This is a genomic window from Burkholderia sola (assembly GCF_905400185.1).
GTDB lineage: Bacteria > Pseudomonadota > Gammaproteobacteria > Burkholderiales > Burkholderiaceae > Burkholderia > Burkholderia sola.
This window is the reverse complement of the sequence record NZ_FR989676.1, coordinates 1,248,539-1,363,881: the sequence shown is the minus strand read 5'-3', so window position 1 is coordinate 1,363,881 and position 115,343 is coordinate 1,248,539. Positions and strand designations below refer to the sequence as shown.

Here is a 115,343-nt window from a genome sequence, read left to right as displayed (position 1 = left end):
TGCAGTTGCCGGCAGACGGCGTGAAGTAATTGAAAGTCGTGTTGAACGCGCCGGGCAGGTCCGGATGCGGAACGAACGGATTGAAGCTCGGCCCCTGGCCTGCCGCGCTGCCCGACGGCCCGTTGTTGGTCACCACGCCGCATGCGGATGCGCTCGTCGCCCCGATGAACCCGCCCTTCAGCACGTTGCGCGCGACGGCTTTGGCGGGCGCGAGCATCGAGATGCCGACCTCCGCATCGGCCACCGAGCCCAGCGGATTGCCCGGCGCGGCATACGCATACCCGACGCGGATCACGACCGGCACCAGCGCACCGTTCAGCTTGCCGACGATCATCACGCCGTGCGCCTGGCTCGGCACGAGGATCACGAGCGGCTGCCCCTGGCCTGCCGACGGATAGGCCTGCCCCGACTGCGCGTTGCTGACGAACACGTTGTCAGGCGTACCGTCCGCATTCTTGCGCAAGGTCCACGGCGAACCGGTCGTCTGACACGAGTAGTCGCTGCCTTGCGTGATCGTGCAGGAGCCGTCCGCATTGAGCGTCTGGTTCCAGTTCACGACGTCCGGCTGCCAGCCTTGCGGCGTGGTGGTCTGATAGGTGGTGCCGGTCGGCGACAGATGAATGCCGACTTCGTTGTACACGCCGGCCACCTTCGTGAAGTCCGTTTCGGTGTCGGTAAAGCCGATGAACGGATAGAAGTCGAACGTGCGCGACGGCACCGAGCCGAGGAAGAAGCCCGGCGCGAGTTCGATGCCCTGGAACGCGATCGTCGCGCCCGGAATGCCGCCGCCGACCACGCCGTTGCCGACGAACAGCATCGGCGGATCGGCGCGATTGATCGTCACCGAATATGCGCCGTCGCTCGTCGCGCCGCTGTCGAGCACGAACGCGCAACGATTCTGCTCGGCCGTCGGGAGGTTGGTCGGATGATGGAACGCGCCGCTGATCGTCAGGCCCGCGCGCGTGTCGTTGATCTGCCCTGCCGAGGTCGGCACCGACGAGTCGATGAATTGCATCTGGTAAGTCAGCTTCGTCGTGTCGAACTTCACCTTCACGTATTCGCCGCTGCCGGCGCCGCCCGTATACGTCGTCGTGTAATCGAGCGCGTCCGGACACAGCTTCGTCACGACGGGCGGCGTCGTTTCGGCGCCGCTCGGCCCGCATGCGCTGCCCGAGCACTGCGGCACGGTGATCGGCCCCGGATCGTCGCCGCCGCCGCAACCGGCGACGAACGGCAGCACCAGCACCGCGCACGACAGGATCGCCTTCCGCCATTCAGGAATGCAAATCATCAACCCCTCCTTTTCAGGTACGACAAGTCTCGTCCGGCCGGGCTGCATGGCCTGCCGGTTGGTATCGCGCCGCCGCACGAATGCGCGGCGCATGACGCTGCACGCGGGACCGCCGCGAACCGGTCGGGCATAGGCGGCACACGCGGCGGCGGACAAACGCGCTCCCGCGGCGCCGTCATGCGGCACGGCGCCGTCGGAACGATCGAAACGGAAAGTGGCTTGCCTCTACGGCTCGCCGCTACGGCCTGCCGCTACACGGCGAGGTGACGGCGCAGGCATGCGACCTGCGTCGCGCCTGCATTCAGCGAAAAATCGGGAAGCGGCAGTCCCGCCGGCCCGGCGGATAGGCGTCTCATGATGTTGGTCTCCATACGTACGCTTGATTCGTTTTCGTGATGCGTCGTGTGTCGAGACTATGATCGGACCATTCCCGCAAGTAAATGGATGCAGAGTTCCAAACGACGGACGCCGCGCGATCCTAGCGTTTATACGGTATTTAACAGATTTTCAAACGGCCTTCATTTTATTTGCTCAGACAAATAAACGCCGCATGGAACACGCGTTTGAACGGCCCTGCGAATCCGCGCCGGGCCAAGCCGGCCGGCCTTCCGCGGCCAGCACGCATGCTGCGGCGCACCCTCACACGTCGATGATCGCGAGCGTGCCGTGACTGCCGGGCAGCACCGCGTGGCGCGTGCCGGCGCGCGCGAGATACATCTGCCCGGCGCCGACCACGACCGTTTCCGCTTCGACCTCGAGCATCAACGTGCCGTCGAGCACCAGCAGCCCCTCGTTGTAGTCGTGCACTTCCGCTTCGTAAGGCTGGGCATCCATGCGCAGCACCTTGATCCGGGCCGGACCCACTTCGCCGACGATCGTGGATTGCCATGCGCAGGCCTGCGCGTTTGCCACGGATTTCAAATCGATCAAAGACATGCGCGCCGCTCCGTATCGCCGGGAAAGGAACGCATTATCGCGAGCGCCACGCGTGTCGTCCCGGTACGGCGCGAGGGCCGGCGGGCGGCACAGTCGGCCAGCCGGCCGGGTGGCCACGCGAGCGCGGGCCGATTGACGGAAAACGACCGGAATTGTTCGCGCCACTCGAATAAAACACCGAATCATTGAGCAATATCACCGCAATCCACCCAAATTCGGCACCGGCACGACCCGGCCTTTCCATCAGAATGCATTTCGATCTGCCGATTGCTAATATGGCGGTCCCGCGATCCCGCACTACCCTGCCGTTCGACATGACGCCCGTTCGCCATGCCGTCCCCGGTCCCGGCCGCTTCGCAGCGGCGGCGGCGCCGGGCACGCGCGGCGCCCGCCGTCGCGCCGGCCGGCCGTGCCATCCGTGAGCATGCAACCGATCCTTTCCGTCTCCGACCTCTCCAAGACTTACGCGTCCGGCTTCCAGGCGCTGAAGCACGTGACCCTCGACATCCGCCCCGGCGAGATCTTCGCGCTGCTCGGGCCGAACGGCGCCGGCAAGACGACGCTGATCGGCTCGATCTGCGGCATCGTCACGCCGACCGAAGGCCGCGTGACGGTCGGCGGCCACGACATCCGCGATCAATACCGCGCGGCCCGCGAAATGATCGGCCTCGTGCCGCAGGAGCTGACCACCGACGCGTTCGAATCCGTCTGGGCCACCGTGTCGTTCAGCCGCGGCCTGTTCGGCAAGGCGCCCGATCCCGCGTACATCGAGAAGACGCTGAAGGCGCTGTCGCTGTGGGACAAGCGCGACAACAAGCTGATGACGCTGTCGGGTGGCATGAAGCGCCGCGTGATGATCGCGAAGGCGCTGTCGCACGAGCCGCGCATCCTGTTCCTCGACGAACCGACGGCCGGCGTCGACGTCGAGCTGCGCCGCGACATGTGGAAGCTCGTCGATTCGCTGCGCGAAAGCGGCGTGACGATCCTGCTGACCACGCACTACATCGAGGAAGCGGAGGAAATGGCCGACCGGATCGGCATCATCCTCGGCGGCGAGCTCGTGCTCGTCGAGGAAAAGCGCGAACTGATGCGCAAGCTCGGCAAGAAACAGCTCACCGTGCAGCTCGAGCAGCCGCTCGCGGACGTGCCGCCCGCGCTCGCGCCGTTCGGGCTCGAACGCGCGGAAGACGGCGCCGCGCTCGTCTATACGTACGACTCGCAGCGCGACGACGCGAGCATCGCGAAGCTGATCAACGCGCTCGGCTCGGCCGGCATCGGCTTTCGCGACCTGCACACGACGCAGAGCTCGCTCGAGGACATTTTCGTCAGCCTGATCGACAACCGCCGCAACGGCGTGCAAGGAGCCTGACGTATGAACTGGCATGGAATCCGCGCGATCTACCGCGCAGAAATGGCTCGCACGCGCCGCACGCTGATGCAGAGCATCATCGCGCCGGTGATCTCGACGTCGCTGTATTTCGTCGTGTTCGGCTCCGCGATCGGCTCACGCATCAGCGACGTGAACGGCATCGGCTACGGGTCGTTCATCGTGCCGGGCCTCGTGATGCTGTCGCTGCTGTCGCAGAGCATCTCGAATGCGTCGTTCGGCATCTACTTCCCGCGCTTCACCGGCACGATCTACGAGATCCTGTCCGCGCCCGTGTCGTATTGGGAGATCGTGATCGCGTACGTCGGCGCGGCCGCGTCGAAGTCGATCCTGCTCGGCGTGATCATCCTCGCCACGGCCGGCCTGTTCGTGCCGCTGCACATTCTGCATCCGGTCTGGATGGTGCTGTTCCTGGTGCTGACGGCTGTCACGTTCAGCCTGTTCGGCTTCGTGATCGGCATCTGGGCCGACAGCTTCGAGAAGCTGCAGCTCGTGCCGCTGCTGATCATCACGCCGCTCACGTTCCTCGGCGGCAGCTTCTACTCGGTCGACATGCTGCCGCCCGCATGGCGCGTCGTCACACTGTTCAATCCGATCGTCTACCTGATCAGCGGCTTTCGCTGGTCGTTCTACGGGATCGCCGACGTGCACGTGTGGATCAGCCTCGCCGCGACCGCGCTGTTCCTCGTGATCCTGCTCGCGATCGTCGCGTGGATGTTCCGCACCGGCTACAAACTGAAGAATTGACGCCGGCGAGCGTCGCGCGCGCCGCCCGACGATGACGCATTTGGGCAAGCAGGCGGCGCTTTTCCTCCGATGCGGCAGTTTGTGGTCGCGTCTACTGAATACGAAGCATCGGGGCCGTCGAGCATGCGCTGCGCGGCCCCTTTTTCATTTCAGAGGACGCCATGCCCACCGCCACCGCTCCCGCCTCCGCCGCCGCCCGGCTCGAACGCCTGCCGTTCTCCGGCTATCACAAGCGCATCTTCTTCATCATCGCGATCGCGTTCTTCTTCGACTCGGTCGATCTCGGCACGATGACGTTCGTGCTCGGCTCGATCCGCAAGGAGTTCGGGCTGTCGACGGCCGCCGCCGGCCTCGTCGCGAGCGCGAGCTTCTTCGGGATGGTGCTTGGCGCGGCCGTGGCCGGCCTGCTCGCCGACCGCTTCGGCCGCCGGCCCGTGTTCCAGTGGAGCATGGTGCTGTGGGGCGCCGCGTCGTACCTGTGCTCGACCGCGCAGAGCGTCGACGCGCTGATCGTCTACCGCGTGCTGCTCGGCATCGGGATGGGGATGGAGTTTCCGGTCGCGCAGACGCTGCTGTCCGAATTCGTGCCGACCGAGAAGCGCGGCCGCCTGATCGCGCTGATGGACGGCTTCTGGCCGCTCGGCTTCATCACGGCCGGCATCGTCGCGTATTTCGTGCTGCCGCAATTCGGCTGGCGGACCGTGTTCGCGCTGCTCGCGATTCCGGCCGTGTTCGTGCTGGTCGTGCGCCGCATCGTGCCGGAATCGCCGCGCTGGCTCGAACATGCGGGCCGGCACGCGCAAGCCGACACGGTGATGCAGACGATCGAGGCGAAGGTGATGCGCTCTGCCGGCGTCACGACGCTGCCGCCGCCGTCGCGGCTCGCCGAGCCGGCCGCCGCGCGCGGCCACGGCGCGCTGCGCGAGATCTGGAGCGGCGTGTACCGCCGCCGCACGGTGATGGTGTGGCTGCTGTGGTTCTTCGCGCTGCTCGGCTTCTACGGCCTCACGTCGTGGCTCGGCGCGCTGCTGCAGCAGGCCGGCTTCGAAGTCACGAAATCGGTGTTCTACACGGTGCTGATCTCGCTCGGCGGCGTGCCGGGCTTCCTGTGCGCCGCGTGGCTCGTCGAGCGTTGGGGCCGCAAGCCGACCTGCATCGCGTCGCTGATCGGCGGCGGCGCGATGGCGTACGCGTACGGCCAGAGCGCGCTGTACGGCGGCAGCACGACGCTGCTGATCGTCACGGGCCTCGCGATGCAGTTCTTCCTGTTCGGGATGTGGGCGGCGCTGTACACGTACACGCCCGAGCTGTACGGCACCGGCGCCCGCGCGACGGGTTCGGGCTTCGCGTCGGCGATCGGCCGGATCGGCTCGCTGATCGGGCCTTACGTGGTCGGCGTGGTGTTGCCGGTGTTCGGCCAGGGCGGCGTGTTCACGCTTGGCGCGCTGTCGTTCATCGCGGCGGCCATCGCCGTGTGGACGCTCGGGATCGAGACGAAGGGGCTCGCGCTGGAGCAACTGGCGGCAGGCGACGACGCGGGCGGCAGCGGCCGGTATCCGGCACCGGCGGCGGACGAGGCGTCCTGATCGCCGGGTGGGTTTTCAGGCCGTTTCGAGCCGAATCCAGGTGCTCCTCGATCTCGACCTCATCCTGCCGATGCACGGCGCGGCGATCGCGCATGACATTCCGCGCGTGCTCGCCGCGCGATCGTCCAGTGCGAGGCCGCCGCCGCGTAAGCCGCGGCGGCGGTCATCCGGCACGCGTACAGCGGCGCCCGTCAGGCGTCGGCGACGACGAACTCTTCGGCCGCCTTGCGCTGGACCGCGGCCATCACGGCCAACTCGCGCTTGCTGCGCGTGTCGCCGGACACGACGCCCGTCGCGTGCTTCGCCTTCGCGCCCAGCGGGAAAAAGACGAACGACGCGCCGGCCGGGGCCGCCGGCTCCGCGCGCAGGCGTTTGTTCAGGATTTTCAGATACTTCTTCTTCGAGACTTCCTTAGCAGCCATGGCGCCCTCCGCGTACACGTGATGCGGACCAGCATACCAGTTTTGCCGATGCGCTCCGTGACAGCGGCCGCGCGGCGCACCGACTCCATCGCGCGTGAAAATTTCTCGCCCGCGATGTCGATTCGCGTCGCCGTCGCGCGTCGTGTTGTCGTAACCGATCGTTTTGCCGTCGCACCGTCGGCAAGCGCCCTGTTCCCTTTCAAGGAGAGACGACAATGCGCGTCATGGTCATCGTCAAAGCCACCGCCGATTCCGAATCCGGTCGGCTGCCCGACACCGACATGCTGGCCGCGATGGGCCAGTTCAACGAGGCACTCGTGAAAGCCGGCATCCTGCTCGCCGCCGACGGGTTGCACCCGAGCAGCCGCGGCAAGCGCGTGCACTTTTCCGGCAAGAACCGCACGGTCGTCGACGGCCCGTTCTCCGAAACGAAGGAGCTCGTCGCCGGCTACTGGCTGTGGCAGGTGAAATCGATGGAGGAAGCCGTCGAATGGGTGAAGCGCTGCCCGAACCCGATGCCCGGCGACTCGGACATCGAGATCCGCCCGCTGTACGAACTCGAGGAATTCGGCGACGCGTTTACGCCCGAGCTTCAGGAGCAGGAAGCGCGCATCGTCGCGGAAATGGACGCGCGGCAGAAGCGCTGAGCGGGGCAAGCGGGCGGTGTGGGCGCAGCCCGCCTGTACCCAAATGAGCCGGTTGACGAAGCCCCGGTCATTAACGTATCGTTTTGACACGTTACTGACCGGGGCTTCGTCATGCATTCCCGTTTCGACCGTTTCCGCTTGACCGCGCTCGGCGCCCAGCTCGAAGCGCTGATCGAACAGCCCGAGCGCTATCTCGAGTTCGCGGCGCTGTCGCGCGTCGGCGTCGCCGCGATCGGCGCGATCCAGGACGAGATCGCGCACAAATTCCCCGAAATCGAAGCCGACACGACGGCCCGCCAATTCTGCGGCGCGATGGTCGCCGACGTCATGCGCCGCCACGGCCACGAGGTCGTGCAGGCGCGCGGGCGGCTCGGCGGTGCGCTGTTCAGCTATGGCGCGGTGTTCAGCGCATCCCCGCACCGGCTGCCGTTCGCCGACATCGTCGCCGCGCTGGCGCGCATGCCGGCCCGGCTCGCCGCTTACGCCGCGCACGTACCGGCCGCGCTGGCCACGCGCCGCCCGGCCGGCACCGGCTTCTCGCTGGTCGAACATGCGTGCCACCTGCGCGATCTCGATGCGGTGTTCGCCGCGCGCATCGACGCCGTGCGCACGGCCGAGCTTCCCGCGATCGAATCCGTCGACGGCACCGCGCTCGCCGCGCAACGCGACTATCTCGCGCAGCCGCTCGATCTCGCCGTCGCGGCATTCGGCAGTGGCCGCGCCGCGCTGTGCGCCACCGCGGCCGCGCTGGAGCCAGCGCAACTCCAACGGTGCGGGCTGCGCGACGGCATCCGCCGCATGTCGCTCGACGAACTCGTGCGCGAACTGCTCGATCACGACCGCACGCACGTGCTCGAACTCGACGAACTGCTCGCGGAACTCGAATTGCCGCCCCTGCCTGCAGCGGCGGCCGCATGATCGCGCCCGCGCCCGTCGTCTCCATTCACGGTTTCATCGGCACGTTCGACGTGCACGGCTGGCACGGCCCGCCTCTTTGCCCCGACCTGCTCGGCTACGGCGCGCATCCTATGCAAACCGTCCGCCTGACAACCCGTAGGGTTCGCCGAAATATGGTTGAAAGGCGCGATTGCTAAAGTCGTCGCAACAGGGTTTTCCCGGCCTCCCGCCCCGGACTGGAACGACACATGCAAGGATCGATGAACCTGGCACGTACTTTCTGGCTGCTACTGCTGCTCGCCGTCACGAGCCCTGCGTTCGCCTTTCATGCGCGGGTCGTCGCGATTCCAAGCGCCGCGATGAGCGAAACGCTGAAGGCCACCATCGTGCTGCCCGACGATTACGCACGCGACAACCACGGCGAGCGCTACCCCGTCGTCTATCTGCTGCACGGCTCGGGCGGCGACCATACCGACTGGACGTCGAACACGCACATCGCCGCGCTGGCCGACCGCTATCGCGTGATCCTCGTGATGCCCGACGGCGGACATGAAAGCTGGTACATCGACAGCCCGTTCGATTCGGGCAGCCGCTACGAGACCTTCGTCGGCGATGAAGTCGTGTCCTATGTCGACCTGCACTTCCGCACGATCGCCGCCCAGCACGCGCGCGCGATCACCGGGCTCAGCATGGGCGGCTTCGGCGCCCTGCGCATCGCGCTCGACCGGCCCGACACGTTCGGCGCGGTGGGCAGCATCAGCGGCGCGGTCGATCCGCGCTGCTGCACGGACGAGCCGGGGATCGCACACGTGTTCGGCGATCCCGATCGCCATCCGTCGTTCTGGAACCGAAACGTGATCGTCGAAAACGCGCGGGCATTCGTGCGCGCCCATCTCGACCTGACGATCGATTGCGGCCGCGACGACGCATTCGTCGACTCGAACCGCACGCTGCACGAACGGCTCGTCGCGCTCGGCGTGCCGCACGACTATGCGGAGCGGCCGGGCGGCCATACGTGGGACTACTGGGCGAATGCGATCCGCTACCAGATGCGGTTCTTCGCGACGTCGTTCCAGCATCGCGGCTATGCGTACCGTGCCGCGCCGCCTGCACCGGGTATGACGCGCGCGGGCTGACGCACGAAAAAGAGAAACGACGAAGCCGTCAGTTGCCGTGCGTGGTGTCCGCGCCGACGACGCGATCGAAGAATTCCTGCGCACGCGCCAGCTCGTCGAGCGCGCGATCGAGACGCGACATCGCGCGTGCGTATTCGGCCGACGAGCCGTCGTCGTCGCTTTCGCCGCGCACCGCGCGAAACGCCTGATCGACGTTGCGCGTCGCTTCGACGAAGCGTTGTGCGGCCCGGGCTTCCGGCGAACAGATGTGGGTCGACATCGACACTCCTCCGTCAGGATTGCAGTGTGAAGCACGCCGACGCCCAGTGTGCGTGGTACGCATGTCGGCGACGTGAACCACGACCCGTCGCGTGTCGACGCATCGGCCGCCGCACCGCGCGCTTCGTGCCGATTGTCGCTCCGCGCTCGTCGATCCGCTACGGCGAGATTGCAACAAATTCTTGCGCGAACGGCGTCGCGCCCGGCGTCACGCGCGCCCGATGCGCGGATGCGCGAGCCCGGCGAACGCGGCCGCCTCGCCCGGCGACAGGTCGAACAGATCGCCGGTGAGATCGCGCGGATGCTCGGCCGCCGGCCGGTTGCGCAGGCGCGCGACATGCGTGGGCGCCACGTACGCGGCCGCCGTTTCGAGCGGCGGCACGTCGAACAGATCGCGCGTGACGCCGCGCACGGCGTCGGTCGGCGAACGGCCGCGCAAGCGCGCGACCAGCTCGACGAAGCGATCGAAATCGCCCGCGCGCGTGGCCTTGTTCACTTCCGCGAGATCGCGCGCCTTCAGCACGCATGGCTGCGCGAGCCGCACGAAATACGGTGCCTCGAGCTCGACCGACAGCGCGAGCGGATAGCTCTTGCCCGTCTGCTCCTTCGCACGCCCGATGCAGTCAACCACGGCCGCGCCCTGCGCGGCGCCCAGCGGCCTGCCCGTGCTCACGCTGCGCAGATGGTCGGGAAACACGCGCAACTGCGTACCGACCGTCAGCGCGGTGGACGACGCGCACACGAGCGCGTAATGCTGCTCGCGACGCCGGCCCGACGGCAACGTCGAGCGGCTGGCGATGAACGTGTGCGGCGGCAACGGCCGCACCTGACCGCTTGCGTCGACCCACGCATTCCACAGCAGCGCGTCCTTGCGCTCGCCCGCGCGCGGACGCGACGCGACCGGCGAAAACAATGCGAGCAGCGAACCCGTGCGATGCGCGGCGACTTGCGCGCTGCTGCCGAGCGGCTGGTTGATGCCCCACAGAAAACGCCCGCCGCCGAGCCGGCGCTCCCATTCCTTGCGGAGCACGACGGTCGGCAATTCCTCGCCGGACTCGGCGCCGATCTTGGTCCAGCAGAACGTGGGTGGGAGGTGTTTCAGTGTCATCAACTTTCTCGGGGATACAGCCTCGCTGCTGACAGCAAGCCCATTCAACAGCCGTAACTGTATAGGTATAATGCATCGCATGGAAGCCCCGGACCAAGATTTTCCCGTTCAAGACCTGTTGCGCCGCTTGATGGCAGACACACGCTCGTCCAGCGAAATTGCGCGACTTTCCGGGGTCAGCCAGCCAACCGTGTCGCGCCTTCGGCTGTCGAACGGGCGCCGGCTGCGCCGCAGCACGCCATTCAACAAGCTATGCAGTTTCTATGGCGTCGATACCGAGCCGTCGCGGCGCCGGTACAACGACCTGCTGCGCGACGCGATCGTCGACGCGTGGGACGGGTCGGACGAGCACGGGCGCGCGCTGCTGGTCGTGATTCAGGGGCTGAAGGGTTTGCAGGCGAAGGCGGACGACGGGTGATGTCGCCAACGTGCCCGGTCATTCATCGGGATTGAACGGGATCGGCGCGCGCGCCCGCATCGGCGACGGCGCGCCGTTTTCTACGTGTGTGGCGCAGCGGCTCGCCAGCGCCGCATCGCGCGCGGCAGCATCGAGGCGCGGATAGCCGCTGCCGGTCACGACACGCGCGGCGACCACCCGGCCGGCCGCATCGGTTTCCAGTTCGACGAGCGCGGCGCCGTGTTCGCCCCTGCCGTCGTCCTGGCGGCGCCGCGTCAGCCGTCAGCCGTCGCACGCCGCGCTGCATTGCGCGAGCGAATTCTCCTTGCTGCGAAAAACCAGCGGCTGCTCGTCACGCGGCGCGCGACGTCGCGCGAACTGCACTGCCTGTTCGATCTGACCGTGATGAGCCGACTTCGCACACACCGGATCGGCTTCCTTCGGATCGCCGGCCAGCAGGTACGCCTGACACCGGCAACCGCCGTGATCCGCATGCCGCTCGTCGCACGTGCGACACGGCTCGCGCATCCAGTCGTCGCCGCGAAATGCATTGAACGCATCGCTGTCGTACCAGATGTCCCGCAGCGAGCGATCGCGCACGTTCGGCAGCGCAAGCCCCGGCAGCGACCGCGCGGCATGGCACGGCAGCGCGGTGCCGTCCGGCGCGACGCCGAGGAACACCGAGCCCCAGCCGTTCATGCACGCCTTCGGGCGGCGCTCGAAATAGTCGGGCACGACGAACAGGATCTTGCAGCGCTCGCCGATCAGCTTCCGATAGCGGTTGACCGTGTCCTCGGCCTCGCGCACCTGCTCGACGGTCGGCATCAACTGGTCGCGATTGAGCATCGCCCAGCCGTAGTACTGCGTGTTCGCGAGTTCCAGGTAATCCGCGCCGAGATCGAGCGCCATCTCGATGATCTGCCCCACGTGCGGCAGGTTGTAGCGATGCAGCACGCAGTTGAGCACCATCGGGTAGCCATGCGCCTTGATCAGCCGTGCGACGTCGCGCTTCAGTTCGAACGTGCGCGTGCTGGTCAGGAAATCGTTCAGCTCGCGCGTCGAATCCTGCAGCGACAACTGGATGTGGTCGAGCCCGGCGGCCTTGAGCCGCTCGATGCGCGCGACGTTCAGCCCGATGCCCGACGTGATCAGGTTCGTATAGAAGCCGAGCCCGCGCGCATGCGCGACGAGCGTCTCGAGGTCGCCGCGCTGCAGCGGCTCGCCGCCCGAGAAGCCGATTTGCGCGGCGCCGAGCGCGCGCGCATCGCTGATGACCGTGCGCCACGCGTCGGTGTCGAGTTCCGCGCCGTGCGTCGCGAAGTCGACCGGGTTGTAGCAGAACGCGCAGTGCAGCGGGCAGCGGTACGTGAGTTCCGCGAGCAGCCACAGCGGCGCGGACGGATGGGGCGTGTCGGGTGTCATGTCAGTCCAGCCAGCCGCGCAGTCGCGCATGATCGAGGAAACGGTAGACGTCGGTCGCGAGATCCGATTGCATGAACAGGCGCTCGAGCTCGCCGATGATGTCGTCCAGTTCGCGCGTGCCGTCGCAGCGCGCGAGAATCTCGCCGGCGCTCGGGTTGAGCTTGACCATACCCTCCGGATAGAGCAGCACGTACGCATCCTGGGCCGCCTCCCATTGCAGGCGGTACATGCCCCTGAGGCAGGGGCGCAGCGGCACGCCGCTGGCGGCTTCGATCGCGTTCATAGGGGGTAGGCCTTTTCGACGGCGTCGAGCATCGACCACAGGATGTCGAGCTTGAATTGCAGAATGCCGAGCGCGCGCTGCTGCGCGTCCGGTGTCGTGAAATGCTGCAGCGTGACCGCGAGCCCATGCGCGACGTCGCGCTGCGCGAGCGGCACGCGGCTGCGAAAGTAATGCAGCCCGGCCGGCTCGATCCACGGGTAATGCGACGGCCAGCCCGCGAGCCGGTCGAGATGGATCTGCGGCGCGAACATCTCGGTCAGCGACGAGCACACCGCTTCCTGCCACGGCGCGCGCCGCGCGAAGTTCACGTACGCGTCCACCGCGAAACGCACGCCGGGCAGCACGTGTTCGAGCGACCACAGCTCGTCACGCGTCAGACCGCATGCCTCGCCGAGCCGCACCCACGCCTCGATGCCGCCTTCGTTGTCGCCCTGCCCGTCGTGGTCGATCAGCCGCTGGATCCAGCGGCGCCGCGTTTCGCGGTCGGGGCAGTTCGACAGGATCGCCGCATCCTTGAGCGGGATGCAGATCTGGTAATAGAAGCGGTTCGCGACCCAGCCGCGGATCTGCGTGGGCGAACAGGCGCCGCTGTTGAGCCGCCGGTTGAACGGATGATGGATGTGATAGCGCGATTCGAGCGCACGCAGGCGCGCCTCGAATTCGGTCGCGGTCCAGGGCGTCGCGTGCAACGCCGTAGCGGGGATCGGTGCGTTCATCGTCAGACCTGGAATTGCATGCCGTCGTGCGCGACGTCGATGCCGTGCGCGCGCAGGTGCGCGTGCTCGACGGAATGCGGATCGAGAATCGGGTTCGTGTTGTTGATGTGCGTGAGCACCTTGCGCGTGCGCGCGGGCAGCGTATCGAGCCAGTCGATCATGCCGGGCCGCCCGGGTTCCGCGCACTGCGCGAGATGTCCCATGTCGGCCGCGTGCTTGCCCGACAGGCCGAGATCGATCATCTCGGTGCCGGTCCAGAACGTGCCGTCCACCAGCACGAGATCGACGCCGTCCATGGCCGCACGTACCTCGTCGGTGACCGACGCGAGCCCCGGCGCATAGAACGCGCGCCGCCCGCTCGCGACGTCTTCGATCGACAGCGCGATGTTGTCGCCGGGCGCGGCCGACGCGCGTCGCGGCGAATAAGGCGGCGGCTTGCTGTCGACGGCGAGCGCGGTGAAACGGATCCCGCTCGCGGCCGGCACCGCGAACGGCTCGCCGGGCACGATCGTGTGCGCGGCCACGCCGCAGTAATGGCCGAGCAGCGGCACGAGCGGCAAGCCGGTCGACAGGTCGTCGAGCACCGGCGCGCTCGCGTAAAGCGGCAGCGGCGTCGAACGCTCGCGCAGCATCAGCAGGCCCGTCACGTGATCGATCTGCGCGTCGCACAGCACCACGGCGGCAATGCCGCTGTCGCGAATCGCGCGCGCCGGTTGCAGGTCCGGATCCGCGCGCAACTGGGAAAGGATGTCGGGCGACGCGTTGACGAGGACCCAGTCGACGCCGTCGTCGCTGACCGCGATCGACGACTGCGTGCGCGGCAGCACATGGCCGCTTCCGCTGCGCGCACGGCGGCAGTTCGCGCAATTGCAGTTCCATTGCGGCAGCCCGCCGCCGGCTCCCGAGCCGAGTATCTTGATCTTCATGGCGTCAGCTCCCGAGGCCGCCCGCGCCGATCACGGCGAAACGGGCGGCACGCACGGCGATCAGCGGTTGGCGATGTACATCGTGATTTCGAAGCCGAAACGCAGGTCGGTGTAAGACGGTGTCGTCCACTGCATGGTGTGTCTCCTGTCTGAATTGATGAGTCGATGAGTCGATGCGTTGCTGGATGAATCGAACGACCGCGGCAATCGAGCGGTCGGTTTCTATTCAGCAAGGAGCGTGCCGAAGCCGCTTTTCGGCGGCCCGGCGGCGGTAGACGGCCATCATCCGGGCATCGCGGCGGAATCCTTACGAATAGCCGACACGATTCGCGCGAATGCGTTCCGCCACCCCGGCGGAACGCTGTCCGCGCGTGGTCACAGGTGTTGAATCGTTGAACACCGGTGTTGCAACTTGACACACCGGCTGTGACAGGTCGCGCGCAGCGCGACGGCGCGTCAGCTTTCGTCGGACGGCTGGCGCCCCGCGTCGGCGGCGGGCATCTTCCGGTAGATCGTGTTGCGCGAGACGCCGAGCGCGCGCGCCGCGGCGGACACGTTGCCGCCGTGACGGGCCAGCGCGGCGGCGATCGCGGACGCGGCGACGTCCTGCAGGCGCGCATCGACGGAAGGCAACGCGTCCGCGGCGCCCGGCCCGGCCGCGGTGCTCGCCGCGGCGGGCGAATCGGGCGTGGCCGGCACGGCCTGCCCGGTCTGCACGGCATCGCCGCGCCGCAGGTCATCGAAGAAGTCGTCCGGCAGGTGCTCGCGCCGGATTTCGCCATCGTCGTCGACCATGGCCGCCGCCGTGCGCAGCAGGTTGCCGAGCTGGCGGAAGTTACCCGGCCACGTGCAGCGCACGAACAACTCCATGACGTCCGGCGCGACGGACAGCGGCGGCCCGCCCGGCCCCGCGAACGCCTCGCGTTGCAGCATCTTCTGCACGACGACCGCGAGATCCGTGCGGTCGCGCAACGGCGGCAGGCGCACCACGAGGCCGTTCAGCCGGTAGTAGAGATCCTCGCGGAAACGGTTCTGCGCGATCATCTCGCGCAAGTCGCGGTGCGTCGCGCAGATGATCGCGATGTCCACGGCAATCGTCTTCGTCGACCCGAGCGGGTTCACGAGGCGCTCCTGCAGCACGCGCAGCAGCCGCACCTGCAGCGGATACGGCATGTCGCCGATCTCGTCGAGGAACAGCGTGCCGCCGTTCGCCTGCAGCAGCTTGCCGATCGCCCCCTTGCGGCGCGCGCCGGTAAATGCGCCCTCCTCGTAGCCGAACAGCTCGGACTCGATCAGCGTCTCCGGAATCGACGCGCAGTTGACCGCGACGAACGGCGCGTCGCGCCGCGGCGAGTCGTTGTGGATCGCCTGCGCGAGCAGTTCCTTGCCGGTGCCGGTCTCGCCGGTGATCAGGATCGGGATGTCCTTGCCGATCACCTTGCGCACCTTCGCGATCACGCACGCGACCTGCGCATCGCCGGTGTCGAGATAGTTGAGCCGCGACAGGCCGGCCGACGTGCCGGCCGCCGGCGCGGGCGCCGCGTTCGCGCGTGCGGCCGGCGCGCCCGCGTCGTGGACGTCCGTCGGCCGGCTGCCTTCGGCGAGCGTCGCGCGGCGGAAGTGCACGCGCGCGCAGACCACCGCACCGTTGCCGAGATTGAGCATCAGGTGCCGGTCGGTGCTCGCGCGCATGCGGTCGATCAGCTGCGCACTGGTGACGTCGAACAGCGACGACAGCGTGTGCGCGCGCAGCGCCGAGAGCGGCATGCCGAGCTGGAACTGCGCGCTGCGATTGGCCGACAGGAAGCGCCCGTCGGCGGTGAACGCGACGATCCCCTCCATCAGCGTGCCGAGGAACTCGGGGCGGCCATGAAACGACACCTGCAGCGTTTCCTGAAAGGTCGTCGTAAACAGGTGATTCTCGATCATCTGCACCGACATCTTCGCGAGCGCCATCGTATGCTGGTGATAGCTGCGGTGGTCGCCCGTCACGTCGAGCACGCCGATCGCGTCGCCGTACGGATCGAGGATCGGCACGCTCGAACAGGTCAGGAAGCGGTTCGCGGCCAGGAAGTGCTGGTCGCCGTGGACGACCATCGGGCACAGCTCTGCCAGCGCCGTGCCGATCGCGTTGGTGCCCTGCCGGCTCTCCGCCCAGTTCGCGCCCGGGCGCAGCGCGACCTTCTCCGCGCGGCGCAGGAAATCGTCGTCGCCGATCGAATGGAGGATCAGCCCTTCCGCATCGGTCAGCACGATCATGCTCTGCGTGTTGACGATCTGCTCGTGCAGCGTCTCCATCACCGGCATCGCGTGCACGCACAGCACCCGGCTCTGCTCGCGCTTGAGCACCAGCGCCGCGTTCGACAGCACGTCGTAGTCGGGTCGTGCCGATACCTGGAGGCCGAACGTCTCCGAGCGCTCGTGGGCCTTCTGGATCGACGGCGCGGGCCAGCCAGCGGGATGCGCGGCCCGTGACCCGGCCGCCTGCTCTACGTCATCGCGCATTGTCTCCTCCGGGGGATCCTTCCGGTCAACTGCCGGACTCTTTGCCGTCATTGCAAGCAAGCATCGGGCCACGCGGGCGCCGCGCGATAAATTGAAAGGACGATGTAATCAATCATCCGGGCGCGGCCGGGCGTGTCGTGTCGCGTCGCGCGACGGGCAGGCCTTCGTGATACCGCGAATTCCCGACGCGTGACTACCCGTGCGAATCCGGATCCTCGCGGCTGGCGCGTTTCTGGCTTTATCGCAGAACCCGTCCGGCCGCTGCCCGGCCGCGTGACGGTTGCCTTCCGATTCCGCCCGAACCCTATCGACATGACGCGTCGCCCGATTCGATCCACGCCGTCGCCTGCCATGCGGGCCTTGCCCGACGCATCGACGTCACCGCCCACGCCCGTTCGCCGACACCTGCACCGGGACGCGCAATCGATCGCGTTCGCCGTGGCCGGCGCCGCGCAAGGCCATCCGGTCGTCGTACTGCACGGCGGGCCCGGCAGCGGCAGCCAGGCCGGCATCCTGCGGCTGTTCGACCTTGCCCGCGTGCGCGTCGTGCTCGTCGACCAGCGCGGCGCGGGCGCGTCGACACCGCGCGGCGGCACGCGTCACAACGACACCGCGCGGCTGATCGCGGATCTCGAAGCGGTGCGCGAACAGCTCGGCATCGCACGCTGGGGCGTCGTCGGCGGATCGTGGGGCGCCGCGCTCGCGCTCGCATATGCAGGCACGCATCCGGAGCGGGTGACGGGCGTCGTGCTGCGCGGCCTGTTCCTGACGTCGCCACGCGAAGTCCGTGGACTCTTCGTGACGTCCCGCACGCGCGCGCCGCGCGAATGGCGGCGCCTGCATGCCGCGGCCGGCGGCGGCCGGCCGGAGCGACTGCTGTCGCGCTGCGCTGCGGGGCTGCGCCGCGGCGCGAGCACAACCCGGCAGCGCATAGTCGCGCTCGCGTGGCACGCATACGAAAACGCGATCCTCGCGTCAGTACGCACACGCCGCTCGCCCGTGCGCCCGATTCGGTCCCAGAAGACCGTCGGCCGGCTGATCGACAAATACCGGATCCAGGCGCACTACCTGCAACACGATTGCTGGCTCGGCGAGCGCCGCGTACTCGCGCTCGCGCGACGGGCCGCACTGGCCCACGTGCCGCTGTTCGCCGCGCACGGGATGGACGATCCCGTTTGCCCGGTCGGCAACGTCGAGCGCCTCGCGCGCGCCGTGCCCGACGCGACAATCGAACGCGTGAAGGCCGGGCATCTGGCAAGCGATCCCGCATTGGCGCGCAGCGTCGCCCGCGCCGTGAATGCGATGTTCGCGACGGTGCCGTTCACGTGACGACCCGGCGCTCGTTCGTGTCGCGACGGGACCGCACACGCAGCCGCATCACGCTCAATCCCACGCATAGCGCATGCCGACCCACGCGCCGCGCGGCGCGCCCGGCCCGACGAACTGCTCGTTCACCGGATTGGCGCCGTCGAACGTATGGTTCGCCCCGTTGAAGAAATTCTGGCCCAGTGCGCCGAAGCTCGCGTAGCGCTTGTCGAACAGGTTCGTCACGCTCGCGAACACCTCGAACCGCTTCGTGACCCGGTAACGCATGTCGAGATCGACCAGCACGTAGCCGGCGATCCGGCCGTTCACGTCGCCGTTGTTCTCGTCGCCGCGCGCGTACACGCCGCTACGCCACACGACGTTCGCGCCGATGTCCCACGCGGACGTCGCCGCATAGTCGAGCCGCAGTTTCACCGTATGCGCGGGAATGCCGGGGATGCGGTCGCCCGGCTTGACCGTCACGTTGCCGTTCGCGTCGGCCGCCGAATTGGCGGGGCTGTGTTCGGTCCACGACGATCGGTAGGTCGCATCGACATGGCTGTACGACAGCCCGACACCGAGCGGGCCGAACCGCGTGCGGCCGGCGAGCTCGATCCCCTGCCGCCGCGTATCGCCGACGTTGCGGAAGTAGCCCTGCGCGCTGGCCGGGCTGCTGATGAACTGGATGTCGTCGGTCAGCGTCGTGCGGTAGGCCGCGGCGCTCCAGGTCGTCGCCGTGCCGATGCGACCGCGCACGCCGGCTTCGAACGTCTTCGAGATCACCGGCTTGAGCGCCGGGTCGGCGATGAAGTCGTTCGGCAGCGAACACGGCGCGGCCGGGTCCGCGCACGCGAGTTCGATCGCGGTCGGCGAACGCATGCCTTCGTTGTAGGCCGCATACGCGGTGAAGCCCGCGACCGGGTTCCAGTTGAGCCCGACCGCCGGGTTGAAGCGCGAGAACACATGGGTGCCGTCGAGTAGCGGCTGCACGCCGCTCTCGTCGCCGATCTGCGCTTTCGACCAGTCGTAGCGGCCCGACAGCGTCAGCGTCCAGTGCGGCGTCAGCGACAGCGCGTCGCTCAAGTACACGCCGACATTCGCGTTGCGCGTCTTCGCGCTGGTCCGCGGGACGAAATCGCCGATGCCGATCGCCGCGCGCGCGTCGGTGAAAGACGCGTCCTGCGATGAGGCAACGTAGCTCGAGTTCGCGACATCGGCCGAGACGCCCGCGACCAGCCGGTTCGCCATCCCGCCGAGCTTGCCGAGCAGCGTGAGCTGCACGCTGCCGCCGTAGCTGTCGGTGACGATCGTCGATTGCGCGTTACTGCCCTGCATCGTGTCGACCGTGCCATCGTCGTCCACCGATCCGTAATCCGTATTGTTGTTGCTGCTCGTGTTGACGTTGCGCAGGTGCCGGTAGTACGCATTGCCGCTCAGCTCGACGTCTTCGCCGAAAAAGCGCTCGCCCGACAGCGTCAGGTAGCCCGCGCTGTTGCGGTTCCGGTCCGGATACGTATATGCCTGCTTCCGGTTGTCGAGGAACGAGCGCGGGATCGTCTGGGTGCCGGACAGCGTGTTGTCCGCGCCGCCTGCGGCGATCGACAGCGTCGTGTCCGCATCGGTGTAGCGCAGCTTGCCGAACGCCTGCCGCACGCGGCTCGCGTTATGGTCGGCCCAGCCACCGTCGTTCGCGACGTTTGCAGTCGCGTAATAGTCCAGATTCGAGCCGATCGTCCCGCCCTGCTCGACGCTGGCGGTCTTGCGGCCCCATGAGCCGCCCGACACCTCCGCTTCGCCGCCCGGGCTCGACCTGCCGTTCTTCGTCGTGATCGCGAGCGCACCGCCGAGCGTGTTGAGCCCGTACACCGGGTTGGAGCCCGGAATCAGCTGCACGCGGTCGATCGCCTGCGTGGGCAGGATGTCCCAGTTCACGACGTCGCCGAACGGCTCGTTCACGCGCACGCCGTCGACGAACACCGACAGCCCCTGCGGCGTGCCGAGCAGCGGCGACGCGGTGAAGCCGCGATAGTTGACGTCCGTCTGGTACGGGTTGCCCTGCGCATCCGAGATCGTCACGCTCTGCAGGTTCGCCGCGAAGAAATCGGCGAGCGTCGCGCGGTGCTGCGCGTCGAGTTCCGCCGCGCGCACCGTCTGCACGTTCGCCGGCACCTCCGACAACGGCGTGCCGATCCCAAGCAGCGGCGTCGTGCCGACGACGACCACCGCGGGCAGCACGATGGCCGGCTCGGGTGGCGCGATCGCGCTGCCGTCGGCCTGCTGCGCGCGCACGCTGCCGGGCGGCAGGCCGAACAGCGCCAGCGCGCCGACGGTCGTGCCGATGCATCGCGCACGCCGGCCGCGCCGCGTCGCGCCGGCGCGCACGGCGCCATTTGGTCTCCTGATCATTCCGTTGTCTCCGCACTTGTTTTCCGCCGGGCCGCGCGATGCACCGCGCGGCGCCGGGTTGTCGCGAAGCCCGCGTGCGAGAACCGTGCCAGCGCCGCGAGCGCAAGCGGTGCCCGCCGCGTCGCCCCTCGCTTTGCGAAACGCATGCGTTCGGCCGATGTCCCGCTGTTCTACGGACTGCGCCACCTGTCATGTTTGGCAACACTTCCCGCGCGACGGTGTACCTGAATGCAACACCTGCGCCGACGCCACGGCGCGGGTCGTCGATCGGCCCATCGCAAGCGATACGCCGGTGTGCCGCGCCACACCGGCTTCCTGCCGCGATGGCATGCGATTTGCGTGACGGGCAGTGCACTCGGCCCGGAAACCCCAACCGTGCCGGCGCGACGAATCGTTCGCGGCGGTGCGACCACAATGACCCAGGAGACAACCATGAAGAAACTCTCGGCTTCAGCGAGCCGGCTGGCGACGATCGGCATCGCGGTGGCAGCCGCCGTCGCGCTGAACCCCGGCCTCGTCGAAGCGGCCGCGGACTACCCGGCCGTGACCTACCAGCGCCTGACCGATGCACACGGCGATCCGGGCTGGCTGACCTACTACCGCACCTACGACGGCCGCTCGCATTCGCCGCTCAAGCAGATCGACCCGTCGAACGCGAAGGATCTCAAGCAGGTGTGGGCGTACAAGTTCCCCGCCGACCTGAAGCAGGGCTTCGAGGCCACGCCGATCGTCAACGGCAACTACCTGTTCGTGACGACGCCGAAGGACAACGTCTACGCATTCGATGCGAAGACCGGCAAGCAGCTGTGGAAATATGAGCCGAAACTCGGCGCGGCCTCGTTCAAGACCGCGTGCTGCGACGTCGTCAACCGCGGCGTCGCGCTGTACGGCAAGAACGTCTACATCGCGATGCTGAACGGCGAAATCGCGGCGCTCGACGCGCAGACCGGCAATCTCGTGTGGAAGAAGCAGATGTTCGAACCGGGCCTCGGCTACGCGTTCTCGCTCGCGCCGCTCGCGATCGACGGCGCGATCGTCGTCGGCACGTCCGGCGGCGAATACGGGATTCGCGGCTACATCGCCGCGCTGAATCCGGAAGACGGCTCGCAGGTCTGGAAACGCTACACGATCCCCGCCGCCGGCGAAAAGGGCGCGGAAACCTGGCCCGACGGCATGCAGAGCCACGGCGGCGGCGCCGCGTGGCTGACCGGCACGTACGACGCCGCGTCGCGCACGCTGTACTGGGGCGTCGGCAACCCCGGCCCGTGGCTCGCGGCGCTGCGCCCCGGCGACAACCTGTATTCCGACTCGCTGCTCGCGCTCGATGCGAAGAGCGGCAACCTGAAGTGGCACTACCAGTACACGAACAACGACACGTGGGACTACGACGGCGTGAACGCGGCCGTCCTCGCGGACATCAAGTACAAGGGCAAGGACTACGACGCGATCATTCACGCGGATCGCAACGGCTTCTTCCATGCGATCGACCGCACGACCGGCAAGCTGATCTACGCGACGCCGTTCGTGAAAGCGTTGTCGGTCACCGGCTACACGGAAGACGGCAAGCCGATCCAGGACGCATCGAAGTTCCCGAAGGCCGGCACGACGATCGAGACGTGCCCGAGCTTCCTCGGCGGCAAGAACTGGTGGTCGATCTCGTACGACCAGGAACGCAACATCGCGGTCGTGCCCGCGCTGCATGCGTGCATGAGCCTGACCGGCAAGTCGGTCAGCTACATGGAAGGGCTGCCGTATCTCGGCGAAGGCTTCGAGATCAAGCCCGAACCGGGCAGCGAAGGCTACGGCGAACTGACGGCCATCGACGTGAACACCGGCAAGAAGCTGTGGAGCCACTGGTCGAAGAAGCCGTGGAACGGCGGCGTCGCGACCACGGCGAGCGGCCTCGCGTTCAGCGGCTCGCTCGACGGCCACCTGTACGCGTTCGATACGGCGACCGGCAAGGTTCTGTGGGAAAGCCCGCAACTGGCGAGCGGCATCATTTCGCAGCCGTCGGTGTACGAGGTCGACGGCAAGGAATATGTCGCCGTGCTCGCCGGCTATGGCGGCGCGAACCCGATCTGGGGTGGCCCGATGGCGGACATCGCGAAGGACGTTCCGCGCGGCGGCACGCTCTACGTGTTCGCGCTGAACTGACCCGGCGCTACGGCCGAATCGCGCCCGAGTCGCGCCCGCATGCGCCCGATGCGGGCGCGACGCCCCACCCGCTTCAACCGGACACACCACCATGAATACTCGCCTCACTTCCGTTACCGTCGCCAGTCTGCTCGCCGTGGGCGTGGCGCTGACACCGGCAGCCGCGTCGGCCGGCGTGCGCGTCTGCACGCTGCCCGGTAGCCCGACCACTGCGCTCGACCGCTCCGTTGCGCGCGAAGTGTTCCGCGCCGCGGGCATCGCCGCGACCTTCAACACACGCGGCGTAGACGACAACGGCGACGACGACGGCATCTCCGCCAGCGAGCTGACGAAATCGCTCGAACGCGACTGCGACGTGATCGCCGGTTTCCCGCGTTCGGCGATCGCCGATGCGTCGGGATCGAAAATGACGTTCTCGCAGGGCTATCTGCGCTCAGGCTACGTCAGCGTGTCGCTGCCCGATGCGCCAGCGCCGTCCGGCGCCAAGGAAACGATCGCGGCCACGTACGGCAGCCCGTCGCAACTGATCGCCGCGCAGCAGGCGAACGCACGCTTCGACCTCGAGAACACGAGCGAGAAAACGATCGGCGCGCTCGCCGCGGGGCGCGCGCAGCGCGCGATCGTCTGGTACCCGAGCGTCGTCGCGTACGAGCGTGCCCATCCGAAACAGCGGTTCAAGGTGGCGGCGACGTCGTCGCCATACTCGGACTGGCAACTGTCGTTCGCATTCGGGCCGGGCAAGGACGCGCTGCAAAAGCGCATCGACGCGACGCTGTCGCAGATGAGCGGCAACGGCCGTCTCGCGTCGCTCACGCGCGGCTGGACGCTTCCCGCCGACATCGCGCAAGCCGCCGCCACGCACGCGCCCGGCCGGTTTCTCGACGGCGCGATCGCGTCCGCGCAGCGGCCGGCAAGGAGCGGCTTCATCAAGGTGTCGACGAGCGAAGGCAGCGGCGTCCCGTCGTTCGACCAGGCGCAGGTGCAGCACGGCAAGAAGCTCTACGGCGACGCGTGCGCGAAATGCCACGGCGACCAGCTCGAGGGCAATACCGCGCCCGCGCTGAGCGGGGAATCGTTCGCGCCCGAGGGCAAGTCGCACATCACGGTCGGCGGCATCTTCCTGTACATGTCGAGCAACATGCCGGCCGATCGCCCCGGCAAGATGAGCGCACAGGAATACGAGGACCTGATGGCGTTCCTGCTCTACTCGAACGGCTACGACGCGTCGCAGAGCAAGCTGACCGCCGATATCGCCAACGCGTCGAAGGCGCCGCTCATCGCCGGGCCGCGCAAGTAACTTTCCCGCCCGCTTTCGTTTCGGTCGACCGCCGCGCCGGGCAGCCTGCCCGGCGCGCGGGCCCGGCTTTTTCTTTTCATTTCATTTCGTTCAGGACGACATCATGATCTCCCGCCATCGCAGAACCTTCATCGTGCAGGCCGCCGGCCTGTGCGCCGCGCTCGCGGCCGGCACGCGCGCCTTCGCGGCCGCCCCGCCCGTCGACGAAAACGACGCGACAGCGAAGACGCTCGGCTACCGCGCAAAGGCGACGACCGTCGACTCAGGCAAGTTCCCGAAGTATCAGGCGGGTCAGACGTGCTCGAACTGCCGCTTCTACAAGGCTGCCGCGGGCGAAGCCGTCGGCACGTGCCCGATGTTCGCGGGCAAGACGGTTGCCGCCGAAGGCTGGTGCAACGTCTATGCGAAGCTCGCTTGATGCCGGGCCCGCCCGCGAGCGCGACGACGCGTCGCGTCGCGGCGCGGACGCCGAACGCGCGGTGCATCTGCATGCGCTGATCGCGCTGGGCATCGACCGCGGATACGTGACGCACGGCGAAATCGCCGATGCGTTGCCCGATGCGTTGCCGGATAACGCGGCCGAACGCGCGGATGTCGACGCAGCCGCGTCGATGCTGCGCGAGTTCGGCATCGACGTACGCGAGCATGCCGGCGAGCACACTGGGTGGACGCTCGACCGTCATTTTGCGCAGGTGTCGGAGGTGGCGTCACCGCTCGCCGACGCATCGACGCCGCTCGCGGCCGACGACCTGCTCGCGGGCCGGACCAACGATCCGGTCCGGCTCTATCTGCGGGAAATGAGCGCAACGCCGCTGCTCGAACGCGACGAAGAGATCGCGCTCGCGCTCCGTCTGGAAAGCGGACGCGCCGCCTGCATCGACGCATTGAGCCGCGATCCGGCGGCGCTCGCGACCGTCGCGGCGATCGCGGACGACATCCGTGCCGGCAAGGCGGCGGCGTCGGTTTACGTGACGGGGCTTACCGGTGAGATCGAATCGCCTGCAAGTACGCCGTCGATGTTGCCCGACGATCCGGCCATGGCGTCGCCGGCGCCGGACGATGCGGCCGGCCCTTCCGTCGACAGCGACGCGTGGCGCGATACGGTCGTCGAAGCGCTCGAGCGCGCCGGTGCGCTGGCGCCGGCCATGCAGCATGCATTGCACACGGACGGTTTCGCGTCGGCCGCCAGCCGGGCGCTGCTGCGCGAAGCGGCCGCGTTGACCGGCGCCATCCGCTTCACGTCACGCGCGATCGAACGCATCGGACAGGCGAACCGCGAGCGCGCGACCCGAGCGCGCACGTTCGAAAAGCGGCTCGTCGACACGCTGGCCGCTGCGGGCATACATGCCGAATCCGCGCGCCACGACCTCTTCGCGCCGTGCGACGACGTATACGCATGGCTGCACGCATGCGGCACCGCGCATCCCGACTGCGCCGGCGCCCTCGCCCGCCATGCGCCGGCGCTAATCGACGCGCGCGGCGCGCTCGCGCGCGTCGCCGCTCAGTCGCCGTTGCCGCTCGACATCGCGATCGCGCTCGACGCGCGGTGCTCGCGTATCGAGCGGGCGATGCAACCCGCGAGAACGAAGCTGTTCCAGAGCAACCTGCGGCTCGTCGTGTCGGTCGCCAAACGCTATGCCGATCGCGGCCTGCCGTTCTCCGACCTGATCCAGGAAGGCAATATCGGGCTGATGAAGGCCGTCGATCGCTACGATCACCGGCGCGGCTTCAAATTCTCGACCTATGCGACCTGGTGGATCCGGCAGGCGATCACCCATGCGCTCGCCGATCTGGGCCGCACGATACGCGTGCCCGCGCATACGGTCGATACGCTCAACAAGCTGTCGCGGCTCGCACGCATCCATCGGCAACGAACCGGCGACGTCGCCGACGCGCGCGCGCTTTCCGCGCAGATGCGGCTGCCGGTCGACAAGGTGCGCGAGCTGATGGGCATCGTGCGCGAACCGATCTCGGCCGACCTGCCGGTTTCGCCCGATCACGACCTCACGCTGTGCGACGTCACGATCGACCCCGACGCGCCGACGCCGGAAGAAGCCGCGAGCGCCGGCCAGTTGCGCACGGCGGTCGCGGCGCTGATCGATTGCCTCCCCGCGCGCGAAGCATGGATTCTTCGCCTGCGCTACGGGATCGACGTCGACAACGAGTATTCGCTGCGCGAGATCGGCCGGCAACTGAACCTGTCGGCCGAACGCGTTCGTCAGCTCGAGGTGGCGGCGCTCGAACGCATCCGGCAATTCCGGCACGCACCAGCGCTGCGCTCGCTGCTCGCCTGACGCGCCCGCGCCGGGCGAGCACGCGACGGCTCGCACACCGAACTGCTCAGGACTGCAACACGCCTGCTGCATTTGTGAACGCCGCACCGCATCGCGCTACCGTCCGCAAACCCGACGGTTTGGCTGGATCGGGCGTCACGCGCCCGGCTGTCGCGGCTTTCGCCGCAGCCGCGCACCGGTCGCGCAACTGGCACGCATGTTGCGTTTTCCCAGGCACCGTCAGGAATTACACGAACGCAGGGAGACTCGCTTGTCCAAGATCGAATCGGTTCTTCACGAAACCCGTCAGTTCGCGCCGCCCGCGGCGCTCGAGCAGACGGCGACCATTTCCGGCATGCCGGCCTATCGCGCGCTCGTCGCCGAGGCCGAGCAGGATTACGAAGGCTTCTGGGCGCGTCTCGCGCGCGAGGGCCTCACGTGGCACAAGCCGTTCACGACCGTGCTCGACGAGCGCAACGCGCCGTTCTACAAGTGGTTCGACGACGGCGAGCTGAACGCGTCGTACAACTGCCTCGACCGCCACGTCGAAGCCGGCCACGGCGAACGCGTCGCGGTGATCTTCGAGGCCGACGACGGCACCGTCACCCGCGTCACCTATGCGGATCTCCTCGCGCGCGTGTCGCGCTTCGCGAATGCGCTGAAGCAACGCGGCATCGGCAAGGGCGATCGGGTCGTCATCTATATTCCGATGTCGATCGAAGGCATCGTCGCGATGCAGGCCTGCGCGCGCATCGGCGCGACCCACTCGGTCGTGTTCGGCGGCTTCTCCGCGAAATCGCTGAACGAGCGGCTCGTCGACGTCGGCGCGGTCGCGCTGATCACCGCCGACGAGCAGGCGCGCGGCGGCAAGACGCTGCCGCTCAAGAGCATCGCCGACGAGGCGATCGCGATGGGCGGCTGCGAAGCGGTCAAGAGCGTGATCGTCTATCGCCGCACCGGCGGCCAGATCGACTGGCATGCGGATCGCGACCTGTGGATGCACGAGCTGACCGACGGCGAGTCCGACCGCTGCGAACCGACCTGGGTCGGCGCCGAGCATCCGCTGTTCATCCTGTACACGTCGGGCTCGACCGGCAAGCCGAAGGGCGTGCAGCACAGCACGGGCGGCTACCTGCTGTGGGCCGCGCAGACGATGAAGTGGACCTTCGACTGGAAACCCGACGACGTGTTCTGGTGCACGGCCGACATCGGCTGGGTCACGGGCCACACGTACATCACGTACGGGCCGCTCGCATGCGGCGGCACGCAGGTCGTGTTCGAGGGCGTGCCGACGTATCCGGACGCCGGCCGCTTCTGGAAGATGATCGACGATCACAAGGTCACCGTGTTCTACACCGCGCCGACCGCGATCCGTTCGCTGATCAAGGCGGCCGAGGCCGACGACAAGGTGCATCCGAAGAGTTACGACCTGTCGAGCCTGCGCATCATCGGCACGGTCGGCGAGCCGATCAATCCGGAAGCGTGGATGTGGTACCACAAGCACGTCGGCCACGAGCGCTGCCCGATCGTCGACACGTGGTGGCAGACCGAAACCGGCGGCCACATGATCACGCCGCTGCCGGGCGCGACGCCGACCGTGCCGGGTTCGTGCACGCTGCCGCTGCCGGGCATCATGGCCGCGGTGGTCGACGAGACGGGCCAGGACGTGCCGAACGGGCAAGGCGGGATTCTCGTCGTCAAGCGGCCGTGGCCCGCGATGATCCGCACGATCTGGGGCGATCCCGAGCGTTTCAAGAAGAGCTATTACCCGGAAGAGCTCGGCGGCACGCTCTATCTGGCCGGCGACGGCACCGTGCGCGACAAGGAGACCGGCTACTTCACGATCATGGGCCGGATCGACGACGTGCTGAACGTGTCGGGCCATCGGCTCGGCACGATGGAGATCGAGTCGGCGCTGGTATCGCATGAACTGGTTGCCGAGGCGGCGGTGGTCGGCCGTCCGGACGATACGACGGGCGAGGCGGTGGTCGCATTCGTCGTGCTGAAGCGTTCGCGCCCGGAAGGCGACGAAGCGGCGGCGCTCGCGAAGACGCTGCGCGACTGGGTCGGCAAGCAGATCGGGCCGATCGCGAAGCCGAAGGACATCCGCTTCGGCGACAACCTGCCGAAGACGCGCTCGGGCAAGATCATGCGGCGCCTGCTGCGCTCGCTCGCGAAGGGCGAGGCGATCACGCAGGATACGTCCACGCTCGAGAATCCGGCCATCCTCGAGCAGTTGAACCACGCGATGTGACATCGCCCGCCACGGCGGGCCTATCGCGTCACCGCGGCGCCGGAGCACGACCGCTTGCCCGTTCATCACGCCGGGCGCGCGGCCGCGCTCGCGCCGGCGACGAGCATCGCCGTGCGTTCCCCGACGGCACGGCATGCAGGCGGATCGCAGCACTTTCGCCACTGCATTTTTAATTAGTCGTACGTATTACAACACTCACAAAACGGAGACAGACGATGAAGGGAATGACACGGACGATGTGCGCGGCGCTGCTTGGCGCGGCCGCAAGCACCAGCAGCTTCGCGCAGAGCAGCGTCACGCTGTACGGCGATCTCGACGCCGCGTTGCTCTATACGAGCCGATCGCTCGATTCGGCAACCGGCGGCAACGCCGGGCGCCAGTTCGCGCTGACCGACACGGGCATGACGCCGACCAACTTCGGCATCACGGGCACCGAGGATCTCGGCGGCGGGCTGCACGCGCGATTCAAGCTGGAAAGCGGCTTCAACATCACGGACGGCGCGTTCGGCCATTCGAACGGCAACTTCTTCGGCCGTCAGGCGTGGGTCGGGATCGACGGCGGCTTCGGCGAGACGAAGGTCGGCCTGCAGTTCTCGCCGTTCGTGCTCGCGATCCTCGGATCGGATCCGCGCAACGTCTCGCACTTCGGGGCCGCGCTGGTGCCGTACGTCGACAACGTGCTCGTCACGGGCCTCTTCAACCCGAACGCGATTTCGTACACGAGCCCGACGATCGCCGGGCTGACGGCCAGCGCGATGTTCGGCTTCGGCGGCAAGGCCGGCGACTTCCAGGCGGGACGCCAGTATTCCGGCAGCCTTACCTATACGAACGGCGGCTTCATGCTCAACGCGGCGCTCTACGACGGCAACGGCGGCACGACGCCGACGCCGGTGCCGAGCACGGTCGCGTTCGTCGGCCGCACGATCGGCGCCGCCTATACGTTCGGGCCGGTAACCGGCAAGGCGTCGTTCACGAGCTACAAGGTCGCCGGCTCGTTCAGCAACAACGTGTATAGCGCCGGCCTCGACTATCGCGTCACGCCGGCCCTCGACCTGAACACGGGCGCGTGGTACACGACCGACCGCAACGATTCGCACAACCATTCGCTGCTCGCCGCGATCGGCGCCGACTACAGCCTGTCGAAACGAACGGGCCTGTATGCACAGGTCGGCGTGGTCAACAACCACGGCGCGATGAATACGGGCCTCGGCATCACGGGCGGTGCGTTGTACGGGTTGCCGGGCACGACGGTCGGCGTCAACGCCGGCATCCATCACGTGTTCTGATATCCCCCGAGGACGGGCGGCCACCACGCGCTGCCCGTCCGGCCACGGAAACGTCGCGCAAACGCCCCGCCCGGCGCGGGCCCGGTCATCCTGCGCACCGATCTCGATGTTTACCCGACCTCAAGTCCTCGGCCGCGCGGCCGTCAAGTCAGGAACGCATGCGCAACATCCGCCGGGAACCCGGCGCGCGTGCCCTCAAGGAGACCCACCAACGTGAACTTCTTCGGAATCGGCCGCGGCCGCCGTTCGTCGCGCGCGCTCGTCGGCGACATCGCCGAACAGGCCGGCAGGCTCGGCATCGAGATCTGCGACGTATCGGGCCACGTCGAGGAAGTCGCGGCACGCGTCGCCCGGCAGGCGGAGGTCTGCCATACGCTGCGCGAATCGGCCGCCGTCACGCTGCGCGGCAACCACCGGATCGCCGAGGCCGCGCAGCAGGTGCGCGACGTCAGCGCCAATGCGTCGAACGCGGTCCGGCAGTCGCAGCAGACGATCGAGGCGTCGCTCGCCGACATTCACGGCCTCGTCGAGGGCGTCACCACGATCAGCGACCAGATGGGCGCGCTGCGCGACGCGCTCGGTCACGTGCGGGCGGTGTCCGAGGAAATCTCCGTCATCGCGAGACAGACCCACCTGCTCGCGCTGAACGCCGCGATCGAGGCCGCGCGCGCCGGCGAGTCGGGCCGCAGCTTCGCGGTCGTCGCGGCCGAGGTCAAGAACCTGTCCGCGAAAACCGGGCAGGCGACGGCCCAGATCGAGACGACGCTCGCGCGGCTCGCCGAGCAGACCGAACACCTGCTCGCGGAAGGCACCGACAACGCCGCCCGCGCGCATCGCGTGCGCGAGGGCACGCGCACGATCGGCGAGGTCGTGCACGCGACCGGGCACGCGATCACCGAGCTCGCGGGCGAAGCCGAACAGATCGCGTCGTTGACGGACGAGATCGAGGCGCAGTGCCACCGTCTCGACGAGCAGGTGGGCGAGATGGCGTCCGGCGTCGAGAATTCGGCCGACAACTTCTCGCAGGCCAAGGACCGCCTCGGCAATCTGCTCTCCGTCTCCGAGACGCTGATCGAGCTCACCGCCGCGACCGGCATCGAATCGCCGGACACGCGCCTGATCGACACCGCACGGAGCACGGCCGCCAAGATCGGCAAGCTCTTCGAGGACGCGGTCGCCCGCGGCGATATCGCACTCGACGCGCTCTTCGACGCGCACTACGAACCGATTCCGGGCACCGACCCGCAACAGTTCATGACGCGCTTCACGGCGTTCACCGATCGCGTGCTGCCGGCGATCCAGGAGCCAGTGCTCGACGTCGACCCACGCGTCGTCTATTGCGCGAGCTTCGACCGGCAGTGCTACCTGCCGACCCACAACCGCAAGTTTTCCCTGCCGCAGCGTGCGGACGCCGCGTGGAATGCGGCAAATTGCCGAAACCGCCGGATCTACACGGACCGGACGGCGCGCATGTCCGTCGCGCATGACAAGCCGTTCCTGTTGCAGACCTATCGGCGCGACATGGGCAACGGCCAGTTCGTGCTGATGAAGGACGTGTCCGCGCCGATCGTCGTCGGCGGACGGCCGTGGGGTGTGCTGCGCATCGGCTACACGGTCTGAACCGGCGCTACTGCTCCAGTCCCACGCCCAGCGGCCGCTGGTCGCTGCGCCCGTGATCGTCGACCACCCGCACCGTATAGCTGCCGGCCGTGCGCGGCTGCCAGAACAGCGCGTCGCCCGGCCCGCTGCGGCCGACATACGCGTCGTTGACGAACCAGTACAGCGCATGCGCGCTCGCATCGGCGGTCGCGTTGAACGCGATGCGCGTGTCGTCGGTGCTTTTCACGCGCATCGCATACGTACTGCCGCGCAGCGGCGACGTGATGCGCGGCGGGTCGCCTTCGACCTGCCCGGCATCGCGACAATCCGCATTCTGCGGCGGCCGCCGGCGCGGAATGCCGGCCTGCGCGAACACCTGCTGCAAGTCCGACGGCCAGAACTCGAAGACCTCCGTATGCGTGCGCTTGCCGTCGTACGGCGGGCACGCGGCCTTCCCCGTCGCGTCGTCGATCACGACGGGCCGGTGCACGGTGCTCACCCGGATCGGCGACGTGCCGGGGATGAACCACGTCCAGCCTTGCTGCGGACACCACTCGTTCGGCAGATCGCCGCTCGCGAGGCAGATGCGCACGCGCTTCAGTTTCGGCGGCACCGCGCGCGGCGGCTCGACGACGGCCCGCTCGGCATTCAGCGCATCGACGACCTGAAAGAACAGCGGCGCGGCCGCATCGACACCGACGAACGCGGTATTGGTCGAATTGTCGAAATTGCCGACCCACACGACCAGCACGTACGGGCCGAACACGCCGGCCGTCCACGCGTCGCGGAACGACCATGACGTGCCGGTCTTCCAGTACACGGGCACGCTCGACGGCTGCGCGCCGCTCGTCTCGTCGGGGCGCAGGTGCTGGCGCAGCATGTCCATCGTCATGTAGCTCGCTTCGGCGCTGAGCAGGCGCCGGCCGGGCAATGCCGGCTCGTCCGCGCGCAGCCGCAGCGGCCGGAACTCGCCGCGGTTCGCGAGCATCGCGTACAGCGCCGCGAGATCCTGCATCGTCACTTCACCGCCGCCGAGCACGAGCGCGAGCCCGTAGTGCTGCGCGCTTGCGAGCCGGCGCACGCCGGCGTCCTGCAGGAACCGGTACAGGTCGGGCGACTTGAGCTGCGACGCGACCCATACGGCCGGCACGTTGCGGCTGCGGTTCAGCGCGTCGGTCGCCGTGATCGGCCCGAGGAAATGACCGTCGAAGTTCTCCGGCGCATACGGGCCGAACGACGTCGGCACGTCGCGCAGCACGGTCTGCGGATGCAGCACGCCCTGGTCGAAGCCGAGCGCATAGATGAACGGCTTGAACGTCGAGCCCGGCGAGCGCCGCGCGAGCGTGCCGTTCACCTGCCCGTCGATCGTCCGGTCGAAGAAGTTCGCGGAGCCGACCAGCGCCTTCACGCCCATGTCGCGCGTATCGACGAGGATGGCCGCCGCGTTGCGCACGCCGCGCGTATCGTTGCGCGCGACGTAGCGTGAAATCTGCCGTTCGAGCGTGCGTTGCAGGTCGAGATCGAGCGTCATCGCAAGACGGGCGCCGCCATCGCCGTCGCGGTTGCCATCGTCCGCCGCGCCGCTCGACGTCGTACGCCACGCGCTGCGCGCGGCCAGCGCCTGGTCGACCGCATGCGGCGCGTCGAACGGCAACGCGGACAGCGGCCGCATCGCGAGCGGCAACGCGAACAACGGCTTGAGCGACGCATCGCCCGGGTGCTTCGTCAGCCAGCGCGCATAGAGTCGATTGCGCGACGCGGCCAGCGCACGGTTGATCTCGTCCTGCCCGCCGCGCACGCGTCGCGCCGGGTCCTGCGGAATCACCGCGAGCGCGAGCGCTTCGGGCAACGTCAGCGCGTCCGGCATCCGGTCGAAATAGACGACGCTCGCGGTGCCCGCGCCTTCGACGTTGCGGCCGTACGGCGCGTCGTTCAGATACGCTTCGAGAATCTGCCGCTTCGAGTAGAACAGTTCGAGCTGCACCGCGCGGGCAACCTGCTCGAGCTTTCCGGCCGGCGTGCGCGTGTTCAGCTTCCACAGCGAGCGAGCGAGCTGCATCGTCAGCGTGGAGCCGCCCTGCGGATTGCCGCCGCGCACGTACGTGATCCACGCACCGCGCGCGAGCCCGTACGGATTGAAACCCGGATGCCACCGGAACCAGCGGTCCTCGTGCAGCATCACCGCTTCGACGAGTTGCGGCGACATCCGGTCGAGCGGCACCCACAGCCGGTAGCGGTCGTCCTTCGCGAGCGTCAGGCGCAGCAGCCGGCCTTGAGCGTCCGTCACCGCGACCGACGACGGTTTCCAGTCGCGCAGCGGCGGATGCGGCCACAGCCGGCACGCGGCCAGCGCGGCGAACCCGAGCAGCGCGCCGACGAGCCAGTTCTGCCAGCGATGCAGCCAGCGGCCGGCGCCGTGCAGCGCGCGCCGGAGCACGGATGCGTCAGCCACGCGCGGCCGCTCCTGGCGACGTGCGCGACCTGCAACGCGGATGAAACCGCCCCGTCATCGCACGCGCTCCACCGTCAGCGCCGTGCCGCCCGGCGCCTGCGCCTGCACGCGGCGGTCGTACATCGATTCGCCGTAAGCGGGCGGTGCAATGAAGCGGCCCGCGTTGCCCGCCTTGATCCGGTAGACGAACTCGCGCACGTCGGTCGTCGCGGTGCCGTAGATCACCACGCGATCCTCGCGGATATCGGCGAACTGCGGCTGCCACGTCGAGCCCTTCACGCCGATCGGCGAATGCCACGGTGCATCGGCCACCGGCGCCGACGCACTGCCGTCGCCGTTGCCGTCCTGCGTATCGGTCACCGGCGGCGGCGCGATCACCGGATCGAAGCCGCCCGGCAGCAGGTCGACGATCGCGACGTTGCCGACGTTCGCCGAACCGGTCGCGCGAATCTTCAGGTGTACGTCGATCTCCTGGCCGAGCGCGATCCTCGCGAGCGGCTTGCCGTCGGTATCCGTGTAGTCGCGCACGATCTCCAGCCCGTTCCTGATCGCCTTCGTCGACGTGCCGCGGTCGTAGCCCGACTGGCTCGCGACCCACCACGCCGGCAGCGCGCTGCCGTTCACGAAGTCGACGCGCGACGCGCCGGCCGCCCACGTGCCCGAGCGCACGAGGTTCGCCTGAATCGACGACACGTCCTTCGGCGCTGCGCCCGCGCGCACCTCGTTGATCGCGAGCCGGTCGAGCTGGCCCGCGTTCGACGCCGCATACGCGTCGAGCGCGAGAATCGTCATCGCCGACGACAGCGTGTTGTAGCGGTTGTCGACGAGCGGCGCGGCGAGGTTGTCCATCGCGCGCGGCGACAGCTTGCGCACGCGCTCCGGGAAGTGCTTCGCGAGCAGGTACAGCACGCTCGCATCGCGCGTCAGCGGGTCGATGTAGTAGCCGGCCGCGTCACCGCCGTCGGACGCGCGCTTGCGTTCGAGCAACGCCTGCGGGCCGGCAATCAGCGCGGCGGCCTCCTTGTCCTGCTTCAGCAACTGATACGACGCGGCGAGCCACGCGGCCGCGAGATCGTTGTTCCAGTCGTTCGGATAGGCCGCCTGCAGCCGCTTCTGCACGGCCGCGAGGCTGTTGGTCGTCACGTTGCCCTGGCGCGTCAGCAGGTACACCGCGTACGCGCGCTGCCGCAACAGGTCGAGCGAGCCGAGCGAATCGTTCGCGGCGAGCCGCTGCAAATACGCGTTGCCCGCGTCGAGCATGTCCTTCGGCACCGCGATGCCGCGCTCGCGCGCATCCAGCAGCACGTGCATCGCATACGCGGACACGAACGGATCGGCATCGGGCGTCGCGCTCCACAAGCCGAAGCCGCCCTGCGCGTTCTGCCGACTGTGGAGCACGCCGAGGAACTGCGCGATCGCGCTCGCATTCGCCGCATCGACGCCAGCCTCGGGCGCATGCATCGCGCTCGTCAGTGCGCGCGCCGACAGCCATTTCGCCGCGAACACGCGCGGCACGGCCGCGCTCACCATCTGCTCGCTGCAGGAATGCTCGAAGTTGACGAGATACGACGACAACCCTTCGGTCAGCACCAGCGGCGCGGTGGAAATACTCGCGTCGCGCGACGCATACGCGTCGTACATCGACCGTAGGTTCGGCACGCCCGTCTTCTTGCCCGGGTCGAGCCGCGCGATGTCGAGCTGCGTGCGGAACGCGGCGGCCGGCCGCACCGACACGTCGACACGCTGCTGCGCACCCTTCGCGCCGTAGCGCGCGCCGAACGACAGCGCGCCGGAGCCGAGCGTATCGGTCGCCTTCACGCGGAACAGCGCGACGCCTTCGTGCTGCGGCGCGAGCGCGACGTTCTGCGTCGCCGGCCCGATCACCTGCAACTGCGGGCCCGTCTTCAGCGTGACCGCGACCGGCACCGGCTGGTTGCCGACGCCCGTCAGGTTGTTCGCGACACCGACGCTGACGTCGGCCTCGTCGCCCGGCGCGAGCGTCGTCGGCACGTTCGGCGACAGCACGAAATCGCCGCGCACCGTCGTCGCGCCTTCGAACGTGCCGACGAGATCCGGCGACACCGACACGGCCATCACGCGCAGCTTTCCGTTGAAGTAGTCGGGCACCGTGTAGCTCAGGCGCGTGTCGCCGTTCACGTCGACGATCCCCGACCAGTAGACGACCGGCTTGTCGCGCTTGCGCTTGAACGGGTTCAACTGGCGGCCGATCGCATCGTCGGCGTCGCCGCCGGGCGCGGCCATCGCCATCAGCTTCTCGAAGTCCGGCAGGATCAGGTCGAGGATCTGCGACGTGCCGACTTCGAGCATCCGCTTGCGGAAGAAGAACTTCAGCGGATCGCCGAGCTTGTAGCGCGCGACCTGCAGGATGCCCTCGTCGACCGCGAACACCACGACCTTCGCGGGCTTCGCCGAATGCACGGTGAAGTTGACGGTATCGCCCGGCTTCACGAGCGCCGGCGCATCGACGCTCACCGCGTTGCGGCGCGCATCGAGGTTCACCGAGAACGGCACGACGCCGTAGCTCAGCGGGCTCATGAAGATCTCGTCCGACGACGGATCGCGAATGTATTGGACGTTGATGTAGCCGTTGCCTTCGAAGCCGGCCGGCACCGTGATGTGCTGAATCGAGCTCGTCGTGTCCGCATGGAACCACGCATGTGCATACACCTTGTCGCGCTCGATCGTGATCAGGCCGCTGCCCGCGTAAGGCGCGCGGATCGCGATTTCCACCTGTTCGCCCGGCTTGAAGTCGTGCTTCGCGAGGCTTACCTGAAGCTCCGCGTTGCGGTCGAGCGAACGCGTGACGTTCGCGGCACCCGTGACCGAATACTCGATCCGGTTCACCGCGGCGCCATCGACGCGGCGGATCACGAGCGCATAGCTGCCCGGCTTGTCGGTGCGCAGCGCGTAGTCGAGCCCGGCTGCCGGAATCGACAGCGGCATCTCGTCGACCGGCACTTCCTTCAGCCGCGAATCGTATTTGTACGCGCCGGAATCCTGCTTCGTCAGCACCGACACGTAACGCTGCTCGACGAGCTGCGCGCGCAGGTCCTTCACGTCGATCGCCTTCGCGCCCGGATCGATCGCGACGAGCCGCACCGTGCGCGGGCTGCCGCGCTTCACGTAGCCGAGATCGTCGACCGACTTGTAGCCGACGAGCCAGTCGTTGTTCGACACGAGCGTCTGCGCGTTCGCGGCGACGTTGCGGCCGCCTTCCGCTTCATACGCCTTCGCCTGGAAGTAGAGCTGGTAGGTCGCGTCCGCGTACTTGTCGAGATCGAGATCGAATTCGGCATGGCCCTTGTCGTCGGTCGTGCCGTCCTGCAGCGCGGTCGTGTAGCCCTCCTTCGCGCGGCGTGCGTCGAAGAAGTGATACCCCTGCCAGCTGCGGAACGACGGCCACACGGGGCGCAGCGTCAGCGTCGCCGCGACGCGGCGTTTCTCGGCCGGCGTGCCGAACAGGTTCTGCGCATCGACGATGCCCTTCAGCCCCTTCGGCTTCACCCACCCTTCGACGACCTGCTGCGACAGCTTCGCGTCGACCTTCATCCGGTCGGGCAGGAATTCCTTCACCTGCACCGTCGTGCTGCCGATCGGCTCGGCGCCCGGCTGGCCGTCCTTCACGATGTACAGATTGACCGTCCACGTACCGGTCGGCGCCGTTTCGGCGGTCGTGTAGCCGATCTCGGTGAAACCGGTCGCGTCGACGGTCACCGGCTTGCGCTCGACGGTCATCCCGCGCGGGTCGACGATCTCCGCCTGCAGCGGCACGCCGGCCGGGCTGCGCGCCCAGTTGGCCGCACGCACGATCAGGCCGATATGGAATGGATCGCCGGGTCGGTACAGCCCGCGATCCGAGAACAGGTACGCGGACAATTGCCCCTGGCCCGTCGCGTTGCGTTCGCCGTCGACGTCGAAGCGCGAGAAGTCGAGCTGGCGGTCGCGGCCGGCCACCGGCAGGAACGACAGGTCGGTGTCCTTCTTCACGACGTAGAGCTGCGGACGCTTCTCGCGGTCGAGCCCCTTGAACGCGGGGAAATGCACGACGCCGTCGGCGCTGGTGGTCTGCGTGAACAGCGCCTGGCCGTTCACCGCGAGTACCGATACGGTTGCGCCCGCAACCGGCTTGCCCGAGCGGATCGACTGGATGAACACGTCCTGGCTGCCATCCAGCGCCTTCTTGACCAGCATCCCGAGATCGGTCACGACGATCAGCCGCGTGTCGCCGAGTGCGTCGTCGCCGTCGTCGCCGTTGCCGCTGCTGTCGCCCGAATCGGCGTTGTCGGACTGATCGTGGCTGCCGTCATCGGACGCCGCGTCGCCATCCTTCGCATCGTCGGCCTTCTTCTTCTCGGCCGCCGGATCGTACTTCGACAGGTGCAGCAGGAACACGCCGCGCTTGCCGTCCTTCAGATACTGGCCGAGGTCGACGCCTTCGTAATGGGCGCGGCCCGGGTCGCCGGCCGGGAACGCGCGAGTCTGCACGAAACGCTCGACGATGTGATCCTCGCTGAACGAATACGACAGTTCGGGCCGCGCGTACGTGCCGTTGTTGAAGCTCACGAGATGCTGGATCTGGTCGGGCAGCACGCGGCCGATCTCGACCTTCATCCCCGGCAGGTTGCGCGACACGACCGACAGCCGCTTGCTGCCGCTCATCGACAGCAGCGAGCCATCAGCCATGAAGCGCAGCAGCTTCGGATAGTCGGGCACCGTGAACGCGGTCGTCGCCGCCTCGGCGAGCAGGTAACCGCCGGCCGATTTAAGGTTGCCCTCGATTCGCACGACGATACGATCGCCCGGCGTCGCGTGATACTTGAAGCTTTGCAGCGTCGCGTAGTCGTTCTCGGTGGGCACCGCTTCGAGCGGCAGCGGCTTCGACTGCTTCAGCACCGCGTCGCTGACGTCGGCCAGGTTCCATTCGTACGGCGGATCGTCGGCCGACTGATCGACACCCGGCTTGCGCTTCGGCAACACCCACGCCTTCGCGCGCGCGGCCAGCTCCGCGCTGCGCACGCCGTCGGACGCTTCGGCGACGAGCACCTGCTCCGGCTCGTAACGCTCGTTGTCGACCAGCGTCGGCGCGATATTGCCGATCGACAGGCTGTACAGCCCCGGCACGTCGACCGACGCGTGCAGCACATCCGGCGTGCCGTTGCCGCCTCGCGCGCTCTTCACGCCCTTGTCGACGTCGAGCCGCACTGCCAGCGGATCGCGCGGAATGTCGAGCGGCTGCGAGTAGACCCACGCGCTCGTCTTCATCTTGTCGTAGTTGACCGTATAGCGCAGCGGCGACACGGTCTTGCCGTCGCGGCCGACCAGCGCGAGGCCGATGCGCTTCTCGAACTCGGCCGGATCGACCGGGTAGTTGAAGCGCAACTGCAGCAGCGCCTGCTTCTCCGCCGGATTGTCGGGGTTCTGGTAGAACTGGTTGTCGCCGAACGTCGCGGCGAACGCCGGCACGTCGAACGCGAAACGATCGTCGCGCATCGTCGCCTGCGGCGCGAACACGCGATGCACGGCGAAGCGCACCTCGACGTGCGCGCCGACCGGCCAGTCGGCCGCCGGCGTGAAGCGCAGCGTCTTGTCGTCGGCCCACTCCCACGCGCCCTTCAGCGCGGGTGTCATCTCGATGCCGTCGCCGGCCGGCTTGCCGACCTGTTCGATCGGCGCGGCCGATCGCGAGAACGCCACTTCCAGCGGATGCACGGTGATCTTCGGCTTGTCGGTGTCGTCGACCTCGTAGGTCGTGATCGCCGGCGCCTTCACGGTGAAGCCGACGGTTTCGGGCTCCGGCGGCTTCGGGCGATGCTTGAACCAGTAGCCGCCGTAACCGAGCGCGGCCGCGAGCAGCACGATGCCGCCGGCATGCCACGGGCGGCGGCGCACGGCCGCGGCGGTGACGCCCATCCATGCGGGCGCCGTCCACGACACGTCGCCGACCAGCGGCCGCAGCGCGCAGCCGAGCAGCCACCAGACGAAGCCCGCCGCGCGAATCGGCAGGAGCAGCAGGAAACGCAGCAAATCCATTTTGTTATTTCCTTGTCAAGGACATGCTGCCCAAGCGGCAACCTTCCCCGAATCGTTATGGGTCTGTGACGGCGCGGCCCGGTTGCGCCGTGATGATTGGGTATCTTCGACCGGATGCTGGGCGCCATTATCGATCAGACCCGAAACGATGGAAACAGCGGTGTGCCGGCGCGCAACGCCCGCCGGTGACCGGCCGGTCGGGCGGGCATCGGGCGGATGGCGGGCCGCCGATGTCCGGCCTCCGCACGCGGCCACGCCGCGTTCGCTAGAATGCGCGGCTCGGCAGGATCGAATCGAAACGAAAGGAAACCGCTTGAAACTCCCGTTCGAATGGCAGATCGGGCTGCGCTACGCGCGCGCCGACCGGCATCCGGCTGCGCGTCGACGATCTGCAGCGCGCGCCGGAGATCGCGCTGGCGCTGTCGCGCACGCTGTCGGGCAACCTGTATATCCGCGACTGGACGCGGCAGAACCGCACGTGGTTCGAAGCCGAGCGGCTGCAGAAGCGGATGCTGTCGCTGATCCTGATGCTGATCGTCGCGGTCGCCGCGTTCAACCTCGTGTCGTCACTCGTGATGACGGTCACGCAGAAGCAGGGCGACATCGCGATCCTGCGCACGCTCGGCGCGCCGCCCCGCTCGATCATGAAGATCTTCGCGATCCAGGGAATGACGATCGGCCTCGCCGGCACGCTGGCGGGCGTCGCGCTCGGCTGCGCGATCGCGGTGAGCATCCCGGTGGTGCTGCCGGCGGTCGAACGGTTGCTCGGCATCCGCTTCCTGACGCCGTCCGTGTATTTCCTCAGCGCGCTGCCGTCGAAGCTGTCGGCGCTCGACGTGATCGAGATTGCGTCGGCCGCGTTCCTGATGTCGTGCGTCGCGACGCTGTACCCGAGCTGGCGCGCCGCGCGGGTGCGGCCGGCCGAGGCGCTGCGCGACGAGTAGAGGCCATTGGCGCGGCGTTACGCGGTCTCGTGGAAACCGACGCTGCTGCCGCCGTCGGGCGTGTAGCCGGCGAGCACGTCGAAGCCGACGTTGACGAGTTCCATACGCATGCCGTAGGACGTGTTGCCGGATGCGTCGACGAAAATCGCCGCACCCGACGACAACTGGCGCGCGGTGCTCAGCAGCGCGAGCGTGCCGCGCGCCGTGCCGGCCGACGGCTCGATCGTCAGCGTCGTGCCGTCCTGCGTGGTGAAGTGCCCGCCGGGCGGCACGGGCGGCGGGTTGTCCGCGACCGACCGGTTGAGCAGGCTCATGAAGTGAAAGCGTGCGTCGGCGCCCTGGCTCGCCGCCGCGCGATCGCTGTCCGTGAACGCGTCGCCGCGCACGGCCGCACCTTGCGCGGCGATATCGACGGCCTGCTCGTGAAAATCGCGCGTCGCGAGCACGAGGCCGGCGTTCGAATTCAGCGTCGACTCGATCCACGCGCGATCGCTGTCCGTCATCGTCTTCGACACGACCTTGATCCGGCCGTCGTCGGTCATGAAGTCGAACGGCGCATCGGCCAAGTCCGGCCGCTTCGCGACGATGTCCTGCAGGCTCGTCGCGAGCATATCGGTCACGCCGCGCAGCTTCATCGTCAAATCGCCCACCATCGACAACTGTTTCGTCATCGCCGCCTGCAGCGCGTCCGGATCGATTGCCCGGACGCTGATCGGCGTGTCTTGCTGCGCGCCGGACGCCGTCGTGTCCGGCGTCTCGCGCCCGGCGAGCGCCGCCTGCGCCATTTGCGCGAGCGTAAGGCCGCCCGCCGCCGTAACCGGTATCGTCATTGCCCTCTTTCTCTCTCGTTTTCAGCCTGTTTTTCCCTGTTTACGGACGGATTGCCGGGAAGTTGAGCACACATGCGCACCCATATCGAAACTTTGTTTGATTCAAGCTAAAAAAGTTTGACACGAACATTTCACTGAGATAACTTTTGCGCAAGCTTCCGGAAAGCAATCCGGCCAGCGTGCCGACTCGCGTCGCGCTTTCCTGCCGTTGCAGCACCGTCGTTCGCAACACTCCCGCCTCATCGCATCGTGCCGTTCCGTTTCATCCGAAACCTGAAGGAAGCCAGGGCATGCCCGCATTTGATTCGCACTCCTGTATTCGTAGCGAACCGCCGCACTGACGATTCCCGTTCGGGGCGATGCGCTCGCCTCGACGCCGGCCGGATGCGCGCCGCCCGACGCACGCCGGCACCGGGCGAGATCCTTATCCATCTCGTCCGCCGTTTTTGATGGTGCAGTTCCGCTTCATCCGACGCAGCACCCGGCCAGGCCGCAGGGGGCGTATCGCGAGCCGGCCGGTTCCAGACAAACACAAGAGACGAGGTCGATTCCATGAACATTCATCGAACCGGAGTACGGCGCGCATGGCTGCCCGCGCTCGTGGCGGCCGCGACGCTCGCCGCGTGCGGCGGCGACGACGGCGGCAGCGTGGCGGGCGTGTCAGCGCTCGCGCAGGGCCAACAGGCGGGGGCCGCCGCCGCGGCCGATCAGTCCAATACGCAATCGCTCGCGTCGCGCTTTTCGCCGTCCGGCGTGCCTTACGCGAATCCGGCGAGCGGCGGCCGCTACAAGCCGGTGATCAGCAACGGCCAGGTGCAGCCGTCGCTGTCCGGCGGCACGATCGAAGAGAACGCGTGGGTCGACACGCCGGTCGATTCCGACGGCGACGGCACGCGCGACCGCATCCACGTGCGCATCGTGCGGCCGTCCGAAACGGCGAACGGCGCGCGCACGCCCGTCATCGTGCTCGCGAGCCCGTATTACGCGGGGCTCGCCGACAGCCCGAACCACGACGTCGACGTCGAACTCGACGGCACGCCGCATCCGGCCTCGACCGCCGGCGCCGCGGCATCGGCATCCACGCGCATCCTCGCCGCCGCACCGCAAACCCGGATGCTGCAGCAGCTCGAGGCGGCCGCCGCCGGCCGTTCATGGATCGAGAGCTACTTCGTGCCGCGCGGCTTCACGATCGTCTATGCGGATTCGCTCGGCACCGCCGGCTCGGATGGCTGCCCGACGATCCTGACACGCGACGAATCGGTCGCGATGGCGTCGGTGATCCGCTGGCTCGGCCGCGACGCGACCGCGAAGGACGCGAACGGCAAGACGGTCGTCGCGAACTGGTCGACCGGCCACGTCGGCATGTACGGCGTGTCGTACGACGGCACGCTGCCGAAGATGGTCGCGAGCCTGCGCACGCGCGGGCTCGACGCGATCGTGCCGATCGCGGGGCTGTCGAACATGTACGGCTACTACCGCTCGGGCGGCCTCGTGCGCGCGCCGGAAGGCTATCAGGGCGAGGATGTCGACGTGTACATCAAGGCGCTGCTGACGAACGCGCATCCGGAGCGTTGCACGCACCTGATCGACGAAGCGCTGCAGCAGGAAGACCGCAAGACCGGCGACTATTCGCCGTTCTGGGCCGCGCGCGACATTCCGACCGCGTTCGCGGTCGCGCCGGCGCTCGTCGCGCAAGGGCTGACCGACGACAACGTGCGCGTCGACCAGTCGACGTCGTGGTATCTGGCGATGCGACGTCAGGGCGTGCCGACCCAGCTGTGGCTGCATCGCCTGAAGCACACCGATCCGACCCGCGTGCCGGCGATGGCCGACGCGTGGACGGCGGAGGTGAACCGGTGGTTCACGCGCTACCTGATCGGCTATGACAACGGCGTCGAGCAGGATCCGCGCGCGGTGGTCGCGCAGGCGGACGGCACGCTGCTGAAGGAAGCCGACTGGGCCGCGCGCCACGCGACGCCGGTCACGTACTTCGCCGGCGGCGACGGCGCGAGCACCGGCACGCTGCTGCGACTGGCGAGCGGCGGCCCGCTCGCGCGCTTCACCGACGATGCGCGCATTCCCGCGCTCACGCTGGCGAACACGCCGACCGGCGAAAACCGCAGCCGCTTCGAGACCGCACCGCTGACGGCCGCGGCACGCCTGTCCGGCACCGCGACCGCGCGCGTCAGGCTGACCTTCACGGGCGTCGCGAACGTGACGGCGCTACTGGTCGACCGTGCGCCGGACGGCACGGCGACGATCGTCACGCGCGCATGGACCGACCCGCGCAACCGGCTGTCCGAGTGGGTGTCGCAACCGGTGCTGCCCGGCATGCCGTACGACCTGAAGCTGACGTTCATGCCGCGCGACTACCAGTTGGAAGCAGGCCACCGGCTGGGACTCGTCGTCCTCTCCAGCGACTATGAAGCGACGTTGCGGCCGACGCCGGGCACCGGGCTGACGCTCGATCCGGCCGGCACGTCGGTGACGGTGCCGCTGGCGTCGCCGTCGACGGGCGCGTAATCGTGCGCCGTCTGCCGGCGTAACGGCGCCGCGTCCCCCGCCCGCATGCCCGTCGATGCGGGCGGGGGATGGCTGCATGAATGGAACGCCTGCGATAGGCTGCGGAATTCGACAGCCAACGGTGGGCCCACATGATTCCCCTCAGCGCCAAAGCCATCGTCCGCGACGGACGCTCGGTCCTGTTTCTGCGCAATCCCCGCGACGAGTGGGAACTGCCGGGCGGCTGGCCCGAAGCGGGCGAATCGCTCGAAGCCGCTGTCACACGCGAAGTGCAGGAAGAATGCGGGATCGTCGCATCGGCGATCCGCTACGTAGGCAGCCGTTCGTGCGAGGTCGTGCCGGGCAAGCGCGTACTGATCGTGTGCTTCCTGTGCGAAGTCGATCGTCACGAAATCGTGCTGAGCGACGAGCACAACCAGTTCGGCTGGATCGATCTCGATGCCGACAAGCCGGCGAACCTGCCGGATTTCTACTGGGAATTCTGCAGGCAGGCGAACTGAGTAGACGCCGCCGCCCGGCGCTCACACCGGCGTCAACACCGGCTGCCCCGCGAAGTGCCGCGCCGCGTTGTCGAGAAACTGCCGCACCGAACGATCGAGCGCCTCGGGCGACCAGCCGCCCATGTGCGGTGTCAGCACGACGCTGTCGAGATCCGTCAGCGCGCGCGGCGGCTCGGGTTCGCCTTCGTACACGTCGAGCCCCGCGCCCGCGATGCGCCGCTCGCGCAGCGCGTCCGCCAAAGCAGCGGTATCGACAACGCTGCCGCGCGACACGTTGACGAGAAAACCGCCGGGGCCGAGTGCGTCGAGCACGGTCCGATCGATCAGATGCCGCGTGCCCGCGCCGCCCGGCGTCGCGACGATCAGGAAATCGGCCCACTGCGCGAGCGCGTCGACCCGGTCGAAATAGCGGTACGGCACGGGCTTCTCCGACCGGTTGTGATAACCGATCTCGATGTCGAAGCCGACCGCGCGACGCGCGCACTTCTCGCCGATCTTGCCGAGCCCGACGATGCCGAGCTTCTTGCCCGACACGTTCGGCGGCATCGACAGCCCGTCGCGCCACACGCCCGCGCGGGTCTTCGCATCGAGCTGCACGACGTTGCGCACCGCCGCGAGCAGCAGCGCGAACGCGTGATCGGCGACGCAATCGTCGTTGGTGCCGGCGCCCGTGACTACGACAATGCCGCGCGCCTTCGCGTGCGCGACGTCGATGTGCTCGTAGCCCGCGCCGAGCGCGCTGACGAACGTGAGCTGCGGCAGCCGGTCGATCTCGGCGGCGGTCAGCCCCGTGCTGCCGTTGGTCAGCACCGCGCGAATCGTGCTGCCGTGTTCGGCGATCGCGCGTTCGCGCGCGTCGGGGGTCGGGGCATAACGCACGTCGAACGACGCGACGATCTCGCGATGCGCGTCGCCGCGCAATGCGACGAGGACCAGCAGCTCGGGCTTCATGTCGGCAAATGTCCGCAGGCGGGAGTGAATTCCAGTGTAACAAGCCCGTACGGCGGTTGCGGGTTATCCTCACATCGGCTGTGGACACGCCGCCGCACGCGGTTTGCCAAAGCCCGCTCAGTCAAGTAACTTTCGGCGTACGCCCCCTCCTGGAGATTGGCCCCGATGAAGCTCGCCCTGCCCGCCCGGATCCTGGGCCTCGCGTTCGCCGCCGCGATCGTGGCGCCCGGCGCGCACGCCGACACGCCCGTCGTGGTGTCGTCGAAGATCGACACCGAAGGCAACCTGCTCGGCAACCTCATTTCACAGGTGCTGAAGGCCCACGGCATTCCCGTCACCGAGAAGATCGCGCTCGGCACGACGCCGATCGTGCGCAAGGCGCTCACGAGCGGCGAGATCGACGTCTACCCCGAATACACGGGCAACGCCGCGTTCTTCTTCAACAAGGCCGACGATCCGGTGTGGAAGAACGCGAGCCAAGGCTACGACACCGCGAAGCAACTCGACTACGCGGCGAACCATCTCGTGTGGCTCGCACCGGCGCCCGCGAACAACACGTGGGGCATCGCGCTGCTCGCGCCCGTCGCGCAGTCGCAGCACCTGAAGACCTTCTCCGACTTCGGCAAGTGGGTGGCCAGCGGCGGCAAGGTGAAGCTCGCGGCCTCGGCCGAATTCGTGAACAGCGCGTCCGCGCTGCCGTCGTTCGAGAAAGCGTACGGCTTCAAGCTGAAGCCCGAGCAGCTCGTCGTGCTGTCCGGCGGCGACACAGCCGCGACGATCAAGGCCGCCGCGAACCAGACCGACGGCGTGAACGCGGCGATGGTCTACGGCACCGACGGCGGCATCGCGTCGAGCGGCCTCGCGGTGCTCGACGACGACAAGCACGTGCAGCCCGTCTACGCGCCGGCGCCGGTGATCCGCGAAGCCGCGCTGAAAGCGCATCCGCAGATCGCCGACTTGCTGAAGCCCGTGTTCGCGAGCCTCGACCTGAAAACGCTGCAATCGCTGAACGCCCGCATCCAGCTCAACGGCGAGCCGGCGGCCGGCGTCGCGAAAAGCTACCTGAAAGCGAAGGGTTTCGTGAAATGACGGCGCGCGCGGCAGCGTCCGCGCGGCGCGTCACGCTCGACAAGGTCGGCATCCTGATCGGCATGCTGACGATCGTCGCGGTGTTCGGGCTGTCGTTCGCGGTGCTGCGGCCGAACCGGATCGCGGCCGGCACCGGGCTGTCGGTGTTCGCCGCGTTGCCGCCGATGCAGGGCGCCGTGCTCGCCGCGCTGTGGACCGTCGGCGCGCTGTGGGTGATGACGGCGAGCCGTCCCGCGTGGCGGCTCGCGGCCGGCTGTACGGGGCTCGCGACGCTCGCGTATGCGGTCGGCGCGGCCGCGGCGCATGTCGTCGCACCCGACGACATGCTGGCCCGCGTGTCGCCCGACGCCGGCGTCTGGCTGCTGCTGTTCGCATGGGCCGTGCTGATCGCCGACGCGCTCGCGCGCCTCGCGTTCGGCCCGTGGCGGCGCCTCGCCGCGCTCGCCGTCGCGATAGCAGCGGTTTCGGTGCCGCTTGCGAGCGGCTGGTGGGACGGCCTCTCCGTGATGCGCGAATACGCGGTGCGCAGCGACGATTTCTGGCGCGAAGCGATCCGTCACATGTCGCTCGCGGGCGGCTCGGTCGCCGCCGCGCTCGTCGCGGGCGTGCCGCTCGGCATCGCCTGCGCGCGCATCGCGACGGTGCGCACCGTCGCGATGCCTGCGCTCAATATCGTGCAGACGATCCCCAGCATCGCGATGTACGGGCTGATGATGGCGCCGCTCGGCCTGCTCGCCACGCACGTGCCGCTCGCGGCCGCGCTCGGCATCCGCGGCATCGGGGTCGCGCCGGCCGTGCTTGCGCTGTTCCTCTATTCGCTGCTGCCGATCGCATCGAGCGTCGTGGTCGGGCTCGAACAGGTGCCGCCGCACGTGACCGAAGCCGCGCGCGCGATGGGCATGACGCGTGCGCAGCGGCTGCTGCGCGTCGATCTCGTGCTCGCGCTGCCGGTGATCCTGAGCGGCGTGCGCATCGTGCTCGTGCAGAACATCGGGCTGACCGCGGTGGCCGCGCTGATCGGCGGCGGCGGGTTCGGCACCTTCATCTTCCAGGGGATCGGGCAATCGGCCGCCGATCTCGTGCTGCTCGGCGCGATCCCGACGATCGCGCTCGCACTGGCGGCCGCGGTCGTGTTCGAAGCCGCGACGTCGCTCGCGAAGGGGCGTGCAGGATGATCGAGATCGAACGAGTCGGCAAACGCTTCGGCGACGCGGTCGCCGTCGACGACGTATCGCTGACGATGCAACGCGGCACGATCACCGCGCTCGTCGGCGCATCGGGCAGCGGCAAGTCGACGCTCTTGCGCATGATCAACCGGTTGATCGCGCCGACCAGCGGCACGATTCGCATCGACGGCGTCGATACGGCGACCGTCGCACCCGAGCAACTACGCCGCGGCATCGGCTATGCGATCCAGGGGCACGGGCTGTTTCCGCACTGGAGCGTCGCGCGCAACATCGCGACCGTGCCGCGCCTGCTCGGCTGGCCGGCGGAGCGCATCGACGCCCGCGTGAACGAACTGCTCGATCTGTTCCATCTCGCGCCGGCCGAATTCGCGGGCAAGCTCCCGCACGAACTGTCGGGCGGCCAGCAGCAGCGCGTCGGCGTTGCGCGCGCCCTTGCGGCCGAGCCTGCGATGCTGCTGATGGACGAACCATTCGGCGCGCTCGATCCGATCATCCGCAACAAGGCGCAGGACGACCTGTTCGCGCTGCAGCGCCGCCTCGGCATCACGGTCGTGATCGTCACGCACGATATCGAGGAAGCGCTGAAGCTCGGCGACACGATCGCGGTGATGGACGGCGGCCGGCTGCTGCAGGTCGCGTCGCCGGCCGAGATTCTCGGCAAGCCGGCGGCGGGTGTCGTCGAACAGCTCGTCGCGGGCGTCGATCGGCCGCTGCGCCTGCTCGCGCTCACGCCGATCGACGCCGTGGCCGAAGCCGGCCACGCCGACGGCGAACCGATCGCGGCGACGCGCACGCTGCGCGATGCGGTGTCCGAATTGTTGTGGCGCGGCGTCGATGCGCTACCCGTCGACGATACGGCCGACGGCTACCGCCACGCACACGGCCCCCGCCGCATCACGCTCGACGCGATCCGTTCACACGCGAGGCAGCCCGCATGACGACGCGCGGCAGCATGGGACCCAAGCGGTCGTCGCTTCCCGCGTACGTCGCCCGCGCGGCCGCGCTCGCGCTGCTGCTCGTGCTGCTGTTGCGCCCCGTGTGGCTGCAGGGTCTGTTCGCGCCGTTCGCGGACAACGGCGCGCCGGTGATCTACGATCGCGCGAGCCTGCTCGATCTCACGCTCGCGCATCTCGGCACGGTCGCGCTGTCGAGCCTGATCGGCACGATCGTCGCGGTCGCGGCCGGCATCGCGGTCACGCGGCCGTTCGGTGCGGATTTCCTGCCGGTCGCGCGCAGCGTCGTCGATATCGGCCAGACCTTCCCGCCGGTCGCCGTGCTCGCGCTGGCCGTGCCGGCAGTCGGCTTCGGCCTGAAACCCGTGCTGATCGCGCTCGTTTTGTACGGGCTCCTGCCGGTTTTCGAAAGCACGATCGCGGGGATCGAGGACGTGCCGCGCGACGTCGTCGACGCCGCGCGCGGGATGGGGATGAGCGGCTGGCAGCAGCTGGTGTCCGTCGAGCTGCCGCTCGCGTTCCCGGTGATCGTCAACGGCATCCGCCTCGCGGTCGTGATCAATCTCGGCACCGCGACGATCGGCTCGACGGTCGCCGCGCGCGGGCTCGGCGACGTGATCATCGCGGGCCTGCAGACGTCGAACACCGCGTTCGTGCTGCAAGGCGGCGTGATCGTCGGCTTGCTCGCGGTGCTCGTCAGCGATGCGATCGGCGCGATCGCGCGGGTGGCGAGCGCGCGGCGCGCGTAGCAGCCGTCGCAAAATTTTTCGAAGGAGAAACCATGGCTGCCCTGGACACCGGCCCGTTTTTTCATGGCACGAAAGCGGATCTGCGGACCGGCGACTTGCTGACGGCAGGCTTCAGATCGAATTATCGGGATGACGTCGTGATGAATCACATTTATTTCACGGCCCTGCCCAAAGGCGCCGGCCTGGCTGCGGACATGGCCAAAGGCGATGGCCGGCCGCGGGTCTACATCGTCGAACCCACCGGCGAATTCGAAAACGACCCGAACGTCACGGACAAGAAATTCCCGGGCAATCCGACGCGATCGTATCGAAGCACATCGCCTTTGAAGATCGTTGGCGAACTCGATAGCTGGGAACCGTACGATCCGGCGTTCATCCAGCAGCTCAGAATCCGCATCGAAACCGGCATCGGCGAGATCATCAACTAGCGCGCGTCCGGACTCCGATGCGTGTCCGCGCAACGATCGGCACGTAGATGATCGCGAACGTGACAAGCCTACACGTCGCTTTCATTCGAGCCGGCGCTCGACCACGCGCCGCGATTGGTCGATATACTATGCGCCTCCCATTTCCCCGCACTCGACCATGCGACGACGGTTCTTCTGGCTGATCGTGCTTTCGCTCGGCATTGCGCAACAGGCCGCGGCGCAGCAGGCGCCCGCTTTGCCTGCTTCCGCGCCCGATGCACTGGCATCGGCGCCGGCTGCCGCGCCCGCGCCGCTCGCGAGCACCAACGATCAGCCCAACGAAGCAAACCGCCGCATCACGTCCTACCTGACGAAGAAATTCGGCGTCGCAAGAGAAAAGGCCGCGAAGCTCGCCGATATCGTGAGCGTCACTGCGACGAAATATTCGCTGCCGCCGGCACTCGTTTACGCGATTATTTCGATCGAATCGCGCTTCCAGGAAAAGGCGCGCGGCCAGCATGGCGCGACCGGATTGATGCAGGTCGTGCCGTCCGCGCACCGCGGCATGCTGCGCGACGTGAAGGACCTGACCGAGCCGAATGCGAACGTCGAGGTCGGCTCGCGCATTCTGTCGGGCTATGTGAAAGCGGCCGGCGGCAACGTGCAGGCCGGGTTGAGGAGCTACAGCGGCGGATCCAGTGCGTATGCGGCGAAAGTGATGCAGCGGGTCGATTCGTTCCGGTTCGTGCTCGAACCCGATGACGATGCGAAAAGTGCGAATACCGCGAACGATGCGAACAACGCGAAGGCGCACATGGTGCCGGTCAGCGATCCGTCAGCGGCGCCGGCCGCGAACCGCAACGCGAAGTAAGCAATGGGCACCCCCGTTCGCACGGCCCCGGCCCGACGCCGCGCGGTCCGGCTGTTCGCCATTGTCGCGCTGTCGGGCGGCCCTGTATCGGCTTTCGCTGCCGTCGACTGCGAACAGGCAGGGCCGACGATGGAAGCCGTGCGGCGCTGCGTGCTCGATCAGCAGCAGCAGCAAGTGGACAGCGCGTACCGGTCGCTCGCTCGCAAGCTGCGCCAACGCAACCCCGACGCTGCCGCCCGACTCGCGAAATCGCAGACGAGTTGGGCCGCCTTTGCCGGCGATACTTGTGACTACGTGAAGACCGCCAATCCGCAGCAGACGATTCCGAGTGACGCCTGGCTCAACTGTTGGGTGGATTTCAGTCAGGCACGCGTGCGCATCCTGAAGAAGTGGGAAGCGCAACTGACGCAGCCGAACTGACCGCCGGCCGTGCCATATCGCCAATTGTTCCGATATTTCAGGAACAAAAACGCCAAAGGCCAGCGGTAGCCCATTCTTCTCATATTTCAGGAACTGTAAACGAGTACGGCGGCGCATTCGCGCCGCCGCCCCATGGCGTCACCGGATCACCTCCCTCGTGCCTTGATCCGGCCCCCTCTGATCAAAGCTGCCCCGCCGCCCCCGTCCACCGCAGGTAATCCCCGCGCGTCCAGTCCAGCGACACACCCACGCGCTTCGTCCCCGGCCGGATCTTCGGCTTGTACACCGACAGCGTCAGCGACTCCAGCGCCGGCCATTCGCGAAACGACAGCACCGCGATATCTGCAACGAGCGTCTCCAGCAACCGCGTATGCGGCTTGTGCGACAGAAACGACGCGACGCGCGCGCAGTAGCCGTCGTAATCGATCCACTCGCCCTGCTCGCTCGGCTCGCAGCGATACCCGAGCCGCGCGTCGATCACGATCGGCTGCGGCGCTTCATGCTCGTGCGCATGAATGCCGATTCGCGCGGGCACCTTCAGTTCGTCGACGAACACGCTCCAGCCGCGCCCGCGCAGGCGCGGCGCGTCGATCGCCACGAACGGTTCGTCGAACGGCTTCATGATGCGAGCGGCGCCGCGGCGTCGAGCATGATGCGCACGAAATAGTCGGCGAAGCTGCGGCGCAGGACGATCTCGAACGTGTCGTCGCCGGTCGGGATCAGCGTGATCGGCGACTTGAAGTAGTGCGACTGCGCGCACTGGCCCGGCTTGAACACGCGCGGATGCAGATCGAGCGGGCAGCCGCGCGCGATCACGTCGCGCACGCGTTCGCCGGTGATCTCGACGACCGTGTAGCCGCTGCCGACGTCGACGGCCGCCGCGTACAAGCCCTGCACGGCCTCGGCCAGCTTCGCCTCGAGCACGCCGGCCTGCACCGGCCCGTTCGACCGCACGAGCCATTCGTCGGGGCCGAGCCACAGCACGTCGTACTCGGCGCCGCGCGCCACCGTGTTCGGCTCCGCGGGCGGCCGGCAGCCGACCACGCGCTCGAACGCGGCGACGAATGCCGGATCGCCCAACTCGCCGCGCACGTTGACGAGATCGAGGAACGGCCGCTCGCGCAGCGTGAACTTCTTCGAAGCGCGCGCCTGGTGCGGCTTCAGCACGTCGGCCGCGCCGACGAACGGCGATTCAAGCGTCACGCCGCCCGCGCCCGCCACCTGCGTCTGGTTTCTCGTTTCATTCCACATGCTGACGCACCCCTTCGGTATCGTAGAAAACCGGGCTCGAGATCTTCGCGGTGATGCGCTTGCCGTTGGCCAGCGGAATCACGACGCTCTCGCCCATCTTGTTCAGGCCGCCCTTCACCACCGCGAGCGCGATCGAGCGCTTCAGGATCGGGCTGTAGTAGCTCGACGTCACGTGGCCGATCATCGGCGTCGGATCGGTGGCCGACACCTGCGTGTCCTTCGCGATGATCTGCGCGCCTTCCGGCAGCACGAACTGTTCGTCTTCGGTCAGCAGGCCGACGAACTGCTTGCGGCCTTCCTTCGCGGTATCCGAACGCGACAGCGAGCGCTTGCCGAGGAAGTCCTTCGACTTCGCGACGACCCCGCCCATCCCGAGGTCGAACGGCGTGATCGAGCCGTCGGTATCCTGGCCGACGATGATGTAGCCCTTCTCCGCGCGCAGCACGTGCATCGTTTCGGTGCCGTACGGCGTGATGTCGAACTCGGCGCCGGCCGCCATCAGCGCTTCCCACACCGCGCGGCCCGCATTCGCCGGCACGTTCACTTCGTAGGCCAACTCGCCCGAGAAGCTGATCCGCATCACGCGCGCCTTCGCGCCGGCGACGGTGCCGTTGCGATAGCTCATGAACGGGAACGCTTCATTGCCGAAGTCGATGTCCTGGCACACCTTCTGCACGACCTTGCGGCTCTTCGGGCCGACCACCGCGAACGTCGCCCAGTGATCGGTGACGGACGCGAGCCGCACCTTCATGTCGGGCCATTCGGTCTGCAGCCAGCGCTCGAGCCACGTCAGCACGCGCGCCGCGCCGCCGGTGGTGGTCGTCATCATGAAATGCTGGTCGGCGAGGCGCACGGTCACACCGTCGTCGAACACCATCCCGTTTTCGTCGAGCATCAGCCCGTAGCGGCACTTGCCCACTTCGAGCTTGTTCCACGGGTTCGTGTACATCCAGTTCAGCAGCTTCACCGCGTCCGGGCCCTGGATGTCGATCTTGCCGAGCGTCGACGCGTCGAGGATGCCGACGCTGTTGCGCACCGCGAGACATTCGCGCTTCACGGCCGCATGGAGATCCTCGCCGTTCTTCGGGAAATACCACGGCCGCTTCCAGTTGCCGACGTCCTCGAACATCGCGCCGTGCTCGACGTGCCATTCGTGCACGGCCGTCTTGCGGATCGGGTCGAGGAAATCGCCCGTCTCGCGGCCCGCGAACGTACCGAACGACACGGGCGTGTAGTTCGGGCGGAACGTCGTCGTACCCGTTTCCGGAATCGTCTTGCCGAGCGCGCCCGCGAGAATCGCCATCCCGTTGATGTTGCCGAGCTTGCCCTGGTCGGTGCCGAAGCCCATCGCCGTGTAGCGCTTCACGTGCTCGACCGACTCGAAGCCTTCGCGCGCGGCGAGCAGGATGTCGGCGGCTGCGACGTCGTTCTGGAAGTCGACGAACTGCTTCGGCCCGCGCGCCGCCGCCTCGCGGCTACCGACGAGCCACAACGGCTGCAATGCGCCTTCGACGGCTTCGGCGACCTGCGGCGCGGCCGGGCGCTGCGCGGCCGTGAAGCCCGCGGCCTTCGCCGCTTCCACGCCCGCATCGACCGCGAGCCGCAGCGCACGGGCCAGCCCGAATTCGCCGGCCGCCGCACCGATGCTCGCTTCCGCCTGCACGGGCTTGCCCGGCAGGAAACACGCCTTGTCGTCGTTCCAGCACGCCTTGCCGCCCGACTGCGCGAACAGGTGCAGCACCGGGCTGAAGCCGCCCGACATCGCGACGAGGTCGCACGGCAGCGACTGCATCTTGCCGCCGGTCTGGCCGTTCGAGTAGGACGCGACGTCGACCGACGATACGCGCCACTTGCCCGAAGCGGCCGTGACGACCGCACCGCTCATCACCGTCACGCCCTGCCGCTTGGCCGCCGCCGGCAGCGCGCCGTTCGACGATGCGCGGGAATCGACGACCGTCACCTTCGCGCCGCACGCCTTCAGGTCGAGCGCGGTCTGGTATGCACGGTCGTTGTTCGTGAACACGACCACGTTGCGGCCCGGCATCACGCCGAAGCGATGCACGTAGGTCGACACCGCGCCCGCGAGCATCACGCCCGGCAGGTCGTTGTTGCCGAATACGATCGGCCGCTCGTGCGCGCCGGTCGCGAGAATCACGCGCTTCGCACGGACCTTCCACAGCAGTTCGCGCGTGCCCTTGCGCATCGACACCGGCAGGTGATCGGTCAGGCGCTGCGTGACCGTCACGAGGTTGTGGTCCTGATAGCCGAACGCGGTGCTGCGCGACAGGATCGTCACGTCGGGCAGCTTGCGCAGCTCGGCCTCGATCTTCTCGACCCATTGCAGCGCGGGCTTCGCGTCGATCTCCGCGCGGCACGACAGCAGGCTGCCGCCGAGCTCACGCTGGTCGTCGACGAGGATCACGCGTGCGCCGGCCGTGGCGGCCGCATGCGCGGCGGCGAGGCCCGACGGGCCACCGCCGACCACGAGCACGTCGCAGTGCGCGTAGCACTTGTCGTAGCGATCGGCGTCGAGCACCTCGGGCGCCTTGCCGAGGCCGGCCGCTTCGCGGATCTTCTCTTCGTACTTCGGCCACATGTTGCGCGGCCACATGAAGGTCTTGTAGTAGAACCCGGCCGGCATGAAGCGCGAGAACTTCTGGTTGATCGCGTACTTGTCGTTCTCGAGCGTCGGCTCCGCGTTCACGCTCGTCGCGACGAGCCCCTGGTACAGCTCGATCTCGGTCGCGCGCGCGTTAGGCACGGTGTACGGGCCGGTTTCGAGCTGCACGACGGCATTCGGTTCCGCGACGTCCGCCGTCACGATTCCGCGCGGACGGTGGTACTTGAAGCTGCGCGCGACGAAGTGCACGCCGTTCGCGAGCAGCGCGGACGCGAGCGTGTCGCCCTGGAAGCCCTGATACGTGCGGCCGTTGAACGTGAACGTCAACGGAATCGCGCGATTGATGCGGCCACCGGTGCCGAGGCGGTCTTTCTGGCTCATTTGCTGGTGCCCTCTTCGTGTGCGTTGCCGGCAGCGGCGCTACCGAACTTTTCGTAGCCCTTGATATCGTAGGTCACCGTGTCGCGCGTGACCTTGAACCAGCGGCGGCAGCCCTGCGCATGCAGCCATTGCTCCTTGTGCAGCCCGCGCTTGTTCTCGCGCATGAACACGTATTCGCCCCATTCGCGGTCGGTCATGGTCTCGTTCGCCACCGGGCGCACGATGTCGGCTTCACCGCCGCACGTAAACTCGGATTCGGCGCGCGGCCCGCACCACGGACATTCGATCAGCAACATGTTTCTTTCTCCTCAGTGCGGTTAGTGCGCGACGGCGGCAGCGCCGTGCTCGTCGATCAGGTGGCCCGTGTAGAAGCGGTCGAGCGCGAACGGCGCGTTCAGCGGATGCGGTTCGTCGCGGGCGATCGTGTGAGCGAACACCCAGCCCGAGCCCGGCGTCGCCTTGAAGCCGCCGGTACCCCAGCCGCAGTTGAAATACAGGCCCTTCACGTCGGTCTTGGTGATGATCGGGCACGCGTCCGGCGACACGTCGACGATGCCGCCCCACTGGCGGTTCATCCGCACGCGCGAGAACACCGGGAACATCTCGACGATCGCCTGCAGCGTACTTTCGATGATGTGGAAGCTGCCGCGCTGGCCGAAGCCCGTGTACTGGTCGATACCGGCGCCGATCACGAGGTCGCCCTTGTCGGACTGGCTGATGTATGCGTGCACCGCGTTCGACATGATCACCGAGTTGACGACCGGCTTGATCGGCTCGGACACCAGCGCCTGCAGCGGATGGCTTTCGATCGGCAGACGCACGCCGGCCATGTCGGCGAGCGTCGTCGTGTTGCCGGCCGCGACCACCGCGACCTTCTTCGCCTTGATGAAACCCTTCACCGTATCGACGCCGACCACCGCGCCGCCTTCGCGGCGAATGCCCGTCACCTGGCAGTTCTGGATGATGTCGACGCCGGCGCGATCCGCGCCGCGCGCGAAGCCCCAGGCCACCGCGTCGTGGCGTGCGACGCCCGCACGGCGCTGGATCGATGCGCCGAGCACCGGGTAGCGGCTGTTCAGGTTGATCGTCGGCTCGATTTCCTTGATCTGCGCGGGCGTCAGGAATTCGGCGTCGACGCCGTTCAGCCGGTTCGCGTTCACGCGGCGCTCGGTGTCGCGCACGTCCTGCAGCGTGTGCGCGAGGTTCATCACGCCGCGCTGGCTGAACATCACGTTGTAGTTGAGATCCTGCGACAGCCCTTCCCACAGCTTCATCGCCTTCTCGTACAGCGCGGCCGATTCGTCCCACAGATAGTTCGAGCGCACGATCGTCGTGTTGCGCGCGGTGTTGCCGCCGCCGATCCAGCCCTTCTCGAGGATCGCGACGTTCGTGATCCCGTGCTCCTTCGCGAGGTAGTACGCGGTCGCGAGGCCGTGGCCGCCGCCGCCGACGATCACGACGTCGTATTCCTTCTTCGGCTCCGGGCTCTTCCACTGCTTTTCCCAGTTCTCGTGATACGAGAGGCCGTTGCGGAACAGGCTGAATATCGAGTAGCGGCTCATGTTTGGATCCTTCGTTAGCATTCGATGACGTTCACGGCGAGGCCGCCGCGCGACGTTTCCTTGTATTTCGTCTTCATGTCGGCGCCGGTTTCGCGCATCGTCTTGATCACGGAATCGAGCGATACGTAGTGCTGGCCGTTGCCCTTGAGCGCCATGCGCGACGCGTTCAGCGCCTTGATCGCACCCATCGCGTTGCGCTCGATGCACGGGATCTGCACGAGCCCGCCGACGGGGTCACAGGTCATCCCGAGGTTGTGCTCCATGCCGATCTCGGCCGCGTTCTCGACCTGGTCGGGCGTGCCGCCCATCACCGCGGCGAGCGCGGCGGCGGCCATCGAGCACGCGACGCCCACTTCGCCCTGGCAGCCGACTTCCGCGCCGGAGATCGACGCGGTTTCCTTGTAGATGATCCCGATCGCCGCGGCCGTCAGCAGGAATTCGACGATGCCGGCTTCGTTCGAGCCCGGCACGAACTTCACGTAGTAGTGCAGCACCGCGGGAATCACGCCGGCCGCGCCGTTGGTCGGCGCGGTGACGACGCGGCCGCCGGCCGCGTTTTCCTCGTTCACGGCCATCGCGTACAGGTTGACCCAGTCGAGCATCGACAGCGGGTCGCGCAGCGACTCTTCGGAACGCGAACGCAGGCGGCCGTTCAGTTCGGCCGCGCGGCGCTTCACGCGCATCGGTCCCGGCAGGTCGCCCTCGACCTTGCAGCCGCGCTCGACGCAGGCGGCCATCGTGCGCCAGATCGCGAGCAGCCCGGCGCGCACTTCGTCGGCGGGGCGCAGCGCGGTTTCGTTGCGCAGCATCAGTTCGGCGATCGACAGCCCGTGCTCGCGGCACTGGCGCATCAGGTCGTCGCCGGTGCGGAACGGATACGGCACCTCGACCGCCGCGCGCACGCCGTTCACGCGATCGCCGTCGCGGTTCACGACGAAGCCGCCGCCGACCGAGTAATACTCTTTCTCGACCAGCAGCTGGCCGTGCTCGTCGAATGCCTGGAAGCGCATCCCGTTCGGATGCACGATGCTCGTGCCGCTCATCAGCTTGCGATAAAAGCCGATGTGTTCCTTCTCGTCGAAGCGCACCGTCTGCTTGCCGAGCAGCGACAGCGACTTCTCCGCGCGGATCGCGGCCAGCCGCGGCTCGATCAGGTCCGGATCGATCGTGTCGGGCAGGTGGCCCTCGAGGCCGAGCAGCACGGCCTTGTCGGTGCCGTGGCCCTTGCCGGTCGCGCCGAGCGAGCCGTACAGCTCGACCCGCACGCGGCGCACGAAGCCGAGCAGGTTCGCGTCCTCGACGTGCGACGCGAAGCGGCACGCGGCGATCATCGGGCCGACCGTATGCGAACTGGACGGGCCGATGCCGATCTTGAACAGGTCGAACGCGCTGACGTTCATCTGGCTTCCTTTGGGTTGCATGCGTGAAATGTCGTTGGGCACCAGTACATCAAAGCGTAAAATCGGCCGATAGAACAAAAACGGCATCGGCGTGGGATACCGCCGCCAAGCGCCGTGCCGGCCGGCCCGAAAGTGCGTTTTGGCGATGGTTCGCGACGAAAAACCACAAGTCCGGCCGCGGCCGATCGGCGACGCTGGCTGCATCCGCGCCGCCTCCGGCAGCCGCAACCCGCAAACAGTGTGAAACGAGTGAGACCGCCTGCCCGGCGTGACGAGATTGGCCGCGATGACCCCCGACGTACCCGCTTCCCCCCTCGCAGAACCCGCGCCGCGGCGCATCCGCTTCGGCATCGTGCTGCTGCCGAACTTCACGCTGACGGCCTTCTCCGGCTTCGTCGACATGCTGCGGCTGTCGGCCGACGACGGCGACTACAGCAAGCCCGTGCGCTGCGCGTGGAGCGTGATCGGCGAGACGCTCGCGCCGGTGCGCGCGAGCTGCGGGATCCAGATCACGCCGTGGGAGACGTTCGACGCGGCCGAGCCGTTCGACTATGTGGTGGTGGTCGGCGGGCTGCTGCATTCGGGGCCGCAGGCCGGCCCTGAAACGCTCGAGTTCATCCGCCGCGCGGCGGCGGGCGGCGCGACGGTCGTCGGCATCTGCACCGGCGTGTTCACGCTGATGCGCGCCGGCGTGCTCGACGGCTACCGCACCTGCGTGAGCTGGTTCCATTACTGGGATTTCATCGAGCGCTTTCCGTCCGCCGATCCCGACCTGCTGATCGCAGACCGGCTGTTCGTGATCGACCGGCGCCGGATCACGTGCTCGGGCGGCCGCGCGTCGATCGACGTCGCCGCCGCGATCCTGCTGCGCCATTTCGATCACGCGACCGTGCAGAAGGCGCTGCGCATCCTGCTCGTCGGCGAGATGCAGAAAGGCAATGCGCCGCAGCCGCATCCGCCGGGGCTCGAGCCGGCGACGCACCCGAAGGTCAAGCGCGCGATTCTTCTGATGGAACAGCACGTCGGGCGTGCGCTGTCGCTCGACGAGCTCGCGAGCAAGCTCGACCTGTCGACGCGGCAGCTCGAACGGCTGTTCAAGGCCGAGACCGGCAGGAGCCCGCAGGCCTTCGCGAAGCAGGTGCGGCTGCGCACGGCCGCGTGGCTGCTGACGAGTTCGGACCGCACGGTCGCCGATATCGCGTCGAGCTGCGGATTCGCCGATGCGTCGCACCTGGGCCGCGAATTCCGCAAGCAGTTCGGCGTGCCGCCGGCGACCTATCGCGAGCGCGGCGGCGACGTGGCCGAAGTGGCCGCGATGCCCGACGCGTCGGCCGACCCCGTCGAGGACATCGCCGAGTGACGGGGCCGGGCAGCCAGCCCCTTCCCTGATCGATTGCAGAACGACGCACGTTCGCGTCGGCTTCCGTTCTTTTGGAACCGGTTCCAATCAATTTAGCCGACGTTACCTCTCTTGAACGAGGGTTATCCCGGATGCTGATGCTCGCTCAAATTTGTATGATGACCACATCACCTTACAAACCTGAGCATCATGTTCGAGAAAATTCCCGCCCGTGCGATGAGCGACCACGTCGCGCAGCAACTGCTCAAGCAGATCGAAGTGGGCAGCTTCTCGGCCACCGGCAAGCTGCCGACTGAAGCCGTGCTCGCGCAGGAATTCGGCGTGAGCCGCACCGTGATCCGCGAGGCGATCTCGCGGCTGAAGAACGAAGGCGTGGTCGAGCCGCGCCAGGGCAGCGGCGTATTCGTGAACCAGCACGGCGCGATCCGGCCGTTGCGGATCGACTACGCGGAAGCCGTCGAGGCGAGCTCGCTGCCGCATCTGCTCGCGGTGCGCCGCGCGATCGAGGCGGAAGTCGCGGCCGAGGCCGCGCTGCACCACACCGCCGACGACATGGCCGACATCGACGACGCGCTGCGCAAGATCGACGCAGCCGTTGCCGAAGGGCGCGACGGCGTCGCGGAAGACGTCGCATTCCACCGCACGATCGCGGCCGTCACCGGCAACCCGTATTTCCTGAAGACGCTGCAATTCCTGAACCAGTATCTCGAAGCCGGCGTGAAGGTCACGCGCAGCAACGAAGCGACGCGCGAGGATTTCTCGCGTCAGGTGCGCGAAGAGCACGCGGCGATCGCCGACGCGATCCGCGCGCGCGACCCGATGGCCGCCCGCAACGCGGCGCGCACGCACATGTACAACGCCGCCCGCCGTCTCGCGGAAGCCGGCATCTGCTGAAGCCGGCGGCGCCCGCCGCCGTTGTCCAGAACCTCTTTCGAATCGATCAAGGTTGACCATGTCACGAAATGTTGGAGTCATCGGCCTCGGCGCGATGGGCCTCGGCGTCGCACGCTCGCTGCTGCGCGCCGGCCTGCGCGTCCACGCATGCGACGTGCGCGACACCGTGCTGCAGGCGTTCGCCGCCGAAGGCGGCATCGCGTGCGCGACGCCGGCCGAACTCGGCGCGCAGTGCGACGTCGTCGTCACGCTCGTCGTCAATGCCGCGCAAACGGAAACGGTGCTGTTCGGCGAACACGGTGCGGTCGCCGCGATGAAGCCGGGCGGCGTCGTGATCGCGAGCGCGACCGTCGCGCCCGAATTCGCGGTCGCGCTCGGCGCGCGCATCGAAGCGGCCGGCCTGCAGATGCTCGACGCGCCGGTATCCGGCGGCGCCGCGCGCGCGGCCTCCGGCGAGATGACGATGATGACGTCGGGCCCGGCCGCCGCCTATGCGGGCTGCGAGGACGTGCTCGCCGCGATCGCCGGCAAGGTGTACCGTCTCGGCGACGCGCACGGCATCGGCTCGAAAGTGAAGATCATCAACCAGTTGCTGGCCGGCGTGCATATCGCGGCCGCCGCCGAGGCGATGGCGCTCGGCCTGCGCGAAGGCGTCGACGCCGACGCGCTGTACGACGTGATCACGCACAGCGCGGGCAATTCGTGGATGTTCGAGAACCGCGTGCCGCACATCCTGAACGGCGACTACACGCCGCTGTCGGCCGTCGACATCTTCGTGAAGGATCTCGGCCTCGTGCTCGATACCGCGCGCCGCAGCAAATTCCCGCTGCCGCTCTCCGCCACCGCGCACCAGATGTTCATGAGCGCGTCGAGCGCCGGCCACGGCGGCGAGGACGATTCCGCCGTGATCAAGACTTTCCCCGGCATCACGCTGCCGCCCGCCCGCTGATTCGAACGACGTGCCTGCCATGACCGCTTCCGCTTCCCGTCCCCTGCTCGGCTGCATCGCCGACGATTTCACCGGCGCGACCGATCTCGCGAACATGCTCGTCAAGAGCGGCATGCGCACCGTGCAGACGATCGGCGTGCCCGCCGACGGCGCGACCGACACGATCGCCGACGCCGACGCGATCGTCGTCGCGCTGAAGTCGCGCACGATCCCCGCCGCCGACGCCGTCGCGCAATCGCTCGCCGCGTACGCATGGTTGCGCACGCAAGGATGCCGCCAGTTCTTCTTCAAGTACTGCTCGACGTTCGACTCGACCGACGCGGGCAACATCGGGCCGGTGGCCGACGCGCTGCTCGATGCGGCCGGCGGCGACTTCACGATCGCGTGCCCGGCGTTCCCCGAGAACGGCCGCACGATCTATCGCGGCCACCTGTTCGTCGGCGACGTGCTGCTGAACGAATCGGGGATGGAGCATCATCCGCTCACGCCGATGCAGGACGCGAACCTCGTACGCGTGCTGCAACGGCAGACGAAGTCGCCGGTCGGCCTGATCCGCTACGACACGATCGCGCTCGGCGCGGCCGCCGTGCGTGCGCGGATCGACCAGTTGCGCGCGGAAGGCGTGCGCTTCGCGATTGCCGACGCGCTGTCGGACCGCGACCTCTACGTCCTCGGCGAAGCATGCGCGGGCCTGCCGCTCGTCACCGGCGGCTCCGGCATCGCGCTCGGCCTGCCCGCGAATTTCCGCCGCGCGGAGCAATTGCCCGAGCGCGACAACGCGGCATCGCTGCCGCGCATCGACGGCCCGTCGGCCGTGCTCGCCGGCAGTGCATCGAAGGCCACCAACGCGCAGGTCGCCGCGTGGCGCGCGACGCGGCCGAGCTTCCGCATCGATCCGCTCGCGGCGTCGCGCGGCGAGTCCGTCGTCGAGCAAGCGCTCGCCTTTGCGCGCTCGCACCTGCCGCAGCCCGTGCTGATCTACGCAACGGCCACGCCCGACGAAGTGAAGGCCGTGCAGCAGGCGCTCGGCGTCGACGCGGCCGGCCGTCTCGTCGAAAGCACGCTCGCGGCGATCGCCCGCGGGCTGCGCGAGCTCGGCGTGCGCAAGTTCGTCGTCGCGGGCGGCGAGACGTCCGGCGCCGTCGTGCAGGCGCTCGACGTGAAGTCGCTGCAGATCGGCGCGCAGATCGATCCGGGCGTGCCGGCCACGGCCACCATCGACACGCAGCCGCTCGGCCTCGCGCTGAAATCCGGCAACTTCGGCACCACGGACTTTTTCGACAAGGCGCTGCGCGCGCTGGATGGAGCCGCACGATGAGCGACGAAGCAAAACTGCGCGAAGAGATCTGCGTGGTCGGCGCGAGCCTGTATGCGCGCGGCCATGCGGTCGGCAGCGCCGGCAACATCAGCGCGCGTCTGAACGACGGCTGGCTGATCACGCCGACCGACGCGTGCCTCGGCCGGCTCGACCCGAACGACATCGCGAAGGTCGGCGCCGACGGCCAGCCCGTATCGGGCGGCAAGCCGTCGAAGACGCTCGCGCTGCATCGCGGCATCTACGCACGCAACGCGGAGGCGCACGGCGTCGTCCACACGCATTCGACGCATCTCGTCGCGTTGACGCTCGCGGGCGTGTGGCGCGATACCGACGTGCTGCCGCCGATCACGCCGTACTACGTGATGAAGGTCGGCCACATTCCGCTGATCCGTTACCGCCGCCCCGGCGACCCGGCCGTCGCGGCCGAAGTCGCGGCGCTGGCCGACCGGGTGCGCGGCGTGCTGCTCGATCGCCTCGGCCCGGTGATGTGGGGGCCTTCGGTATCGCACGCGTCGTATGCACTCGAGGAACTCGAGGAAACCGCGCGGCTGTGGCTGATGACGAACCCGAAGCCCGAACCGCTGTCCGACGCCGCGCTCGACGAACTGCGCCAGAGCTTCGGCGCGCGCTGGTAACGCACCGCGACCCAATCATGCAGTAGTCCGTATCGATTTATCTACCCGCCGTGTGCGCGGGCCTTTCCGTCAGCACACACGACTGGCGGCGTACGCGCCGCCGGCACATAACATCATTGGAGACGACGATGACTGCTCTCGACGCGGCCGCAAGCCGCTCGCCCGCCGCGGCCGCCCAATCGGGCGAACTCGACCGCACCTACAAGAAAGTGTTCTGGCGCATCGTGCCGTTCCTGATGCTCTGCTACGTGGTCGCGTATCTCGACCGCGTGAACGTCGGCTTTGCCAAGCTGCAGATGTCGCAGGATCTCGCGTTCAGCGAAACCGTATTCGGCCTCGGCGCGGGGATTTTCTTTCTTGGCTACTTTCTGTTCGAACTGCCGAGCAACCTGCTGATGCACCGCCTCGGCGCGCGCATCTGGATCGCGCGGATCATGATCACGTGGGGGCTGCTGTCCGCGCTGTTCGCGTTCGTGCAGACGCCGACGCAGTTCTACGTGCTGCGGTTCCTGCTCGGGCTCGCGGAAGCCGGTTTCTATCCGGGCGTTATCCTGTACCTCACGTACTGGTTCCCGTCGCATCGCCGCGCGAAGATCATCGCGGTGTTCATGTCCGCGATTCCGGTGTCGGGCATCTTCGGCAACCCGCTGTCGGGCTGGATCATGGAGCGCTTCCACGGCGGCTCGGGTTTCCACGGCTGGCAATGGATGTTCATGATCGAAGCCGTGCCGGCCGTGCTCATCGGCATCGCGACGATCCTGTATCTCGACAACAGCATCCGCGGCGCGAAGTGGCTCGACGAGCGCGAGAAGCAGTTGCTCGAGGACGAAATCGCCGCGCAGCCGCAGGAACAGCAGCAGCACGGCCATTCGCTGAAGGCCGTGTTCTCGGACCCGCGCATGTGGTGGATGTCGCTGATCTACTTCGCATTCGTCACCGGCCAGTACGGGCTCACGTTCTGGATGCCGACGCTCGTCAAATCGACCGGCATCACCGATACGCTGCAGATCGGCCTGCTGTCGGCGATTCCGTTCGTCGTCGCGATCGTCGTGATGAACCTGTTCGGCCACAGCGCGGACAAGCGCCGCGAACGCCGCTGGCACCTGATCGTGCCGGCGCTGATGGGCGCGGTCGGGTTTGCGGTCGCCGCGTCGTACTCGCACAATACGGCAGTGTCGATCGTGTTCCTGTCGCTCGCGGCAGGCGGCGTGCTGACCTGCGCGCCGCTGTTCTGGTCGCTGCCGACCGCGTTCCTCGCGGGCTCCGCGGCTGCCGCCGGGATCGCGATCATCAACTCGGTCGGCAATCTCGCCGGTTTCGCGAGCCCGTACGTGATCGGCTACCTGAAGGACGCCACGCACAGCACTGCGTCCGGCATGTACGTGCTCGCGGCGATGCTCGTGATCGGCGCGATCGCCGTGTGGCTCACGCCGCCCAAGCTCGTGAACCGCTGATCCGCCGCCGGCCGATTCATCATTCGACGCGGGGCGCGCGGCGCCCCGCCCCATTCATTCACAGGACCCGCTGCCATGCCACGCTTCGCCGCCAACCTCTCGATGATGTACACCGAGCATGCGTTTCTCGACCGCTTCGGCGCTGCCGCCCGCGACGGCTTCAAGGCCGTCGAGTACCTGTTCCCGTACGACTTCGCCGCCGAGGACATCCGCGCGCGCCTCGACGCGCACGGCCTCGAACAGGCGCTGTTCAACGCGCCGCCGGGCGACTGGGCCGCGGGCGAACGCGGCATTGCATCGCTGCCGGGCCGCGAGGACGAATTTCGCCGCGGCATCGACCAAGCGCTCGACTATGCGCGCGTGATCGGCAACAAGAAGCTGCACGTGATGGCCGGCATGGTGCCGCCGGGCGCCGACCGCGCACGCCATCGCGATACGTATCTGACGAACCTGCGTCATGCGGCGCAGGCCGCCGCCGCGCACGGCGTCACGATCCTGATCGAGCCGATCAACCCGCGCGACATGCCCGGCTATTTCCTGAGCCGCCAGGACGACGCGCAGGCGATCCGCGCGGAAGTCGGCGCGCCGAACCTGAAGGTGCAGTTCGACTGCTACCACTGCCAGATCGTCGAAGGCGATCTCGCGATGAAGCTCAAGCGCGATTTCGCGGGCATCGGCCATATCCAGATCGCGGGCGTGCCCGAACGCCACGAGCCGGACGTCGGCGAACTCAACTACCCGTATCTGTTCGCGCTGATCGACGCGCTCGGCTACGACGGCTGGATCGGTTGCGAGTATCGGCCGAAGGCCGGCACGTCGGAAGGTCTCGGTTGGCTCGAGACATACCTGTAATTCCCGTATTTCCCAGAGGGTCAAGAACATGAAAGTACTGATCACCGGCGGCGCCGGCTTTCTCGGCCAGCGTCTCGCACGCAAGCTGCTCGAGCGCGGCGACCTCACCGGCCCCGACGGTCGCATCGAGAAGATCGACGAACTGGTGCTGCTCGACGTCGTCCAGGGCAGCGATTTCGGCGATGCGCGCGTGACGTCGATCGTCGGCGACATCGCCGATCGCGCGGTGCTCGAAAGCGCGATCGACACGCGGACGGGCGCAATCTTCCACCTCGCGGCGATCGTCAGCGGGCAGGCCGAAGCCGATTTCGATCTCGGCATGCGGATCAACCTCGACGCATCGCGCACGCTGCTCGAGGTGTGCCGCGCACGCGGCCACCAGCCGCGCGTCGTGTTCACGAGCTCCGTCGCGGTGTACGGCGGCGCGCTGCCCGACGTCGTGCAGGACGACACCGCGCTGAATCCGCAATCGTCGTACGGCGCCGAGAAGGCGATCGCAGAACTGCTGCTGTGCGACTACGCACGACGCGGCTTCGTCGACGGCCGCGTGCTGCGGCTGCCGACCATCAGCGTGCGGCCCGGCCGCCCGAACGCGGCCGCGTCGTCGTTCGCGAGCGGCATCATCCGCGAGCCGCTGAATGGCGAGGAAAGCGTGTGCCCGGTGCCCGGCTCGACGCGGCTGTGGCTGCTGTCGCCGCGCGGCGCGATCGAAGCGCTGGTCGCCGGGTGCGAGATCGACGGCGCGACGCTCGGCACCAAGCGCGTGATCAACCTGCCGGGGCTGTCGGTGTCGGTCGACGAGATGATCGCGGCGCTGCGCGACGTCGCGGGCGACGAGGTCGTGAAGCTGATCCGCCATGTGCCCGACGAACGCGTCGAGAAGATCGTCGGGAGCTGGCCGGGCCGTTGGGATACGTCGCGCGCGGAAGCGCTCGGGCTGAAGGGCGACACGTCGTTCGCGGACGTGATCCGCAGTCATATCGCGGACGAACGGCGCTGATTGACGCCGGGTCGGGCCGCATCGACGCGGCCTGACCGATTCCCCGACGCGCAACGACGCGCGTTGCATCCCCGCCCGCCTGCATGAAAGGCGCATCGGCGCCGCGTCGACACCGCACACCCCTCTCCACGATTCGTCTCCGCACGACACGCTGCGCACGTGCCGCGTTCCGCCGCGACGCCGACGGTCTCGCGCAACACGGGTACATGCCGGCACCTAGTTGGCGACCTGCGCCGGCATGCCGGGTCCGGCCTCCCGCGTGGCCGACACCGCCAGCCGCGCGCGGTCCTGTTCCGCGAGCTTCGCTTCCGCGGCCTGGATATCGGCCGGATACGCGCCGTCCTCGCCCTTCGCCGGGTCGTACCCGGCCGCTTCGACGCGGATCAGTTCGTCGCGAACCTGCGCACGCGTCAGCGGCGCGGCCGATTGCGCGAATGCCGACTGACCGACGATCGCTCCGATCATCATCAGTAGTACGATATATGTTTTCATCATGGACTCCTTCAATGTGACGTATCGATCAACCACGGGACAGGCGTGACCTGCGGATGCAGGCGGGTGGATCAGCTTCCGAAATAGATCGTGCAGAAACTCGCGGGGCCGACGCATGCGGCGGCGCTTCGACGCGGCGACATCGTCGCCGGCTTGCCCGCTTCGGACGACATGGCCGGATCGCCGCCGACCGCCGTGCTCGCCTGCCGCTGCGGCATCCGATCGGCCTGGTGCCGGAACAGCGGGCTCACGTCCGGATACGACGTATCGGTCACGAAGCGCAGCCCGTTGTTTTCCGCGTCGACGAGTTCCTGCCGGACCTGTTCGCGCGTGAGCGCCTGTGCCGACGCTTGCGTCGCGACACCTGCGAGAGAAATCGCCGCTACCGTGGCGGCCACCAGCCAGTGCGTGTTCATGTTCACTCCTTCATCAGTCAACGAAACGATGTGCTACACCCGTATGACGACGGAGAGGCGCGGTTTATTCCCGGCTTTCCATTCGCGCCGACCCAACATTCATGAAACTGTCATTCATTCGTCAGCCGGCGTAACCTGACGTAACGCAGTGCCCGTCGTGCTTCGGGCAGACTGACCACCACTTCATCCGGACCGCCCCTCGATCGACCATGTCCGCCGCTTACGACCATGCAGCCGCCCTGCTGCGCAGGCTGTACGACCGCCATATCGACAGCGGCGCGGTGCTCGACGCGGCCGCGTTTCCGGATGCCGAGCGCTTCGTGCGCGCGTGGCCCTCGATCCGTGCGGAGGCGCTCGACGTCGCACGCGACATGCCGCGCATCCCGCGCTTTCACGAAATCATGCGCGAGCAGTACGACATCTCGGCCAACGACGCGCGCGACTGGCGCATGTTCATCATGCAGGCGTACGGCCAACCGTTTGCACGCAACCTGTCGCGCTGCCCGACCGTCGCGTCGCTCGTCGCGGCGTCGCCGGACGTGCTGTCCGCGTCGCTGTCGTTCCTCGCGCCCGGCAAGCACATCCCGCCGCATCGCGGGCCGTTTCGCGGCATCCTGCGCGGGTATCTCGTGCTGTCGATGCCGACCCGCGCGGACGGCACGCCGGCCGCCGTGCTGAAGGTCGACGGGCGCGAATACCGGCTCGACGAAGGCCGCTTCCTGCTGTGGGACGACACGTTCACGCATGAGGTGTGGAACGACAGCGACGCGGTGCGGATCGTGCTGCTGCTCGATATCCGCCGGCGCGGGATGCCGCGCTGGCTCATGTGGCTGTCGAATGCGGTGATCGGCGTCGTGCGGCTCGGGATCCGGATCAGGGGGCGGTCGATTCCGGTTTAGCCGCCACGCATGGCAGCGCCATTCCGCCTTTCGGCGTCCGCCGGATCGCCTAAACTACAAGCCGTCCCTTCGTGCGGCTCCTGCCAGCTACCGCCATGGCGCACCTCTTCTTCGCCGCGTCGATCCAGCGGCACGTCGACACGCCCGAGCGCGACATCGACGCGCATACGGTCGGCGAAGCATTCGACACCATTTTCAGCGAGCAGCCGCGGCTGCGCGGCTACATCGTCGACGACCAGGGCGCGCTGCGAAAGCACCTGTCGGTATTCATCGACGGCCAGCCGATCCGCGACCGGCAATACCTGTCCGATGCGCTCGGTGCCGCCAGCCGCGTGTATGTCGTGCAGGCGCTGACCGGCGGATAAAGGGACGGATGCACGGGCGCATTCCCCGATACCAAGCGCCGTCGCACCAAGGCTGACCATCCGGAGACATCCGACATGAACGATCGACTGCTCGTCGCCACCCGCAAGGGCCTGTTCGTCTTGCAACCGGACGGTCATGACGGCTGGACGCCCGGCGAACCGCATTTCATCGGCGAGCCCGTCAGCATGGCGCTTGCCGACCCGCGCGACGGCACGCTGTATGCGGCGCTCAATCTCGGCCATTTCGGCGTGAAGGTGCATCGGCTGCGCGCAGGCGCCCGCGATTGGGAGGAATGTGCAGCCCCGGTTTATCCGCCGCAGCCCGCCGACGCGTCGCCTACCCGTGCCGATCCGCACGCAGGCAGCGGCGATTCCGACGATGAAGCCGCCGCTGCCGGGTCGCCGCAGCCAACGTGGACGCTTCAGCAAATCTGGTCGCTCGAAACCGGTGGCACGGACGAACCCGGCGTGCTGTGGGCCGGCACGATTCCCGGCGGCCTGTTCCGCTCCGACGACCATGGCGATTCGTGGGCACTCAACCGCCCGCTGTGGGATCGCCCCGAACGCGCCGAATGGGGCGGCGGCGGGTACGACGCGCCGGGCATCCATTCGGTGATGGTCGATCCGCGCGACAGCCGGCACGTCATCGTCGGCATCTCGTGCGGCGGCGTCTGGCAAACCGCGGACGGCGGCGCGACATGGCGCGTGACCGCCGAAGGCATGGAAGCCGACTACATGCCGCCCGAGCGGCGCGGCGAGCCGAACATGCAGGATCCGCACCGCGTCGTGCAGTGCGCGGCCAATCCGGACGTGCTGTGGACGCAGCATCACTGCGCGATCTTCCGCTCGACCGACGGCGGCGAACGCTGGCGCCGGATCGAAGCGCAGCCGTCGAGCTTCGGTTTCGCGGTGGCCGTGCATCCGCACGAACCGGATACCGCGTGGTTCGTGCCGGCCGTGAAGGACGCGTGCCGGATTCCGGTGAATGGCCGGCTCGTCGTCACGCGCACGCGCGACGGCGGCCGCAGTTTCGAAAGCCTGTCGAATGGGTTGCCGGCCGCGCCAGCGTACGACCTCGTGTATCGGCACGGGCTCGCGGTGGACGATTCCGGCACGCGCCTCGCGATGGCGTCGACGACCGGCGGGCTATGGACGTCCGATGATGGCGGCGAGCACTGGCAACAGGTATCGGCGCATTTACCGCCGGTGTATTGCGTCAGGTTCGGGTAGCGGCGCGAGCATCATCCGGCGCCATCCGAGCCACCGCCTCGCGCGTCGTTGCGATTTCCGTTTCGAGCCAGTCGAGAAACCGCCTGACCTGCGGCTCGCGCTCGCGCCCCGGCCGGCACAGTGCGACGAAGCGCGCACCGTCGAGCCGCACCGTGGGCTCGATCGGCATCAACGCGCCGCGCTCGACATGCTCGGCGGCCAGCACCGAGCTGAGCAGCGCGATACCCTGCCCGTGCAGCACGGCCTGCAACGCGTAATGCTCGTCGTCGTAATGGCGAAACACCGCGCGTTCGAGCCATGCTTCGCGGCCCGCCGCACGACACCACGACGCCCAGTCGACCGACACCGGTAGCGGCGTATCCCACACGGTTTCGATCAGGTCGAGCGGCGCGTCGGCGCGATGCGCGTCGAACCCGGCGGCCGCATACGCGCCGAAATACTCGTCGATCAACGCAATCTCGTGCAGTGCGGGAAACCTGCGCGACGTCGCGCGAATCGCGAGATCGACGCGTGCATCGCGTTCGAGATCGACGAGCGTGTTCCCCGTTTCGACCTTGATGTGCAGGTGCGGATCGACGCGGCGAAACGCACCGAGCCGCGGAATCAGCCACATCGCCGCAAACGCGGGCGTGGTGGTCAGCACGAGCGGGCGCGCATCGGCCGCGTCCGGACGCAGCGCGTCGAGCCCGCGGCTCAGTGCCAGCAACGCATCGTGACTCGCACGAAACAGTTGCTCGCCTTCCTCCGTCAGCCGCACGCCGCCCGCGCCGCGCTCGAACAGCAGCACGCCGACGCGGCTTTCGAGCGACTTGATCTGGTGCGACACGGCGGCCGGCGTCACGGACAGTTCTTCCGCGGCGGCCTTGAACGTGCCGAGCCGCGCCGACGATTCGAACACACGCAATGCGGTCAGGGGAATTTTCGAGAACACGGGGCCTCGCGGGCCGGATGCGGCCGGGTTGAATTCGATTCAATCCGGGTGAGATTAGGTGAATTGAAGCGGCTGCGCAACGCGGCTAGCCTTCCGGAACGTCGCGGCACGTCGCCGCGGCGGTTGCCGTCGAACCGGAGGAACCCCGTGCAAGGCCTATCGCGCAGGATCACGCAGGCGGTGCTCTACGAAGCGATCGCCATTTCCTGCATCTCGCCCGCGATCGCGGCGATCTTCAAGCAGGACCTCGTCTACTCGGGCGCGCTGTCGGCGACGATGTCGGCGATCGCGATGCTGTGGAACATGCTCTTCAATGCGCTGTTCGAGCGCTGGGAAGCATCGCGCCGGCAGCCGGCGCGTACGCTCGGGCGGCGGATCCTGCATGCGACCGGATTCGAGGGCGGGCTGATCTTCATCCTCGTGCCGGTCGTGTCGTGGTGGCTCGACATCTCGTGGTTCGATGCGTTCTTCGTCGATATCGCGCTGTTCGCGTTCTTCTTCTGCTACGCGTTCGTGTTCCAGTGGGCGTTCGATCGCGTGTTCGACGTGCCGGTGGCGACGAAGGGGAAATGAGCGACGCGGCTCATATTGCAAGGAAAAGACCTGGATATGCGCCGTCGCGCCACGAAATGCATTACCTATTGATACAACAGTGGTCGGAACAGCCGGGGAGCAATGTTATCTCCGCACGTTTTGCGTTCTCATTGTCCTGAATACTCATGCGTTGATAGACATAACTGTGAACAGCGTAGCGCTCCTGTTTCAGCCCGAAATGCATCAACAACCGTTGAGCGGACTCGGCTCTTCTGACAGACAGTTCATCGGGTTCGATTTCTGCGGACTCGGCTACACCACTCACGGCTACACCTTCTCGAACAGGAAACTGCGACAGCATTTTCGATACCCAGGCTTCCAGTCTCTTCGCTTGCTCCACACTCACCGCTGCAGAATTCTGCGCGAACATAAGATCGAAATTTTGTCCTGGCAAGCTCTCGACACTGTCGCAAGCATACGAAGGTCCAGTCACAAACAATAAGACTGCGCCGCTAATCAAGCCAGATAACATATGCCGAAATGCTGTCTGCATTTTTAATAGCCATATCTGGGTTATTTTGACCCCACTCGGGCAGAAAGCGTGTGATTCCATACTTTGGATCGCCGGCTCCGAACGTATCTGTGAAGTGAGTACACTCGTGGATGATTGTCGACAACTTGGAAGTCGCTGCCCGGCTTCTGTCACGAATCGTGCAAAATTCTTCGTGGATGCTGATTGTGCGCGTTGCAGTGTCTGGACCACATACGTGCGCAACAGTGCCAACATTTTTGTTGGTCGGCAAGCATCCAAGCGATCGATCCAGATCGGGGTGAGCTCTCAGAAAGTTCGCCGGACCTAGCGACCGCATAACTGCAAGGGTGGCCGTCAACCCCGTGACAAGACGGTGGCGAATCTCGTGGTCGCTCGCGCCGAACCACGTCCAGACACGCCTACGCTCTTCTGGCGACCACTCGGCCAATCTCTCAAGCCGCTCCTTCACCAGGTCGGCGCCCTCATCGCGTAGTTGCATCATCAGCTTTCTGAATTCCGCGTCGGTCATGGCCGGGCAGATTGGCGGACCGTTGAGTGTCAGGAATACCTTAAGCTTCGAACCCTGCACGGTGTTCGTCACGGCAGAATCGTGAGCGCAAACGTATTCGTTACAGGGCATTGTCATCATTCTCCATGATCTCGAGCCTCAGTTTTTCGGCGCCACGTGTGGCTACACGCTGGGTGTTTCCTTCGAAATCCGTGACACCGCTGAAGACCCGCCCCGAAGTTGTGTATATGCGGTACTGAACATGTACAAGCGGCCTACCGCTTCGCTCATCACACAAGACATATTGCTCGTCGTTGGCCGCGAACGCTGATTCAGGGTGATTTCGGATCGGTTCAGTCAATGCAGCTGCTTGCTCGGTCGTGAATATCATCTTCATGCCACGCTCGGCATAAAAGACGGGCGGCGGATTGCATCCACAAACGTTGACGTCACCGCTCAACGCCCAGGGTTTGCCGTTCGGCCCGGTTCCGGGCCATCGCGGCCCTTTCGGCGCGATAAATCCGTTCTTCCCGCAAGCAGTACAGTAGGTTTTCATGCCGAGCGTAGCGATATGCACGCGCGGCGGCGGGTTGGAACAAGTGACGGTCGGCAGGCCTTCCGTGATCGTCGCACTGCCGCCTCGGTCACCTTCGGCGAGGAAGTAGCGGATCATGCGCCATCCTCCCGTTCAACGCATGCGATTGCAGGCACTACGACCGTCTGGCAGTTGACGGTCTCGTTGCCCCGCCCGCCGCGCTGGGCAGATGAGCCGACGACAGTCGATGAATACGCAAGTATTCTCTGCTTGTGCTGCATCCGAATTCTCCTTCGTGAAATTGATGCAATTGACTCCCACCAAAATGCACGATCCGGAAGCAGCTTTCAATCATACGAGTTCGAAATTCGTATAACTAACTTTTATGTACTTCTATTACTCAAATTCTGGATCGTTCGAACAGAGCACGATCCAGCACACGAATAGCCCTGAACACGAGAAAAAGGCGTGTTCGACGTGCCGGCGGCGACGAAGGGGTCGTGAGCCGGAGGCCTACGCCCCGCCGGCAATTTTCGGCAACTGCCAGCCGAACCGCACCGCCGCCATCCGCAACGCAAAGCATGCGACGCCGCCGAGCACGGCCGCGACGACCGACGGGCAACCGAGTCGCCGGCACAACACAACGACGACCGCGCCGAGCAACGCTGCGCTCGCATAGATGTCGGTGACCAGCACGACCGGTATCCGCGCGAGCAGCAGATCGCGCACGACGCCGCCGCCGCAGCCGGTCACGGCGCCCATCAGCGTTGCAATGAACGGGTGGACACGGAATTCGAGCGCCTTCACCGCACCGGCGACCGCGAACAATGCGAGGCCGGCCGCATCGAGCGTCGTCAGCAGCGACGGTGAGAACGCGGCGACCCGCGCATGAAACACGAAGGCGAACAGCCCGGCGGCGAACGCGAGCGCCGGATAACGCCAGTCGCTCACGGCGCTCGGCGGCCGCGCGCCGATCAGCAGGTCGCGAATCACGCCGCCACCGAGCGCGACGACGAGCGACAGCACCATCACCCCGAACAGGTCGAGGCCGGCGCCGATCGCCGCATTGGCGCCCTCGATCGCGAACACCCCCGTGCCCGCGAGATCGGCGGCGAGCACGACTTGCTCGATGCGCTTCATGCGAATGAATGGTCGAAGCACCGGACGGTCCGGTTGCAGCCTGCGTCGACCGAAGCGGTCGCGTGATTCGGCCACGTGCCGGCTGCGTGTTGCCGTCCGGATGCATCCAGCGGGTTGCGGGCCATGGCCGTCTCCTCGATCAGGGATCGAGCAGTCTAGCGCATCGCCCGCCCGCCGTCGGCGCGAGCACGAAGCACGTAGCAAAAAACCGGCGCAAGCAGGTCACCCCGCTTACCCCGGCTCAACATTCACGTCAGGCTTCGGGCCGCAGCCGCAAAGCCCGACGCGTCATGCTCAATGCGCGCCGAGATACGCCTTCACCGCCGGCAGGCCCGGCTTGCCGTCGATCGTCGTCACGCCGGCCAGCCACTTGTCGAGTGCGTCCGGGTTCGCCTTCAGCCACGCGGCGGCAGCCTTGTTCGGGTCCTGCTTGTTCATGATCGGCACCATCACGTGGTTCTCGATCGCCGTCGTGAACTGCAGGTTCGACACGAACTTCGCGACGTTCGGGCAGCGCTGCGCGTAGTCGGGCGGCGTCGCCGTCAGCACCTTCGCTTCGCCGTAGTTCGGGCCGAACACGTCGTCGCCGCCGGTCAGGTAGTCGATCTTCATCTGCACGTTCATCGGATGCGGCTCCCAGCCGAGGAACACGATCCACTGCTTGTCGCGGATCGCGCGATTCACCTCGACCAGCATCCCGGCCTCGCTCGACTCGACCAGCTTGAACTTGCCGAGGCCGAACTGGTTGCCGTCGATCATCTTCTTGATCAGCGCGTTGCCATCGTTGCCGGGCTCGATCCCGTAGATCTTGCCGTTGAGCTTGTCCGCGTATTTCTGGATGTCCGCGAACGACTTCAGGCCGCCCTGGTACACGTAGTCGGGCACCGCGAGCGTGTATTTCGCGCCGGTCAGGTTCGGCGTCGCGAGCACCTTGATCGTGCCGGCCTTCGTGAACGGCTGGATGATCGGGTCCATCGTCGGCGACCAGTAGCCGAGGAACACGTCGATCTGCTTGCTCTTGATCCCCGCGAACGTGATCGGCACCGACGCGATCGTCTTCGTCGGGTTGTAGCCGAGCCCCTGCAGCATCGTCGATGCGAGGCCCGTGGTCGCCGCGATGTCGGACCAGCCGACATCGGCGAAGCGCACGTTCTTGCACACGGGCGGATCGGCCGCATAGACGGCCGACATCGGTGCGGTCATCCCGATCCCGCACACCGCTGCGATCAATAGGCGCTTCATCTTGCTTCTCCTCAAAGTGATGTCGTTTGCTTGAATCCGGGATCGTTTATTGAAGCCGCGCGCCGCGATCCCGGCGACGTCGCGGACCGAATGATTGCCCCGTTCAGCGCCCCGGCAGCCGGCGCTCGTAGCTCGGCGCATGGCCGAACTGCGCGCGGTATGCCTTGCTGAAATGACACGGCGAATGAAAGCCGCAGACCGTCGTCACGCGCGCGATCGATGCGTCGGTCGTGCGCAGCAGGTCGCGTGCGCGTTTCAGGCGCAGCGTCAGGTAATAGTGGGTCGGCGATACGTTCAGGTACACCTTGAACATGCGCTGCAGATGCCGCTGCGACAGCCGCACGAGCCGCGCGAGTTCCTCGAGCGACAGCGGCTCCTCGATGTTCGCCTCCATCAGCCGCACGACCTCGATCAGCTCCGCGCGCGAGAAGCCGACGCGCGCGTCGACCGGAATCGGCTGCGTATCGGTCGAACTGCGGATGCGCTCCAGGATGAACTGCTCGGAGACCTGCGCGGCGAGCTGCTGGCCGAACCGCATGCCGACGAGGTTCAGCATCAGGTCGAGCGGCGCGGTGCCGCCCGTGCAGGTCAGCCGGTCGCGATCGACGACGAACAGCTCGTCGGCGAAGCCCACCTGCGGAAATTCGGAATGCAGCGCGGACAGGTTCTCCCAGTGCACGGTGCAGCGATAGCCGTCGAGCAGGCCGCTCGACATCAGCGCGTACGCGCCCGTGCAGATGCCGCCGAGCGGCAGCCCGCGTTCGGCGAGCGCCGCGAGCGTATCGCGCGCGCCCGCGTCGACCACGTCGCGGATGCGGATGCCGCCGCACACGATCATCACGTCGGGCAGGTTGTCGTAGTCGAGCGCCTGCGTGGGCCGCACCGCGATGCCGTTGCTGGCATGCGCGGGCGCGCCGTCGAGCGAGTAGATCGACCACTTGTAGTGATCCGCCCGCCCGACGTAGTTCGCCATCCGAAGCACTTCGACCGCGCTCGAGAACGCGATCATCGAGAAATTCGGCAGCGTGAGGAAGCCGAAATGGGCGAGGGACGAAACCGGTGAAACGCAGGCGGCGGGCGCGACAGCGACGGCGGACGTCACATCGGTCTCCTGGCGAGGAGGTTGTAGAGGGCCAGCCCCGCGGCCGAAGCCGCGGGAGCCGTTATCCATTCAGGGTGAGCGGCAGGAGCGTGGTCCGGCCGCCGAAGATCAGGCCTGCGCGGGCGAAGTCTTCACGCGAAAGAGCTGCTTGAGGCCCGAGAACAGCGGCGCCTTCACGGTGCCCGGCGCGCGGCCGAAGCTCTCGGTGATGCGGTCGAGAATGATCGCGAGCAGCACGACCGACAGGCCGCTTTCGAAGCCGAGGCCGATGTCGAGACGCTGGATACTCGCGAGCACGTCGTTGCCGAGGCCGCCGGCACCGACCATCGACGCGATGATCACCATCGACAGCGCCATCATGATCGTCTGGTTCACGCCCTGCATGATCGACGGCAGCGCGTTCGGGAACTGCACCTTGTACAGCAGTTGCCACGGCGTGCAGCCGAACGCCTGGCCGGCTTCGACGATCTCGCGGTTCACGTGGCGGATGCCGAGGCTCGTGAGACGCACCGCGGGCGGCATCGCGAAGATCACCGTCGACAGGATCCCCGGCACGCGGCCGAGACCGAACAGCATCGCGGCCGGAATCAGGTAGACGAAGGCCGGCATCGTCTGCATCAGGTCGAGGATCGGGCGAACGATCGCGGCGACCCACTTGCTCTTCGCGGCCCAGATGCCGAGCGGGATGCCGAGCACGAGGCTGATGATCGTCGACGACAGCGTGAGGCCGAGCGTGATGACCGTCTGGTCCCAGAAGCCGGTCGCGAAGATCAGCAGCAGCGATGCGGTGGTGAACAGCGCGAAGCGCCAGCCCACCCGCCACAGCCCGACGCCGATGAAGATCGCCATCATCAGCCACATCGGGATCGCCTGCAGGCCATGCTCGACGAATGCCGCGAGCCCCTCGATCGCTTGACCGATCGCGTCGAACGTCTTCGCGTCGTGGTCGAGCAGGTAGTGAACGGACTGGTCGACCCAGGTACCGAGCGGAATCATTTCAGACATGGGAACCTCGCGAACGCGTGATGGCCTTCAGGATGAGCGCGCGATCGACCGAGCCGCAGTAGCAGCCGTCGTCGTCGACGACAGGCAGTGCATTCGGGCTCGCGACCACGCGCGCGACGACATGTTCGAGCGACGCATCGCGCCGGATGCTTTCGATCGGCCGCACGGACGGCGTGTCCTGACCGAGCGCCTCGCGCGTGACGAAGCCGCGAATCTTGCGTGCGGCATCGAGTACGAACGCGTAGTCGGCGCTGCCGTTCAGCGAAGCGGCGACGTTCGCGGCATCGCACTTCGACATGGTCGGCACGGCGCCCGTCTGCATCAGGTCGCCCGCCGTCAGATAGCGGCTCGTGTCGATGCCGTCGAAGAACGCGCGCACATAATCGTCGGCCGGGTTCGCGATGATGTCCTGCGGCGTGCCGACCTGCACGAGGCGGCCGCCTTCCATGATCGCGATGCGGTTGCCGATGCGCAGCGCTTCCTCGAGATCGTGCGACACGAACATGATCGTGCGGCGCTGCTCCTTCTGCAGTTGCAGCAGCACGTCCTGCATTTCGCGGCGCTTGAGCGGATCGAGCGCGGAGAACGCCTCGTCCATGATCATCAGCGACGGGTTCACGGCCAGCGCGCGGGCGAGGCCGACGCGCTGCTGCATGCCGCCCGACAGCTCGGACGGCAGCTTGTGCGAGAACGGCGCGAGACCCACTTGCTCGAGCACTTCCATCGCCCGGCGCTCGCGCTCCTTCTTGCCCATGCCGCCCACTTCGAGCCCGAACGCGGCATTCGACACGACGGTGCGATGCGGCATCAGCGCGAACGACTGGAACACCATGCTCATGTCCTTGCGGCGCAGCGCGGTCAGCGCCGAGCGGCGCGCCGACGCGACGTCGAGCCCGTCGATCAGCACCTTGCCGGCGCTCGGATCGACCAGCCGGTTCACGAGGCGGATCAGCGTGGACTTGCCGGAGCCGGACAGGCCCATCAGCACGAAAATTTCGCCTTCCTGCACATCGAAGGAGACGTTGTGCACGCCGACGACCTGGCCGGTGCGCTTGAGCACATCGTCCTTCGTCGCGCCGGCGGCGAGCATGTCGAGCGCCTGCTGCGGGTTACTTCCAAATACCTTGCACAGACCTTCGACCACAACCTTGGGGGCATCCATCGAAACCTTCTCCTCGTGTAGCGGGGACTCGCGCTTGTCATAGCGTGCCTACATAGTTGCCAGAAAAAACCCCGGCCTGCCGACGAATTACGACAAACGCTTGCGCAAATACGACACACCCGCCAGCCCCGCCCGGCGGGCCGCGCCGCCGATTGCGGCGGCGCAATACGCGCACGGCCAGCAATGACGGGCATCCCCCGCCGGACTTGTGCGCAGCAGCGCGGCGAATGGCGCATGAGGTTTTGCGCCAGACCGTATCGGGCACGCGTCGCTTTGCGACAAGTTGACGTCCGTTCCGGCGTCGATCTATTCAGACGAAAGCGACCACCGCATGCGTCAGTAAAAAGCATGACCGTGCAAAAAGCCGGATGGCGACACCGGACGGCGCACGCCGCGATACCGCGCCAACCCCGGAAATAGGAGCATGCGCGCTGTGATACATTCCCGCAAACACGCCGATCGCGACGTTGCCGCGGGCCTTGCGCACGAGGGCCCGGCCGCACGGCGCGCGCATGCCGGTTCGCCTGCCGGCCGTGCTGAAACTGCCTCGATCCGGTGTGATCCGCGATCGAAGGACGATAACGATAGTGAGAGGGAGCAAGGCGTTGAACTGGGCATTCGCCGTAATCGGCTTCATCGTGGGCGGCATCGCCGCGTTGATCGGGGATTTCTCTGCCGCGAGCGGCTCGCTGCTGGGGGCCGCCGGCGGGTTCTGGCTTGGACACGCGCTGCGGCAACGCAAGCTGCAGAAGCCGCGCGCCGCACCCGACGCATTCGCGATCGCCGCGACGACGTCGCCTACTCCGTTACCGCTCGCCGAGCGTGTCGCGCGCCTCGAAGCAACCGTCGACACACTCACACGCGAACTCGACGCGCTGCGCGCTCAACTGGCGGGCGCGAAGGCCGGTGGGGCGACCTCCGGCGGCATCGCGCAAACGGCTTCGGCCGACGCTGCGTCCGCGCCGCTGCCGGGACACTTCCCGACACCGCCCGCGCAACAACCTGTCGCCGTGCGCGCCGACACACCGGCATCCATTTCGACGACGACGCCCGCGACACCGCCCGCACCGGCCACCGCAGCACGCACCTCGGCTGCGTCCGCTCACGCTAACGCTCACGCCGCAGCCACCGCACAAGCCACCCCGATCCGCCCTGCCCCACCGCAACCGCCCGCGCCGCGCGAACCCGGCCTCGCCGAACGCGCGTTCGGCGCCGCGCGCGACTGGCTGCTCGGCGGCAACACGGTCGTGCGTGTCGGGATCATCGTGCTGTTCTTCGGCGTCGCGTTCCTGCTCAAGTACGCGGCCGACAACGCGATGCTGCCGATCGAATTCCGCCTCGCGGGCACGGCGCTCGCCGCGGCCGCGCTGCTCGCGATCGGCTGGCGCGTGCGGCCGCGCCGCGCCGCATACGGCCTCGTGCTGCAAGGCGGCGGCGTCGGCATCCTGTACCTGACCATCTTCGCCGCGACCAAGCTTTACGCACTACTGCCCATCGGCGCCGCGTTCCCGCTGATGGTCGCGGTCTGCGCGCTGAGCGCGTTCCTCGCGGTGCGGCAGAACGCGCTGCCGCTCGCGTTCATGGGCAGTGCGGGCGGCTTTCTCGCGCCGATCCTGCTGTCGACCGGCCAGGGCAACCACGTCGCGCTGTTCAGCTATTACGCACTGCTGAACGCGGGCATCTTCGCGATCGCGTGGTTCAAGGCCTGGCGCCCGCTGAACCTGCTCGGCTTCGTGTTCACGTTCACGATCGGCTCCGCGTGGGGCGTGACCGCCTATCGCCCCGCGCTGTTCGCGAGCACCGAGCCGTTCCTGATCCTGTTCTTCCTGATGTACGTCGGCATCGCGCTGCTGTATGCGGTGAAACGCGAACTCGCGCTGCGACACTACGTGGACGGCACGCTCGTGTTCGGCACGCCGATCGTCGCGACCGCGCTGCAGGCGGCGCTCGTGAAAGGCATGCCGTTCGCGCTCGCGTGGAGTGCGGTCGCGCTGTCGGCGTTCTACGTCGCGATCGCCGCATGGCTCGCGCGGCGCCGCGACCGCCTGGGACTGCTGTTCGAATCGATGCTCGCGCTCGCGGTCATCTTCGCGACGCTCGCGGTGCCGCTCGCGTTCTCGGGGCCGACGACCAGCGCCGCGTGGGCCATCGAAGGCGCGGCCGTCGTATGGCTCGGCGTGCGCCAGAAACGCCTGCTCGCGTTCGGCTTCGGGCTGCTGATGCAGGTCGCCGCGGCCGGCGCGTTCTTCACGAGCCTGCTGAGTCCGGCCGACGCGACCGCGCTGCCCGTGCTCAACGGCCCGACCATCGCGATGCTGCTGATCGCGCTCGCCGGCCTGTTCACCGGCTGGTGGCTGCACGGGCGCGGCGAAGCGCGCGCATGGCACGCGTGGATGCCCGAGATCGGCGTCGCGGCTGCCGCGTGGGGGCTGCTGTGGTGGGTCAGCGGCGGGCTGCACGAGATCCTCGTCCATGCGAGCCGTCACGTCGATCTGCATGCCGATCGCTTCGTCGTCGATACGACCGCGCTGTTCGCGGCCGGTACCGCGTGGCTCGCGCACGTCGCACGCCGCCGGCTCGCGTGGCCGCTCGCCGAATGGCCCGCACTCGCGCTCACGCCGGTGCTGGCGCTGCTCGCGCTGCGCGCGTTCGATGCGCACGAAGCGCCACTGTCGGGCATGGGCGCGTTCGCGTGGCCGGTGGCCGTCGGCGCGGGGCTTGGGCTGCTGTGGCGCCAGTCGCGCGGCACGACCGGCGCCGCTGCCGCGAACGGCGCGACGCCGTCCGTTGCAACGCGCATCCTCGCGCCGCTGCATACGCTGACGTTCTGGACCGTGTGCGGGCTGCTGTCGCTCGAAGGTTTCTGGCGCCTGCGCGCGTTCGTCCCGGAAGGCGCATGGAGCTGGAGCGCATGGGCGTACGGCTTCGGCACGCTGCTCCTGCTCGTGTCGGGCCCCGGCTCCCGGCTGCGCTGGCCGGTCGCGGCGTTCCCGCGCGCATACCAGGTGTGGGGTGCGGCGCCGCTCGCCGCGCTGCTGTGGCTGTGGAGCCTCGCCAGCACGGTCAGCGACGGCGACGCAGCGCCGCTCTTCTGGCTGCCGCTGCTCAATCCGCTCGACATCGCGCAAGGTCTCGTGTTCGTCGCCTTCGCCGCGTGGCTACGTCGCCTCAAGACGCTCGGCATCGCGTGGCATCCGCGCGTCGTCGACTATCTCGCGATCGCGACCGTGTTCCTGTGGTTCAACGCGCTGATGCTACGCACGCTGCATCACCGCTTCCACTTCGGCTACGACGTCGACACCGTGCTGTCGTCGTTCGGCATCCAGCAGGTGTTCATGGTCGGCTGGAGCCTGTTCGCATTCGCCGGGATGTGGCTCACGCGCCGCGACGGCATCGCCCGCCTCTGCGCGCTCGCGTCGCTGCCGCTGATCGTCGTGATGTGGGCGTGGACCTTCTACGCGAACTTCACGCAGGACGGCGGAAGCTGGGCGCGCGTGCCGCTGTTCAACCCGCTCGATCTCGTGCTCGCGGTCGTCTATGCGCTCGCCGCGTCGTGGTTCGTGCGCGCGCGCAAGCTCGGCTGGTCGTTCGGCGCGTATCGCGTCGAGCTGCTCAGTGCGGCCGGCGCGACCGGCTTCCTGTGGCTGAACGCGATCCTGCTGCGCACGCTGCATCACTGGGCCGGCGTGCCGTACGCATTCGGCGCGATGGCCGAATCGACGCTCGTGCAGGCATCGGTGTCCGTGTACTGGACGGTCTGCGCGCTCGCGATCACGATCTGGGCCACGCGCCGCGGGCTGCGCCCGCTGTGGTTCGTCGGCGCCGCGCTGCTCGCGCTGACGGTCGTCAAGCTGTTCCTGTTCGACCTGTCGCACGTCACCGGCATCGAGCGCATCGTGTCGTTCATCGGCATCGGCGTGCTGCTGCTGTTGATCGGCTATTTCTCGCCGCTGCCGCCGAAGGCCGCCGCGCAACAGGACGGCCAGCCATGAAACGACTCGCCGCCCTGCTCGGGCTGAGCCTGCTCGCGTCGTTCGCGGCGGCCGACGGCGCATCGAACGCCGGGCGCGTCACGCAGCGCTTCGCGCTCGACCTCGACGGCAGCGCCGCGTATTACCAGCTCACCGTGCCGCAGCCTGTGTATGCGGCGAGCCGGCGCGACGATCTCGGCGACGTGCGGATCTTCAACGGCGCGGGCGAGCCGGTGCCGTATTCGCTCGACGCGCCGGCCGCGCCCGCCGTGCCGCCGTCGCGCACGCCGGTGCACTGGTTCCCGCTGCCGCCCGCGCGCGCCGAGAACGGCAACGCGCCGCTCGGCGTGACGGTCGGCCCGGACGGCGCGCTGCGCGCGGCCGTCGCCACCCCTTCGCGCACTCGGCACGGCGCAGACGTCGTCGACCTGTCGCATACCGACGGCAGCATCGATGCGCTGCTCGTGCACGTGAACGACGACAGCTACCAGGGGCGCGTGTCCGTCGAAGCCAGCGACGACCTGCGCAACTGGCGGCCGCTCGGCAGCACGCAGTTGCTGAAAGTCGGCCGCGGCAACGACCTGCTGGTGCAGGAGCGCATCGCACTCGACGGTGCGACGCCGCGCTACCTGCGGCTGGACTGGCTCGACGGCGCGCCGGCGATCGCGTCGATCGACGCCGACACGCATCCGCGCGACGCACGCGGCGCCGACACGGCGTCCGTGCCGCGCCAGTGGCGCGACGCCGTACGGATACGCGCCGGCGCTGCGCCGGGCGAGTATCTGTTCGACACCGACGGCGCGTATCCGGTCGACCGCGTGCGCATCGACCTGCCGCAGCCGAACACCGTCGCGCGCGCGACGCTGCAAAGCCGCGCCGATGCGCAGGCGCCGTGGCGCGACGTCGCGGCCGCGGTGCTGTTCCGGCTGCAGGGCAAGGGCGGCGAGCAGCGCAATCCACCGTTCGAGTTCGCGGCGAATACGGATCGCGCGTGGCGGATCGTCGTCGACATGCGCAACGGCGGGCTCGGCGGCGGCCGGCCAGCGGTCGCGATCGGCTGGCATCCGGCCGCGCTGATCTTCGTCGCGCGCGGCACGCCGCCATTTACGCTCGGCGTGGGCGATGCATCGCTCATGTCGTCGGCCGTGAGCCGCGACGCGCTGCTGGTCGGTATGGCGCCCGAAATACGGCCGGCCCGCGTCGGCGCGGCGCTACCCGTGTCGGCGGTCGCGCCGGCGGCAGCCGCCGATGCGGACGCCGGGCGTCGCTACGTGCTGTGGGGCGCGCTGATCGTTGCGGTCGGCGTGCTCGGCGCGATCGCGTGGCGCGTCGCGAAAGGCGGCGGCGACACGCGCAGCCGCGACGAGTGACGTCCACACGCATTTGCGAGCCGCTTGACGCGCCGGCCGGTTCCTTGGGCCATCGCCATGCGCGGTCGCACCGATTCATCGAGTGCCCGAGCCCGTCTTTACGTGAAGGCGATGCGACGCGTCAGCGGCGCGAATCGGAACCCGCCCGCCGCTCTCTGGCCACGAAGCGGCCGTGCTGACGCGGTCGCCACGGCGACGACCGGCAACTGGCCGCCCCGGCCGCGCGGCGCGCCGCGAAACCTCCGCCGCGACGCAGGCCCGACTCGCGCCGGCCCGTCGCGACGACGCGCGGCGCCCACGCATGCATGATCCACCGCACGGCCGCCACACGCGCCGCCAGCCGCGACGCCGGCGACACGCGCCGCGCGGCACGTGCAACGGGCCGCTTGCACAGGATCGCGCTGTCGTAGCGCTTGCCGGCAAAGCGCATCACGTCGACCACCTCGAAGCCCTGCGCGCCGTAGAACGCCAGCAGGTGCGAAGCCGGATGCGGCGTATCCAGCGCGAGCAACGCATAGCCGCGCAACGCGGCCCACTGCTCGGCGAACGACAGCAGCAACGCGCCGATCCCGCGACTCTGGCAAGTCGGGTCCACCGCCACCTGGCGCACGCTCGCGACGCCTTCGCGCCGATACAGCGAGCAGGCCGACGACGGATCGGTCGCATACAGCGTGGCCGTGCCGACGACACGCCCGCCGCATACGGCGACATAACACTCGCCCGCTTCCGCGCGACGGCGCGTGACGTCTTCGTCCTGATCGACGCACGTGCAGTTGAGCCCCATCGCACCGAGCCGCGCGAACGCACGATGCAGCATCGGCGTGAGTTGCGCATAGCTGTCGATTGCCGGATCGAAACGCCGGACGATCACCCGATCGGCGCACGCGGAAGGCGGCGCGGCAGGGGTGCGTTCGGCGATCGCGTTCCAGGGTATCGACATGGCCATGCTCCGTGGTGAAGATGCCCGAAGTCTAGGAGCGCGCCGGTCGCCGTCGCAAGAAAAAATGTCGTAAAAATCCGGGGTAACGCGGCTGGTGGACACGGCGAGTACGGTGCGTTTCGAAGCTGTGCGGACGTCATGCGCGAACGCATCGAAGCGCCGATCGTTGCTCGCGCAAGCAACGCACCAAGCGTTGAAATCGACGCCCGGCGCGCACGCGCGTTGACACGTACCGCCCCACGCTCCAGACTCGCTGCTCCGTCACCGCATCGCGAGCGCCCATGATCACCTGCTTCCTTCGCTACGTCGTCGATCCGTACAAACTCGTCGAATTCGAAACCTACGGGAAGATGTGGATTCCGCTCGTCGAGCAGTTCGGCGGCACGCATCATGGCTACTTCCTGCCGTCCGAAGGCGCGAACAACATCGCGCTCGCGATGTTCTCGTTCCCGAGCCTCGCCGACTACGCGCGCTACCGCGAACGCTCGAAGGACGATCCGGCCTGCCAGGCCGCATTCCGCTACGCGGAGGAAACACGGTGCATCGTCAGCTACGAGCGCAGCTTCTTCCGGCCGGTGTTCGAGTAACGGACGAAACAGGCCCATCGCCGCACATCGCGCCCCGTTTTCCGGCCGAGGACGAAAAAAAGCCCCGCCAGCATCCGCGCGGCGGGGCCAACCCATGTCAGTAGAGACATCATGGAGGAGACGAGCCCATCTTATCGACCGCGGCGCACCGTCCCAACCAAGCATTTCTGCTATCGATCTGCGCGGCCGCGCACACGATTGCCCCGCCGCGCGGCATATCGATAGAACGAAAAGTCGTTTTCAGAGTGGCGGCGGGGTCGTTACCATCTGGTTTTAAGCCTGTGCTTAGCCGGGCAAGCCACTCCCAGGAGCGCCCCTTGACTGCATTCGATCAACACCGCCGCCCGTTCGTCGTCGGCATCGGCGGGACCACCCGGGCCGCATCGTCCACCGAACGCGCACTGTCGTTCGCGCTGCGCGGCGCGCAAGCCGCCGGCGCGCGCACGCGCCTGTTCGACGGCCCGTTCCTGCATACGCTGCCGCACTACGCACCCGAACACAAAACGCTGACCGACGCGCAACGCGAGCTGATCGACGCCGTGCGCGAGGCCGACGCGATCATCATCGCGACGCCCGGCTATCACGGCGGCGTGTCCGGCCTCGTGAAGAACGCGCTCGACACGCTCGAGGAACTGCGCGCGGACAGCCGCCCGTATCTCGACGGCCGCGCGGTCGGCCTGATCGTCACCGCGTACGGCTGGCAGGCGGCCGGCACCGTGCTGACGTCGCTGCGCTCGATCGTCCACGCACTGCGCGGCTGGCCGACACCGTTCGGCGCAACCGTCAACACGCTGGAAACGCGCTTCGAAAGCGCCGATAGCTGCTCGGATCCGAAGGTCGTCGCGCAACTCGAGACGGTCGGCGCGCAAGCCGCCGAATTCGCGCTCGCGTTCGCGTCGCATCGTGCGGCCTCGCATGCGGCCTCGGTCGATGCGCTCGCGCCCGTGCTGAAGGTCGCCAACCAGTAAGCTCCGCATTCCGCCGCGCCCCTTCGGTCGACACGGTTCGACGCAGGTGCGCGGCGCGTCTTCCGACGCACGGCGATGTGCCGGGCGCGTCCGTCTCGCCGCTCGAACACATCGTTCCCGCGCACCGCCCCGATAACGATTCAGCCCACCGCATGATTTGCATTGGCCGAAAGATTGGTTCACGCGGCCGGCAGGTTTTCGTACGCTGAAAGTCCGAACTTTTTATGCGCACGCCATGAACCGTACGATCCGCTACAAGGGCTATGAAGTCGCTCCCGCTGCCGCCCGGTTGCCGAACGGGCTGTTCGCCGCCAACCTGACGATCGAACGCGCGAGCGGCGGGCCGTCGCCGCGCTCCGTGTCGTTCGACGCCATCGATTTCTTCTTCGAGGAAGAGCACGCCCTCGCGTACGCATCGCGCTGGGGCCGCCTCTGGGTCGACACGAACGCGTGACCCGCGCGGGCCGCGTGCACATGGCCGCCCGAAAATACGCGATGACGGAAGCTGTGCCAGAATCTTTCGATCCGTAATCGCATAACAATAGCCATGACCGACACGCTGCAGGAAGAGCATGCAGCCGCAGATCACGCGATGCGCAACTGGACCTTCGAGAGGCAGGGTCCGGTCCGGATCGGTTCCGATGCGCACAAGCAGATGTTCTGTCGGATGCTGCTCGACACACACAATCCGTACAAGCCGGCGGTAATCGACTGGCCGGCGCTCCAGCCGGCCGAACTCAGGCGGCTCACGTCGCTGCCGATCTGGGACATCGCGGTGCAAACGGAAGGCCGCGCGTCGATTCGCGTCGCGACCTACGCCGCGACGGTCGACGATCCGCTGTTGCGCCGCGCGCTCGAGATGGACGGCGGCGAGGAAGCCCGCCACAAGGTCGTACTGTCGAAGCTCGTCGAGGCGTACGGTATCCGGCTCGCGCCCGAGCCGGCCTATCCGGCGCCCGCCGATCCCGAATGGTCGTGGATGATGACGGGCTTCAGCGAATGCATCGACAGCTTTTTCGCATTCGGCCTGTTCCGCTCCGCGCAGCGCTCCGGCTATTTCCCGCCCGAGCTCGTCGAGACCTTCGAGCCCGTGATCCAGGAAGAAGGCCGCCATATCCTGTTCTTCGTGAACTGGTACGCATGGTACTGGCGCACGATGCCGTGGTGGCGCCGGCCGTGGTTCTTCGCACGCGTCGCGGCCGTGTGGGTGCAACTGATTCGTGACCGCATGAATATCGCGCGCGGCATCGATGCCGACGGCGCCGCGCGTGACGCGAATTTTCCGGCGACCGGCACCGCCGATATCGGCGATGCGCTGAACCCGCGCGAACTGATCGAGCTGTGTCTCGTGGAGAACGACCGGCGGATGGCCGGTTACGACAAGCGTCTGCTGCGTCCGATGTTCGTGCCGCGGATGGCGCGGCTCGCGCTGCGGTTTCTGAAGAAGTGAAGTCGGGCGCTTGCCGCGGATCATGCGGCAAGCGCCCGGATCGGCCCCCGCCCGTGGTTCGAGTGTGGCGCGCCCGATACATTCGCTTCCTCCCCTCTTTTTCCTCGACACATCGAGCGCCAGCGGCACGGCAGACACATTGCCGCACGCCGGATCTGACATTTCAGACACCGCCGCTCCCGCCAACGCTCGATCTTCGACGGCCTGTCGACGCCGCGCGGAACACCCGCCGCGTGCGCGCCCGCTCGACTTCCGGCACGCGCGCCGATTCCGCCTTAACACCGACGCCAACGCGATCGTCAATAGGACAAAACCGATAAATTGACGCGAATTGTTTCGTCTGCGTGTCTGTAGCACTTTTTTACAACTTCCACGGCCCGGGCAGCCCGCAACGCCCGTCCCTCGGGCTCCGGCGCCGCGCGAAATGCGCAGATCAGCACAAACCAATGCACCCGACATCAGACAAATTCAATTACCAGATAACTAGTAAATACAAACACAAATTCAACACAAACCAAAATATTAATAAGTTAATAAAATATCAATAACATTATCCACGACCCCACCCTCAAACATTACAAACATGAAAGTATTCGATGGCGCGCAAACGTTTGCGCTCCGTTTTGTCTTACTTTTAGGTGGATCGATCGTGTTGCCTATCGCACACAACCATCATAAGCCATTGATTTATATGGATAATTGTCGCCAATCCAACAGTAACACGAACCCTGCCCGACCCATCCTCATATCTTTGACATTCGTTTCTCCGCAGCACGTCAAAACGTGATGCATTAACCATTCTTTAACTTTAAAAACACTTCATTTATCACTTTTTGTCAATCTACAAAATCCACCTCCAATAAAATCCGCCCATCAATTTTGAGATTCGCGCGAGCGCACGGAGCAATCCTCTAACAAAAGAGACCGGTGTGTGGCGTGCACATTTGGAGGTAGCAGGACATGAACCGCACATACCGCTCGATCTGGAACGAAGCGCTCGGCGCCTGGGTTGCAGCATCGGAAATCGATTCGGCACGGGGCAAGCCGAACAAGTCGGCCGTCGTGGTGGCAGCAGTCGCGGCTCTGGCGATCAGCCTGCCCGGATTGGCCGAAGCCAATACGCTCAGCACCCAGCAAACCTGCTTCACCGGAAGCAACAGTGCGGTCGGCCGCGTCAACCCGGGCGGTACGCAAAACCAGGCCGGCGACGGCTCCGGAACGTATTCGGTCGTCGCCGGGTGTAACGCCAACGGCAACGGTTGGACCGGTGTCACGGTGTACGGCTCGTTCGCGCAGGCGACCGGCAACGGCGCCGTCGCCACCGGCATGCAATCGTCGGCCGGCCTCTGGGGCGTCGCGGCCGGCCTCGAAACCACCGCCAGCGGCGCTGGCGCGACCGCACTCGGCTTCGGCTCGACGGCGAACGCACTGAACTCCGTCGCGATCGGCGGCGCGGGCGGCAACGGAACGACGCCGCTGTCGCAGGCAAACTCGACCATCGCATCGGGCGCGGGCGCAGTCGCCATCGGCAGCAACGCAACGAAGGGCTCGCAGTCCGCCGCGTCGGACGGCATCGCGATCGGCGGGCAGTCGTCCGTCGCATCGGCCGCCACGTCGGGCATTGCAGTCGGCCGCGGCGCAACCGTCAACGGTGCGTACGGCATCGCCCAAGGCGACGGCGCGGTTGCGGGTGTCGCGGGGAACACCTCGATAACGAATAACGTCGCAGTCGGGGCTGCAGCATCTTCGACAGGCGCCAATGCAATTGCACTGGGTGGCAGCGCCAAGGCATCCGGGGCCAACAGCATGGCAACCGGCTTCAACACAAGCGCCACCGGAGCCACAAGTTACGCGGGCGGCTTCGGTGCGGTTGCGTCGAACACGGATGCAACGGCTATCGGCAATCAAGCCACTGCCAGTGGTGCGCAAGACACCGCCATCGGTGTGACGGCCATTGCGACGGGGGGGAACGGGGTCGCGCTCGGCAACAAGGCGGCCGCAACGGCCGGTAATGCAACCGCCGTTGGCGCGTCAGCCAGCGCGTCGGCCGGACAAGCATCGGCATTTGGCCTCGGCGCCAATGCAAGCGGCACGAACGCAACGGCGCTGGGTATCGGAACTGTCGCGTCGAATTTCGCTACGCTGGCTGCCGGCAATCAGTCGACCGCCGCGGGTTCCGCCGCTGTGGCACTGGGAAGTACTTCAACAGCGGGGGCGAATTCGTCGGTTGCAATCGGCGACACCTCGAGCGTTTCGTCGACGGCCGGTTTGGGTTCAACGGCGATTGGTTACCGTTCGACTGTCAAGTCCGGGGTCGGCGCCGTTGCGATCGGCAGTCAACAGACCGCGAGCGGTAACGGCGCGGTGGCGATCGGCGATCCGAACATTGCGAACGGCACGGGCGCCGTGACGCTGGGTGCAAACAACATCGCCGCGGGCAATGCGGCGGGAACGACAGCCGCGAACGGTGCCGTGGCAATCGGCAACAGCAACAGTGCGATCGGCCAGGGCTCGGTTGCACTGGGCAATAGCAGTACGACCACGGCGGCCGGCGGCATCGCGATCGGCGATACCGCAGTATCCGGCGCGACGAATGCACTGGCATTCGGGGCTGGCGCCAATGCGAACGTGACGGGCTCGGTTGCGCTCGGCTCAGGTGCGACCACGACCGCCGCCGCCGGTACAGCGACGGGCGGCACCGGTGCCGTCAGCAGCACGACGATCGGAAGTCAGACATTCGGGACCTATGCCGGCGCGAATTCGGCCGCTGGTGTTGTGAGTGTGGGCGCCGCCGGTTCCGAGCGCCGCATCCAAAATGTGGCGGCCGGCTTGATCAGTGCAAGCAGCACGGACGCAATCAACGGCAGCCAGCTTTACGCGGTGGCCAGCACCACGACGTCGAGCATCGTCAGCTTGTCGACTTCCACGTCGACGGGCCTGTCGTCGGCTAACAGCTCGATCACTTCGCTGTCGACGTCGACCTCGACCGGCATCAACTCGCTGTCCACCGGCCTCAGCTCGGCAAACAGTTCGGTCACGTCGCTGTCGTCTTCCACGTCGACAGGGCTCTCGTCGGCTAACAGCTCGATCACTTCGCTGTCGACGTCGACTTCGACTGGCATCAACTCGCTCTCCACCGGCCTCAGCTCGGCAAACAGTTCGGTTACGTCGCTTTCGTCGTCCACGTCGACGGGTCTGTCGTCGGCAAATAGCTCCATCGCTTCGCTGTCGACGTCGACTTCGACTGGTATCAACTCGCTGTCCACCGGCCTCAGCTCGGCAAACAGTTCAGTCACGTCGCTTTCGTCGTCCACGTCGACGGGGCTCTCGTCGGCGAATAGTTCGATCGCTTCGCTGTCGACGTCGACCTCGACTGGCATCAACTCGCTGTCCACCGGCCTCAGCTCGGCAAACAGTTCAGTCACGTCGCTTTCGTCGTCCACGTCGACGGGGCTCTCGTCGGCGAATAGCTCTATCACTTCGCTGTCGACGTCGACCTCGACTGGCATCAACTCGCTCTCCACCGGCCTCAGCTCGGCAAACAGTTCGGTCACGTCGCTGTCGTCCTCCACGTCGACGGGGCTCTCGTCGGCGAATAGCTCGATCACTTCGCTGTCGACGTCGACTTCGACTGGTATCAACTCGCTGTCCACGGGCCTCAGCTCGGCTAACAGCTCGGTCGCGTCGCTTTCGTCGTCCACGTCGACGGGGCTCTCGTCGGCTAACAGCTCGATCACTTCGCTGTCGACGTCGACCTCGACCGGCATCAACTCGCTCTCCACTGGCCTCAGCTCGGTCTCGACGAAGACAGACAACCTGGGTAACAGCACCGCGTCCGCACTTGGCGGTGGTTCGACGTACGACCCGACGACGGGCACGGTCTCGGCTCCGGCGTACACCACGTACAACGCGAACGGCACGACGTCGACGGCCAACAGCGTGGGCTCGGCGATCAACAACATCAACAGCCAGGGCATCAAGTACTTCCACGCGAACTCGACCGGCGCCGACAGCACCGCGACGGGCACCGACGCCGTCGCCATCGGCACCGGTGCTGTCGCGGGCACGAACAACTCCGTCGCGCTCGGCGCGAACTCGGTGACTGCCCCGGCCAGCCCGACGAGCAGCGCGACCGTCAACGGCGTAACGTTCGGCGGATTCGCTGGCGCCACGCCGGTCGGCACCGTCAGCGTCGGCGACTTCAACAAAGAACGGCAGATCACCAACGTCGCCGCCGGCCAAGTAACCGAGACCAGTACGGACGCGATCAACGGCAGCCAGCTTTATTCCGTCGCCCAACAAGTCGGTACCGCGACCAGCGCCATTTCGTCGCTGTCGACGTCGACTTCGACGGGTCTGTCGTCGGCCAATAGCTCGATCACCTCGCTGTCCACTTCGACTTCGACCGGCCTGTCGTCGGCTAATAGCTCGATCACCTCGCTGTCCACGTCGACCTCGACCGGCCTGTCGTCGGCCAATAGCTCGATCACGTCGCTCTCGACTTCGACCTCGACGGGCCTCTCGTCGGCGAATAGCTCGATTACGTCGCTCTCGACTTCGACCTCGACCGGCCTCTCGTCGGCTAACAGCTCCATCACATCGCTCTCGACTTCGACTTCGACGGGTCTGTCGTCCGCCAACAGCTCGATCACCTCACTGTCGACTTCGACCTCGACGGGTATCAATTCGCTGTCGACCGGCCTCAGCTCGACCAACAGCTCGGTGACGTCGCTGTCGACTTCCACGTCCACCGGCTTGTCGTCGGCGAATAGCTCGATCACGTCGCTGTCCACTTCGACTTCGACCGGCATCAACTCGTTGTCGACCGGCCTCAGCTCGACCAATAGCTCGGTGACGTCGCTGTCGACCTCCACGTCGACCGGCCTGTCGTCGGCTAACAGCTCGATCACCTCTCTGTCCACGTCGACCTCGACCGGCATCAACTCGCTTTCGACGGGCCTTAGCTCGACCGATAGCTCGGTGACGTCGCTGTCGACTTCCACGTCCACCGGCTTGTCGTCGGCGAATAGCTCCATCACGTCGCTCTCGACCTCGACCTCGACGGGTATCAATTCGCTGTCGACGGGCCTCAGCTCGACCGATAGCTCGGTGACGTCGTTGTCGACCTCCACGTCGACCGGCCTGTCGTCGGCGAATAGCTCCATCACGTCGCTGTCGACTTCGACCTCGACCGGCCTGTCGTCGGCCAACAGCTCCATCACGTCGCTGTCCACATCGACCTCGACCGGCATCAATTCGCTGTCGACGGGCCTCAGCTCGACCGATAGCTCGGTGACGTCGCTGTCGACTTCCACGTCCACCGGCTTGTCGTCGGCGAATAGCTCGATCACGTCGCTGTCCACTTCGACTTCGACAGGTCTGTCGTCCGCGAACAGCTCCATCACGTCGCTCTCGACCTCGACCTCGACAGGTCTCTCGTCGGCGAATAGCTCGATCACGTCGCTCTCCACTTCGACTTCGACCGGCCTCTCGTCAGCTAACAGCTCTATCACGTCGCTCTCGACTTCGACCTCGACTGGCCTGTCGTCGGCCAACAGCTCGATCACGTCGCTCTCGACCTCGACCTCGACCGGCATCAATTCGCTGTCGACGGGCCTCAGCTCGACCAACAGCTCGGTAACGTCGCTGTCGACTTCCACGTCCACCGGCTTGTCGTCGGCGAATAGCTCGATCACGTCGCTGTCCACTTCGACTTCGACAGGTCTGTCGTCCGCGAACAGCTCCATCACGTCGCTCTCGACCTCGACCTCGACAGGTCTCTCGTCGGCGAATAGCTCGATCACGTCGCTCTCCACTTCGACTTCGACCGGCCTCTCGTCAGCTAACAGCTCTATCACGTCGCTCTCGACTTCGACCTCGACTGGCCTGTCGTCGGCCAACAGCTCGATCACGTCGCTCTCGACCTCGACCTCGACCGGCATCAATTCGCTGTCGACGGGCCTCAGCTCGACCAACAGCTCGGTAACGTCGCTGTCGACTTCCACGTCCACCGGCTTGTCGTCGGCGAATAGCTCGATCACGTCGCTGTCCACTTCGACTTCGACAGGTCTGTCGTCCGCGAACAGCTCCATCACGTCGCTCTCGACCTCGACCTCGACAGGTCTCTCGTCGGCGAATAGCTCCATCACGTCGCTGTCGACTTCGACCTCGACCGGCCTGTCGTCGGCCAACAGCTCCATCACGTCGCTGTCCACGTCGACCTCGACCGGCATCAATTCGTTGTCGACGGGCCTCAGCTCGACCGATAGCTCGGTGACGTCGTTGTCGACCTCCACGTCGACCGGCCTGTCGTCGGCGAACAGCTCCATCACGTCGCTGTCCACCTCGACTTCGACGGGCCTCTCGTCGGCCAATAGTTCGATCACGTCGCTGTCGACTTCGACTTCGACGGGTCTGTCTTCGGCTAACAGCTCGATCGATTCCCTGTCGACTTCGACCTCGACGGGTCTGTCGTCCGCCAACAGCTCGATCACCTCGCTGTCGACCTCGACCTCGACCGGTATCAGCTCGCTGTCCACGGGCCTGAGCAGCACGAACAGCTCGGTGACGTCGCTGTCGACCTCCACGTCGACCGGCTTGTCGTCGGCTAACAGCTCCATCACGTCGCTGTCGACGTCGACTTCGACCGGCCTGTCGTCGGCCAACAGCTCGATCACCTCGCTGTCGACCTCGACCTCGACCGGCATCAACTCGCTGTCCACCGGCCTGAGCTCGACCAACAGCTCGGTGACGTCGCTGTCGACCTCCACGTCGACCGGCCTGTCGTCGGCGAATAGCTCGATCAGCTCCCTGTCGACTTCGACCTCGACCGGCCTCTCCTCGGCGACCAGCTCGATCACGTCCCTGTCGACCTCGACTTCGACCGGCATCAGCTCGCTGTCCACCGGCCTGAGCAGCACGGACAGCACGATCCTGTCGCTGTCCACGTCGACCTCGACCGGCATCGGCTCGCTGTCCACCGGCTTGAGCAGCACGAACAGCTCGGTGGCGTCGCTGTCCACGTCCACCTCGACCGCGATCAACGCCGCGAAGACGCACTACTACAGCGTCAACGACAACGGCGTGCAGCAAGCCAACTACGACAACACGGGCGCCACCGGCACCAACGCCCTCGCCGCCGGCGTGAACGCCAGCGCGGCGGGCGCCAGCAGCGTCGCGGTCGGCGACGGTTCGAACGCGCAGACGGCGGGTGCGGTCGCGATCGGCCAGAGCGCATCGGCAACGGGCGGCAAGGCGGTATCGATCGGCTCCGGCAACACGGCGTCCGGCGACGGCGCGGTCGCGATCGGCGATCCGAACGTGGCGACGGGCACCGGCGCGGTGGCGATGGGCGCCAACAACACGGCAACCGGCGACGGCGCGGTGTCCCTCGGCAACCAGAACACGGCAACCGGCGCCAGCGCGCTCGCCCTCGGCAGCGCGAACCAGGCCACCGCGGACAACACGATCGCGCTGGGCAGCCAGGCCACGGCCAGCGCCACCGGCGCCCAGGCCTACGGCTCGGCCGCCAAGGCCACGGCCGCCGACGCCCTCGCCTTCGGCACGAACGCGCAAGCGAACGTCGCGAACTCGATCGCACTTGGCGCGAACTCGGTCACGGCCGCGGCGGTCGGCACCTCGAGCGCCACGATCGGCGGCGTCACCTACCCGTTCGCGGGCGGCTCGCCGGTCGGCGTGGTGAGCGTCGGCGCACCGGGTCAGGAACGCCAGATCACGAACGTCGCCGCGGGCCGGATCTCGGCCACGAGCACGGACGCGATCAACGGCAGCCAGCTGAACGCGACGAACAACGCGCTCAACACGCTGTCGACGTCCACCGCGTCGAACGTCGCGTCGCTGTCCACCGGCATCAATTCGCTGTCGACCGGCCTGAGCACGACGAACAGCAACGTAGCGTCGCTGTCCACGTCCACGTCGACCGCGATCAACTCGCTGTCGACGGGGCTCAGTTCCACGAACAGCAACCTGACGTCGCTGTCCACGTCCACGTCGACCGGCATCGGTTCGCTGTCCACCGGCCTGAGTTCGACCAACAGCACGGTGGCCTCGCTGTCGACCGGCGTGACGAACCTCGGCGATCAAGTGAGCCAGCTGTCGACGACGATCAACAACAACACGGCGCGTACGGCGAACAACAACGGCGTCGCCGCCGACCTGAACGGCAAGGGCAACGACCTTCCGGTCGTCACGGCCGGTTCGAACTCCGTGGCGATCGGCGCGGCGTCGAACGATGGCGGTCGCTCGAACGTGGTGTCGGTCGGCAACGACCAGCAGCAGCGCCAGATCACGAACGTCGCGCCCGGTACGCAGGGCACCGACGCGGTGAACGTGAACCAGTTGACGCAAGTGCAGACGACGCTGTCGACGGCACTGTCGGGCCAGCAGGCGCAGATCAACTCGCTGGGTTCGCAACTGCAGCAGACCGACCAGATGGCGAAGCAGGGTATCGCGGCCGTCGGCGCGATGGCGTCGATCCCGCAGCTCGATCGCGACGCCAACTTCGGGATGGGCGTGGGCACGTCGACCTTCCTCGGCCAGAAGGCGATGGCGGTCAGCATGCAGGCGCGTATCACGGAGAACCTGAAGGCGTCGGTCAACGGCGGTTTCAGCGGCGGTCAGAAGGTGATCGGCGCCGGCATGCTGTATCAGTGGAAGTAACGCGTCGCGCCGCCCGGGCGTCCGGCTCGCCAGCCGGACGCCCGCGGCGCCGACGGCAGGACGAGCCCCGCTGCGCGCCGCGCGGCGGGCCTCGGTCAACCCAAGCTTTAAGGACGTCACCGTGAACAAACTCGCTTTTGCGCTCGCGCTTTCCGCAACGGTCCTCGCCGCGTGCTCGACCGCATCCGGCCCGACCTTCAGCGCCTCCGAACTGCAGCCGCGCGACGGCGTGCGCACCTTCCAGGTGGACTGCCACGGCCTGCTGTCGGGCCCGCAGACCTGCATGAAGGCTGCTCGCAAGATCTGCGGCGACGAGCCCGTGCGCGCCGTCGACTCGGCCCGCGCGCTGCGCGACAACGCCGATCCGGCCACGCTGGTGTTCCAGTGCGGCGCCGCGCCGGTCGAGGCGGCCTCGGCCGCCACACCCGCACCAGCCGCCGCCGCCGTCATCGAACGCGTGAACCTGTCGGGCGACGCGCTGTTCGCGACCGATCGCGCGACGCTCGCGCCGACCGCGCGCGAATCGCTGGACCGGCTGCTGAGCGAGCGCGCCGACCGCACGTACTCGCTGGTGACGGTCACTGGCTTCACCGACTCGGTGGGCAGCGACGACTACAACCTCGCGCTGTCGAAGCACCGCGCCGAATCGGTCGCTGCCTATCTGAAGGCGCATGGACTGAAGACCGATTCGATGACGGTCTCGGGCCGCGGCAAGGCCGATCCGGTCGCCTCGAACGCGACGCCGGAAGGCCGCGCCAGCAACCGTCGCGTCGAAATCCGGCTGCAGCACTGAGCCGCCCGCGGCCGCGCATGCGGCCGCGCGATCCGGCAGGCCGCACGCGCCGCGCCGGAATTCCGCCGGACCACCGGGCGCCGCAACGCCTGCGCCCGCTCCCGTTGGCCGTCGGCTATGTCAAAGTTCGTCACGCGCTGCCAAAACCGGCGGTTTCCGTGCCACAATCGCCGCAAACAGTCGCCGGGGCAGCCCGCCCGACGCGCGCCGTGCCAGGCGTGCCCGACGACACGCCGGAATCCGGCCGCCGCCTTCGCGAATCTCGTCGACCGATTCGCGCACCGCGGCGCACCGGCGCGAATCCAACCATGACAATCCACGGCGCGCCGCTGCCGGCCAGACGCTCGACGCGATGCCGGACGCACGACGCCGCAGAGGAAACAACCGGTGACGGACATCAATGAAGCCGCCGCGGGCGGCACCCGCAAGCACCGGCCGGCGGTCGGCATCTCGCTGTTCGCGCGCGATGGCCAGGCGATCTGGGAAAACGGCATTCACCAGAACATCGCGTTCCTCGCGATGATGCTCAAGCGCTCGGATCGCGTCGGCCCCGTCTATTTCCTGAACGGCGGCGACGCCAATGCGCTGCCGGCCGGCCTCGAACTCGACGGCCTCGACATCCCGCTCGTGAAACCCGCCGACGTCACGCACGAACTCGACGTCGTGATCGAAATGGGCGCGCAGTTGCCCGTCGAATGGCTCCGGCACATGAAGGCGCTCGGCAAGAAGACCGCTGCGTTCTTCTGCGGGCACGTGTATGCGGGGCTGGGCGAAACGCCGATCTTCGGGAAACCGTCGGGGCACGTGTTCAACGGCGCGCCGTTCGACGAAGTGTGGCTGCTGCCGCAATACGACAAGACCGCCGCGCCGATGCTGCGGACGATCCTGCGCGCGCCCGTCCACCTGATGCCGCACATCTGGTCGCCGTACTTCCTCGAGCGCCGCGTGGCCGCGCTCGCCGACGAAGGCGCGACGTTCGGCTATCGGCCCGGCCAGCGGCCATGGAAGCTCGCGATGCTCGAGCCGAACATCTCGGTCGCGAAGTCCTGCCACTACCCGATGCTCGCTTGCGACGAGCTCTACCGCGCGCGGCCTGATGCGGTGCAACACATGTTCGTGGTCAACTCGATGCACATGAAAGAACATCCGACCTTCGTGCACTTCGCGAACAGCCTCGATCTCGTGCGCCAGCACAAGGCGACGTTCGAGCCGCGCATCGACCTGCCGGGCTTCATGGCGCGCCACGCGGATGCGGTCGTGTCGCACCACTGGGAAAACGGGCAGAACTATCTGTATTACGACGTGCTGTACGGCGGCTATCCGCTGATCCACAACTCGACGCTGATCGGCGACGCCGGCTATTACTACCCGGACTTCGACTCGGCCGCCGGCGGTCGCGCGCTGCTCGAAGCGTGGCTGCATCACGACGAACGTCTCGACGACTACCGTGCGAAAGCCGACCGGCTGCTGCACTCGGTCTCGATCGACAACCCCGCGAACCTCGACGCGTTCGTCTCGCGTCTGGTCGCCTGAACCGGAGCATACGCATGTCGGACTCCAATGCCCGTCAAGCGCCCGGCGAGGGCAAGCGTCTCGTCGTCGGCGTGTCGCTGTTCGTGCGCGGCGCCGGCCAGTCGCTGTGGGAAAACGGCATTTTCCAGAACTGCCTGCTGCTGATCCTGCTGCTGCGCCAGTCGCCGCTCGTCGCGGATGCCGTGATGGTCAACGGCGGCGAACAGGTCGCCGATCCGCAGATGATGCTCGGCGAGTGGAACGTGCCGCTGCTGTCGATGGACGAAGCGCTCGAGCGCTGCGACGTGCTGATCGAGATGAGCGCGCAATTCGGCGCGGATTACCTGCGCGCGTTCCGCGAGCGCGGCGGCAAGGTCGTCACGATGCGGGTCGGCAACGACTACGTGATCGACATCGAGCGCGCGATGTTCGACAAGCCGTCAGGCTTCCTGTTCTCGGGCGCGCCGTACGACGCGGTGTGGACGATTCCCGAATTCGAGCGCTCGTGCCTGCACTACTACCAGACGGGCTTGCGCGCGCCGGTCACGATCGTCCCGCACATCTGGCATCCGATGTTGTTCGACAAGGCGCGCGCGACGCTCGGCGCCGGTTTGTCGTTCGGCTATCGGCCCGGCAAGCCGCGCTGGCGCGTGACGATGTTCGAGCCGAACATCTGCATGGTGAAGACGAGCATCATTCCGATGCTCGTGACCGAGGAAGCGTATCGCGCGAATCCGGCATTCCTCGAATTCGTGCGCGTGTGCAACACGATCCACCTGAAGGATCACGCGACGTTCATCCACTTCGCGAAGAGCCTCGACATCGTGAACCACGGCATCACGACGTTCGAAAGCCGCTATGCGGTGTACGAGTTCATGGCTGCATACGGCGATGCGGTGGTGTCGCACACGTGGGAGAACGCACAGAATTACCTGTATTACGAGCTGCTGTACGGCGACTATCCGCTGATCCACAACTCGCCGTTCCTCGGCAAGGCCGGGTATTTCTATCCGGACTTCGACTGCCAGGCGGGCGGCCGCGCGCTATTGCAGGCGTTCGCCGAGCACGACGCGAATCTCGACGCATACCGCGAGCAGTCGAAGCACGTGCTCGACTCGGTCAGCATCTACAACCCCGAGAACGTCGCGGCCTATACGGACGCGATCGCCACGCTCTATCGCGACGCATGACCGATCCTCGTCCCACGGAGCCGAGCCGATGAAACTCAATGTCGCGATAACGATCAACGTGCAGCGCGACGCGACGCAGTCGATCTGGTACAACGGCGCGAACCAGCACTGCGTGTACCTGTACATGCTGCTGAAGCAGTCGCCGTTGATCGGCGAGGTCTGGCTCGCGCACGACGACGGCATCGCCGCGTATCCGCAGGCGCTGATGATGGACGCATTCGGCGACGCGCTGCGGCCGCTGTCGGCCGTCGTTCACCAGACCGACCTGCTGATCGAAATGAACGCGTTCGTCGATCCGTCTCACACGGACGTCGTGCGCCAGCGCGGCGGCAAGTGCGTGTCGTATCGGTTCGGCAACGACTACGTGATCGCGGTCGAGACGATCAACTTCGAGAAGGACGACTGGCGGCCAAACCCGCACCGCGTGCAGTTCGACGAGATCTGGACCAATCCGCAGCACATGCATACGTGCGCCGCGTATTTCCAGGCCGTGTACCGCGCGCCGGTGATCGAGCTGCCGCATATCTGGTCGCCGTATTTCATCGAACGCAGCCTCGACGCGGACCCTGAACTGAAGGCGCGCTTCGGCTATCGCAACCGCGGCCCGGCCAAGCGCATCGCATTCTTCGAGCCGAACCTGAACGTCGTGAAGAGCGCGATCGTGCCGATGCTCGCCGCGAACGCGTGCTACGTCGAGCATCCGGAACTCGTCGAGCACGTGTACATGACCAACACGTTCGACAAGAAGGAAAACGTCGCCTTCAAGCATCTCGCGCTCGGGCTCGAGATGGTGCGCGACGGCAAGGCCACCGCCGACGTGCGTGCGCCGTTCGTCGCGTGGGCCGCGCATCACACCGACATCGTCGTGTCGCACCACTGGGAAAACGGCCTGAACTACCTGCTGTACGACGCGCTGTACGGCAACTACCCGCTCGTGCACAACTCGCCGTTCCTGCGCGACGTCGGCTACTACTATCCGGACTTCGAGATCTTCGATGCGGCGCGCGCGATCGCGACCGCCGCGCAAACGCACGACGCACGGCTCGACGACTACGCGGCGGCCGCCCGCCGCTGCCTGCACCGGGTCGACACGCTCGCCGAGCACAACGTTCGCGCCTATTCCACGCAGATCCAGCACCTGTTCGCCGGCCGCCCGCTCGGCTGATTGCCTGCGCACGCGCCGGTTGCGTTACGCCAGTACCCGATCGCCGCTTTGCGCGGCGAACGCGCGGCCATGCCGCCGCCCGACGCGCGCGAGCACCGCGAAACAACGGGCGGCCGACCGGCCTGCGTCGGCCGATTGCCGGACGAGGCTGTCGGATACGCCGCGCGCGATCGCCGACTCGTCGCCGCACGCGCCGGCGATGACGCCCGCGTAGTAGTGCCGGGCCGCCAGTTCGCGGCCGCCCGCGTCGAGCGGCATCATTCGCCGAATACGGCGTGCGACGCGTGTCAGACCGTCCAGATACGGCGCAACGTCGATCGGCGCATCGGCCGATTCGGCGCCCAGTTGCCGCAGCATGTCGGCCAACTCGGCGATCGCGACCAGCTCGCGCGCATCGATCGCCTGCGTGCCCGTTCCGCCTCCGGCTTTCGTCTCCGTCATGCCCACGCCCCTTTGCGATTCGTCCCGCCCCCGACGCGCACCGCGCGCGCCGCCCTGCCCGTTTCCGCTATCACGCGGCGGCCGGCGATCGCCATGAAAAGCGAATGCCCTGCGCCCACGTGACGCCGGCATCCACGATGATCTGCCGGTCGGTCTCGCTTTCCACGCCTTCGACGACGACGTGCCGCGCACCTTCATGCGCAAACGCGATCAGCCGCCGGAACTGGTAGCGCCCGATCGCGTTGCGCTTGATCATCGACAGGATCGAGCGGTCGAGCTTCACGATGTCGGGATTGCCGACCACCAGATTGTTCAATGCACTGAAGCCGACACCGAAATCGTCGATCGCGATCCGGCACCCGGCCCGCCGGAAGCGGTACACGAACGACCGGCCCGCGACGGGGTTCAGCGGCCCCGTCTCCGTGATCTCGACGACCAGCCGCGCGGCCACCGACGGCTCGCGCTCGAGCCGCCTGAAAATCGCGAGCCACGCGTCGTCCACCACCGCACTCGCCGCCGCGACGTTGCAACCGTACACGGCGCCCGGATCGGCGCGCAGCGCATCGATCGTACGGCCGACCACCAGCCGGTCGAACCAGCGCATCAGGCCGAGCGCTTCGAGGCGCGGCAGGAAGACGAGCGGCGGCAGCGCATCGCGCTCGCCCCACCGCAACCGCGCCAGGCGTTCCTCGTACAGCACGCCGCCCGACAGGTCGGCGCGGCAGACGGGTTCGTGCGCGAATCCGAGCCGGCTTTCGACGAAACTGCGTACCGACGCAAGGTCGGGATGATCGTCGCGCGCGCCGAACACGAGATCGATTTCATCGCGATTCGCTTTCCGATTCGCCTCCTGGCGAGCTTCGACCGCATTCATCCGGCGCTCCGGCAAATGGCGAGCCGCCGATCGCGGCTCGACCTCAACACCCAGACGGAACGCGCCCACCTCGACGCGCTCCGCCGCCTACCCGGCCCATCCTGTATGTCGATTTTTTCCGGGGAGCGTACTGGTCGCTTCGGCACCGTCAAATTCGATATTTTTACGATATTCGATTACCTGAAATACACCACGCGCGCGCGATATCAACAGTGCGACAGGTTACACAACGCGAATTACAAGAACCTCAAATCCGAATCGCTTATATTTTTCATCCAGACCGTTTTATCCGAATCTTCTTTTCCCGGATTCGCTCGTCGCTCGAATCGGGGCACCGTCAATTGATCAGATAAATACTATGCGACGAAGTACCGCCCGCGCTCGATATGTCGGGGAGAAATGCCGCTCTCCGCACGCGCCGCCTCACTCTTGATACCTGCCGCCGCGCGCCATTCGATCACTGCGACATGCAATTTCCGCGTTCCCAACGATATTATTAAATTTCCAACAGGAATCAATCTCCGCTTAACCCATAATACCAATTTCAATTATATGAAGATTGTAGATTGAAACATATTTAACAATCTTTCCAACTTGTTAACCTATAAACTTGTTTTTGACGGACTTCCCTCGGAGCCGTCAATTTCGTGCCTTCGAAAACCGTCGAACCCATCCGGTTCGTCGGTTTCTTTTTTTAACGGCATCATTTCGTCAGACATGAGGGCGGGACAAACCCGACGGCGGGAGGCGAGCGGAGCGCAACGACCGTGCGCCGCGGAACACCGGCCTCAGGCGGCCGGCGCGCCGATCAGGTTCGCGAGCAGCGCGTCGTACTCGGCGACGAGCGCCGGATTCGCCGACGTGTAACGGCGAAGGATCTCGCGCTGGCGTCGCGCATACGCTTGCCAGTCGTCGTCGTGCGTATGCAGCGCGCGCAGCAGCGCATCGGCGCCCTGCTGCACGTCGTTGTCCGGATAGTAGTAGCCGAGATCGGGCGCGAGACTCGCGTTGTGCACGAGCGGATAACCCTGCCAGCACACGTCGAAATAGAAATAGTTCAGCGGGTTCGACCATTGATGCGACACGACGATATCGGTCAGGTCGGCCAGGAACAGCGGCGTATCGAAGCGCCCGACGAAGCTCGCCTTGCCCGCGCGCACGATATCCAGGTAGTTCATCAGCATCACGAACTCGGGGCTGTCGTGCGCGAGGCGATCTGCGTTCGTCACGTGCGTGAAGCAGATCGCGTCGGGGTCGCGGCGATACGCCTCGTCGATGATCAGCATCGGATACACGCAGAACTTCACGACGTTGTGGTTCGGCTCCATCACCGTGAGCCGCTTGCCGGGCTCGCTGCGCGGCCGGTATTCGCCGTGCTCGGGCAGCGACTGTGCGCGTTCGGTCAGGAACATCGGATCCCACACGAACGGCACCACGCGTCCCGGACAGCGGCGCAGCGACTGCAGGAACGGCAGCGACGACGGCGCGATCTGCGGAATCGCCCACACCTCGTCGTAGCCGCGGTTGATGAACAGCGAATCCCACAGCCGGCGGCCGAACAGCATCGACTCCATCGCGTTGATGTACTCGACGCCGCAGCAATAGCTGACGAGCTTCGCGCCGCGCGCTTTCAGGTAGGCCGTCTGCTCGCCGTCGATCTGCCCGCCAAGCTCGATCACCACGTCGAGCGCGTCCTTCATGTCGGCGAACGCGCGCGTGTCGTACACGCTGCGATCCCACGGCAGCGCGTCGGTCAGCGGCACGTCGGTCGTGTTGACCAGCGTCACGTGGTAGCTGTGCGGCGACGCCATCAGCAGTTTCGCGAGGAACAGCGCGTTCTGCTTGATGCCGTTGATCCACAGGCTTTCGTCGGGGGCACGCAATCCGATCGTGATACCGATGCGCAGGCCGGTCAGGACAGGAGACGTCATCGTCGGCGGGATGGAAGATTGAACGGGGATGGCTAGGCGCAGTGTAGCGCGCGACGCGCCGCCCGCGTCAAGCGGCGGCAATCCGGCATTCTAGCGGAGCGCCGGCCGCACACTGTCAGGGATGGTCAGCGCCGCCACCGGCAGCGCCAATCCGTCCGACCGTCATGCGACACTCGTGCCGCCCGGCGGCCGGTTTTCTCGCGGCATTCGAGCGGGCAGCGTGCGACTTCGTCGCACCGCCATCGATCGGTCAACGCGACGCGCCGGGCGGATGCCACCGGCCGGCCCGTCGTCGCTTAGGTTGCCGTCGTCAGATCGCCGCGATCGTCGGCGCCACGGCCGCCGGATCGGTGATGCTCGGCTTGCCGGTTTCGACGTGACCCGCGATGCGGCGCGTCCAGCCGGCATTGCCCGCCACGGTGAACTGCAGGTCGTACCAGTGGCTGCTGCACGACAGGTCCCAGTGCGCTTCGACGCGCTGCCCGGCCGGGACCGTCAGCGTGCGCGCCGCGCCGCCGTATGCGACATCGGTTGCCGTGACCGTGAGCGGGCCTGTGCCGGCATTGGCGATCGTCACGTAGACATCGCCGTTCGCGGTGTCGTAGCACGGCGTGATTTCAGGCTTGGCAGCGCCATCCGCGGCGGCCGAACCCGCGAAGCGCCGGAAATAGCCGTTCGGCCCCCACACGCTCGCCAGGTAGTTGCCGTTCGCATCGAGCGCCCACGTATCGGTCAACTGCTTGCCCGCTTCAACCGTATAGCGGCGCGGCATCGCGGTGGGATCGCCCGTATAGACCCAGAAGTGCGCGCCTTGCGTGCCGGTATTCGCGAACGTCAGCGCATAGCCTTGCGCCTGCAGCTGGCCGGTCACGTGCAATTCGTACGGCAGCGCGCGCGCCGGCCGCGTGCCGGGTTCCTGCGCGGTCACGACCTGCTGCGCGGTGCTGGCCGGCGCGGTCTGCGACGACGCGCGCGAGCATTGCAGGTCTGCCTGCGCGACATACGCCTGCGTGCTCGGCAGGGTCGGCAGCGTCGCATCCGACTTCGAGAAGTCGAGCGCCGACGTCAGGTCGCCGCAGATCGCGCGACGCCACGGCGAGATGTTGGTCTCCATCACGCCGAAGCGCTTCTCGATGAATTGCAGCACCGACGTGTGATCGAACACCTGCGAGCACACGAAGCCGCCCTTCGACCACGGCGACACGACGAACATCGGCACGCGCGGGCCGAGGCCGTACGGCAGGTTGTCGGCCGTATAGGTGCCGGCTTGCGTCGCAGTCACGACGTTGTGCCGCTCGAGCGATACGTCCACGGTGCTCATGCCCGAGCCCGGCAGCGTCGGCGCCGACGGCGGCACGACATGGTCGAAGAAGCCGTCGTTCTCGTCGTACATGATCAGCAGGACGGTCTTGCTCCACACGTCCGGATTGGACGTCAGCGCATCGAGGATCGTCGACAGGTAGTACGCGCCGTACAGCGGCGTGAACTTCGGATGCTCGGAATACGCGGCCGGCGGCAGCAGCCACGACACCTGCGGCAGCGCATTCGCCTGCACGTCGGCCTTCAGCTGCGTGATCGGACGCGTGCTCATCCCGCGCGTCTGCAACGACGACCCGGCCGGCGCGTTCACGAAGTTGTCGAAGCACGCCAGCATGTTCGTGCCGTAGTTGCCGGTGAAATTGTCGAACCCGGTGCCCTGCTGATAGATCTGCCACGAGATACCGGCTTTTTCGAGCCGCTCCGGGTAGGTCGTCCAGTTGAAGGGCGGTAGCTGGACCTTGTCGAACGGGTTGTCGATGTAGTCGGTGTTGTCGAGCAGCGGGCCGCCGCCCGTGCCGAGCGGATCGACCATGCCCGTCATCAGGTACATGCGGTTCGGGTGCGTGTTGCCCGGGATCGAGCAGAAGTAGTTGTCGCACACCGTGAACGCATCCGCGAGCGCGTAGTGGAACGGGATGTCGTCGCGAACGTGATAGCCCATCGTCATGTTCGACTTCTGCACGGCCCACTGGTCCGCGCGACCGTTGTCGATCGCGCCGTGCGTCGTCGCCCACGTATGCGGCAGGCCGCCGATACATTGCGCGTTGACGCCCGGATTGGTCGTATCGTAGCGAAACGGTGCGATCACGCTCGACTTGTCTTCCTGGCGCGGCTGGAACCACACCGGCTTGCCGTTCGGCAGCGTGACCGGGAAGCGGTCGTTGTAGCCGCGCACGCCGCTTAGATGTCCGAGGTAGTGGTCGAACGAGCGGTTCTCCTGCATGAACACGACGATGTGCTGCACATCCTGGATCGTGCCTGTCACGGTGTTCGGCTCGATCGCCAGCGCCTTGCGGATCGATTCCGGCAGCAGTGCGGTGGCGGCGGTCGCGCCGGCGAGGCCGGCCGAGAACTTCAGAAAATCGCGTCGCGAATGGATGGCCATGCTGGTTGCTCTTGATGGGATTTCTGGTGGAAACGGCCGGTATCAGGAAGCGGGCGACGAAGCAGGCGCGGTGAAACCCGGCGGGCAGCGCATCTGCGCGGTGGCGACCACGGCGCCGCCACACGCGGCCTTCTGCTGCGCGACGGGCGCGGCGGGTGCGGTCAGGTCGTCGTTGCAGGCGCCGAGGACGGCGGTCAGCATGACCAGGCCGACGACCGCGAAAGGCCGTAGGGCCGACGTTCGCATAACGGTTCTCCGTGAGGATGATGACGTGACGCGGACGCGAAGCCGCGCCGGTCATATCGACGCCGAGATGCTATGTTCGACTTGTGACACGACGGTGTCGCGCGACAGGGGCCGACGCGCATGCAAATCACCGCGTTGATGCGGAAATGACAGGTGCGCCATCGGCTGGCCCTTTTTCGAACCGTTACATCGTCCACCGTCCGGTTTCAATCGCCGCCTCCATCATTTTGATGGTGAGCGGACGCTCCAGTATTTTGTCCCTGGCGTCGGCGCTAAATGGCGACCTGAATACCGCCATCAAGAATCGACTCATTCCCAGTTTCCGCGCAGGATAATAATAATCAATGTCGAAACCGGAAATATCGACACCAAACGTTTCCGAAAATCTCCGCATCAATCTCAACATGGCCCTGTCGGAAATTTCAAGATCGATGCAGAGATCCGTGTCCTCGGTAATCTCGAGTTCGCCCCATAGTGGCGAATCGGCCTCATCCCGCACCATCTCCATCAGACGACCGTCCATTAAAAGCGATCCTCCTGCTTGACCAAGCCATTGTACGTGACTGTCGAGCGATACATGATGACTGATATATCGATAGCGGTAATGATCCAGCCGACCACCGGCACGGCCCGACCGACAAAGGCGCCGAGCTCCCGGGTAAATTTGATCTTGAGCAGCAGGAGGCTCCTGAATGACGTTACCGTCGGCAGAATTTTGTACTTGATTTCATAGGGCAACACTTTTCTCGATACCCTGGATGCGATCGAAGTCCCCTTAACCGCTCCGCCGAATTTCCCTCGGGTCGGCACGAACCTCTGACCTAACAAAATCATTGCGATCCCGACAGCATCATCGATACCCAATTCATCACAGGCCACGTCGATGACAATCAGGCAGAAAAGTTCTGGCGGGTAAGGTCGATATGAATTCCGTATTTATATTTGTTCGCCATCTCAGTCTTTCTCTCGGCTACATTGCGCAGGACACTGGCCCGCACATCCCGGCGATTACGCTAACGCAACCATGTCGCGCACGGGCGGAAACGCGCAGCCGTTTCTCCAATCGAGCCGGACTTTCCGGGCACTCCGGAAAGCAGTCGCGATCGCGTGCGGCCTTTCTTCACAAGAGGAAGCAGGCAGCGCGTTTTGGCGAAGAAGTTGGACAGCCCGGTTTCGATCTTTGAACAACTGTTGCAATGGGCAAGCAAACCGGCCGGGGCAAAGTAGCGCGGGTCGAGCGCGCCGGTCACCGGCGAGAATCCGGGATTATTCAAAAATCTTGAAGATGCGACACGCAAATTATTTGTTTTTTTCTATGCGCGACGAGAGCGACGATCACTGCACAAGAATGCGATGTCGTCCTGATGAAAGGCACATCAGGTATTCGCAGCCGGATCGCGTCGGGGACGCCCGGATAATGCGGGGCACGACGGCCCGTGCGTGAGAGCCGGCAACGGCCCTCACGTGTATGCAACGCTCAGCCTTCCGCCATCATCAGCAACTGCGCACCGTCCGCGACCTGATCGCCGACGCCGTACAGCACTTCCGCGACGACACCCGCGCTCGGCGCGCCGATCGTATGCTCCATCTTCATCGCTTCCATCACGATCAGCGGCGTACCGGCTTCGACCTTCTGGCCCGGCTCGACCAGCACCGCGATCACCTTGCCGGGCATCGGCGCGGTCAGGCGGCCGCCGCCCTGCTCCGCGTCGCCCGCATGCGCAAGCAGGTTGCGCCATTCGAACGTCTCGGCCGCGCCCTGCGTGAACACGTGGAACGTGTCGCCGTCCGCATACACGCGGCCGCTGCTGCGCACGCCGCCCAGCGTCACGTCGAAATCGAGCGGCGTGGCGCCGCGCGTCCATGCGAACGGTTGCGCCGCCGCGTCGCCGATCGCGATGCGCGTGCCGGCGCCGTCGTCCTCGTACGTGACCGTCACGTCCGCTTCGCGCTCGGTCGCGTGCCATTCGAGCGTGCGGCGATAGCCGCCGTTCAGCCGCCAGTCCGGCAGCGAACACCACGGCGACGCACCTTCCTGCGCGGCGGCGCCACGCTCGCGTGCGAGCAGCACGGCACATGCGAGTGCGAGCGTCGCACGCGGCGGCTGTTGCGGCGCGAACAGCGCCTCGTGGTTGCGCTCGATCAGACCCGTGTCGAGATCGGGGATCGCGAACGGCTCGCACGCAACGATCCGCTGCAGGAACGCGGCGTTGGTGTGCAGGCCGACCACTTCGCACGCGCGCAGCGCACGCTGCATCAGGCTCAGCGCTTCCGCGCGATCCGCGCCGTGCACGATCAGCTTCGCGATCATCGGATCGTAGAACGGTGTGATCGCATCGCCTTCGCGCACGCCGCTGTCGACGCGCACCGCCGCCCCGATGTCGAATTCGACGCCTGCCGGCAGCCGCAGATGCTTCAGCGTACCCGTCGACGGCAGGAAGCCGCGCGCGGGGTTCTCCGCGTACAGGCGCGCCTCGAGCGCATGACCGTGCACGCGCAGTTCCTCCTGCTTCAGCGGTAGCGGTTCGCCCGACGCGACGCGCAATTGCCATTCGACGAGATCGAGCCCCGTGACCATCTCGGTCACCGGATGCTCGACCTGCAGGCGCGTGTTCATCTCCATGAAGTAGAACGCTTCGCCCGTCATGATGAACTCGACGGTGCCCGCACCGACGTAGCCCACCGCGCGCGCGGCCGCGACGGCCGCCTCGCCCATCGCCTGGCGCACGTCCGCATGCAAACCCGGTGCCGGCGCTTCCTCGAGCACCTTCTGGTGACGACGCTGCACCGAGCAGTCGCGATCGAACAGGTAGACGGTATTGCCGTGCGTGTCGCCGAACACCTGCACTTCGACGTGGCGCGGGCGCATCAGGTATTTCTCGATCAGCACGCGGTCGTTGCCGAAGCTGCTCGCGGCTTCGCGCTGGCACGACGCGAGCGCCGCCGGGAAATCGTCGGAGCGTTCGACCACGCGCATCCCCTTGCCGCCGCCGCCTGCGCTCGCCTTCAGCAGCACCGGGTAGCCGATCCGATCGGCTTCGCCATGCAGGTTGGCCGCGTCCTGGTCGTCGCCGTGATAGCCGGGCACGAGCGGCACGGCGGCCGCGTGCATCAGCGCCTTCGCGGCAGCCTTCGAGCCCATCGCCGCGATCGCGTCGACCGGCGGCCCGATGAACACGATGCCGGCCTCTTCGCACGCGTGCGCGAAATCTTCGTTCTCCGACAGAAAGCCGTAGCCGGGGTGAATCGCCTGCGCACCGGTCGCGCGCGCGGCGTCGATGATGCGCTCGATGCGCAGGTAGCTGTCTGCCGCGGCCGAGCCGCCGATATGCACGGCCTCGTCGCACGCGGCCACGTGTTTCGCGTTCGCATCCGCGTCGGAATAGACGGCGACGCTCGCGATCCCGAGACGTTTGCACGTCGCAGCGACGCGGCACGCGATTTCGCCGCGGTTGGCGATCAGAATCTTGTCGAACATGGCTTCGATGTCGTCCGGAAGGTTGAGGTCACGCAATCATTCACGCCACGACGGCGTGCGCTTTTCGAGGAAGGACGCGATCCCTTCGCGCGCTTCCGCGCCGGCGCGGGTCTTCGCGATCCAGTCGGCGGTCTGCTCGATCAGCGTCGCGTCGAGCGCGCGCCCGGCCACGTCGGCGACGAGCCGCTTGCACGCCTTCACGGCGTCGGGGCCGTTCGCGACGAGCGTCGCAGCCAGCTTCGCGACCGTTTCGTCGAGCGCGTCGGCCGGCACCGCGTCGTGAATGAAGCCGAGCGATGCGGCGCGCACGCTGTCGAACACTTCGGCCGTCGTGAAGTAGCGGCGCGCCGCGCGCTCGCCCATCGCACGGATGACGTACGGCGCGATCGTCGCGGGAATCAGCCCGAGCCGCGCTTCCGACAGGCAGAACTTCGCGCCGTCCGCGGCGATCGCGATGTCGGCCGCCGCGACGAGGCCCACGCCGCCCGCATACGCGTCGCCATGCACGCGCGCGATCACCGGCTTGCCGCAGCGATGAATCGCTTCGAGCATCCGCGCGAGCTTGCGCGCATCGGCGCGGTTCTCGTCGTCCGAGTAACCGGCCATCTTCTTCATCCAGTTCAGGTCCGCGCCCGCGCAGAACGCGGCGCCTTCCGCGGCGAGCACGATCGCGCGCACGCCTTCGTGCGCATCGAGCCATTCGAACGCGGTGGTCAGCTCGGCGATCGTCGTCTCGTTGAACGCATTGCGCACGTCGGGACGCGCGAGCGTGACGGTCGCCACGCGGCCGGCTTCGCTGACCTTGATCGTTTCGTATCGCATCGGTCGGTCCTCCCGGGCGTTACATGCGGAACACGCCGAAGCGCGTGTCGTCGATCGGCGCGTTCATCGACGCGGCGAGGCCGAGCCCGAGCACGTCGCGCGTCTGTGCGGGGTCGATCACGCCGTCGTCCCACAGCCGGGCGCTCGCGTAATACGGATGGCCCTGGCGCTCGTACTGGTCGCGAATCGGCTGCTTGAACGCATCTTCTTCCTCGGGCGACCACGAACCGCCCTTCGCTTCGATGCCGTCGCGGCGCACGGTCGCGAGCACCGACGCGGCCTGTTCGCCGCCCATCACCGAGATCCGGGCATTCGGCCACATCCACAGGAAACGCGGGCCGAACGCGCGGCCGCACATTCCGTAGTTGCCGGCGCCGAACGAGCCGCCGATGATCACCGTGAACTTCGGCACCTTCGCGTTCGACACGGCCGTCACCATCTTCGCGCCATGCCGTGCGATGCCTTCGTTCTCGTACTTGCGGCCGACCATGAAGCCCGTGATGTTCTGCAGGAACACGAGCGGGATCTTGCGCTGGCAGCACAGCTCGATGAAATGCGCGCCCTTCACGGCCGATTCGGAAAACAGGATGCCGTTGTTCGCGACGATCCCCACCGGATGGCCCCAGATGTGCGCGAAGCCGGTGACGAGCGTCGTGCCGAAGCGCGCCTTGAATTCGTCGAATTCGGAATCGTCGACGATGCGCGCGATCACCTCGCGCACGTCGAACGGCTTGCGCGTATCGACCGGAATCACGCCGTACAGGCTCTTCGCGTCGTAGCGCGGCGGCTTCGGCTCGCGCAGCGCGACCGGCGGCGCGATCTTCGGCGCGAGGTGGCCGACGATGTTGCGCGCGATCGACAGCGCGTGCGCGTCGTTCTGCGCGAGATGGTCGGCCACGCCCGACAGGCGCGTATGCACGTCGCCGCCGCCGAGATCCTCGGCGCTGACTTCCTCGCCGGTCGCGGCCTTCACGAGCGGCGGCCCACCGAGGAAAATCGTGCCCTGGTCCTTCACGATGATCGACTCGTCGCTCATCGCCGGCACGTAGGCGCCGCCGGCCGTGCACGAACCCATCACGACGGCGATCTGCGCGATCCCCGCCGCCGACATCGTCGCCTGGTTGAAGAAGATGCGGCCGAAGTGATCGCGATCGGGAAACACGTCGTCCTGGTTCGGCAGGTTCGCGCCGCCCGAATCGACGAGGTACACGCATGGCAGCCGGTTTTCCGCGGCGATTTCCTGCGCGCGCACGTGCTTCTTCACGGTGATCGGGTAGTAGGTGCCGCCCTTGACCGTCGCGTCGTTGCACACGATCACGCATTCGCGGCCGGCAATGCGGCCGATGCCGGTGATGACGCCCGCGCCCGGCGCGTCGTCGTTGTACATGCCGTTCGCGGCGAGTTGCGAGAACTCGAGGAACGGCGCGCCCGGATCGAGCAGTTGCGCGATGCGATCGCGCGGCAGCAGCTTGCCGCGCGACAGGTGCTTGTCGCGTGCGGCCTGGCCGCCGCCTTGCGCGAGCTGTTCGATCTTCGCGCGCAGGTCGGCGACGACCGCCTCGAGCGCGGCGGCATTCGCGCGGAAGTCTTCCGAACGCGGGTTCAGTTTCGATTCGATGATCGGCATCGACGGGGCTCCGTTCGCGTGACGTAGGGCGTTACATCGTTTCCGCGAACAGCTCGCGGCCGATCAGCATCCGGCGGATCTCGCTCGTGCCGGCGCCGATCTCGTACAGCTTCGCATCGCGCCACAGGCGGCCGACCGGGTATTCGTTGATGTAGCCGTTGCCGCCGAGGATCTGGATCGCCTCGCCGGCCATCCACGTCGCCTTCTCGGCCGTGTAGAGGATCACGCCCGCGCAGTCCTTGCGCACCTGGCGAATGTGGTCGCTGCCCGCCGAGTCGAGATGGCGGCCGACTGCGTACAGGTACGCGCGGCACGCCTGGAACGTGGTGTACATGTCGGCGACCTTGCCCTGGATCAGCTGGAATTCGCCGATCGACTGGCCGAACTGCTTGCGATCGTGGATATACGGCACCACCGCGTCGAGACACGCGGCCATGATGCCCGTCGGGCCGCCCGACAGCACCGCGCGCTCGTAGTCGAGGCCGCTCATCAGCACCTTCACGCCGCCGTTCAACTGGCCGAGGATGTTCTCTTCCGGCACCTCGACGTCCTGGAACACGAGCTCGCCCGTGTGCGAACCGCGCATGCCGAGCTTGTCGAGCTTCTGCGCGACCGAGAAGCCCTTCATCCCCTTCTCGACGATGAATGCGGTGATGCCGCGCGAATTCGCTTCGACGTCCGTCTTCGCGTAGACGACGAGCGTATCGCAGTCGGGGCCGTTGGTGATCCACATCTTCGTGCCGTTGAGCACGTAGCGATCGCCGCGCTTGTCCGCGCGCAGCTTCATGCTGACGACGTCGGAGCCGGCGTTCGGCTCGCTCATCGCGAGCGCGCCGATGTGTTCGCCGGACACGAGCTTCGGCAGGTATTTCCGCTTTTGCGCTTCGGTGCCGTTGCGGTGGATCTGGTTCACGCACAGGTTCGAGTGCGCGCCGTACGACAGGCCGATCGACGCCGATGCGCGCGAGATCTCCTCCATCGCGACCATGTGCGCGGTGTAGCCCAGGTTCGCGCCGCCGTATTCCTCGGAGACGGTCATGCCGAGCACGCCGAGATCGCCGAACTTCTTCCACAGATCCATCGGGAACTGGTCGGTGCGGTCGACCTCCGCCGCGCGCGGCGTGATTTCCTTCGCCGCAAACGTCGCGACGGCGTCGCGCAGCATCTCGATGTCTTCACCGAGCATGAATTGCACGCCGGGCAGGTTGATCATGTCTCCTCCGTCTTCCAGAAAGTGTGTCGCACTCACCGATTTCTGAGTTTCGCTCAAATCGAATGAATACGGGTATTCATTGACTAATACAGCGTAAATTTTGCACAGTTTCGCGCCTCGCCGGGTTCGGCGTCAATAGTTTTTTGAGTGATACTCAGATATGATGCGAGCATGACAGCCGCTCCCGCCGACACCATGACCGCCACCGCCAAAGCCGACCGCGCCGACACGCCGCGCGCACCCGCCGGGCGCAAATCCCAGCAGCGCGTGCAGGACATTCTGCGCGCCGGCCGTGAAGTGTTCGCCGAAAAGGGTTACGAGCATGCGACGGCCGCCGAGATCGCGCAGCGCGTGGGCGTATCGGAGGCGACGGTGTTCAGCTATTTCCGCGGCAAGCGCGAGCTGTGCGCGCGAGTGATCGCCGACTGGTACGACGAAATCATCGCCGCGTTCGAACACGGGATGCCGCGGGACGCATCGGTGCAGCAGCAGTTCGCGTTCATCGTGCGCACGCACCTGCGGCTGATGCTCGTGAACGGGACGGGGCTGTGCGCGCTGGTGCTGTCGGAAGGCCGCGCGAAGCAGCATGCGCTGAGCGACGAACTCACCGCGCTGCAGCGCCGCTACACGGCGCCGCTGATGGACGTGCTCGCGCGCGGCCAGGCGGCCGGGCAGGTTCGCGCGGATCTGCCGCTGAGCCTGCTGCGCTCGATGGTGTTCGGCCCGA

The 115,343-nt window shown here is 67.0% G+C and carries 93 protein-coding genes and 4 pseudogenes (2 of these 97 running past the window's edge); 51 read left to right on the top strand and 46 right to left on the bottom strand.

The genetic code is table 11. The features are described 5' to 3' along the window. Positions 1 to 1,291: the 5' portion of a DUF2957 domain-containing protein gene (locus KR541_RS22635; RefSeq protein WP_204384440.1), read on the bottom strand. The gene continues 314 nt to the left of window position 1, outside the view; the window shows 1,291 of its 1,605 coding nt (coding positions 1-1,291); its start codon is at positions 1,289 to 1,291; its stop codon lies beyond the left edge, outside the window. 639 nt (positions 1,292 to 1,930) lie between these two features. After that, on the bottom strand, positions 1,931 to 2,227 hold the full coding sequence (locus tag KR541_RS22630) for a cupin domain-containing protein (RefSeq protein WP_050012274.1): 297 nt from the start codon (positions 2,225 to 2,227) through the stop codon (positions 1,931 to 1,933). A gap of 424 nt (positions 2,228 to 2,651) precedes the next feature. Between KR541_RS22630 and KR541_RS22625 the strand changes: the two genes are divergently transcribed. The 3 genes from KR541_RS22625 to KR541_RS22615 all read left to right on the top strand — a co-directional run bounded on the left by KR541_RS22625 (position 2,652) and on the right by KR541_RS22615 (position 5,947). Continuing rightward, the gene (locus KR541_RS22625; RefSeq protein ID WP_050012273.1) at positions 2,652 to 3,596 is read left to right on the top strand and encodes an ABC transporter ATP-binding protein; all 945 of its coding nucleotides are present in this window, start codon (positions 2,652 to 2,654) and stop codon (positions 3,594 to 3,596) included. A gap of 3 nt (positions 3,597 to 3,599) precedes the next feature. After that, the gene (locus KR541_RS22620; RefSeq protein ID WP_050012272.1) at positions 3,600 to 4,361 is read left to right on the top strand and encodes an ABC transporter permease; all 762 of its coding nucleotides are present in this window, start codon (positions 3,600 to 3,602) and stop codon (positions 4,359 to 4,361) included. A 161-nt stretch (positions 4,362 to 4,522) separates the two neighbouring features. Continuing rightward, positions 4,523 to 5,947, top strand: coding sequence for an MFS transporter (locus tag KR541_RS22615; RefSeq protein ID WP_124631572.1), 1,425 nt, complete (start codon positions 4,523 to 4,525; stop codon positions 5,945 to 5,947). A 191-nt stretch (positions 5,948 to 6,138) separates the two neighbouring features. On the opposite strand, the gene KR541_RS22610 is transcribed toward KR541_RS22615, so the two are convergent. Continuing rightward, a complete protein-coding gene (locus KR541_RS22610) occupies positions 6,139 to 6,369 on the bottom strand; it encodes a hypothetical protein (protein ID WP_050012270.1) in 231 nt (76 codons plus the stop codon). A 215-nt stretch (positions 6,370 to 6,584) separates the two neighbouring features. Here KR541_RS22610 and KR541_RS22605 point away from each other — a divergent pair, with 215 nt between their 5' ends. The 4 genes and pseudogenes from KR541_RS22605 to KR541_RS22595 all read left to right on the top strand — a co-directional run bounded on the left by KR541_RS22605 (position 6,585) and on the right by KR541_RS22595 (position 9,049). Further along, positions 6,585 to 7,016, top strand: a complete 432-nt coding sequence (locus KR541_RS22605) for a YciI family protein (protein WP_089489645.1) — start codon at positions 6,585 to 6,587, stop codon at positions 7,014 to 7,016. A 111-nt stretch (positions 7,017 to 7,127) separates the two neighbouring features. Then, on the top strand, positions 7,128 to 7,934 hold the full coding sequence (locus KR541_RS22600; RefSeq protein WP_089489646.1) for a DinB family protein: 807 nt from the start codon (positions 7,128 to 7,130) through the stop codon (positions 7,932 to 7,934). After that, positions 7,931 to 8,041: pseudogene (locus tag KR541_RS36760) on the top strand (alpha/beta fold hydrolase); the annotation flags it as partial. The gene KR541_RS22600 and the pseudogene KR541_RS36760, both read left to right, overlap by 4 nt. Positions 8,042 to 8,173: 132 nt before the next feature. Next, positions 8,174 to 9,049, top strand: coding sequence for an alpha/beta hydrolase (locus KR541_RS22595; protein WP_176016393.1), 876 nt, complete (start codon positions 8,174 to 8,176; stop codon positions 9,047 to 9,049). A gap of 28 nt (positions 9,050 to 9,077) precedes the next feature. Here the strand turns inward: KR541_RS22595 and KR541_RS22590 are convergent, their stop codons facing one another. Together KR541_RS22590 and KR541_RS22585 are read right to left on the bottom strand one after the other, a co-directional pair. Continuing rightward, positions 9,078 to 9,308, bottom strand: coding sequence for a hypothetical protein (locus KR541_RS22590; RefSeq protein WP_050012266.1), 231 nt, complete (start codon positions 9,306 to 9,308; stop codon positions 9,078 to 9,080). A gap of 207 nt (positions 9,309 to 9,515) precedes the next feature. Next, a complete protein-coding gene (locus KR541_RS22585; RefSeq protein ID WP_050012265.1) occupies positions 9,516 to 10,415 on the bottom strand; it encodes a hypothetical protein in 900 nt (299 codons plus the stop codon). A 79-nt stretch (positions 10,416 to 10,494) separates the two neighbouring features. Between KR541_RS22585 and KR541_RS22580 the strand changes: the two genes are divergently transcribed. Next, entirely contained in the window at positions 10,495 to 10,833 is a 339-nt protein-coding gene (locus KR541_RS22580) for a helix-turn-helix domain-containing protein (protein ID WP_216090001.1), read from the top strand. A gap of 18 nt (positions 10,834 to 10,851) precedes the next feature. On the opposite strand, the gene KR541_RS22575 is transcribed toward KR541_RS22580, so the two are convergent. The 7 genes from KR541_RS22575 to KR541_RS22545 form a co-directional block, all read right to left on the bottom strand. Continuing rightward, positions 10,852 to 11,091, bottom strand: a complete 240-nt coding sequence (locus tag KR541_RS22575; protein WP_080334168.1) for a TonB family protein — start codon at positions 11,089 to 11,091, stop codon at positions 10,852 to 10,854. Between the two features lie 3 nt (positions 11,092 to 11,094). Next, positions 11,095 to 12,234, bottom strand: a complete 1,140-nt coding sequence (pqqE, locus tag KR541_RS22570) for a pyrroloquinoline quinone biosynthesis protein PqqE (protein ID WP_050012263.1) — start codon at positions 12,232 to 12,234, stop codon at positions 11,095 to 11,097. Position 12,235: 1 nt separating this feature from the next. Continuing rightward, positions 12,236 to 12,517 carry a pyrroloquinoline quinone biosynthesis peptide chaperone PqqD gene (gene pqqD, locus KR541_RS22565; protein ID WP_006480620.1) on the bottom strand — a complete coding sequence of 94 codons (282 nt, stop codon included), beginning with the start codon at positions 12,515 to 12,517 and terminating at the stop codon, positions 12,236 to 12,238. Continuing rightward, the gene (pqqC, locus tag KR541_RS22560) at positions 12,514 to 13,233 is read right to left on the bottom strand and encodes a pyrroloquinoline-quinone synthase PqqC (RefSeq protein WP_124631574.1); all 720 of its coding nucleotides are present in this window, start codon (positions 13,231 to 13,233) and stop codon (positions 12,514 to 12,516) included. Before pqqC ends, pqqD begins: the two co-directional genes overlap by 4 nt. A gap of 2 nt (positions 13,234 to 13,235) precedes the next feature. Continuing rightward, the gene (gene pqqB / locus KR541_RS22555; RefSeq protein ID WP_050012261.1) at positions 13,236 to 14,159 is read right to left on the bottom strand and encodes a pyrroloquinoline quinone biosynthesis protein PqqB; all 924 of its coding nucleotides are present in this window, start codon (positions 14,157 to 14,159) and stop codon (positions 13,236 to 13,238) included. A gap of 60 nt (positions 14,160 to 14,219) precedes the next feature. Beyond that, a complete protein-coding gene (gene pqqA / locus KR541_RS22550; RefSeq protein WP_006485436.1) occupies positions 14,220 to 14,294 on the bottom strand; it encodes a pyrroloquinoline quinone precursor peptide PqqA in 75 nt (24 codons plus the stop codon). A 321-nt stretch (positions 14,295 to 14,615) separates the two neighbouring features. Then, positions 14,616 to 16,664, bottom strand: coding sequence for a sigma-54-dependent Fis family transcriptional regulator (locus KR541_RS22545; RefSeq protein ID WP_050012260.1), 2,049 nt, complete (start codon positions 16,662 to 16,664; stop codon positions 14,616 to 14,618). 351 nt (positions 16,665 to 17,015) lie between these two features. Between KR541_RS22545 and KR541_RS22540 the strand changes: the two genes are divergently transcribed. Continuing rightward, on the top strand, positions 17,016 to 17,993 hold the full coding sequence (locus tag KR541_RS22540) for an alpha/beta fold hydrolase (protein WP_239468993.1): 978 nt from the start codon (positions 17,016 to 17,018) through the stop codon (positions 17,991 to 17,993). Between the two features lie 54 nt (positions 17,994 to 18,047). Here KR541_RS22540 and KR541_RS22535 read toward each other — a convergent pair whose 3' ends face one another. Continuing rightward, entirely contained in the window at positions 18,048 to 20,375 is a 2,328-nt protein-coding gene (locus KR541_RS22535; RefSeq protein ID WP_216089799.1) for a TonB-dependent receptor, read from the bottom strand. Positions 20,376 to 20,807: 432 nt separating this feature from the next. On the opposite strand from KR541_RS22535, the gene KR541_RS22530 reads away from it, so the two are divergent. The 7 genes from KR541_RS22530 (at position 20,808) to KR541_RS22500 (ending at position 31,259) form a co-directional block, all read left to right on the top strand. Beyond that, positions 20,808 to 22,529, top strand: coding sequence for a methanol/ethanol family PQQ-dependent dehydrogenase (locus KR541_RS22530; protein ID WP_050012257.1), 1,722 nt, complete (start codon positions 20,808 to 20,810; stop codon positions 22,527 to 22,529). 91 nt (positions 22,530 to 22,620) lie between these two features. Beyond that, complete coding sequence (locus tag KR541_RS22525; RefSeq protein ID WP_089489651.1) at positions 22,621 to 23,826, top strand: c-type cytochrome; 1,206 nt, start codon at positions 22,621 to 22,623, stop codon at positions 23,824 to 23,826. A gap of 103 nt (positions 23,827 to 23,929) precedes the next feature. Further along, positions 23,930 to 24,244, top strand: coding sequence for a high-potential iron-sulfur protein (locus KR541_RS22520; protein ID WP_124631577.1), 315 nt, complete (start codon positions 23,930 to 23,932; stop codon positions 24,242 to 24,244). Further along, the gene (locus KR541_RS22515) at positions 24,228 to 26,120 is read left to right on the top strand and encodes a sigma-70 family RNA polymerase sigma factor (RefSeq protein WP_216089798.1); all 1,893 of its coding nucleotides are present in this window, start codon (positions 24,228 to 24,230) and stop codon (positions 26,118 to 26,120) included. The genes KR541_RS22520 and KR541_RS22515 overlap by 17 nt, the downstream gene beginning before the upstream one ends. A gap of 250 nt (positions 26,121 to 26,370) precedes the next feature. After that, on the top strand, positions 26,371 to 28,353 hold the full coding sequence (gene acs, locus KR541_RS22510; RefSeq protein ID WP_213346221.1) for an acetate--CoA ligase: 1,983 nt from the start codon (positions 26,371 to 26,373) through the stop codon (positions 28,351 to 28,353). 215 nt (positions 28,354 to 28,568) lie between these two features. Next, the gene (locus KR541_RS22505; protein ID WP_089489655.1) at positions 28,569 to 29,639 is read left to right on the top strand and encodes a porin; all 1,071 of its coding nucleotides are present in this window, start codon (positions 28,569 to 28,571) and stop codon (positions 29,637 to 29,639) included. A gap of 213 nt (positions 29,640 to 29,852) precedes the next feature. Continuing rightward, complete coding sequence (locus tag KR541_RS22500) at positions 29,853 to 31,259, top strand: methyl-accepting chemotaxis protein (protein WP_050012251.1); 1,407 nt, start codon at positions 29,853 to 29,855, stop codon at positions 31,257 to 31,259. Between the two features lie 7 nt (positions 31,260 to 31,266). Here KR541_RS22500 and pbpC read toward each other — a convergent pair whose 3' ends face one another. Together pbpC and KR541_RS22490 are read right to left on the bottom strand one after the other, a co-directional pair. Beyond that, complete coding sequence (gene pbpC, locus KR541_RS22495; protein WP_216089797.1) at positions 31,267 to 33,690, bottom strand: penicillin-binding protein 1C; 2,424 nt, start codon at positions 33,688 to 33,690, stop codon at positions 31,267 to 31,269. 54 nt (positions 33,691 to 33,744) lie between these two features. Further along, entirely contained in the window at positions 33,745 to 39,741 is a 5,997-nt protein-coding gene (locus KR541_RS22490) for an alpha-2-macroglobulin family protein (RefSeq protein ID WP_216089796.1), read from the bottom strand. A 356-nt stretch (positions 39,742 to 40,097) separates the two neighbouring features. On the opposite strand from KR541_RS22490, the pseudogene KR541_RS22485 reads away from it, so the two are divergent. After that, positions 40,098 to 40,685: pseudogene (locus KR541_RS22485) on the top strand (FtsX-like permease family protein); the annotation flags it as partial. Between the two features lie 17 nt (positions 40,686 to 40,702). On the opposite strand, the gene KR541_RS22480 reads toward KR541_RS22485, so the two are convergent. Then, positions 40,703 to 41,515, bottom strand: coding sequence for a hypothetical protein (locus tag KR541_RS22480; RefSeq protein ID WP_050012248.1), 813 nt, complete (start codon positions 41,513 to 41,515; stop codon positions 40,703 to 40,705). A gap of 552 nt (positions 41,516 to 42,067) precedes the next feature. On the opposite strand from KR541_RS22480, the gene KR541_RS22475 reads away from it, so the two are divergent. Together KR541_RS22475 and KR541_RS22470 are read left to right on the top strand one after the other, a co-directional pair. Then, positions 42,068 to 44,038: a Xaa-Pro dipeptidyl-peptidase gene (locus KR541_RS22475; protein WP_216089795.1), complete on the top strand. Its 1,971-nt coding sequence runs from the start codon at positions 42,068 to 42,070 to the stop codon at positions 44,036 to 44,038. 131 nt (positions 44,039 to 44,169) lie between these two features. Next, a complete protein-coding gene (locus KR541_RS22470; protein ID WP_050012246.1) occupies positions 44,170 to 44,538 on the top strand; it encodes an NUDIX domain-containing protein in 369 nt (122 codons plus the stop codon). A gap of 21 nt (positions 44,539 to 44,559) precedes the next feature. On the opposite strand, the gene KR541_RS22465 is transcribed toward KR541_RS22470, so the two are convergent. Next, positions 44,560 to 45,489 (bottom strand): 2-hydroxyacid dehydrogenase, encoded by a 930-nt coding sequence (locus KR541_RS22465; RefSeq protein WP_216089794.1) that lies wholly within the window; start codon positions 45,487 to 45,489, stop codon positions 44,560 to 44,562. Positions 45,490 to 45,654: 165 nt separating this feature from the next. Here KR541_RS22465 and osmF point away from each other — a divergent pair, with 165 nt between their 5' ends. From osmF to KR541_RS22430, 7 genes are all read left to right on the top strand, one after another. Beyond that, positions 45,655 to 46,578 carry a glycine betaine ABC transporter substrate-binding protein OsmF gene (gene osmF / locus KR541_RS22460; protein WP_050012244.1) on the top strand — a complete coding sequence of 308 codons (924 nt, stop codon included), beginning with the start codon at positions 45,655 to 45,657 and terminating at the stop codon, positions 46,576 to 46,578. Next, positions 46,575 to 47,753 carry an ABC transporter permease gene (locus KR541_RS22455; RefSeq protein ID WP_050012243.1) on the top strand — a complete coding sequence of 393 codons (1,179 nt, stop codon included), beginning with the start codon at positions 46,575 to 46,577 and terminating at the stop codon, positions 47,751 to 47,753. The genes osmF and KR541_RS22455 overlap by 4 nt, the downstream gene beginning before the upstream one ends. Then, positions 47,750 to 48,703 carry an ABC transporter ATP-binding protein gene (locus tag KR541_RS22450; RefSeq protein ID WP_124595462.1) on the top strand — a complete coding sequence of 318 codons (954 nt, stop codon included), beginning with the start codon at positions 47,750 to 47,752 and terminating at the stop codon, positions 48,701 to 48,703. The genes KR541_RS22455 and KR541_RS22450 overlap by 4 nt, the downstream gene beginning before the upstream one ends. Beyond that, positions 48,700 to 49,467, top strand: coding sequence for an ABC transporter permease (locus KR541_RS22445; RefSeq protein ID WP_050012241.1), 768 nt, complete (start codon positions 48,700 to 48,702; stop codon positions 49,465 to 49,467). The genes KR541_RS22450 and KR541_RS22445 overlap by 4 nt, the downstream gene beginning before the upstream one ends. A gap of 32 nt (positions 49,468 to 49,499) precedes the next feature. Further along, complete coding sequence (gene arr / locus KR541_RS22440; RefSeq protein WP_050012240.1) at positions 49,500 to 49,895, top strand: NAD(+)--rifampin ADP-ribosyltransferase; 396 nt, start codon at positions 49,500 to 49,502, stop codon at positions 49,893 to 49,895. Positions 49,896 to 50,052: 157 nt separating this feature from the next. Beyond that, positions 50,053 to 50,745, top strand: coding sequence for a lytic transglycosylase domain-containing protein (locus tag KR541_RS22435; RefSeq protein ID WP_050012239.1), 693 nt, complete (start codon positions 50,053 to 50,055; stop codon positions 50,743 to 50,745). Between the two features lie 3 nt (positions 50,746 to 50,748). Beyond that, positions 50,749 to 51,165 carry a lysozyme inhibitor LprI family protein gene (locus KR541_RS22430; RefSeq protein WP_080334165.1) on the top strand — a complete coding sequence of 139 codons (417 nt, stop codon included), beginning with the start codon at positions 50,749 to 50,751 and terminating at the stop codon, positions 51,163 to 51,165. A gap of 181 nt (positions 51,166 to 51,346) precedes the next feature. Here the strand turns inward: KR541_RS22430 and KR541_RS22425 are convergent, their stop codons facing one another. From KR541_RS22425 to KR541_RS22400, 6 genes are read right to left on the bottom strand one after another with little or no spacing between them, the layout of a single operon-like run. Next, complete coding sequence (locus tag KR541_RS22425) at positions 51,347 to 51,787, bottom strand: dihydroneopterin aldolase (RefSeq protein WP_034186032.1); 441 nt, start codon at positions 51,785 to 51,787, stop codon at positions 51,347 to 51,349. Beyond that, entirely contained in the window at positions 51,784 to 52,416 is a 633-nt protein-coding gene (locus KR541_RS22420; RefSeq protein WP_050012237.1) for a sarcosine oxidase subunit gamma, read from the bottom strand. The genes KR541_RS22425 and KR541_RS22420 overlap by 4 nt, the downstream gene beginning before the upstream one ends. Further along, a complete protein-coding gene (locus tag KR541_RS22415) occupies positions 52,406 to 55,417 on the bottom strand; it encodes a sarcosine oxidase subunit alpha family protein (RefSeq protein ID WP_213346217.1) in 3,012 nt (1,003 codons plus the stop codon). The genes KR541_RS22420 and KR541_RS22415 overlap by 11 nt, the downstream gene beginning before the upstream one ends. Further along, positions 55,414 to 55,713 carry a sarcosine oxidase subunit delta gene (locus tag KR541_RS22410; protein WP_050012235.1) on the bottom strand — a complete coding sequence of 100 codons (300 nt, stop codon included), beginning with the start codon at positions 55,711 to 55,713 and terminating at the stop codon, positions 55,414 to 55,416. The genes KR541_RS22415 and KR541_RS22410 overlap by 4 nt, the downstream gene beginning before the upstream one ends. A 21-nt stretch (positions 55,714 to 55,734) precedes the next feature. Continuing rightward, entirely contained in the window at positions 55,735 to 56,979 is a 1,245-nt protein-coding gene (locus KR541_RS22405) for a sarcosine oxidase subunit beta family protein (RefSeq protein WP_006480591.1), read from the bottom strand. A gap of 14 nt (positions 56,980 to 56,993) precedes the next feature. Beyond that, complete coding sequence (locus KR541_RS22400) at positions 56,994 to 58,379, bottom strand: L-serine ammonia-lyase (RefSeq protein WP_089489664.1); 1,386 nt, start codon at positions 58,377 to 58,379, stop codon at positions 56,994 to 56,996. Between the two features lie 286 nt (positions 58,380 to 58,665). Between KR541_RS22400 and KR541_RS22395 the strand changes: the two genes are divergently transcribed. The 8 genes from KR541_RS22395 to denD all read left to right on the top strand — a co-directional run bounded on the left by KR541_RS22395 (position 58,666) and on the right by denD (position 66,841). Continuing rightward, on the top strand, positions 58,666 to 59,739 hold the full coding sequence (locus tag KR541_RS22395) for a GlxA family transcriptional regulator (RefSeq protein WP_176016366.1): 1,074 nt from the start codon (positions 58,666 to 58,668) through the stop codon (positions 59,737 to 59,739). A gap of 189 nt (positions 59,740 to 59,928) precedes the next feature. Then, a complete protein-coding gene (locus KR541_RS22390) occupies positions 59,929 to 60,633 on the top strand; it encodes a FadR/GntR family transcriptional regulator (protein ID WP_006480587.1) in 705 nt (234 codons plus the stop codon). A gap of 58 nt (positions 60,634 to 60,691) precedes the next feature. After that, positions 60,692 to 61,582, top strand: coding sequence for an L-threonate dehydrogenase (gene ltnD / locus KR541_RS22385; protein ID WP_006489132.1), 891 nt, complete (start codon positions 60,692 to 60,694; stop codon positions 61,580 to 61,582). Between the two features lie 19 nt (positions 61,583 to 61,601). Beyond that, the gene (gene otnK / locus KR541_RS22380; protein ID WP_050012233.1) at positions 61,602 to 62,900 is read left to right on the top strand and encodes a 3-oxo-tetronate kinase; all 1,299 of its coding nucleotides are present in this window, start codon (positions 61,602 to 61,604) and stop codon (positions 62,898 to 62,900) included. After that, entirely contained in the window at positions 62,897 to 63,535 is a 639-nt protein-coding gene (gene otnC, locus KR541_RS22375; protein ID WP_050012232.1) for a 3-oxo-tetronate 4-phosphate decarboxylase, read from the top strand. The genes otnK and otnC overlap by 4 nt, the downstream gene beginning before the upstream one ends. 128 nt (positions 63,536 to 63,663) lie before the next feature. Beyond that, the gene (locus KR541_RS22370; RefSeq protein ID WP_050012231.1) at positions 63,664 to 64,989 is read left to right on the top strand and encodes an MFS transporter; all 1,326 of its coding nucleotides are present in this window, start codon (positions 63,664 to 63,666) and stop codon (positions 64,987 to 64,989) included. A 75-nt stretch (positions 64,990 to 65,064) separates the two neighbouring features. Then, positions 65,065 to 65,841: a 2-oxo-tetronate isomerase gene (gene otnI, locus KR541_RS22365; protein WP_050012230.1), complete on the top strand. Its 777-nt coding sequence runs from the start codon at positions 65,065 to 65,067 to the stop codon at positions 65,839 to 65,841. A gap of 28 nt (positions 65,842 to 65,869) precedes the next feature. After that, on the top strand, positions 65,870 to 66,841 hold the full coding sequence (gene denD, locus KR541_RS22360; protein ID WP_124638480.1) for a D-erythronate dehydrogenase: 972 nt from the start codon (positions 65,870 to 65,872) through the stop codon (positions 66,839 to 66,841). A gap of 216 nt (positions 66,842 to 67,057) precedes the next feature. Here denD and KR541_RS22355 read toward each other — a convergent pair whose 3' ends face one another. Both KR541_RS22355 and KR541_RS22350 read right to left on the bottom strand, forming a co-directional pair. Continuing rightward, positions 67,058 to 67,333 (bottom strand): DUF4148 domain-containing protein, encoded by a 276-nt coding sequence (locus KR541_RS22355; RefSeq protein WP_216089793.1) that lies wholly within the window; start codon positions 67,331 to 67,333, stop codon positions 67,058 to 67,060. Positions 67,334 to 67,404: 71 nt separating this feature from the next. Next, complete coding sequence (locus KR541_RS22350; protein WP_050012227.1) at positions 67,405 to 67,749, bottom strand: DUF4148 domain-containing protein; 345 nt, start codon at positions 67,747 to 67,749, stop codon at positions 67,405 to 67,407. A 209-nt stretch (positions 67,750 to 67,958) separates the two neighbouring features. Between KR541_RS22350 and KR541_RS22345 the strand changes: the two genes are divergently transcribed. The 3 genes from KR541_RS22345 to KR541_RS22335 all read left to right on the top strand — a co-directional run bounded on the left by KR541_RS22345 (position 67,959) and on the right by KR541_RS22335 (position 70,243). Next, positions 67,959 to 68,648, top strand: a complete 690-nt coding sequence (locus KR541_RS22345; protein ID WP_050012226.1) for an aspartyl/asparaginyl beta-hydroxylase domain-containing protein — start codon at positions 67,959 to 67,961, stop codon at positions 68,646 to 68,648. Positions 68,649 to 68,743: 95 nt separating this feature from the next. Continuing rightward, positions 68,744 to 69,013, top strand: coding sequence for a ubiquitin family protein (locus KR541_RS22340; RefSeq protein ID WP_050012225.1), 270 nt, complete (start codon positions 68,744 to 68,746; stop codon positions 69,011 to 69,013). 75 nt (positions 69,014 to 69,088) lie between these two features. After that, complete coding sequence (locus tag KR541_RS22335) at positions 69,089 to 70,243, top strand: WD40/YVTN/BNR-like repeat-containing protein (protein WP_216089792.1); 1,155 nt, start codon at positions 69,089 to 69,091, stop codon at positions 70,241 to 70,243. On the opposite strand, the gene KR541_RS22330 is transcribed toward KR541_RS22335, so the two are convergent. Beyond that, complete coding sequence (locus KR541_RS22330; protein WP_124631782.1) at positions 70,230 to 71,174, bottom strand: LysR substrate-binding domain-containing protein; 945 nt, start codon at positions 71,172 to 71,174, stop codon at positions 70,230 to 70,232. The two genes, KR541_RS22335 and KR541_RS22330, sit on opposite strands and share 14 nt — an antisense overlap. A gap of 147 nt (positions 71,175 to 71,321) precedes the next feature. On the opposite strand from KR541_RS22330, the gene KR541_RS22325 reads away from it, so the two are divergent. After that, positions 71,322 to 71,747 carry a PACE efflux transporter gene (locus tag KR541_RS22325; RefSeq protein WP_089489791.1) on the top strand — a complete coding sequence of 142 codons (426 nt, stop codon included), beginning with the start codon at positions 71,322 to 71,324 and terminating at the stop codon, positions 71,745 to 71,747. 473 nt (positions 71,748 to 72,220) lie between these two features. On the opposite strand, the gene KR541_RS22320 is transcribed toward KR541_RS22325, so the two are convergent. The 8 genes and pseudogenes from KR541_RS22320 to KR541_RS36755 form a co-directional block, all read right to left on the bottom strand. Next, entirely contained in the window at positions 72,221 to 72,841 is a 621-nt protein-coding gene (locus KR541_RS22320; RefSeq protein WP_235356158.1) for a M35 family metalloendopeptidase, read from the bottom strand. A 28-nt stretch (positions 72,842 to 72,869) separates the two neighbouring features. After that, complete coding sequence (locus KR541_RS22315; RefSeq protein ID WP_080334163.1) at positions 72,870 to 73,421, bottom strand: PAAR domain-containing protein; 552 nt, start codon at positions 73,419 to 73,421, stop codon at positions 72,870 to 72,872. 375 nt (positions 73,422 to 73,796) lie between these two features. Continuing rightward, entirely contained in the window at positions 73,797 to 74,423 is a 627-nt protein-coding gene (locus KR541_RS22310; protein ID WP_216089791.1) for a trimeric intracellular cation channel family protein, read from the bottom strand. Positions 74,424 to 74,717: 294 nt separating this feature from the next. Next, complete coding sequence (locus tag KR541_RS22305; protein ID WP_050012220.1) at positions 74,718 to 75,665, bottom strand: choline ABC transporter substrate-binding protein; 948 nt, start codon at positions 75,663 to 75,665, stop codon at positions 74,718 to 74,720. 103 nt (positions 75,666 to 75,768) lie between these two features. Next, positions 75,769 to 76,767: a GlxA family transcriptional regulator gene (locus KR541_RS22300; RefSeq protein ID WP_050012219.1), complete on the bottom strand. Its 999-nt coding sequence runs from the start codon at positions 76,765 to 76,767 to the stop codon at positions 75,769 to 75,771. A gap of 108 nt (positions 76,768 to 76,875) precedes the next feature. Further along, positions 76,876 to 77,772 carry a choline ABC transporter permease subunit gene (choW, locus tag KR541_RS22295; protein WP_050012218.1) on the bottom strand — a complete coding sequence of 299 codons (897 nt, stop codon included), beginning with the start codon at positions 77,770 to 77,772 and terminating at the stop codon, positions 76,876 to 76,878. Beyond that, a pseudogene (locus KR541_RS22290) lies at positions 77,765 to 79,056 on the bottom strand (quaternary amine ABC transporter ATP-binding protein); the annotation flags it as partial. The pseudogene KR541_RS22290 and the gene choW, both read right to left, overlap by 8 nt. Before the next feature lie 188 nt (positions 79,057 to 79,244). Next, the gene (locus tag KR541_RS36755) at positions 79,245 to 79,571 is read right to left on the bottom strand and encodes a hypothetical protein (RefSeq protein ID WP_124654743.1); all 327 of its coding nucleotides are present in this window, start codon (positions 79,569 to 79,571) and stop codon (positions 79,245 to 79,247) included. On the opposite strand from KR541_RS36755, the gene KR541_RS22280 reads away from it, so the two are divergent. Both KR541_RS22280 and KR541_RS22275 read left to right on the top strand, forming a co-directional pair. Continuing rightward, the gene (locus KR541_RS22280; protein WP_050012216.1) at positions 79,540 to 82,926 is read left to right on the top strand and encodes a DUF2339 domain-containing protein; all 3,387 of its coding nucleotides are present in this window, start codon (positions 79,540 to 79,542) and stop codon (positions 82,924 to 82,926) included. The genes KR541_RS36755 and KR541_RS22280 overlap by 32 nt on opposite strands. Next, positions 82,923 to 84,275, top strand: a complete 1,353-nt coding sequence (locus KR541_RS22275; RefSeq protein ID WP_050012215.1) for a DUF3999 domain-containing protein — start codon at positions 82,923 to 82,925, stop codon at positions 84,273 to 84,275. The genes KR541_RS22280 and KR541_RS22275 overlap by 4 nt, the downstream gene beginning before the upstream one ends. 121 nt (positions 84,276 to 84,396) lie before the next feature. On the opposite strand, the gene KR541_RS22270 is transcribed toward KR541_RS22275, so the two are convergent. Beyond that, positions 84,397 to 85,215, bottom strand: coding sequence for a GNAT family N-acetyltransferase (locus KR541_RS22270; RefSeq protein ID WP_050012214.1), 819 nt, complete (start codon positions 85,213 to 85,215; stop codon positions 84,397 to 84,399). 281 nt (positions 85,216 to 85,496) lie between these two features. Here KR541_RS22270 and KR541_RS22265 point away from each other — a divergent pair, with 281 nt between their 5' ends. The 9 genes from KR541_RS22265 to KR541_RS22225 all read left to right on the top strand — a co-directional run bounded on the left by KR541_RS22265 (position 85,497) and on the right by KR541_RS22225 (position 101,559). Then, a complete protein-coding gene (locus KR541_RS22265; RefSeq protein ID WP_050012213.1) occupies positions 85,497 to 85,802 on the top strand; it encodes an NIPSNAP family protein in 306 nt (101 codons plus the stop codon). A gap of 317 nt (positions 85,803 to 86,119) precedes the next feature. Then, on the top strand, positions 86,120 to 86,770 hold the full coding sequence (locus KR541_RS22260; protein WP_050012212.1) for an NADPH-dependent FMN reductase: 651 nt from the start codon (positions 86,120 to 86,122) through the stop codon (positions 86,768 to 86,770). A gap of 235 nt (positions 86,771 to 87,005) precedes the next feature. After that, complete coding sequence (locus tag KR541_RS22255) at positions 87,006 to 87,224, top strand: hypothetical protein (RefSeq protein WP_006480563.1); 219 nt, start codon at positions 87,006 to 87,008, stop codon at positions 87,222 to 87,224. A gap of 93 nt (positions 87,225 to 87,317) precedes the next feature. Next, positions 87,318 to 88,220, top strand: a complete 903-nt coding sequence (locus KR541_RS22250; protein ID WP_050012211.1) for a hypothetical protein — start codon at positions 87,318 to 87,320, stop codon at positions 88,218 to 88,220. A 960-nt stretch (positions 88,221 to 89,180) separates the two neighbouring features. Further along, the gene (locus tag KR541_RS22245) at positions 89,181 to 96,899 is read left to right on the top strand and encodes an ESPR-type extended signal peptide-containing protein (RefSeq protein WP_216092414.1); all 7,719 of its coding nucleotides are present in this window, start codon (positions 89,181 to 89,183) and stop codon (positions 96,897 to 96,899) included. A gap of 121 nt (positions 96,900 to 97,020) precedes the next feature. Beyond that, positions 97,021 to 97,692: an OmpA family protein gene (locus KR541_RS22240; RefSeq protein ID WP_050012208.1), complete on the top strand. Its 672-nt coding sequence runs from the start codon at positions 97,021 to 97,023 to the stop codon at positions 97,690 to 97,692. A gap of 387 nt (positions 97,693 to 98,079) precedes the next feature. Continuing rightward, entirely contained in the window at positions 98,080 to 99,225 is a 1,146-nt protein-coding gene (locus tag KR541_RS22235; protein ID WP_050012207.1) for a DUF2827 domain-containing protein, read from the top strand. Between the two features lie 14 nt (positions 99,226 to 99,239). After that, positions 99,240 to 100,394 (top strand): DUF2827 domain-containing protein, encoded by a 1,155-nt coding sequence (locus tag KR541_RS22230; protein ID WP_124556315.1) that lies wholly within the window; start codon positions 99,240 to 99,242, stop codon positions 100,392 to 100,394. 28 nt (positions 100,395 to 100,422) lie between these two features. Further along, complete coding sequence (locus KR541_RS22225) at positions 100,423 to 101,559, top strand: DUF2827 family protein (RefSeq protein WP_216089789.1); 1,137 nt, start codon at positions 100,423 to 100,425, stop codon at positions 101,557 to 101,559. A gap of 24 nt (positions 101,560 to 101,583) precedes the next feature. Here KR541_RS22225 and KR541_RS22220 read toward each other — a convergent pair whose 3' ends face one another. Both KR541_RS22220 and KR541_RS22215 read right to left on the bottom strand, forming a co-directional pair. Then, complete coding sequence (locus KR541_RS22220) at positions 101,584 to 102,000, bottom strand: hypothetical protein (RefSeq protein WP_216089788.1); 417 nt, start codon at positions 101,998 to 102,000, stop codon at positions 101,584 to 101,586. Positions 102,001 to 102,070: 70 nt separating this feature from the next. Next, entirely contained in the window at positions 102,071 to 102,874 is an 804-nt protein-coding gene (locus KR541_RS22215) for an EAL domain-containing protein (protein WP_050016204.1), read from the bottom strand. Between KR541_RS22215 and KR541_RS22210 the strand changes: the two genes are divergently transcribed. Next, entirely contained in the window at positions 102,788 to 103,219 is a 432-nt protein-coding gene (locus tag KR541_RS22210; protein WP_162484456.1) for a hypothetical protein, read from the top strand. The two genes, KR541_RS22215 and KR541_RS22210, sit on opposite strands and share 87 nt — an antisense overlap. Before the next feature lie 443 nt (positions 103,220 to 103,662). Here the strand turns inward: KR541_RS22210 and KR541_RS22205 are convergent, their stop codons facing one another. The 9 genes and pseudogenes from KR541_RS22205 to KR541_RS22165 all read right to left on the bottom strand — a co-directional run bounded on the left by KR541_RS22205 (position 103,663) and on the right by KR541_RS22165 (position 114,616). Next, positions 103,663 to 104,805, bottom strand: a complete 1,143-nt coding sequence (locus KR541_RS22205) for a DUF2827 domain-containing protein (RefSeq protein WP_050016206.1) — start codon at positions 104,803 to 104,805, stop codon at positions 103,663 to 103,665. A gap of 310 nt (positions 104,806 to 105,115) precedes the next feature. After that, on the bottom strand, positions 105,116 to 107,230 hold the full coding sequence (locus tag KR541_RS22200; RefSeq protein ID WP_050016208.1) for a phosphocholine-specific phospholipase C: 2,115 nt from the start codon (positions 107,228 to 107,230) through the stop codon (positions 105,116 to 105,118). Between the two features lie 42 nt (positions 107,231 to 107,272). Continuing rightward, complete coding sequence (locus KR541_RS22195) at positions 107,273 to 107,431, bottom strand: hypothetical protein (RefSeq protein WP_235356265.1); 159 nt, start codon at positions 107,429 to 107,431, stop codon at positions 107,273 to 107,275. A 229-nt stretch (positions 107,432 to 107,660) separates the two neighbouring features. After that, positions 107,661 to 107,999: a DUF1493 family protein gene (locus KR541_RS22190; protein WP_050016211.1), complete on the bottom strand. Its 339-nt coding sequence runs from the start codon at positions 107,997 to 107,999 to the stop codon at positions 107,661 to 107,663. After that, positions 107,999 to 108,429 (bottom strand): annotated as a pseudogene (locus KR541_RS22185) (STM2901 family protein). The gene KR541_RS22190 and the pseudogene KR541_RS22185 overlap by 1 nt, the downstream one beginning before the upstream one ends. Positions 108,430 to 108,953: 524 nt before the next feature. Then, entirely contained in the window at positions 108,954 to 110,954 is a 2,001-nt protein-coding gene (locus tag KR541_RS22180) for an acetyl/propionyl/methylcrotonyl-CoA carboxylase subunit alpha (RefSeq protein WP_216089787.1), read from the bottom strand. A gap of 36 nt (positions 110,955 to 110,990) precedes the next feature. Further along, positions 110,991 to 111,776, bottom strand: coding sequence for an enoyl-CoA hydratase/isomerase family protein (locus KR541_RS22175; protein ID WP_050016219.1), 786 nt, complete (start codon positions 111,774 to 111,776; stop codon positions 110,991 to 110,993). Positions 111,777 to 111,795: 19 nt separating this feature from the next. Continuing rightward, positions 111,796 to 113,403 carry a carboxyl transferase domain-containing protein gene (locus tag KR541_RS22170; RefSeq protein WP_050016221.1) on the bottom strand — a complete coding sequence of 536 codons (1,608 nt, stop codon included), beginning with the start codon at positions 113,401 to 113,403 and terminating at the stop codon, positions 111,796 to 111,798. 31 nt (positions 113,404 to 113,434) lie between these two features. After that, positions 113,435 to 114,616 carry an isovaleryl-CoA dehydrogenase gene (locus KR541_RS22165; protein WP_050016222.1) on the bottom strand — a complete coding sequence of 394 codons (1,182 nt, stop codon included), beginning with the start codon at positions 114,614 to 114,616 and terminating at the stop codon, positions 113,435 to 113,437. 171 nt (positions 114,617 to 114,787) lie between these two features. Between KR541_RS22165 and KR541_RS22160 the strand changes: the two genes are divergently transcribed. Further along, positions 114,788 to 115,343, top strand: partial view of a TetR/AcrR family transcriptional regulator gene (locus tag KR541_RS22160; RefSeq protein WP_050016225.1) — the 5' portion only. 191 nt of this gene lie beyond the right edge of the window; only the first 556 of its 747 coding nucleotides appear in the window; it begins with the start codon at positions 114,788 to 114,790; the stop codon falls past the right edge of the window.

Excerpts from the sequence above, each read along its gene's own strand:
- otnC (WP_050012232.1), top strand. The coding sequence starts at position 62,897 with ATGAGCGACGAAGCAAAACTGCGCGAAGAGATCTGCGTGGTCGGCGCG.
- KR541_RS22540 (WP_239468993.1), top strand. The coding sequence starts at position 17,016 with ATGCGGGCCTTGCCCGACGCATCGACGTCACCGCCCACGCCCGTTCGC.
- KR541_RS22315 (WP_080334163.1), bottom strand. The coding sequence starts at position 73,421 with ATGATCCGCTACTTCCTCGCCGAAGGTGACCGAGGCGGCAGTGCGACG.
- KR541_RS22205 (WP_050016206.1), bottom strand. The coding sequence starts at position 104,805 with ATGACGTCTCCTGTCCTGACCGGCCTGCGCATCGGTATCACGATCGGA.
- KR541_RS22220 (WP_216089788.1), bottom strand. The coding sequence starts at position 102,000 with ATGACGGAGACGAAAGCCGGAGGCGGAACGGGCACGCAGGCGATCGAT.
- KR541_RS22535 (WP_216089799.1), bottom strand. The coding sequence starts at position 20,375 with ATGATCAGGAGACCAAATGGCGCCGTGCGCGCCGGCGCGACGCGGCGC.
- pqqC (WP_124631574.1), bottom strand. The coding sequence starts at position 13,233 with ATGAACGCACCGATCCCCGCTACGGCGTTGCACGCGACGCCCTGGACC.
- KR541_RS22585 (WP_050012265.1), bottom strand. The coding sequence starts at position 10,415 with ATGACACTGAAACACCTCCCACCCACGTTCTGCTGGACCAAGATCGGC.
- KR541_RS22275 (WP_050012215.1), top strand. The coding sequence starts at position 82,923 with ATGAAACGACTCGCCGCCCTGCTCGGGCTGAGCCTGCTCGCGTCGTTC.
- KR541_RS22425 (WP_034186032.1), bottom strand. The coding sequence starts at position 51,787 with ATGAAGCCGTTCGACGAACCGTTCGTGGCGATCGACGCGCCGCGCCTG.
- KR541_RS22250 (WP_050012211.1), top strand. The coding sequence starts at position 87,318 with ATGACCGACACGCTGCAGGAAGAGCATGCAGCCGCAGATCACGCGATG.
- KR541_RS22350 (WP_050012227.1), bottom strand. The coding sequence starts at position 67,749 with ATGAACACGCACTGGCTGGTGGCCGCCACGGTAGCGGCGATTTCTCTC.
- KR541_RS22505 (WP_089489655.1), top strand. The coding sequence starts at position 28,569 with ATGAAGGGAATGACACGGACGATGTGCGCGGCGCTGCTTGGCGCGGCC.
- KR541_RS22230 (WP_124556315.1), top strand. The coding sequence starts at position 99,240 with ATGTCGGACTCCAATGCCCGTCAAGCGCCCGGCGAGGGCAAGCGTCTC.
- KR541_RS22525 (WP_089489651.1), top strand. The coding sequence starts at position 22,621 with ATGAATACTCGCCTCACTTCCGTTACCGTCGCCAGTCTGCTCGCCGTG.
- KR541_RS22270 (WP_050012214.1), bottom strand. The coding sequence starts at position 85,215 with ATGTCGATACCCTGGAACGCGATCGCCGAACGCACCCCTGCCGCGCCG.
- KR541_RS22470 (WP_050012246.1), top strand. The coding sequence starts at position 44,170 with ATGATTCCCCTCAGCGCCAAAGCCATCGTCCGCGACGGACGCTCGGTC.
- KR541_RS22170 (WP_050016221.1), bottom strand. The coding sequence starts at position 113,403 with ATGCCGATCATCGAATCGAAACTGAACCCGCGTTCGGAAGACTTCCGC.
- KR541_RS22530 (WP_050012257.1), top strand. The coding sequence starts at position 20,808 with ATGAAGAAACTCTCGGCTTCAGCGAGCCGGCTGGCGACGATCGGCATC.
- KR541_RS22410 (WP_050012235.1), bottom strand. The coding sequence starts at position 55,713 with ATGTTGCTGATCGAATGTCCGTGGTGCGGGCCGCGCGCCGAATCCGAG.
- KR541_RS22435 (WP_050012239.1), top strand. The coding sequence starts at position 50,053 with ATGCGACGACGGTTCTTCTGGCTGATCGTGCTTTCGCTCGGCATTGCG.
- KR541_RS22455 (WP_050012243.1), top strand. The coding sequence starts at position 46,575 with ATGACGGCGCGCGCGGCAGCGTCCGCGCGGCGCGTCACGCTCGACAAG.
- KR541_RS22520 (WP_124631577.1), top strand. The coding sequence starts at position 23,930 with ATGATCTCCCGCCATCGCAGAACCTTCATCGTGCAGGCCGCCGGCCTG.
- KR541_RS22370 (WP_050012231.1), top strand. The coding sequence starts at position 63,664 with ATGACTGCTCTCGACGCGGCCGCAAGCCGCTCGCCCGCCGCGGCCGCC.
- KR541_RS22175 (WP_050016219.1), bottom strand. The coding sequence starts at position 111,776 with ATGCGATACGAAACGATCAAGGTCAGCGAAGCCGGCCGCGTGGCGACC.
- otnI (WP_050012230.1), top strand. The coding sequence starts at position 65,065 with ATGCCACGCTTCGCCGCCAACCTCTCGATGATGTACACCGAGCATGCG.
- denD (WP_124638480.1), top strand. The coding sequence starts at position 65,870 with ATGAAAGTACTGATCACCGGCGGCGCCGGCTTTCTCGGCCAGCGTCTC.
- KR541_RS22340 (WP_050012225.1), top strand. The coding sequence starts at position 68,744 with ATGGCGCACCTCTTCTTCGCCGCGTCGATCCAGCGGCACGTCGACACG.
- choW (WP_050012218.1), bottom strand. The coding sequence starts at position 77,772 with ATGTCTGAAATGATTCCGCTCGGTACCTGGGTCGACCAGTCCGTTCAC.
- KR541_RS22355 (WP_216089793.1), bottom strand. The coding sequence starts at position 67,333 with ATGAAAACATATATCGTACTACTGATGATGATCGGAGCGATCGTCGGT.
- arr (WP_050012240.1), top strand. The coding sequence starts at position 49,500 with ATGGCTGCCCTGGACACCGGCCCGTTTTTTCATGGCACGAAAGCGGAT.
- KR541_RS22620 (WP_050012272.1), top strand. The coding sequence starts at position 3,600 with ATGAACTGGCATGGAATCCGCGCGATCTACCGCGCAGAAATGGCTCGC.
- pqqD (WP_006480620.1), bottom strand. The coding sequence starts at position 12,517 with ATGAACGCGATCGAAGCCGCCAGCGGCGTGCCGCTGCGCCCCTGCCTC.
- otnK (WP_050012233.1), top strand. The coding sequence starts at position 61,602 with ATGACCGCTTCCGCTTCCCGTCCCCTGCTCGGCTGCATCGCCGACGAT.
- KR541_RS22415 (WP_213346217.1), bottom strand. The coding sequence starts at position 55,417 with ATGAGCCAGAAAGACCGCCTCGGCACCGGTGGCCGCATCAATCGCGCG.
- osmF (WP_050012244.1), top strand. The coding sequence starts at position 45,655 with ATGAAGCTCGCCCTGCCCGCCCGGATCCTGGGCCTCGCGTTCGCCGCC.
- KR541_RS22165 (WP_050016222.1), bottom strand. The coding sequence starts at position 114,616 with ATGATCAACCTGCCCGGCGTGCAATTCATGCTCGGTGAAGACATCGAG.
- KR541_RS22580 (WP_216090001.1), top strand. The coding sequence starts at position 10,495 with ATGGAAGCCCCGGACCAAGATTTTCCCGTTCAAGACCTGTTGCGCCGC.
- KR541_RS22490 (WP_216089796.1), bottom strand. The coding sequence starts at position 39,741 with ATGGATTTGCTGCGTTTCCTGCTGCTCCTGCCGATTCGCGCGGCGGGC.
- KR541_RS22255 (WP_006480563.1), top strand. The coding sequence starts at position 87,006 with ATGAACCGTACGATCCGCTACAAGGGCTATGAAGTCGCTCCCGCTGCC.
- KR541_RS22545 (WP_050012260.1), bottom strand. The coding sequence starts at position 16,664 with ATGCGCGATGACGTAGAGCAGGCGGCCGGGTCACGGGCCGCGCATCCC.
- KR541_RS22625 (WP_050012273.1), top strand. The coding sequence starts at position 2,652 with ATGCAACCGATCCTTTCCGTCTCCGACCTCTCCAAGACTTACGCGTCC.
- KR541_RS22395 (WP_176016366.1), top strand. The coding sequence starts at position 58,666 with ATGACCCCCGACGTACCCGCTTCCCCCCTCGCAGAACCCGCGCCGCGG.
- KR541_RS22595 (WP_176016393.1), top strand. The coding sequence starts at position 8,174 with ATGAACCTGGCACGTACTTTCTGGCTGCTACTGCTGCTCGCCGTCACG.
- KR541_RS22430 (WP_080334165.1), top strand. The coding sequence starts at position 50,749 with ATGGGCACCCCCGTTCGCACGGCCCCGGCCCGACGCCGCGCGGTCCGG.
- KR541_RS22390 (WP_006480587.1), top strand. The coding sequence starts at position 59,929 with ATGTTCGAGAAAATTCCCGCCCGTGCGATGAGCGACCACGTCGCGCAG.
- KR541_RS22465 (WP_216089794.1), bottom strand. The coding sequence starts at position 45,489 with ATGAAGCCCGAGCTGCTGGTCCTCGTCGCATTGCGCGGCGACGCGCAT.
- KR541_RS22630 (WP_050012274.1), bottom strand. The coding sequence starts at position 2,227 with ATGTCTTTGATCGATTTGAAATCCGTGGCAAACGCGCAGGCCTGCGCA.
- pqqE (WP_050012263.1), bottom strand. The coding sequence starts at position 12,234 with ATGACACCCGACACGCCCCATCCGTCCGCGCCGCTGTGGCTGCTCGCG.
- pqqB (WP_050012261.1), bottom strand. The coding sequence starts at position 14,159 with ATGAAGATCAAGATACTCGGCTCGGGAGCCGGCGGCGGGCTGCCGCAA.
- KR541_RS22400 (WP_089489664.1), bottom strand. The coding sequence starts at position 58,379 with ATGAACGTCAGCGCGTTCGACCTGTTCAAGATCGGCATCGGCCCGTCC.
- KR541_RS22600 (WP_089489646.1), top strand. The coding sequence starts at position 7,128 with ATGCATTCCCGTTTCGACCGTTTCCGCTTGACCGCGCTCGGCGCCCAG.
- KR541_RS22310 (WP_216089791.1), bottom strand. The coding sequence starts at position 74,423 with ATGAAGCGCATCGAGCAAGTCGTGCTCGCCGCCGATCTCGCGGGCACG.
- KR541_RS22445 (WP_050012241.1), top strand. The coding sequence starts at position 48,700 with ATGACGACGCGCGGCAGCATGGGACCCAAGCGGTCGTCGCTTCCCGCG.
- KR541_RS22200 (WP_050016208.1), bottom strand. The coding sequence starts at position 107,230 with ATGGCCATCCATTCGCGACGCGATTTTCTGAAGTTCTCGGCCGGCCTC.
- KR541_RS22605 (WP_089489645.1), top strand. The coding sequence starts at position 6,585 with ATGCGCGTCATGGTCATCGTCAAAGCCACCGCCGATTCCGAATCCGGT.
- KR541_RS22615 (WP_124631572.1), top strand. The coding sequence starts at position 4,523 with ATGCCCACCGCCACCGCTCCCGCCTCCGCCGCCGCCCGGCTCGAACGC.
- KR541_RS22335 (WP_216089792.1), top strand. The coding sequence starts at position 69,089 with ATGAACGATCGACTGCTCGTCGCCACCCGCAAGGGCCTGTTCGTCTTG.
- KR541_RS22215 (WP_050016204.1), bottom strand. The coding sequence starts at position 102,874 with ATGAATGCGGTCGAAGCTCGCCAGGAGGCGAATCGGAAAGCGAATCGC.
- KR541_RS22345 (WP_050012226.1), top strand. The coding sequence starts at position 67,959 with ATGTCCGCCGCTTACGACCATGCAGCCGCCCTGCTGCGCAGGCTGTAC.
- KR541_RS22225 (WP_216089789.1), top strand. The coding sequence starts at position 100,423 with ATGAAACTCAATGTCGCGATAACGATCAACGTGCAGCGCGACGCGACG.
- KR541_RS22195 (WP_235356265.1), bottom strand. The coding sequence starts at position 107,431 with ATGCTGACCGCCGTCCTCGGCGCCTGCAACGACGACCTGACCGCACCC.
- KR541_RS22450 (WP_124595462.1), top strand. The coding sequence starts at position 47,750 with ATGATCGAGATCGAACGAGTCGGCAAACGCTTCGGCGACGCGGTCGCC.
- KR541_RS22405 (WP_006480591.1), bottom strand. The coding sequence starts at position 56,979 with ATGAGCCGCTACTCGATATTCAGCCTGTTCCGCAACGGCCTCTCGTAT.
- KR541_RS22305 (WP_050012220.1), bottom strand. The coding sequence starts at position 75,665 with ATGAAGCGCCTATTGATCGCAGCGGTGTGCGGGATCGGGATGACCGCA.
- KR541_RS22515 (WP_216089798.1), top strand. The coding sequence starts at position 24,228 with ATGCGAAGCTCGCTTGATGCCGGGCCCGCCCGCGAGCGCGACGACGCG.
- KR541_RS22265 (WP_050012213.1), top strand. The coding sequence starts at position 85,497 with ATGATCACCTGCTTCCTTCGCTACGTCGTCGATCCGTACAAACTCGTC.
- KR541_RS22190 (WP_050016211.1), bottom strand. The coding sequence starts at position 107,999 with ATGGACGGTCGTCTGATGGAGATGGTGCGGGATGAGGCCGATTCGCCA.
- KR541_RS22475 (WP_216089795.1), top strand. The coding sequence starts at position 42,068 with ATGAACATTCATCGAACCGGAGTACGGCGCGCATGGCTGCCCGCGCTC.
- KR541_RS22610 (WP_050012270.1), bottom strand. The coding sequence starts at position 6,369 with ATGGCTGCTAAGGAAGTCTCGAAGAAGAAGTATCTGAAAATCCTGAAC.
- KR541_RS36755 (WP_124654743.1), bottom strand. The coding sequence starts at position 79,571 with ATGAAGCCGATTACGGCGAATGCCCAGTTCAACGCCTTGCTCCCTCTC.
- KR541_RS22480 (WP_050012248.1), bottom strand. The coding sequence starts at position 41,515 with ATGACGATACCGGTTACGGCGGCGGGCGGCCTTACGCTCGCGCAAATG.
- ltnD (WP_006489132.1), top strand. The coding sequence starts at position 60,692 with ATGTCACGAAATGTTGGAGTCATCGGCCTCGGCGCGATGGGCCTCGGC.
- KR541_RS22210 (WP_162484456.1), top strand. The coding sequence starts at position 102,788 with ATGATCGTCGCGCGCGCCGAACACGAGATCGATTTCATCGCGATTCGC.
- KR541_RS22420 (WP_050012237.1), bottom strand. The coding sequence starts at position 52,416 with ATGTGGAATGAAACGAGAAACCAGACGCAGGTGGCGGGCGCGGGCGGC.
- KR541_RS22245 (WP_216092414.1), top strand. The coding sequence starts at position 89,181 with ATGAACCGCACATACCGCTCGATCTGGAACGAAGCGCTCGGCGCCTGG.
- KR541_RS22590 (WP_050012266.1), bottom strand. The coding sequence starts at position 9,308 with ATGTCGACCCACATCTGTTCGCCGGAAGCCCGGGCCGCACAACGCTTC.
- KR541_RS22180 (WP_216089787.1), bottom strand. The coding sequence starts at position 110,954 with ATGTTCGACAAGATTCTGATCGCCAACCGCGGCGAAATCGCGTGCCGC.